The sequence below is a fragment of the Kosakonia sp. MH5 genome, assembly GCF_009935945.1.
GTDB classification, from domain to species: domain Bacteria; phylum Pseudomonadota; class Gammaproteobacteria; order Enterobacterales; family Enterobacteriaceae; genus Kosakonia; species Kosakonia radicincitans.
Window position 1 is genome coordinate 220,175 of sequence record NZ_QODH01000007.1, and the last position, 115,343, is coordinate 335,517.

Annotated in this window: 102 protein-coding genes and 1 riboswitch (2 of these 103 running past the window's edge); of the genes, 35 read left to right on the top strand and 67 right to left on the bottom strand. The window is 54.5% G+C overall.

Annotated elements, in window-relative coordinates; translation table 11 throughout:
• Positions 1-653, top strand: partial view of a carbohydrate kinase family protein gene (locus DK872_RS18880; protein WP_161518699.1) — the 3' portion only. It extends 352 nt beyond the left edge of the window; 653 of the gene's 1,005 nt are visible here — the last part of the coding sequence; the start codon falls outside the window, past its left edge; the stop codon is at positions 651-653.
• A gap of 76 nt (positions 654-729) precedes the next feature.
• On the opposite strand, the gene DK872_RS18885 is transcribed toward DK872_RS18880, so the two are convergent.
• Entirely contained in the window at positions 730-1,461 is a 732-nt protein-coding gene (locus DK872_RS18885) for a response regulator (protein WP_071920050.1), read from the bottom strand.
• 256 nt (positions 1,462-1,717) lie between these two features.
• On the opposite strand from DK872_RS18885, the gene fdhF reads away from it, so the two are divergent.
• The 3 genes from fdhF (at position 1,718) to DK872_RS18900 (ending at position 7,118) form a co-directional block, all read left to right on the top strand.
• The gene (gene fdhF / locus DK872_RS18890) at positions 1,718-3,865 is read left to right on the top strand and encodes a formate dehydrogenase subunit alpha (RefSeq protein WP_079517076.1); all 2,148 of its coding nucleotides are present in this window, start codon (positions 1,718-1,720) and stop codon (positions 3,863-3,865) included.
• A gap of 213 nt (positions 3,866-4,078) precedes the next feature.
• Positions 4,079-5,809 carry a penicillin-binding transpeptidase domain-containing protein gene (locus DK872_RS18895; RefSeq protein WP_071920048.1) on the top strand — a complete coding sequence of 577 codons (1,731 nt, stop codon included), beginning with the start codon at positions 4,079-4,081 and terminating at the stop codon, positions 5,807-5,809.
• Between the two features lie 100 nt (positions 5,810-5,909).
• Positions 5,910-7,118 carry an MFS transporter gene (locus DK872_RS18900; protein WP_071920047.1) on the top strand — a complete coding sequence of 403 codons (1,209 nt, stop codon included), beginning with the start codon at positions 5,910-5,912 and terminating at the stop codon, positions 7,116-7,118.
• A 33-nt stretch (positions 7,119-7,151) separates the two neighbouring features.
• Here the strand turns inward: DK872_RS18900 and gltP are convergent, their stop codons facing one another.
• Positions 7,152-8,465, bottom strand: a complete 1,314-nt coding sequence (gene gltP / locus DK872_RS18905; protein WP_007372496.1) for a glutamate/aspartate:proton symporter GltP — start codon at positions 8,463-8,465, stop codon at positions 7,152-7,154.
• A 688-nt stretch (positions 8,466-9,153) separates the two neighbouring features.
• Here gltP and acs point away from each other — a divergent pair.
• The 3 genes from acs to actP all read left to right on the top strand — a co-directional run bounded on the left by acs (position 9,154) and on the right by actP (position 13,318).
• Complete coding sequence (acs, locus tag DK872_RS18910) at positions 9,154-11,112, top strand: acetate--CoA ligase (RefSeq protein ID WP_035886910.1); 1,959 nt, start codon at positions 9,154-9,156, stop codon at positions 11,110-11,112.
• Positions 11,113-11,360: 248 nt separating this feature from the next.
• Complete coding sequence (locus DK872_RS18915) at positions 11,361-11,672, top strand: DUF485 domain-containing protein (protein WP_035886908.1); 312 nt, start codon at positions 11,361-11,363, stop codon at positions 11,670-11,672.
• Positions 11,669-13,318: a cation/acetate symporter ActP gene (actP, locus tag DK872_RS18920; RefSeq protein ID WP_035886906.1), complete on the top strand. Its 1,650-nt coding sequence runs from the start codon at positions 11,669-11,671 to the stop codon at positions 13,316-13,318. The genes DK872_RS18915 and actP overlap by 4 nt, the downstream gene beginning before the upstream one ends.
• A gap of 229 nt (positions 13,319-13,547) precedes the next feature.
• Here actP and DK872_RS18925 read toward each other — a convergent pair whose 3' ends face one another.
• Positions 13,548-14,030, bottom strand: coding sequence for a hypothetical protein (locus DK872_RS18925; protein ID WP_007372491.1), 483 nt, complete (start codon positions 14,028-14,030; stop codon positions 13,548-13,550).
• Positions 14,031-14,546: 516 nt separating this feature from the next.
• On the opposite strand from DK872_RS18925, the gene yajD reads away from it, so the two are divergent.
• Both yajD and DK872_RS18935 read left to right on the top strand, forming a co-directional pair.
• On the top strand, positions 14,547-14,894 hold the full coding sequence (gene yajD / locus DK872_RS18930; protein WP_043955614.1) for an HNH nuclease YajD: 348 nt from the start codon (positions 14,547-14,549) through the stop codon (positions 14,892-14,894).
• A gap of 194 nt (positions 14,895-15,088) precedes the next feature.
• Positions 15,089-16,027 carry an omptin family outer membrane protease gene (locus tag DK872_RS18935; RefSeq protein ID WP_007372489.1) on the top strand — a complete coding sequence of 313 codons (939 nt, stop codon included), beginning with the start codon at positions 15,089-15,091 and terminating at the stop codon, positions 16,025-16,027.
• 298 nt (positions 16,028-16,325) lie between these two features.
• Here the strand turns inward: DK872_RS18935 and blaOXA are convergent, their stop codons facing one another.
• From blaOXA to DK872_RS18950, 3 genes are all read right to left on the bottom strand, one after another.
• On the bottom strand, positions 16,326-17,129 hold the full coding sequence (blaOXA, locus tag DK872_RS18940; RefSeq protein ID WP_007372488.1) for a class D beta-lactamase: 804 nt from the start codon (positions 17,127-17,129) through the stop codon (positions 16,326-16,328).
• A 39-nt stretch (positions 17,130-17,168) separates the two neighbouring features.
• Entirely contained in the window at positions 17,169-17,729 is a 561-nt protein-coding gene (locus DK872_RS18945) for a GNAT family N-acetyltransferase (RefSeq protein ID WP_237656222.1), read from the bottom strand.
• Positions 17,730-17,850: 121 nt separating this feature from the next.
• Positions 17,851-18,282: a VOC family protein gene (locus DK872_RS18950; protein ID WP_035886903.1), complete on the bottom strand. Its 432-nt coding sequence runs from the start codon at positions 18,280-18,282 to the stop codon at positions 17,851-17,853.
• 261 nt (positions 18,283-18,543) lie between these two features.
• On the opposite strand from DK872_RS18950, the gene DK872_RS18955 reads away from it, so the two are divergent.
• Entirely contained in the window at positions 18,544-19,455 is a 912-nt protein-coding gene (locus tag DK872_RS18955) for a LysR substrate-binding domain-containing protein (protein WP_007372485.1), read from the top strand.
• Positions 19,456-19,539: 84 nt separating this feature from the next.
• Here the strand turns inward: DK872_RS18955 and DK872_RS18960 are convergent, their stop codons facing one another.
• On the bottom strand, positions 19,540-20,439 hold the full coding sequence (locus DK872_RS18960) for a LysR family transcriptional regulator (protein WP_071920044.1): 900 nt from the start codon (positions 20,437-20,439) through the stop codon (positions 19,540-19,542).
• 163 nt (positions 20,440-20,602) lie between these two features.
• Between DK872_RS18960 and attM the strand changes: the two genes are divergently transcribed.
• Both attM and DK872_RS18970 read left to right on the top strand, forming a co-directional pair.
• Positions 20,603-21,394 carry an N-acyl homoserine lactonase AttM gene (gene attM, locus DK872_RS18965; protein ID WP_071920043.1) on the top strand — a complete coding sequence of 264 codons (792 nt, stop codon included), beginning with the start codon at positions 20,603-20,605 and terminating at the stop codon, positions 21,392-21,394.
• Positions 21,395-21,535: 141 nt separating this feature from the next.
• On the top strand, positions 21,536-22,450 hold the full coding sequence (locus DK872_RS18970; protein ID WP_007372482.1) for a LysR family transcriptional regulator: 915 nt from the start codon (positions 21,536-21,538) through the stop codon (positions 22,448-22,450).
• Between the two features lies 1 nt (position 22,451).
• Here the strand turns inward: DK872_RS18970 and DK872_RS18975 are convergent, their stop codons facing one another.
• From DK872_RS18975 to soxR, 11 genes are all read right to left on the bottom strand, one after another.
• Entirely contained in the window at positions 22,452-23,132 is a 681-nt protein-coding gene (locus DK872_RS18975; RefSeq protein ID WP_007372481.1) for a DUF1989 domain-containing protein, read from the bottom strand.
• Between the two features lie 14 nt (positions 23,133-23,146).
• On the bottom strand, positions 23,147-23,815 hold the full coding sequence (locus DK872_RS18980) for an amino acid ABC transporter permease (RefSeq protein WP_079518347.1): 669 nt from the start codon (positions 23,813-23,815) through the stop codon (positions 23,147-23,149).
• The gene (locus tag DK872_RS18985) at positions 23,815-24,465 is read right to left on the bottom strand and encodes an amino acid ABC transporter permease (RefSeq protein WP_071920042.1); all 651 of its coding nucleotides are present in this window, start codon (positions 24,463-24,465) and stop codon (positions 23,815-23,817) included. The genes DK872_RS18980 and DK872_RS18985 overlap by 1 nt, the downstream gene beginning before the upstream one ends.
• A 3-nt stretch (positions 24,466-24,468) precedes the next feature.
• Positions 24,469-25,116, bottom strand: coding sequence for an urea carboxylase-associated family protein (locus DK872_RS18990; RefSeq protein WP_161518702.1), 648 nt, complete (start codon positions 25,114-25,116; stop codon positions 24,469-24,471).
• Positions 25,100-25,732 carry a DUF1989 domain-containing protein gene (locus DK872_RS18995; protein ID WP_007372477.1) on the bottom strand — a complete coding sequence of 211 codons (633 nt, stop codon included), beginning with the start codon at positions 25,730-25,732 and terminating at the stop codon, positions 25,100-25,102. Before DK872_RS18995 ends, DK872_RS18990 begins: the two co-directional genes overlap by 17 nt.
• A gap of 2 nt (positions 25,733-25,734) precedes the next feature.
• Positions 25,735-26,571, bottom strand: coding sequence for a transporter substrate-binding domain-containing protein (locus tag DK872_RS19000; RefSeq protein WP_007372476.1), 837 nt, complete (start codon positions 26,569-26,571; stop codon positions 25,735-25,737).
• 251 nt (positions 26,572-26,822) lie between these two features.
• On the bottom strand, positions 26,823-27,674 hold the full coding sequence (locus tag DK872_RS19005) for a MurR/RpiR family transcriptional regulator (protein ID WP_161518703.1): 852 nt from the start codon (positions 27,672-27,674) through the stop codon (positions 26,823-26,825).
• A gap of 115 nt (positions 27,675-27,789) precedes the next feature.
• Positions 27,790-29,436 carry a Na+/H+ antiporter gene (locus DK872_RS19010; protein WP_007372474.1) on the bottom strand — a complete coding sequence of 549 codons (1,647 nt, stop codon included), beginning with the start codon at positions 29,434-29,436 and terminating at the stop codon, positions 27,790-27,792.
• A gap of 136 nt (positions 29,437-29,572) precedes the next feature.
• Entirely contained in the window at positions 29,573-30,922 is a 1,350-nt protein-coding gene (ghxP, locus tag DK872_RS19015; protein WP_161518704.1) for a guanine/hypoxanthine transporter GhxP, read from the bottom strand.
• Positions 30,923-31,222: 300 nt separating this feature from the next.
• The gene (locus DK872_RS19020; protein WP_161518705.1) at positions 31,223-31,891 is read right to left on the bottom strand and encodes a glutathione S-transferase family protein; all 669 of its coding nucleotides are present in this window, start codon (positions 31,889-31,891) and stop codon (positions 31,223-31,225) included.
• A 265-nt stretch (positions 31,892-32,156) separates the two neighbouring features.
• Positions 32,157-32,615 carry a redox-sensitive transcriptional activator SoxR gene (gene soxR, locus DK872_RS19025; RefSeq protein WP_035886898.1) on the bottom strand — a complete coding sequence of 153 codons (459 nt, stop codon included), beginning with the start codon at positions 32,613-32,615 and terminating at the stop codon, positions 32,157-32,159.
• 81 nt (positions 32,616-32,696) lie between these two features.
• On the opposite strand from soxR, the gene soxS reads away from it, so the two are divergent.
• Positions 32,697-33,020 (top strand): superoxide response transcriptional regulator SoxS, encoded by a 324-nt coding sequence (soxS, locus tag DK872_RS19030; protein ID WP_007372469.1) that lies wholly within the window; start codon positions 32,697-32,699, stop codon positions 33,018-33,020.
• A 743-nt stretch (positions 33,021-33,763) separates the two neighbouring features.
• On the top strand, positions 33,764-35,818 hold the full coding sequence (locus tag DK872_RS19035) for an autotransporter outer membrane beta-barrel domain-containing protein (RefSeq protein WP_161518706.1): 2,055 nt from the start codon (positions 33,764-33,766) through the stop codon (positions 35,816-35,818).
• 19 nt (positions 35,819-35,837) lie between these two features.
• Here DK872_RS19035 and DK872_RS19040 read toward each other — a convergent pair whose 3' ends face one another.
• Together DK872_RS19040 and DK872_RS19045 are read right to left on the bottom strand one after the other, a co-directional pair.
• Complete coding sequence (locus tag DK872_RS19040; protein ID WP_007372467.1) at positions 35,838-37,409, bottom strand: EAL domain-containing protein; 1,572 nt, start codon at positions 37,407-37,409, stop codon at positions 35,838-35,840.
• Between the two features lie 339 nt (positions 37,410-37,748).
• Entirely contained in the window at positions 37,749-39,155 is a 1,407-nt protein-coding gene (locus DK872_RS19045; RefSeq protein ID WP_079518348.1) for a sensor domain-containing diguanylate cyclase, read from the bottom strand.
• 528 nt (positions 39,156-39,683) lie between these two features.
• On the opposite strand from DK872_RS19045, the gene DK872_RS19050 reads away from it, so the two are divergent.
• Positions 39,684-39,965, top strand: a complete 282-nt coding sequence (locus DK872_RS19050) for a YjcB family protein (protein WP_035886897.1) — start codon at positions 39,684-39,686, stop codon at positions 39,963-39,965.
• Between the two features lie 342 nt (positions 39,966-40,307).
• Here DK872_RS19050 and DK872_RS19055 read toward each other — a convergent pair whose 3' ends face one another.
• The 4 genes from DK872_RS19055 to DK872_RS19070 all read right to left on the bottom strand — a co-directional run bounded on the left by DK872_RS19055 (position 40,308) and on the right by DK872_RS19070 (position 44,191).
• Positions 40,308-41,129: an ABC transporter permease gene (locus DK872_RS19055; protein WP_035886895.1), complete on the bottom strand. Its 822-nt coding sequence runs from the start codon at positions 41,127-41,129 to the stop codon at positions 40,308-40,310.
• Positions 41,126-41,959 carry an ABC transporter permease gene (locus DK872_RS19060; protein WP_035942758.1) on the bottom strand — a complete coding sequence of 278 codons (834 nt, stop codon included), beginning with the start codon at positions 41,957-41,959 and terminating at the stop codon, positions 41,126-41,128. The genes DK872_RS19055 and DK872_RS19060 overlap by 4 nt, the downstream gene beginning before the upstream one ends.
• Before the next feature lie 65 nt (positions 41,960-42,024).
• Entirely contained in the window at positions 42,025-43,170 is a 1,146-nt protein-coding gene (locus tag DK872_RS19065) for an extracellular solute-binding protein (RefSeq protein ID WP_035886891.1), read from the bottom strand.
• A gap of 34 nt (positions 43,171-43,204) precedes the next feature.
• A complete protein-coding gene (locus DK872_RS19070) occupies positions 43,205-44,191 on the bottom strand; it encodes an ABC transporter ATP-binding protein (RefSeq protein ID WP_035886889.1) in 987 nt (328 codons plus the stop codon).
• Positions 44,192-44,344: 153 nt separating this feature from the next.
• On the opposite strand from DK872_RS19070, the gene DK872_RS19075 reads away from it, so the two are divergent.
• Genes DK872_RS19075 through DK872_RS19085 form a run of 3 tightly spaced genes read left to right on the top strand, consistent with a single transcriptional unit; the run spans position 44,345 to position 46,900 of the window.
• The gene (locus DK872_RS19075) at positions 44,345-45,103 is read left to right on the top strand and encodes an MBL fold metallo-hydrolase (protein WP_007372460.1); all 759 of its coding nucleotides are present in this window, start codon (positions 44,345-44,347) and stop codon (positions 45,101-45,103) included.
• Positions 45,100-46,122, top strand: coding sequence for a LacI family DNA-binding transcriptional regulator (locus DK872_RS19080; RefSeq protein ID WP_007372459.1), 1,023 nt, complete (start codon positions 45,100-45,102; stop codon positions 46,120-46,122). Before DK872_RS19075 ends, DK872_RS19080 begins: the two co-directional genes overlap by 4 nt.
• Before the next feature lie 10 nt (positions 46,123-46,132).
• Positions 46,133-46,900 (top strand): inositol monophosphatase, encoded by a 768-nt coding sequence (locus DK872_RS19085; RefSeq protein WP_007372458.1) that lies wholly within the window; start codon positions 46,133-46,135, stop codon positions 46,898-46,900.
• A 37-nt stretch (positions 46,901-46,937) separates the two neighbouring features.
• On the opposite strand, the gene DK872_RS19090 is transcribed toward DK872_RS19085, so the two are convergent.
• From DK872_RS19090 to DK872_RS19135, 11 genes are all read right to left on the bottom strand, one after another.
• Complete coding sequence (locus DK872_RS19090; protein WP_072440856.1) at positions 46,938-48,800, bottom strand: glycosyl hydrolase family 18 protein; 1,863 nt, start codon at positions 48,798-48,800, stop codon at positions 46,938-46,940.
• A gap of 259 nt (positions 48,801-49,059) precedes the next feature.
• A complete protein-coding gene (locus DK872_RS19095; RefSeq protein ID WP_161518707.1) occupies positions 49,060-49,491 on the bottom strand; it encodes a hypothetical protein in 432 nt (143 codons plus the stop codon).
• Positions 49,492-49,493: 2 nt separating this feature from the next.
• Positions 49,494-53,555, bottom strand: a complete 4,062-nt coding sequence (locus tag DK872_RS19100) for an RHS repeat-associated core domain-containing protein (protein ID WP_161518708.1) — start codon at positions 53,553-53,555, stop codon at positions 49,494-49,496.
• Positions 53,556-53,564: 9 nt separating this feature from the next.
• The gene (locus tag DK872_RS27840) at positions 53,565-53,693 is read right to left on the bottom strand and encodes a hypothetical protein (RefSeq protein WP_007372454.1); all 129 of its coding nucleotides are present in this window, start codon (positions 53,691-53,693) and stop codon (positions 53,565-53,567) included.
• On the bottom strand, positions 53,690-55,240 hold the full coding sequence (locus DK872_RS19105) for a hypothetical protein (protein ID WP_161518709.1): 1,551 nt from the start codon (positions 55,238-55,240) through the stop codon (positions 53,690-53,692). The genes DK872_RS27840 and DK872_RS19105 overlap by 4 nt, the downstream gene beginning before the upstream one ends.
• A gap of 10 nt (positions 55,241-55,250) precedes the next feature.
• Positions 55,251-57,467, bottom strand: a complete 2,217-nt coding sequence (locus DK872_RS19110) for a type VI secretion system Vgr family protein (RefSeq protein WP_161518710.1) — start codon at positions 57,465-57,467, stop codon at positions 55,251-55,253.
• 423 nt (positions 57,468-57,890) lie between these two features.
• Positions 57,891-58,583: a dipeptidase PepE gene (pepE, locus tag DK872_RS19115; protein WP_079517090.1), complete on the bottom strand. Its 693-nt coding sequence runs from the start codon at positions 58,581-58,583 to the stop codon at positions 57,891-57,893.
• A gap of 12 nt (positions 58,584-58,595) precedes the next feature.
• Positions 58,596-59,276: an AroM family protein gene (locus tag DK872_RS19120; RefSeq protein ID WP_090398297.1), complete on the bottom strand. Its 681-nt coding sequence runs from the start codon at positions 59,274-59,276 to the stop codon at positions 58,596-58,598.
• A gap of 1 nt (position 59,277) precedes the next feature.
• Positions 59,278-60,216: a DUF1177 domain-containing protein gene (locus tag DK872_RS19125; RefSeq protein ID WP_161518711.1), complete on the bottom strand. Its 939-nt coding sequence runs from the start codon at positions 60,214-60,216 to the stop codon at positions 59,278-59,280.
• Between the two features lie 24 nt (positions 60,217-60,240).
• Positions 60,241-61,833, bottom strand: a complete 1,593-nt coding sequence (locus tag DK872_RS19130) for an OPT/YSL family transporter (RefSeq protein ID WP_071921815.1) — start codon at positions 61,831-61,833, stop codon at positions 60,241-60,243.
• Between the two features lie 61 nt (positions 61,834-61,894).
• Positions 61,895-62,659, bottom strand: a complete 765-nt coding sequence (locus DK872_RS19135) for an IclR family transcriptional regulator (RefSeq protein WP_007372447.1) — start codon at positions 62,657-62,659, stop codon at positions 61,895-61,897.
• Between the two features lie 376 nt (positions 62,660-63,035).
• Here DK872_RS19135 and DK872_RS19140 point away from each other — a divergent pair, with 376 nt between their 5' ends.
• The 4 genes from DK872_RS19140 (at position 63,036) to DK872_RS19155 (ending at position 65,967) form a co-directional block, all read left to right on the top strand.
• A complete protein-coding gene (locus DK872_RS19140) occupies positions 63,036-63,731 on the top strand; it encodes an amino acid ABC transporter permease (protein WP_007372446.1) in 696 nt (231 codons plus the stop codon).
• Entirely contained in the window at positions 63,709-64,476 is a 768-nt protein-coding gene (locus DK872_RS19145) for an amino acid ABC transporter ATP-binding protein (RefSeq protein ID WP_007372445.1), read from the top strand. The genes DK872_RS19140 and DK872_RS19145 overlap by 23 nt, the downstream gene beginning before the upstream one ends.
• A 24-nt stretch (positions 64,477-64,500) precedes the next feature.
• Positions 64,501-65,274: an amino acid ABC transporter substrate-binding protein gene (locus DK872_RS19150; protein WP_007372444.1), complete on the top strand. Its 774-nt coding sequence runs from the start codon at positions 64,501-64,503 to the stop codon at positions 65,272-65,274.
• Positions 65,275-65,427: 153 nt separating this feature from the next.
• Positions 65,428-65,967 carry a chorismate mutase gene (locus tag DK872_RS19155; protein ID WP_083565939.1) on the top strand — a complete coding sequence of 180 codons (540 nt, stop codon included), beginning with the start codon at positions 65,428-65,430 and terminating at the stop codon, positions 65,965-65,967.
• A gap of 60 nt (positions 65,968-66,027) precedes the next feature.
• Here the strand turns inward: DK872_RS19155 and ssb1 are convergent, their stop codons facing one another.
• Positions 66,028-66,552 (bottom strand): single-stranded DNA-binding protein SSB1, encoded by a 525-nt coding sequence (ssb1, locus tag DK872_RS19160; RefSeq protein ID WP_043955685.1) that lies wholly within the window; start codon positions 66,550-66,552, stop codon positions 66,028-66,030.
• A 264-nt stretch (positions 66,553-66,816) separates the two neighbouring features.
• Here ssb1 and uvrA point away from each other — a divergent pair, with 264 nt between their 5' ends.
• A complete protein-coding gene (uvrA, locus tag DK872_RS19165; protein WP_007372441.1) occupies positions 66,817-69,642 on the top strand; it encodes an excinuclease ABC subunit UvrA in 2,826 nt (941 codons plus the stop codon).
• A 3-nt stretch (positions 69,643-69,645) separates the two neighbouring features.
• Here uvrA and DK872_RS19170 read toward each other — a convergent pair whose 3' ends face one another.
• From DK872_RS19170 to dnaB, 6 genes are all read right to left on the bottom strand, one after another.
• Positions 69,646-70,014, bottom strand: a complete 369-nt coding sequence (locus DK872_RS19170; RefSeq protein WP_007372440.1) for an MmcQ/YjbR family DNA-binding protein — start codon at positions 70,012-70,014, stop codon at positions 69,646-69,648.
• 2 nt (positions 70,015-70,016) lie between these two features.
• Positions 70,017-70,433 (bottom strand): secondary thiamine-phosphate synthase enzyme YjbQ, encoded by a 417-nt coding sequence (locus tag DK872_RS19175; RefSeq protein ID WP_072440875.1) that lies wholly within the window; start codon positions 70,431-70,433, stop codon positions 70,017-70,019.
• A gap of 69 nt (positions 70,434-70,502) precedes the next feature.
• Entirely contained in the window at positions 70,503-71,213 is a 711-nt protein-coding gene (gene aphA, locus DK872_RS19180) for an acid phosphatase AphA (RefSeq protein ID WP_007372438.1), read from the bottom strand.
• A gap of 194 nt (positions 71,214-71,407) precedes the next feature.
• Complete coding sequence (tyrB, locus tag DK872_RS19185; RefSeq protein WP_007372437.1) at positions 71,408-72,601, bottom strand: aromatic amino acid transaminase; 1,194 nt, start codon at positions 72,599-72,601, stop codon at positions 71,408-71,410.
• 105 nt (positions 72,602-72,706) lie between these two features.
• On the bottom strand, positions 72,707-73,786 hold the full coding sequence (gene alr / locus DK872_RS19190) for an alanine racemase (RefSeq protein WP_149289281.1): 1,080 nt from the start codon (positions 73,784-73,786) through the stop codon (positions 72,707-72,709).
• A 142-nt stretch (positions 73,787-73,928) separates the two neighbouring features.
• Positions 73,929-75,335, bottom strand: a complete 1,407-nt coding sequence (gene dnaB, locus DK872_RS19195) for a replicative DNA helicase (RefSeq protein ID WP_007372434.1) — start codon at positions 75,333-75,335, stop codon at positions 73,929-73,931.
• A gap of 59 nt (positions 75,336-75,394) precedes the next feature.
• On the opposite strand from dnaB, the gene DK872_RS19200 reads away from it, so the two are divergent.
• A complete protein-coding gene (locus DK872_RS19200; RefSeq protein ID WP_072440882.1) occupies positions 75,395-76,378 on the top strand; it encodes a quinone oxidoreductase in 984 nt (327 codons plus the stop codon).
• 189 nt (positions 76,379-76,567) lie between these two features.
• Here the strand turns inward: DK872_RS19200 and pspG are convergent, their stop codons facing one another.
• On the bottom strand, positions 76,568-76,810 hold the full coding sequence (gene pspG / locus DK872_RS19205) for an envelope stress response protein PspG (protein WP_007372432.1): 243 nt from the start codon (positions 76,808-76,810) through the stop codon (positions 76,568-76,570).
• Between the two features lie 133 nt (positions 76,811-76,943).
• Complete coding sequence (gene dusA, locus DK872_RS19210) at positions 76,944-77,963, bottom strand: tRNA dihydrouridine(20/20a) synthase DusA (protein WP_007372431.1); 1,020 nt, start codon at positions 77,961-77,963, stop codon at positions 76,944-76,946.
• Between the two features lie 235 nt (positions 77,964-78,198).
• Here dusA and ycaC point away from each other — a divergent pair, with 235 nt between their 5' ends.
• Positions 78,199-78,822, top strand: a complete 624-nt coding sequence (ycaC, locus tag DK872_RS19215; protein ID WP_007372430.1) for an isochorismate family cysteine hydrolase YcaC — start codon at positions 78,199-78,201, stop codon at positions 78,820-78,822.
• Between the two features lie 40 nt (positions 78,823-78,862).
• Here ycaC and traF read toward each other — a convergent pair whose 3' ends face one another.
• On the bottom strand, positions 78,863-80,179 hold the full coding sequence (gene traF, locus DK872_RS19220; protein WP_007372429.1) for a conjugal transfer protein TraF: 1,317 nt from the start codon (positions 80,177-80,179) through the stop codon (positions 78,863-78,865).
• Positions 80,180-80,461: 282 nt separating this feature from the next.
• Between traF and zur the strand changes: the two genes are divergently transcribed.
• A complete protein-coding gene (zur, locus tag DK872_RS19225) occupies positions 80,462-80,977 on the top strand; it encodes a zinc uptake transcriptional repressor Zur (protein ID WP_007372428.1) in 516 nt (171 codons plus the stop codon).
• A gap of 104 nt (positions 80,978-81,081) precedes the next feature.
• Here zur and DK872_RS19230 read toward each other — a convergent pair whose 3' ends face one another.
• The 4 genes from DK872_RS19230 to DK872_RS19245 form a co-directional block, all read right to left on the bottom strand.
• Positions 81,082-81,291, bottom strand: a complete 210-nt coding sequence (locus tag DK872_RS19230) for a CsbD family protein (RefSeq protein ID WP_007372427.1) — start codon at positions 81,289-81,291, stop codon at positions 81,082-81,084.
• Between the two features lie 164 nt (positions 81,292-81,455).
• Entirely contained in the window at positions 81,456-82,790 is a 1,335-nt protein-coding gene (dinF, locus tag DK872_RS19235) for an MATE family efflux transporter DinF (RefSeq protein WP_161518712.1), read from the bottom strand.
• Between the two features lie 77 nt (positions 82,791-82,867).
• Complete coding sequence (gene lexA, locus DK872_RS19240) at positions 82,868-83,482, bottom strand: transcriptional repressor LexA (protein WP_007372425.1); 615 nt, start codon at positions 83,480-83,482, stop codon at positions 82,868-82,870.
• A gap of 108 nt (positions 83,483-83,590) precedes the next feature.
• On the bottom strand, positions 83,591-83,959 hold the full coding sequence (locus DK872_RS19245; protein ID WP_007372424.1) for a diacylglycerol kinase: 369 nt from the start codon (positions 83,957-83,959) through the stop codon (positions 83,591-83,593).
• Positions 83,960-84,091: 132 nt separating this feature from the next.
• On the opposite strand from DK872_RS19245, the gene plsB reads away from it, so the two are divergent.
• Complete coding sequence (plsB, locus tag DK872_RS19250; RefSeq protein ID WP_161518713.1) at positions 84,092-86,515, top strand: glycerol-3-phosphate 1-O-acyltransferase PlsB; 2,424 nt, start codon at positions 84,092-84,094, stop codon at positions 86,513-86,515.
• A 103-nt stretch (positions 86,516-86,618) separates the two neighbouring features.
• On the opposite strand, the gene ubiA is transcribed toward plsB, so the two are convergent.
• The 5 genes from ubiA to malK all read right to left on the bottom strand — a co-directional run bounded on the left by ubiA (position 86,619) and on the right by malK (position 91,753).
• A complete protein-coding gene (gene ubiA / locus DK872_RS19255; protein WP_035889711.1) occupies positions 86,619-87,488 on the bottom strand; it encodes a 4-hydroxybenzoate octaprenyltransferase in 870 nt (289 codons plus the stop codon).
• Positions 87,489-87,500: 12 nt separating this feature from the next.
• On the bottom strand, positions 87,501-87,998 hold the full coding sequence (ubiC, locus tag DK872_RS19260) for a chorismate lyase (RefSeq protein WP_071921808.1): 498 nt from the start codon (positions 87,996-87,998) through the stop codon (positions 87,501-87,503).
• A gap of 181 nt (positions 87,999-88,179) precedes the next feature.
• Positions 88,180-89,127 (bottom strand): maltose operon protein MalM, encoded by a 948-nt coding sequence (gene malM, locus DK872_RS19265; protein WP_071921807.1) that lies wholly within the window; start codon positions 89,125-89,127, stop codon positions 88,180-88,182.
• A 111-nt stretch (positions 89,128-89,238) separates the two neighbouring features.
• Entirely contained in the window at positions 89,239-90,567 is a 1,329-nt protein-coding gene (locus DK872_RS19270) for a maltoporin (protein WP_007372418.1), read from the bottom strand.
• A 76-nt stretch (positions 90,568-90,643) separates the two neighbouring features.
• The gene (gene malK / locus DK872_RS19275; protein ID WP_007372417.1) at positions 90,644-91,753 is read right to left on the bottom strand and encodes a maltose/maltodextrin ABC transporter ATP-binding protein MalK; all 1,110 of its coding nucleotides are present in this window, start codon (positions 91,751-91,753) and stop codon (positions 90,644-90,646) included.
• A gap of 371 nt (positions 91,754-92,124) precedes the next feature.
• Here malK and malE point away from each other — a divergent pair, with 371 nt between their 5' ends.
• From malE to malG, 3 genes are all read left to right on the top strand, one after another.
• A complete protein-coding gene (gene malE / locus DK872_RS19280) occupies positions 92,125-93,315 on the top strand; it encodes a maltose/maltodextrin ABC transporter substrate-binding protein MalE (RefSeq protein WP_007372416.1) in 1,191 nt (396 codons plus the stop codon).
• Positions 93,316-93,504: 189 nt separating this feature from the next.
• Positions 93,505-95,049, top strand: a complete 1,545-nt coding sequence (malF, locus tag DK872_RS19285) for a maltose ABC transporter permease MalF (RefSeq protein ID WP_007372415.1) — start codon at positions 93,505-93,507, stop codon at positions 95,047-95,049.
• A 13-nt stretch (positions 95,050-95,062) separates the two neighbouring features.
• Complete coding sequence (gene malG / locus DK872_RS19290) at positions 95,063-95,953, top strand: maltose ABC transporter permease MalG (RefSeq protein WP_007372414.1); 891 nt, start codon at positions 95,063-95,065, stop codon at positions 95,951-95,953.
• A 202-nt stretch (positions 95,954-96,155) separates the two neighbouring features.
• Here malG and psiE read toward each other — a convergent pair whose 3' ends face one another.
• Positions 96,156-96,566, bottom strand: a complete 411-nt coding sequence (gene psiE, locus DK872_RS19295; protein WP_007372412.1) for a phosphate-starvation-inducible protein PsiE — start codon at positions 96,564-96,566, stop codon at positions 96,156-96,158.
• A 138-nt stretch (positions 96,567-96,704) separates the two neighbouring features.
• Between psiE and DK872_RS19300 the strand changes: the two genes are divergently transcribed.
• Together DK872_RS19300 and DK872_RS19305 are read left to right on the top strand one after the other, a co-directional pair.
• Positions 96,705-97,214, top strand: a complete 510-nt coding sequence (locus tag DK872_RS19300; protein WP_007372411.1) for a GNAT family N-acetyltransferase — start codon at positions 96,705-96,707, stop codon at positions 97,212-97,214.
• Positions 97,215-97,224: 10 nt separating this feature from the next.
• Entirely contained in the window at positions 97,225-97,686 is a 462-nt protein-coding gene (locus tag DK872_RS19305) for an acyltransferase (protein WP_035889709.1), read from the top strand.
• A 34-nt stretch (positions 97,687-97,720) separates the two neighbouring features.
• Here DK872_RS19305 and DK872_RS19310 read toward each other — a convergent pair whose 3' ends face one another.
• The 5 genes from DK872_RS19310 to pgi all read right to left on the bottom strand — a co-directional run bounded on the left by DK872_RS19310 (position 97,721) and on the right by pgi (position 103,596).
• On the bottom strand, positions 97,721-99,811 hold the full coding sequence (locus tag DK872_RS19310) for a YjbH domain-containing protein (protein WP_007372409.1): 2,091 nt from the start codon (positions 99,809-99,811) through the stop codon (positions 97,721-97,723).
• 2 nt (positions 99,812-99,813) lie between these two features.
• A complete protein-coding gene (locus tag DK872_RS19315; protein WP_079517097.1) occupies positions 99,814-100,551 on the bottom strand; it encodes a capsule biosynthesis GfcC D2 domain-containing protein in 738 nt (245 codons plus the stop codon).
• The gene (locus DK872_RS19320; RefSeq protein ID WP_007372407.1) at positions 100,548-101,186 is read right to left on the bottom strand and encodes a YjbF family lipoprotein; all 639 of its coding nucleotides are present in this window, start codon (positions 101,184-101,186) and stop codon (positions 100,548-100,550) included. The genes DK872_RS19315 and DK872_RS19320 overlap by 4 nt, the downstream gene beginning before the upstream one ends.
• A 65-nt stretch (positions 101,187-101,251) precedes the next feature.
• On the bottom strand, positions 101,252-101,494 hold the full coding sequence (gene yjbE, locus DK872_RS19325) for an exopolysaccharide production protein YjbE (RefSeq protein WP_007372406.1): 243 nt from the start codon (positions 101,492-101,494) through the stop codon (positions 101,252-101,254).
• A gap of 452 nt (positions 101,495-101,946) precedes the next feature.
• Entirely contained in the window at positions 101,947-103,596 is a 1,650-nt protein-coding gene (gene pgi / locus DK872_RS19330; RefSeq protein WP_007372405.1) for a glucose-6-phosphate isomerase, read from the bottom strand.
• Between the two features lie 628 nt (positions 103,597-104,224).
• Positions 104,225-104,420, top strand: a riboswitch (Lysine riboswitch).
• Between the two features lie 91 nt (positions 104,421-104,511).
• On the opposite strand from pgi, the gene lysC reads away from it, so the two are divergent.
• Both lysC and panS read left to right on the top strand, forming a co-directional pair.
• A complete protein-coding gene (gene lysC, locus DK872_RS19335) occupies positions 104,512-105,861 on the top strand; it encodes a lysine-sensitive aspartokinase 3 (protein WP_007372404.1) in 1,350 nt (449 codons plus the stop codon).
• A 93-nt stretch (positions 105,862-105,954) separates the two neighbouring features.
• Positions 105,955-106,896 carry a ketopantoate/pantoate/pantothenate transporter PanS gene (panS, locus tag DK872_RS19340; protein WP_007372403.1) on the top strand — a complete coding sequence of 314 codons (942 nt, stop codon included), beginning with the start codon at positions 105,955-105,957 and terminating at the stop codon, positions 106,894-106,896.
• Positions 106,897-106,945: 49 nt separating this feature from the next.
• Here panS and DK872_RS19345 read toward each other — a convergent pair whose 3' ends face one another.
• Both DK872_RS19345 and DK872_RS19350 read right to left on the bottom strand, forming a co-directional pair.
• A complete protein-coding gene (locus DK872_RS19345) occupies positions 106,946-107,284 on the bottom strand; it encodes a helix-turn-helix domain-containing protein (RefSeq protein ID WP_071921804.1) in 339 nt (112 codons plus the stop codon).
• Positions 107,281-107,637 carry a type II toxin-antitoxin system RelE/ParE family toxin gene (locus DK872_RS19350; protein ID WP_071921803.1) on the bottom strand — a complete coding sequence of 119 codons (357 nt, stop codon included), beginning with the start codon at positions 107,635-107,637 and terminating at the stop codon, positions 107,281-107,283. The genes DK872_RS19345 and DK872_RS19350 overlap by 4 nt, the downstream gene beginning before the upstream one ends.
• A 176-nt stretch (positions 107,638-107,813) precedes the next feature.
• Here DK872_RS19350 and DK872_RS19355 point away from each other — a divergent pair, with 176 nt between their 5' ends.
• The gene (locus tag DK872_RS19355) at positions 107,814-108,086 is read left to right on the top strand and encodes a DUF3811 domain-containing protein (RefSeq protein ID WP_007372400.1); all 273 of its coding nucleotides are present in this window, start codon (positions 107,814-107,816) and stop codon (positions 108,084-108,086) included.
• On the opposite strand, the gene rluF is transcribed toward DK872_RS19355, so the two are convergent.
• The 5 genes from rluF to metH form a co-directional block, all read right to left on the bottom strand.
• Positions 108,087-108,950 carry a 23S rRNA pseudouridine(2604) synthase RluF gene (rluF, locus tag DK872_RS19360; protein WP_007372399.1) on the bottom strand — a complete coding sequence of 288 codons (864 nt, stop codon included), beginning with the start codon at positions 108,948-108,950 and terminating at the stop codon, positions 108,087-108,089.
• Positions 108,951-109,084: 134 nt separating this feature from the next.
• Complete coding sequence (locus DK872_RS19365) at positions 109,085-110,716, bottom strand: Na/Pi cotransporter family protein (RefSeq protein WP_007372398.1); 1,632 nt, start codon at positions 110,714-110,716, stop codon at positions 109,085-109,087.
• A gap of 174 nt (positions 110,717-110,890) precedes the next feature.
• The gene (locus DK872_RS19370) at positions 110,891-111,367 is read right to left on the bottom strand and encodes a hypothetical protein (protein ID WP_237656216.1); all 477 of its coding nucleotides are present in this window, start codon (positions 111,365-111,367) and stop codon (positions 110,891-110,893) included.
• Positions 111,342-112,151, bottom strand: coding sequence for a hypothetical protein (locus DK872_RS19375; protein ID WP_237656217.1), 810 nt, complete (start codon positions 112,149-112,151; stop codon positions 111,342-111,344). Before DK872_RS19375 ends, DK872_RS19370 begins: the two co-directional genes overlap by 26 nt.
• A gap of 240 nt (positions 112,152-112,391) precedes the next feature.
• A protein-coding gene (gene metH, locus DK872_RS19380) for a methionine synthase (protein ID WP_161518714.1) crosses the window boundary here: on the bottom strand, positions 112,392-115,343 show its 3' portion. The gene runs 735 nt beyond the window's last position; 2,952 of the gene's 3,687 nt are visible here — the last part of the coding sequence; its start codon lies beyond the right edge, outside the window; its stop codon occupies positions 112,392-112,394.

The window sequence follows — 115,343 nt, forward strand, 5'->3', positions numbered from 1 at the left end:
ACCGTCTGCTGGATTTACCGGCGTTTGAGCAGCTGGACGGCAGCATGAAGATTTTCCATCTCGGCTATCTCTTGCTACTTGATAGTCTCGATTTGCCGGACGAAGAGTACGGAACACGCAGCGCGCGGCTGCTGGCGCAGATGCGCGAGCAGGGTTTTCTCACCTCGCTGGATTTGGTGTCACGCAAGGGCGATCCACGTTACCAGCCGCTGGTGCTGCCGTGCCTGAAGCATCTTGATTTTCTGGTGATTAACGAGCTGGAAGCCGGGGAATTTAGCGGGCTGCCCATGCGCACCGCAACCGATGAACCGCATATTGAGCATATCGCTGCCGCCGCCGCGCAACTGCTGGCCGCCGGTGTGCGCCAGCGGGTAGTGATCCACTGCCCGGAAGGCGCATGGGGCGAAGCGGCAGATCAGGCCGGAGCGTGGATCCCGTCGCGCACGTTAAGCCAGTCGGAGATTATCGGCAGTGTCGGCGCGGGCGATGCTTTTTGCGCCGGTTTTTTATACGGCTGCCACGAAGCCTGGCCGCTGCAAAAGAGCATTCAACTGGCACATGCCTGCGCACGCGCCAGCCTGCTGTGCGCCAATGCGATCGACGGCGCGAAGACGCTGGAGGCATTGCAGCAGGAGATTGGAGATTCGCTGTAGGAGTTTGCCGGAACAAGAGACGATATAGCCAGCGCCAGATAACCGGTTGATTGTCTGGCGTTTGGCCGGATGACGGCTACGCCGCTTTATCGCTGTGCGCAACGTCGGCGGCAAAGACATAGCCGAGGCCGCGCAAGGTTTTTATTAGCGCCGGTTGGTGGGGATTAGCTTCGATTTTGCGGCGTAAGCGCATGATCAACACATCAATGGTGCGATCAAACACTTCCACGCTTTCGCTGTGCGTTAAGGTCAGCAACTGTTCGCGGTTCAGCACCCGACGCGCATTTTGCACCAGCGCCAGCAACAAGCTGTACTCGCCTTGCGTCAGGCCAACCACCTGATGCTGCGGGTTAAATAGCTCGCAGCGCTCAGGGTCAAGATGCCAGCCATTAAAGGTAAAACCGGGCTGCTTTTCCATTGGGATTTCTGCCGCCAGCACGCCGCTGCGCCGCAGTACCGCGTTGACGCGCGCCACCAGTACGCGGGCGTTAAACGGTTTGCCGATATAGTCGTCCGCGCCCATCTCCAGGCCGACCACCACATCCGACTCGCTACCAAGCCCGGTAAGCATCACCACCGGCAGCGACGGACGCTGTTTTTGCAACTGCTGCAACACCCGCAGGCCGTTGATATCCGGCAGCATCATATCGAGCAGTACCAGCGCGATATCCGCATGCTGCGCGCTGAGCGTCAGCGCATCCTGCCCGTTATGGCAGACGTAAACCGTAAAGACATGCTCGCTCAGCACCTCTTTCAACAGTTCGCACACCGCGCTATCGTCATCCACCACCAGAATTGCAGGTTTCATTGTCCGCTTCCGCCAGGCCCGTTTGGGTAAGTCTGATCCATTCTGTTGGCGGTCATTTATAAATGCAGCGACTAAATGCCGAATTTTTAACCGTGGTCACATCCCCCTCGCTCTTCGTCACGTCACTTTTGACGATGGCCTGTTTTTCGTCAGTATTTTGCGCAAATTTCCGGCGTAACATCGGTAAATACCCCCAATATTGTTATGGCATAGAAGATGCATAGTGGGGGCGACACTGTTAACTGGAGCGAAAGTGATGAAAAAAGTCGTCACGGTTTGCCCGTATTGCGCCTCGGGATGCAAAATCCATCTGGTGGTCGATAACGGCAAAATCGTTCGGGCGGAAGCCGCACAGGGCAAAACCAATCAGGGCACTCTCTGCCTGAAAGGTTATTACGGCTGGGATTTTATCAACGATACCCAGATCCTGACGCCCCGGCTTAAAAGCCCGATGATCCGTCGCCAGCGCGGCGGAAAACTGGAGTCGGTCTCCTGGGATGAAGCGCTCGATTATGTCGCCAGCCGTTTGCGCGCCATTAAAGAGAAGTACGGCCCGGATGCCATTCAGACCACTGGTTCTTCCCGTGGTACGGGTAATGAAACCAACTACATAATGCAAAAATTCGCGCGCGCCGTTATTGGTACCAATAACGTCGACTGCTGCGCTCGTGTCTGACACGGCCCTTCGGTTGCAGGTCTGCACCAATCGGTCGGCAATGGCGCGATGAGTAATGCCATTAATGAAATCGATAACACGGATTTAGTGTTTATCTTTGGGTACAACCCGGCGGATTCTCACCCTATCGTCGCCAATCATGTGATTCGGGCGAAACAGAATGGGGCGAAAATCATCGTCTGCGATCCGCGCAAAATTGAAACCGCGCGCATTGCCGACATGCACGTCGCACTGAAAAACGGATCCAACATCGCCCTGCTTAACGCCATGGGCCATGTGATCATTGAAGAGAACCTCTACGACCAGGCGTTTGTCGCCAACCGGACGGAAGGGTTTGAAGAGTACCGGAAGATTGTCGAGGGCTACACTCCGGAATCGGTCGAGGAGATCACCGGCGTCAGCGCGCAGGAGATCCGCCAGGCCGCCCGTATGTACGCCGGGGCGAAAACTGCAGCCATTCTGTGGGGCATGGGCGTGACCCAGTTCTATCAGGGCGTGGAAACGGTACGTTCGCTCACCAGTCTTGCCATGCTGACCGGCAACCTGGGTAAACCGCATGTTGGGGTCAACCCGGTACGCGGTCAGAACAACGTGCAGGGCGCGTGCGATATGGGCGCGCTGCCGGATACCTACCCCGGCTATCAGTATGTGAAAGAAGAGGCGCACCGCGAGAAATTCGCCAAAGCGTGGGGCGTGGAAAGCCTGCCAGCGCATACCGGTTATCGCATTAGCGAACTACCGCATCGCGTTGAGCATGGCGAAGTGCGCGCCGCGTACATTATGGGTGAAGATCCGCTGCAAACGGATGCCGAACTGTCGGCAGTTCGTAAGGCATTTGAAGGGCTTGAACTGGTGATTGTGCAGGATATTTTCATGACCAAAACCGCAGCCGCGGCGGATGTCATCCTGCCTTCCACCTCCTGGGGCGAGCACGAAGGCGTTTATACCGCAGCAGATCGCGGTTTCCAGCGCTTCTTCAAAGCGGTTGAACCAAAGTGGGATCTGAAAACGGACTGGCAAATCATCAGTGAAATCGCCACCCGTATGGGTTATCCGATGCATTACAACAACACGCAGGAGATCTGGGACGAGTTGCGTCATTTATGCCCCGATTTCTACGGCGCCACCTACGAAAAAATGGGTGAGCTGGGCTACATCCAGTGGCCGTGTCGCGATACGTCGGAGGCCGATCAGGGCACCTCTTATCTCTTTAAAGAGAAGTTCGACACGCCGAACGGGCTGGCGAAATTCTTCACCTGCGACTGGGTCGCGCCGATGGATAAACTCACCGACGAGTATCCGATGGTGCTCTCCACCGTGCGTGAAGTGGGCCACTACTCTTGCCGTTCAATGACCGGCAACTGTGCGGCGCTGGCCGCGCTGGCGGATGAACCAGGCTATGCGCAAATCAACGCCGCCGACGCCGCAAGGCTGGGCATTGAGGATGAAGCGCTGGTGTGGGTTAACTCGCGTAAAGGCAAAATCATCACCCGTGCGCAGGTCAGCGAACGCCCGAACAAAGGTGCGGTGTATATGACCTACCAGTGGTGGATTGGCGCCTGTAACGAGCTGGTGACGGAGAACTTAAGCCCGATAACCAAAACGCCGGAGTACAAGTACTGCGCCGTGCGCATCGAGCCGATCGCCGATCAGCGCGCCGCCGAGCAGTATGTGATCGACGAATATAACAAGCTGAAAACCCGGCTGCGCGAAAGCGCGATGGGCTGATAGCCGCGTTTGTCGAAGTCAAAGCGGAGTGATCTTCACTCCGCTTTTTTATTTATCTTCCGTTAGTCACGCCACGAGTGGACAGCGCCGCAATCAACTTCCTGAAAAATCATCATTATTAACGAACTGAAACACAGTTCTTCTGTCATCTGCTGGCATGTTTACCTATAACTAACAGGTAAATGTGCTCATTGATGATTGCCGCGAAACCCCATGCCTCCTGTTAAAAAACACCGTAGAGAAGATCACCCCAGTTCCTCATTTAACCTGAACAGGTATCACCTGCTTTCTCTTGTGATTCTGGTGTTTTTAGCACTCCTGCTGGCACGCGTTGCCGACCTGCAACTGCTCAATCACCCGATGCTGGAGCATGAAGCCGATCAGCGCTCATTACGCACCATTACGCTACCGACCAACCGCGGCACGCTGGTGGATCGTGACGGCCAGGCGTTAGCCCTGAGTGTTCCCTCGCGCGACATCATTGCCGATCCGAAACGCATTCTCGAGGCGAATCCTGATTTTACCAGCCCGAAGTGGGCTTACCTCGCCGCAGCGCTCAATGTCAGCCCGCAAGCCCTGCGGGCGCAGCTTACAGCGAATCCCACGAAGCACTTCCTCTACCTGGGCCGAAAAATCGAACTGGGTATCGCCAAAGATATTGCCACGCTGCATCTGAAAGGGATCACGACCGAATATGACGACAGCCGCTTTTATCCTATGGGAGAAGCTGCCGCGCCGCTTTTAGGCATCGTGGGCGCCGATAACACGGGGCTGAATGGGCTGGAGAAAAGTTATAACACCATTCTTGAAGGCAAACCGGGTCAGGAAGAGTACCGCCAGGACGGTGACGGCCACCTGATTTCCGTGGTCAATTACGAACCGCCGCAGCAACCGCCAACCGTTCAGCTCAGCATCGACAAGTTCGATCAATACACACTTTACAGCGCATTACGTGATGGCGTGCTGCTCAACAAGGCGGATTCAGGTGCGGCTGTGCTGGTGAAAATCGACACCGGCGAGATTCTGGGAATGGCGTCTTACCCTTCGTTTAATCCCAACAATTACGAAAGCGCCACCCCGATGCAAATGCGCAACACGGCCATTAACGATAGCTATGAACCGGGTTCAACCGTGAAACCGCTGGTGGTTCTCGAAGGGCTGGAGCGCCATTTAATCCAGCCGAACTCGGTTCTTGATACCTCGCCTTACGTCGTCAACGGGCATTTGATACGGGATGTCGGGCACTGGCCGCGCCTGACGATAACCGGCATTTTGCAGAAATCGAGCGATACGGGCGCGTCCCACATTGCGCTTGCCATGCCTGCTCAGGCGCTGGTGAATACCTACCAGGCGTTTGGCCTCGGCAAACCTACCGGGCTGGGCTTAACGGGCGAGAGTGTGGGTTACTTTCCCTTACACCGCCAGCGCTGGGCCGATATTGAACGCGCAACGTTCTCTTTTGGCTACGGCCTGCGCGTAACGCCGCTGCAGATCGCACGGGAATATGCGACGCTGGGCTCGTTCGGTATCTATCGCCCTCTTTCCATCACCAAAGTCACGCCGCCGGTGATGGGCGTCAGAGTGGCGAATCCGGCCACCGCGAAAACCGTCGTGTATATGATGGAAAGCGATGTTTTACCCGGCGGCTCAGGTTTACGCGCGGCAGTACCGGGCTATCAGCTCGCCACCAAAACCGGTACGGCGGAAAAAATGGGTACCGACGGGAAGTACGATGGCGGCTACGTCAACTACACCGCAGGCGTTGCCCCGGCCAGCCACCCGGAAGTGGCGCTGGTGGTGATGGTTAACCATCCGACAGTGGGCGATCACTTTGGTGGCTCGGTCGCGGCGCCGATTTTCGGCAAAATCATCGGCCCGGTACTGAAACATATGAACATCGCGCCTGATGCCATCAGCAATAAACCCTCCGTAAATGCATCCTGATGCCGGGAGGCTCACGCGGCGGTGTCACGATGGGGCGTAACGTCTGACAGGTGTGGCAAACCGCCCGGTAGTGTAATGTCATCAACAGAATCCCCTGATAATGAGAGCGCAGGTGTTGAACTCCACGGAAGCAGAATTACCGGTCAGCCAGCAGAACCACAACATTGCGCGTCTCGCGACAGCACAGGCGCTGGCTGGCGCTAACTCGGTCGTCTTTTACGCCACCGGCGCGATAGTCGGTAATACCCTCGCGCCGAGCAGCACGCTGGCAACACTGCCCGTCACAGTTTTTGTTCTGGGGATGGCGGCCTGCATTCTGCCGTTTGGCGCGCTGGCTCGCCGTCGTGGCAGGCGGGCTGCCTTTATGACCGGTACTGGCGCAGGCGTGTTGACCGGGCTGCTGGCCTCGCTGGCGGTCGTGCTCGGTTCCTTTTCCCTGTTCTGCCTGGCGGCTTTTTTCGGCGGCGCGTACGCGGCTGTTGCGCTCTCGTTTCGCTTTGCCGCCACCGATGGCGTGGGCAGTGAACGACGGGCGCGCGCGTTATCGCTGGTGATGGGCGGCGGCGTCGTAGCGGGCGTACTTGGCCCGATGCTGGTCACCGGCACCATGAATGCCTGGCCGGAGCATACTTTTGCCGTTACCTTTCTCGCGCAGGCAGCGGTCGCGGCGCTTGCCGCAACGGTACTGCTCGGCGTCAAATCCCCTGCCGTTGTCGCTCACGCGCAGCACGGCGGCCGCCCACTTCATGAAATAGCCCGCCTGCCGGGCTTTCGTCGCACCGTGTTTGGCGGCGCGGTGGCCTATATGGTGATGAACTTCCTGATGACTGCCGCGCCGCTGTCGATGCATCAGCACGGCCTTTCTCAGCAGGCAGCGAATCTGGGCATTCAGTGGCATGTGATTGCGATGTACGGGCCGGGCTTTTTTACCGGCAAACTGATTCAGCGCTTTGGCGCCAGCCGCATTGGCGCTGCGGGATTATTGATCACCGCCCTCTCCGTGCTCGCCGGTCTGCTCGGTACTGACATCCTGCATTACTGGCTGTCGCTGATCCTTCTTGGCATCGGCTGGAACTTTGGTTTTACCGGCGCTTCGGCGAAGATCATTGAGTTTCACCGCCCGGAAGAGAAAACCCGCGTCCAGTCACTGAATGACTTTATTGTCTTTGGCGTGATGATTGTCGGCTCTTTCTCCTCCGGCGCACTACTTAATGCCTTCGGCTGGAATGCGGTGCTGTGGGGATCGCTGGTGCCGGTGGTGGCGGGTTTTCTGGCGATGATGGGCAAAAGCCACACGGTAAAGGGATAAAAAAATCCCTCCGTGAAGGAGGGATTGAGCAGTTTACTGACCGGCTGTTTTATCAAATTTGCCCAGCATTTCGCGCTCGTAGGCCAGCGCTTTTTTGCGGTCGAATTTGTGTTCCCACTTGGCAATGACCAGCACCGCCAGCGCATTCCCCACCACGTTCAGCGCGGTACGCGCCATATCGAGGATACGGTCAACACCGGCGATAAAGGCCAGCCCTTCCAGCGGAATACCGACGCTGCCCAGCGTCGCCAGCAATACCACGAAGGAGACGCCCGGAACACCCGCGATGCCTTTTGAGGTCACCATCAGCGTCAGCACGAGGATAATCTCCTGCCACAGCGACAGATCGATACCGTACAACTGCGCAATAAAGATGGCGGCAATACTCTGGTACAGCGTTGAACCGTCGAGGTTAAAGGAGTAACCGGTCGGCACCACGAAGCTGGTAATGGAAGCAGGCGCGCCGTAGGCTTCCATTTTTTCGATAATACGCGGCAACACGCTCTCTGAACTGGCGGTTGAGTAGGCCAGAATCAGCTCATCTTTCAGGATGCGGATCAGGATCCAGATGCTCAGCCCGCAGATGCGCGCCACAATGCCCAGCACCACCAGCGCGAAGAACAGGATCGCGAAGTAAACCAGAATCACCAGCTTCGCCAGCGGCCACAGCGAGGCAAAACCGAAGTTCGCCACCGTTACCGAGATCAGCGCGAACACGCCGACCGGCGCATAGCGCATCACCATATGGGTGACTTTAAACATGGTTTCGGAAATAGAACGGAACACGGTCACCAGCGGCTCGCGGTGCGATGCCGGCAGCGATGACAGCCCCAGGCCAAACAGCACCGAGAAGAAGATGATCGGCAGCATATCGCCCTTCGCCATCGACGCGATGATATTGGTCGGCACCAGCGACAGAATCGTCCCCATCAGGCCGTGGGCGTGGCTTTGCACATCCGCGGTGGTGCTTTGGTATTTCGAAATATCCACCGTGGCCAGCTGCGACATATCGATTCCCGCCCCCGGCTGGAACACATTCGCCAGCGTAATACCGAGCACGATCGCAACCGTAGTGATCACTTCGAAATAGATGATGGTTTTCGCGCCAATACGGCCAAGCTGTTTCGCGTCGCCCACACCAGCAATCCCGACAATCAACGTCGAGATAACAATCGGCACCACGATCATTTTGATCAGATGAATAAAGATATCGCCCGCAGGAGACAGGAGATTCGCAATCAGCCATTCGCGGCTGTCGCTGTGATAATGCAGGTAACTACCCAGAAGAATACCCAGCACAAGGGCTAGCAGAATCTGCCAGGCCAGGCTGATTTTCATGTTTTTCATAACTACAGACTTCCTCAATGAAGCGCCATTCCATGCTCGGGAACGACACATACTGAAAGGGTATGATTAACGTCGCACGGTATTGCGGGGTTTTTTAACGCGCATTATCAGTATCATTTGCAGGGTGTAACGCGCAACCCTATACCGGGAGGGGGTTTGACTGATTTTTTAGCTAAAAGCCGTCTTTTATTTCAGTTATTAACAATAAGTATTTGTTATACAAAAAATTTCAATCTGCTGAATTCCAATATTTCCGTCAGGAAATTATTCCGCAAAATTTGTTCATTTGCGTATTTTTTAATCATTAGAAATGTCGCAGGGGTCGCTTCATACCGGAAATTTCGTCTGCTATTTGTCATTAACTCAGTGAATAGTACCTGTTAAAAATAATTAAGACGCTATTGGTTCCGCAATGTATTTTCAGCAGGTTGCCATAGCGCATTATTCTGCAACGCTATTAAGTGTAATCGAACCGTCACATTCCATAACCTGCTGTTATGAGTCATTTTTCTTCTTCCTGCCGCTATTTTTCATTTCTGCATTACACCAGCGCATTTATTTTGCTGCTTTTTTACTGAATCTCATCAATGCGTGATCTATCGCTCAAATAGTAAACAAAGCTTGTAAAGGCCCTACAATTAACGTTCTTGTGACATATTATTAACATCTTACAAGGAGAGCAATTGCCATGAGCCAAATACATAAACACGATATTCCCGCCAATATTGCGGAACGTTGCCTGATCAATCCGGAGCAGTATGAAGCCAAATATCAGCAATCCATCACCGACCCTGACACATTCTGGGGCGAGCAGGGAAAGATCCTCGACTGGATCACGCCGTATAAAACGGTGAAAAACACCTCCTTCGCACCCGGCAATATTTCGATTAAATGGTATGAAGACGGCACATTAAACCTGGCCGCCAACTGCCTTGACCGCCACCTTGCCGAACGCGGCGACCAGACGGCCATTATCTGGGAAGGCGATGACGCCAGCCAGAGTAAAAAAATCACCTATCGCGAGCTGCACCGCAGCGTATGCCAGTTTGCCAATGTGCTGGTCGATCTCGGGATTAAGAAAGGTGATGTTGTCGCGATTTACATGCCGATGGTGCCGGAAGCGGCAGTCGCGATGCTCGCCTGCGCCCGTATCGGCGCGGTGCATTCGGTGATTTTCGGCGGCTTCTCGCCGGAAGCGGTAGCCGGACGCATTATTGATTCCAGTTCCCGGCTGGTGATCACCGCCGACGAAGGTGTTCGCGCCGGTCGTAATATTCCGCTGAAGAAAAATGTTGATGACGCGCTGAAAAACCCGAACGTTAACAGCGTTGAGCATGTCGTGGTTCTGAAACGTACCGGCGGCAAAATCGACTGGAACGCCGGCCGCGATCTGTGGTGGAACGAGCTGACCGAAAAAGCCAGCGACCAGCATCAGCCGGTGGAAGTTGGCGCGGAAGATCCGCTCTTTATCCTCTATACCTCCGGTTCAACCGGCAAACCGAAAGGCGTGCTGCACACCACCGGCGGTTATCTGGTTTATGCCGCGACGACCTTTAAATATGTCTTTGATTATCATCCGGGCGATGTTTACTGGTGTACAGCCGATGTCGGCTGGGTGACCGGCCACAGCTATTTGCTCTACGGGCCGCTGGCCTGCGGTGCCATCACGCTGATGTTTGAAGGCGTGCCGAACTGGCCAACCCCGGCGCGCATGAGCCAGGTGGTGGATAAACACCAGGTCAATATTCTCTACACCGCACCGACGGCGATCCGCGCACTGATGGCAGAAGGCGACAAAGCCATTGAGGGTACCGACCGCTCTTCGCTGCGTATTCTCGGTTCCGTGGGCGAGCCCATTAACCCGGAAGCGTGGGAGTGGTACTGGTCGAAGATCGGCAACGGTAAATGCCCGGTGATGGACACCTGGTGGCAGACGGAAACCGGCGGTTTTATGATCACCCCGCTGCCTGGCGCAACGCGCCTGAAAGCCGGTTCGGCAACCCATCCGTTCTTTGGCGTGCAACCGGCGCTGGTGGATAACGAAGGGAATGTGCTTGAGGGCGCGACCGAAGGTAACCTGGTGATCACCGATTCCTGGCCAGGCCAGGCGCGTACGCTGTTTGGCGATCACGAGCGTTTTGAACAGACCTACTTCTCCACCTTCAAAAACTGCTACTTCAGCGGCGACGGCGCGCGTCGTGACGAAGAGGGCTATTACTGGATCACCGGCCGCGTGGACGATGTGCTGAACGTTTCCGGCCACCGCCTGGGTACCGCTGAGATTGAATCGGCGCTGGTTTCGCATCCGAAAATCGCCGAGGCCGCCGTAGTGGGTATTCCGCACAACATCAAAGGCCAGGCGATTTATGCCTATGTCACGCTGAATCACGGAGAAGAACCGTCGCCGGAACTCTACACCGAAGTGCGTAACTGGGTGCGTAAAGAGATTGGCCCGCTGGCAACGCCGGATGTACTGCACTGGACAGATTCACTGCCGAAAACACGCTCCGGCAAAATCATGCGTCGCATCCTGCGCAAAATCGCGGCGGGCGATACCAGTAACTTCGGCGATACCTCGACGCTCGCCGATCCTGGCGTCGTGGAAAAACTGCTCGAAGAGAAACAGGCCATTACCATGCCGTCTTAAGAATCGTAACACCCTGCCGGATAAGGCGTCAGCCACTATCCGGCTGACAAACAAAACCATAACGCTCTCCTTATAAGGAGAGGAAACAATCACCTCACCCTACAGTTCCCAATGGATTTCGTGTTGCAGGAAGGCGGCAAACGCACACATCCCCAGGCGCATAGATAACTGTGTGACTGGGGTGGGCATGTGCGGCCAACGAACCTGCGGCGCGAAAGACTACGGGGAGACCTCTGGAGAATTCTGTGATGAATAACATTTATCAACAGATAGAAAACAGTGCGCATTTCAGGGAGTTAGTTGAAAGACGGCAACGGTTTGCCTTTTCCCTTTCCATCATCATGCTGATTATCTACGTCGGCTTTATTCTGCTTATCGCTTTTGCACCGCATTGGCTCGGTACGCCGCTGCACGAAGGCACCAGCGTGACGCGCGGCATCCCGATTGGGATTGGCGTGATTGTGATTTCGTTTGTGCTGACCGGCGTCTACGTCTGGCGGGCAAACGGTGAGTTTGATCGTCTGACCAAAGCCGTGCTAAGCGAGGTAAAAGCACCATGAAACGAGTCCTGACGGCGCTGGCCGCCACACTTCCTTTCACGGCGCACGCCGCCGATGCCATTACCGGCGAGGTACAACGCCAGCCAACCAACTGGCAGGCGATTATCATGTTTGTGATTTTCGTGGCGCTCACCCTGTACATCACTTACTGGGCGTCGAAACGCGTGCGTTCGCGTAACGATTACTACACCGCGGGCGGCAATATTACCGGTTTTCAGAACGGGCTGGCGATTGCCGGTGACTTTATGTCGGCGGCCTCCTTCCTCGGGATTTCCGCGCTGGTGTACACCTCCGGCTATGACGGGCTGATTTACTCGCTGGGCTTCCTTGTCGGCTGGCCGATTATCCTGTTTTTGATCGCCGAACGGCTGCGCAACCTTGGGCGCTATACCTTCGCCGACGTGGCCTCGTACCGCCTGAAACAGGGGCCGATTCGCACCCTTTCCGCCTGCGGTTCGCTGGTGGTGGTCGCGCTGTATCTGATTGCGCAGATGGTGGGTGCCGGGAAGCTTATCGAGCTGCTGTTCGGCCTGAACTATCACGTCGCCGTGGTACTGGTTGGCGTGCTGATGGTGCTGTATGTGCTGTTCGGCGGCATGCTCGCCACCACCTGGGTACAAATTATCAAAGCGGTATTGCTGCTGTTTGGCGCAAGTTTTATGGCCTTTATGGTGATGAAACACGTCGGTTTCAGCTTCAATAACCTGTTCACCGAAGCGATGGCGGTGCATCCGAAAGGCGCGGCAATCATGAGCCCTGGCGGGCTGGTGAAAGATCCGATCTCCGCCCTGTCGTTAGGCCTGGGCCTGATGTTCGGCACCGCCGGTTTGCCGCATATCCTGATGCGTTTCTTCACCGTCAGCGATGCGCGGGAAGCCCGTAAAAGCGTGTTCTACGCCACCGGTTTTATGGGTTACTTCTACATTCTGACCTTTATCATCGGCTTTGGCGCGATCATGCTGGTCGGTGCGAATCCGGCGTTTAAAGATGCGGCGGGCGCGCTGATTGGCGGCAACAATATGGCAGCGGTTCACCTTGCCGATGCGGTTGGCGGCAACCTGTTCCTCGGCTTTATTTCCGCCGTGGCGTTCGCCACCATTCTGGCGGTGGTCGCCGGGCTGACGCTGGCGGGCGCGTCGGCGGTCTCGCACGATCTCTACGCCAACGTGTTCCGTAAAGGCGCGACCGAGCGCCAGGAGCTGAAGGTATCCAAAATCACCGTGCTGGTGCTTGGCGTGGTCGCCATTTTGTTGGGCATTCTGTTTGAGAAGCAGAACATCGCCTTTATGGTCGGTCTGGCCTTCTCCATTGCCGCAAGCTGCAACTTCCCGATTATTCTGCTCTCGATGTACTGGTCAAAACTGACCACGCGCGGTGCGATGATCGGCGGCTGGCTTGGCCTGCTGACGGCGGTGATTTTGATGATCCTCGGCCCGACCATTTGGGTACAGATCCTCGGCCACGCCACCGCGGTCTTCCCGTATGAGTATCCGGCGCTGTTCTCGATTGCTGTCGCGTTTATCGGCATCTGGATCTTCTCCGCTACCGATAACACCGAAGCGGGCAAGCTGGAACGCGAGCAGTTCCGCGCGCAGTTTATTCGCTCGCAGACCGGTATTGGTATCGAACAGGGTCGCGCGCATTAATCCCCTGCCCCGGCCAGCCATGGCCGGGGATCATATTGGTTTCGCCGACGCCACCCGTAATCCAGGTTGCACCGACACATCCATAAAAGCGCCGGAATTCGGCCTTCCCCCGAAAAACAAAGCATGCCGCTGTCGAGGCAGCCAGCGGCAATGCAACCATAGAAGATAACGTTCAGGTTTTTAATCCTGAAAAAGCATTGTACGTATCAATTATAAATCGGTGGAAAATCTATTCTGTTATTAACGAGATCCAGTCGCTGGGTATATCCGTAAAAAATGTGGCTTCCTGCGTGACGGTTCTTGTTCCTACAATAACGTATTGACTTAAATCCGGGTTAACATCCGTTAAAATATAGTACGGTTTGCGCCCGGACATACTCCCCTGATTTTCCAGCTGCGCGCCCACACTGCCATCGGTTTTAAATTCAAAATACAGCGCATTAGCCGGAACGGTGATTTTATATTTATAAGTACCATAGGAGGCGCCATCGAGAATACATGAGGCGGAGACGGAATCGCCTTTTGCATTACTGATAATATAACCGCCAATATCCGCAAGGCTTTTATAATTATTGTCTTTAATAATCTTTTGAATATAGGCAATCGCCTGGCCTGGCGTTCGCCCTCTGCACGACACTATTTGTGGCTGGAATCCCGTTTTCTGGATTTCGGCAAGCTCCCGTTTATCCCCACGATAATAAACAGATGACATATCTTTATCTCCTCATGGCAATGACACTCCCGCAACAGAATGCGTTTCTGTCATTAGGGTTGTAATACGAACGTTTTACACATCAAGGGTGTTAGTGATTTTTTATTTGCACAGCAAATCGGTTTATTAAGAGGAAATAAGCGGAACACGCCGATTTACGCTGTATAACCAACCGGTTCATCAAGCAAATAACAGTTTTAAAAGTAACAGCATCAATAAGAAAAGAAATCAGGCTTTTGGCGTAGACCTTTTATCCTGATGAACAGCACGCGGATGTAAACAGGTCATCGTGTTTAACGCGATAACATGGCGGTAATTAAGGGAATTTACCGGAAAGAGCCAGTATAGGGCAGCGAATACTATCCCGGGGACATCCTGAACAGAGGCTTCGAGCCTGAGTCGGCCCATGTTCTTTTTCCCGTCAGCGCATGTGCGGCAAAACAATGATGCTCCATCTCTTTCTGTTCTATTATGGGATATTATCAAACTATCTCTTTGTAACAGGCGGCATCGGCAATGGCTTTGATCCCAAAAAACTACGCGCGGCTGGAAAGCGGCTACCGTGAGAAAGCACTAAAAATCTACCCGTGGGTGTGTGGACGCTGTTCGCGGGAGTTTGTTTATTCAAACCTGCGTGAATTGACGGTTCACCATATCGATCATGACCATACCAATAACCCGGAAGATGGCAGCAACTGGGAGCTATTGTGTCTGTATTGCCATGACCACGAACACTCAAAATACACGGAAGCGGATCAGTACGGCACCACCGTTGTGGCGGGGGAAGATGCACAAAAAGATGTCGGTGCAGCAACCTATAATCCGTTTGCCGATTTGAAGTCGATGCTTAACAAGAAGAAATAGTGCCAGCAGCGTCTCCTTCGGCAAAAAACGGTCGGTGTGCGGCACTTCGTCTGCTTGCAGATTGAATCCAGCCGGTTCCTTGCTCATGACATAAGTTTGCAAAAAATTACCAAAACTGGCAGTTGATTGTTATTTGTATGACTTTTAATATTCACCCGCAACTTATTGATTAAATTTGCCTTAGGGATATAAAAATGAAAAAAAGTAGTGTTGCAGTGATGATGATGGCCGCGTTTTCAGGAGCAGTTTATGCAGGACCGGCGCAATTTACGCCGGATTTTTCCCCGGAGAGTTTAACGGTTTCAGCCTCGGGTGGGATGCTGAGCGGGAAATCCCATGAGATGGTTTACGACGAAGTCACTGGGCGTAAAATCAGCCAACTCGACTGGAAACTCAAAAATGTCGCCATTCTGAAAGGCGATATTTCCTGGGATGCATACTCTTTTCTGACACTGAACGCCCGCGGCTGGACATCTATGGCATCTGGCTCCGGTCATATGGATGATTATGACTGGTTGAACGACAAGCAATCCGCATGGACAGACCACTCATCCCATCCAGCTACGCATGTTAATTATGCCAATGAATACGATCTCAATGTCAAAGGCTGGATATTCCAGGGCGAGAACTATAAAGCGGGTGTAACGGCAGGTTATCAGGAAACGCGTTTCAGCTGGACCGCTACCGGTGGTTCTTACAATTACGATAACGGGACAAATATCGGGAATTTCCCGGCCGGTGAACGTGGTATTGGTTATAGCCAGCGTTTCTCTATGCCATACATTGGCCTTGCTGGCCAGTATCGTATTAATGACTTTGAATTTAACGCGCTGTTTAAATTCAGTGATTGGGTCCGTGCTCATGATAACGACGAGCACTATATGCGCGACTTGACTTTCCGTGAGAAAACGTCAAGTTCACGCTATTACGGTGCATCAATTGATGCCGGATATTACGTCACACCGCAGGCCAAAGTTTTTGCTGAATTCGCCTATAGCCGTTTTGAAGAAGGCAAAGGCGGTACGCAAATTATTGATACCAACAGTGGCGAATCAGCATCTATTGGCGGAGATGCTGCCGGCATTTCTAACAATAACTATACCGTTACAGCCGGTCTGCAATATCGCTTCTGAAGCAGCGCAACGCGTATATCTTTAAAAAATACCGGGCCCCTGACGGGGCCTTTTTCATTAAAGGTGCCCGAATAAAGGGGGCTGCCCCATTGATTAATTTCTTATATTAGAAATGTCTATTCCCGGCACGAAGTGGGCCAGTACAGAGTTGCTATAAGCGAACAGCGGAAGCACCCTGGTATTCTAATAACCGACAGAGGCATTACTGACATGATCAACCTCGCCAAGGGAATCATCCAGTGTATTCGTGCAACCTGGATGCTACTGAACGCGTGGCTGTTACCTCCTGCCTTACCAATTACGGCTTCATGACCGCAGAGATTTGGTGAATAAGTTGATCGCGAGCCCGTATGCCAGCATTGGGCGAAAGCGCCTGTTCATCCTGAATCAGTTTAGCGAAAACGATTTTTTGGGTTCCTTTTGTTGCCCAGCCGACATACCAGCCATAGGCATTATTTGGATCGTATTTATTGTCCTGTCCCGGCGAACCTGTACCCGTCTTGCCGTGAATAATCCAGCCCTCAGGGCTGACATCATACCGGGTGATGTTATCCGTCATTTCGTACGCAATACTCTTCAATGGCAACTGACGGTTGACCACTTTCCTTAAAAAGGCGATTTGCTGAACAGGCGATACCTGTAATGATGACATCACCCATACGCCCTTTTGACCCGGTGCGCTGACATCAACGGCAGAAACATCTTTATTGCCGTAATCAAAAGCCCTCACATAGCGTTCAAAGGTCTGTTGCCCGAGCTTTCCCACAACCTGTTGTGAATACCAGAAAACAGAATATTTTAACCACGCGGTTGGATCGATTTTTTTCTTCCAGTTGTCACCGCCCCAGTCCGGGTATCCTGCTTTGTAGTCCCAGGCAGGTTCACTTTCGTTTTTTAATACTCCGGCATCAAACCCCATCAGGCTTATCGCTATTTTAAACGTTGAAGCGGGGGTCACTTGTTTATTGCATTCCTGACCCTCCTGCAAAATGACTTTTCCTGATTCGGCCGCAACGATCAGTGTACATAAGTCTTTGGAGAATGCATTTTGGGCGCAGAGAATAGAAATTAATGAGGCAATCACAGCTATATTATTTTTCATTGTTTTCCGGTGAAGTCTGGACGTTACTTAAAATGAACTTTATTTCTTTTCAAAAGAACAATCCCTGCAATAGTCGCTATTCAGCAGCGCATAAAGATACTCATCCCCCCACTCTCCTTTAAAAAAAATATTCTGCCGATAATGTGCTTCGCGGCGGAAACCAAGTTTTTCCAGTAAATTCACGGCACGTGTATTACGGGTGTCAACAACAGCAGTAAGCCGGTGCTTTGTAAAATCATCAAAAAGCACCGCGATGAGGGCACTGATTGCCTCGCTGGCATATCCCTGCTTCTGATATTCCACATCAAAGGTCATGCCCAGTTCAGCCTGTCTTCCCTCATCAAAAAAATGGATACCGATGTCCCCTATTAGTGCCCCATCTTCCCGCCGTTCAACAGCAAGCTGATACCAGGTTTCATCGCTGTTGAACGCCAGCGAATGCTGCTGCGCGTATAATTTCTCAGCATCCTGCAAAGTATAATGCTCCCAGCTCTGGAAACGGGCGACGTCAGGCTTGCCGCGGTAGCGTGCAAGCTGCGGTAGATCGGTTGGTTTCAACTTGCGTAATAATAATTGTTGAGTTTGTAGCGGCAACGCCAGTGCCATATTTTCTCCCTTATCGACTGTTATTTATTGGCTGGAACTTATTCGGCAACGTTAAACAATGATGTCGATACATTGAAAATGTACCCCGCACGCATATCCGTAATTAAACGCCGGGCTAACGGGAAGCCCGTATTGCTTCAAGCCCGACACGTTGCCCGAATGAAAGTTCTAAGGTATTCCCGTCAGGGTCTGCAAAAAAAACATAATAGCCGACCGGATCACCCAGATATTCCGGTGCTTTCCTTAATACACCGTCAGCGATTGCCATAGCGGTTTTACGATCAATTTCTTCGCGAGTTGCGCAGGCAACGCCAAGGTGACCAAAATTACCCAGCGGTGTATCAGTGATGTTATCCGCCTGTACCAGCACCAGCGCAAATGGGCGCGTATGATCGCTTAACCACGCAACCTTGCGGGCATCCGGGACGCCGGGTTCGCGCATATGTATAACTTCCATACCGGCATAGCGGCGATAGAAAGCAATACTTTTGTCCAAATCCCTGACCATAAATGCAACATGTGTGAATCCCACATCAATATCTTTCATACCCAGAATAACTCCTTATTAGCTCGTGGCTGGCATCATAAAAGCTCAAGTTAACTTTGGGTCAACAGGCGAGTTAAACTATAAGACCACTAATATTTGTAGTGGCGCAGGACGTCAGGTTCTGAGCTCTGCATGTCCGGTTTCTGCAACAGGAAATGTAGGTACATACCCTGAGTCACGACTCCCGTGGCGCATATTAATAACGTTGACGTCGCGGCAGGAAAAACGATTTAATTTCAGGTCGGTTTTCAGGAAAACTCAATGATGCGTGACCATCTCCCTTCCCTTAACGCCCTGAGGGCGTTTGAATCCGTTGCCAGGCATCTCAGCATGACCCGTGCCGGCCAGGAATTGCACGTCACGCCTGGGGCTATCAGCCTGCACATCAGGGAACTCGAACGGCAACTCGGACTTGCGCTCTTTCTGCGCAAAGGACGCGGACTGGTGCTCACAGCCGCCGGTGAGTCCTACTATTCTTCGATAAATTCGGCGTTTAGCCTGATGCGCGAAGCCACCAAATCTCTCGTGCAAGAGATGCAGGGAAATACCATAACACTGGCGTGCACGACAGGCTTTGCCACGCACTGGTTGCTTCCGCGGCTTCCTGATTTTGAGCGCGACTGCCCGGAAATTGATCTGCGTATCAGTGCCACTTCCCGCATTCAGTCCTTCATTACAGAGGGTATTGATATGGCAGTCCGACATGGCGATGGCCGCTGTGAGGACGCCGTCAGTGAAAAACTGATTGATGACGACTATATCGTGGTATGCACACCGACTGTGGCGAGGCTGTTGGGCGAACCACCTGCGCTTTCAGCGCTCAGTCGTGTAACGCTTCTGCATGATATGCACCGTGAGGACTGGGGCCGCTGGCTCGCTGAAGCGGGCGTCAGCCATGTGGATCCCCGTAAGGGGCCGCTTTACACCGATGGCAGCGGGGCCTGGCTTGCCATGCTGGCCGGAAGAGGCATGGCGCTGATGCGACGGGGGTTCGTTCAGGAAAACATTTTATCAGGTGAAGTGGTTTCACCCTTCATGAACACACTGAATACCGGACAGGCATATTGGCTCATTTATCCCCCTGAAGCGCTCATGCGACCTGCCATAGTGAAAGTGAGAACATGGTTAATGCAGCAGAGCGCAAAACAAACAATCGCAGGAGCTCACCGCTAAACAATTAGCCGTGATGGTGATTTTATGTATGCCTGCACGGGGCGACCGTAGAATATGAAATGGTTTCTTTTTAGCCACAGGCGCTTATTTTTGTTCATGAGCGGCTAAATCTGCGAGGCTGGCGCGAAGTTCGTTTTCAAGGAAAGCTGCACATATTCGGGTTTCAGCCGAAATGACGTTTGCTGGCGGATAAAGCAAACAGGCATTGAACGGCGGAACGACGTAGTCGGGTAAAACAGGCACAAGATTCCCCTGCGCAATATCTTGCCTGCAAACGGGAGATTGCAATACGCCGATGGCACTCCCTGCCAGAAGAAGAGTATGCAATGGCCGCCAGTGGCTGGCACTGAATGTTATCTTCACGGGCACACTGAGTAATGATTTGTCAGGTGCTATCAGGGCAACATGATTGTTCATAAACAAGCCCGCTACGCGTGCAAAGGCATGCCGGACAAGTTCAGCGGGCGAACCCGGCGTGCCATGGCGATGGAGATAAGCGGGCGAGGCGACCAGTAAACGCCCCACGCGGCCTAACTGACGGGCAATATAATACCCTTCCCCCATCTCCCCCAGACGCAATGAAATATCAACGCCTTCCGTAACCGGATCCGTCACAAGATCATTAAGTATCAGCTCTATTTGCAGATCGGGATGTTCAGCCTGAAGTTTTATCAGGGCTGGCATCAGCAACGCTTCTCCGGCCCCATAGGGCGCGGCGATACGCAGCGTTCCGTTAAGCGAATTTGTGGGATTGACGATTGCCAGTGCATGTTCTGCCGCAGCGACAGCATTTTTACTGCGTTCATAAAACAGAGTGCCGGAACTGGTGAGGGACATTCGACGCGTGTGACGTCGCAACAGGCGCGTACCAAGATGAGCTTCCAGACGCTCTATCCGTTCACTAACCGCCGGTTGTCCGATGCCGAGATCGCGGGCGGCGGCAGACATATTTCCCCGCTCGACCACCCGAATGAAAATGCGCATTGCCGCAAGGAGATCCATGCAGAGATTATATTGGTAAAACCGATAAATGATAGTGGCTGGCCATCTCTACCTGATGTTCGTGACGTCGCGGACAATACATTTCCTGTCGCTGTTCATGAAGTGACAGAGGCATAAATTCATTGAATTCCACAGGTAGAGATCAATGTCAGAAATAAAACTCTATATGCTGCAGTCGGGGTACCAGCGTTGCCAATATCATGACATCAGGATGAATCAGGGCAAGGGTGACAGCTACGTCATTCCCGTCCCCTGGTTTTTACTGACACATCCGCAGGGCAATACCGTTATTGACGGTGGCCTTGCTGTCGAAGGGTTGAACAATCCTCATGGCTACTGGGGAAATGCCGTTGAACACTATAAACCCATCATGGATGCCGATCAGGGTTGCGCCAGTCAACTGACGAATCTGGGCATATCACCGGAATCCGTGCGTTATGTTTTACTCTCCCACCTCCACTCTGATCATACAGGGGCGATTGGTCGCTTTCCTGCGGCTACGCATATTGTGCAACGTCAAGAGTATGACTATGCCTTTTCGCCGGACTGGTTTGCGGCCGGCGCGTATTGTCGGAAAGATTTTGATCGTGAAGGGTTGAAATGGCACTTCCTGAAAGGTCTGGCAACGGACGGTTTTGACCTGTACGGCGATGGTGTTTTACAGTCCTTTTTCACACCCGGTCATACGCCAGGGCATCAGTCCTTCATCGTCTCACTTCCCAGCGGAAGGGCATTTACTCTTGCGATAGACGCCGCTTACACACTCGACCATTTTTACGATAAAGCCCTGCCCGGTTTGATGACTTCCGCCAGTGAAGCGGCACGTTCGGTCGCCAAACTCAGGGCGTTAACAGAAATGCACAATGCAGAGATTATCCCAGGCCACGATCCTGATATCTGGCCGCGTTATGTCATGAAAACGGAGGGGTATAACTAACCCGACATACAGTACCATCAGAACCGGTAAGCGCCCTTATACTCGTTTTCCAATAAATTCAGTGAGACGCCGTTACAGAGAGCGCACTTCCATTGCCGAAATGAATTAAACTCATCGCATACAGAGTTCCAGGGAATCATTATGGACATCAGAACGCTGCGCTATTTTGTCGAGGTGGTACGCCAGCAAAGTTTCACCCGCGCGGCGGAGCGCCTGTTCGTCACCCAACCGACCATCAGCAAGATGCTGAAAAATCTTGAGGATGAACTCAACTGCACGTTGTTGATTCGCGATGGTCGCAAATTACTGCTGACCGATACCGGCCGCGTGGTGTTTGAACGCGGCATGGCGATCCTCGCCGAATTCCGGCAACTGGAAACGGAGCTTGGCGATATCAATCATCTGAACAAAGGCCTGTTGCGCCTCGGCATTCCGCCAATGGTGGGCATGCTGATGGCCGGGCCGATCAGCTTGTTTCGTCAGCGTTATCCCGGCGTCGAGCTGAAAATTGCCGAATTTGGCGGTCTGACGGTGCAGCATGCGGTAAGCAATAGCGAGCTGGATCTGGCGATGACCGCGCTGCCGGTTGAAGATGACAGCGGCTTAGCGACGATGCCGCTGTTCAGCTACCCAATGTGTGTGCTGGTACCTCGCTCCGGCAACTGGCTGAAACACGAAGCGGTCGCGCCGGAAGAGTTAGGCGAGCACCCTTTGCTTATCTACAACGAAGATTTTGCCCTCAGCCGCCAGCTGATGCAGCTCTTTAATCAGCACGGCGTGAAGCCGCGCATCGCTGTGCGGAGCGGGCAGTGGGATTTTCTGGCAGCGATGGTGCAGGCGGGCGTCGGCATAGCCATTCTGCCGGAACCGATCTGCCAGCGGCTGGATAAACAAACCCTGCGCTGGCTTCCTTTGCAGAGCGATTTACGCTGGCAACTGGGGATGATTTGGCGCGAAGGCGTCTATCTTTCCCACAGTGCGCAGGCGTGGTTAAGCTGTTGTGAAGGGTTCTGGCTTGAGTCGGACGCTCCATCATTGCCCACGGGGAAAGCGTAACTCAGGCGGCGTTGCCCGGCACCCACGGCCCTTGCAGATTCACCTGCGGAAATCCTGCCGTCAGAATACGCACTTCCACATCGCGCGGGGTGTTATCTCCCTGCCCCTGAATGCTGACGATATCCTGCGGGCAGGCCGAAAATGCCACATAGCAATCCATCTCCGCGCGCAGAATGATGTAATCCCCTGGCTTCGTCACGACCGGCAGCGTCTTCAGGGTAATGCCATCCGGCTGCACCTGGATATTCATGAAAATATTGAAGGATGCGAGATTGCCATGGGGCAGCATCACGCCCAGTTCCGCCATCCCTTCGTGCAGATTGTCATGGCAGTTACGATGCGGCTCAGTGCAGCCTAACAGTTCATAACGGCGGGCATCGCAGGCGGCCATAAATGTGTCGTGTACGCCCGGTGAAGTGTCCGCCACCAGCGTCAGAATCGGGTGGCGCTGGTCAGTGATAAAGCTGTCGCCCACGCGCGGATTGAGGCGCTGATTCCATACTCTTGTCGCTTCCATACACATATATTCGCTGACATCGCTGGCGTTATAGGCCCAGCAATCCACCACCTGCGTACCGTGCAGATTGATCACCTGCACCGCTTCCCCTTTATTTAAGCGCACGGCTTTGCCATAACGTGCCGGAACCGTAACCACCTCACGGTGCTGCAATTCAGCAGACATGATTCTCTCCTGGTTTATTCATGTTGCATGCCGCGACGATAGCGCGTCATACGGGATTCAAAATGGCGCGCCAGCCAGTCAAGCAGACTGTTCAGCAGCCAGTAACAGAGCGCGACCGTCAGGTAGATCTCCAGCGGCGCATAGGTTTCCGATATCGCCTGTTTGGCGGCGTACATAAACTCCTGTACCGAGACAATCGACAGCAGGGCCGAGTCTTTAATCAGGCCGATCATCAGACCAACCAGCGGCGACAGCATCTGCGGCAGGGTTTGCGGCAGCACCACATCGCGCAACTGCTCGCGGCGGCTGAGTCCGAGAACCCGGCAGGCTTCCCACTGCCCTTTGGGCAACGCCTCAATGGCCGCGCGGATCACCTGCGCAATATAGGGCGCGTAATAGAGCGTTAACGCCAGCACGCCGACAACCGGCGATGAGAGCGTGATGCCATACTCCGGCAGCACAAAATAGAGCAGATAAATCACCACCAGCAGCGGAAGCGCCAGCGTGATGTTGCTGTACACCCGCAATAACCACTGCCAGAAGCGTGACGCTCGCATTAACGCCGCCGCCATTAACGCTCCCCACAGCAACGAACAGATCGCCGCCATCGCGCAGAGTTGCAATGTTGCCGCCATCCCTTCACCCAGCGAGGGAAGCGCATCAATAATGGCCTGCCAGTCCATCATGCCGGCCTCCGTTTCGCTTCCAGCCGCCGCGCAAGAGTGGTCAGCGGCAGCGCAATCAACAGATATCCCGCCGCCACCAGCAACAGTACCTGCGTGGCTTCATAGGTACGCGCGATGACGATCTGCCCGGCAAACGTCAGCTCCGTCAGCGCCACCACCGAGGCCAGCGGCGTGGTTTTCAGCAGAATGGTGAACTCATTCACCAGCATCGGCAGACTGGCGCGCAGCACCTGCGGGTTAATGACATACCACCAGGTGAGCAGGCGGCTCAGCCCCAGCGTCCGCGCTGCTTCCAGTTGCCCGGGCGTGACCAGGCTTCGGTTAACGCGCAGGATTTCAGCAACATACGCGCCGCTGTTTAAACCGATCGCCAGCACCGCCGCCAGCAACGGCTGCCCGCCAAGCCCCAGTTTCGGCAGGGTAAAAAACACCACAAACAGTTGCACAATCGCGGGCGTCCCGCGCATCAGGCTGACATACAAGCGGCCGAAGGTTCGCCAGATCCAGGCCCGGCGCAGTTGCAGGAAGCAGCCGAGTTGCCCCATCACCACGCTCACCAGCGACGCCAGCACCGTTAACAGCAGCGTCATCAGCAACCCGCGCCCTAACTCCGGCAACGCGGTCAGTACCTGTTGATCCAGCCCCATTAATTACTCCGGGCCAAAGCCGGTCAGGTTTTCCGCCACCGACAACCGCAGCGGCGCGGGTTTATCATTCCCCTCAATGCCGGTATTGCTGGCGGAGACAATAAACTGCGTATCCATCACCACCCGGCAGGTAATACTGTCGCCTGCCTGCGTGAGATTGGTTTCCGGCACAATGCGGCCGTCGCGCGTTAAGCGGACATGCATAAACAGGTTGATGGGATCGGGCAGTTTTGGCACGTTCATCCCCCGTCGCGCCAGTTCTGCGCTGACGGCTTCGATACACCCTTCGCCGTCATAGCCCTTTTCCGCCAGAAACGCGCGGGTCGATGCCGGTAGCAGCAGGTCGTGGCGTTTCACGCGATCTTTACCTAACACCATCATCGGGCGACGGCGGTTAGTGACCATACGCATACCAGAACCGAGCAGGTAGCTGTTGCTGAATACACGCGTGTGGTGCACCGAGAGCCAGACCGCCGGATCCTCCACACTAAAGCCAAACAGCGACGCCACTGCGCCATCGCCCATTGCCGTGATGCGCAATAACTGGCCGCGCAGCACGCGAATCGATCCGACGCTTCCGGCGGCTACATCCACCGGTGCCGCCAGCGGGCGCACCGCGTTTTCCACGAATTCCTCACGCATTAACAACATGGTGCGTCTCCTCTGTGGGGAAGTGGTCGCTGATGCGGATATCAATCGGCGTCACCTGTAACCCGTTGCCAGGAATGATGTCCTGCGGGCAGGATGAGACGGCGCAAATCAGATCGCACAGGGCTTCGAAAGTGATGTAATCCCCGGCTTTACTGTGCGGATCGGTCACTTCCATACGCCCGTCGGCGGTAACCGGGCCGTTCTGAAACAGGTTGAACGGCTCCGGCAACGTAAAGTACGTCACGCCGTGCGCTTTCATCCCTTCAAGCAGGTTATCCACGCAGTTGCGGTGCCCTTCGACACCGAAATCAACGCTAAACCGCGTCCGATCGCAGGCCGGTACGTTGGCGTCGTGAATGCCAATCGTGTCGGCAACGATGCGCAGCAGCGGGCGGTTTTCACTCGACCACAGCGCATCGCCCGGTGCAAAAAAGAGCGAGCGCAACTGCTGACGGGTATGCACCGGCGATAACTTCTCGTTCAGATTGTCAGCATTGACCGCCACAAAATCGGCGGCCTGCTGCCCTTCACTGTCGATAACGGTAATAAACTGCCCTTTACGCACACGGAAGGTTTTGCCGTGGCCCGCCGGAACCGTCAGGTGGGATTGGCACATAATTACTCCTGAGGAATGAAATCACTGGCCGGAACGGTAAAGGTGGTGCCGAGATACTGCTGTTGCAGTTGGGCCAACTGACCGCTTTTCTGCATCGCCAGAATGTGGTCGCTGATGGCTTTGTTCAGGCTGCTGTCCTCTTTGCGCGTCGCCCACGCCATCCATTGCGATGGCCCGACTTCGCCCACCTGCGCGACTTTACCGGCATACTTTTTCGCCACGGGTGCCAGCACTGAAATATCGTCATAGACGAAATCGGCGCGTTTGGTCATCAGCGTGCTGACAGTCTGATCGAGGGAATCGACGCTGATGATGGTGATCGGTTTTTTCCCGGCTTTTTTCAGCTCGCTATTAAAGCCTTTAAGCAGTTGCTCCGGCACGCTGGCAGTTTTCACCGCGCCGCGCAGGCCAGAGAGACTTTCCGGGCTCAGCGGCTTGCCGCTCAGGGCTTTCGCTTCATCCTCACGCACCAGAACGCCGTTCACCGTTTTGCTGTAAGGCACGGTAAAAAGCACTTTTTTGGCACGTTCGGCCGTCACATTAAGCGTGGAGCCTTCGGCATTGAACGCCCCGGAAATCAGCCCCGGCAAAATGCCGCTGAATGCGGTTTTCTGAAACTCCAGTTTTACACCGAGATCTTTGGCGAACGACTGCATGATCGCCACGCTATACCCGGTGATCTCGCCTTTATCGTCGGTGTATTCATACGGTGGAAAGGTGGGGTCGATGCCGACCGTCATTTTGCCGCTGCTCTTGATGTCGGACAGCGTATCGGCCTGTGCCTGCGCCAGTGTGCCCACGGAAAGAAGAGCGGCGATCAGCAGTGCTGTTTTTTTCATTGTGGTGTTTCCCTGGTGTTGGTGAAATGTCTTTTTCTGATGAGCACTTTTTGTGCCAGTTTTTTCACTACTGCTTAAACCGTCACCACAAGAAACATCTTTTCTTCATGAAATCATAAAGAAACATTTGTTTCTTTAATTTTTATTTTAATTTCTATTGTTTCTTAAAAGACGGCGCTACACCAGCCAGGGTAAGGCGACAGGCACTCTTTTGGGGAAAAATCTGGCGCAACCTGCGCCAGAATGGGGCGTTATTCGAGTTCGTCAAGGGATTGATGCAGCGCTTCAACCTGCGCAAGGTGATCGTTGCCGCTTTTGCCCATCTGGCGGGCCACCAGCGAACACAGCAGATTGCACACGCCGGAGAGGGCGACGGTGCTGTCAAACAGCATACTGCCATCGGTGTGGCAGCGAACCACCCATTGCGCATGGCGCGCCGGTTTGCCGGAGAGCACATCCGCCAGGTAAAGCATCGGCACTTGCCGTTCCGCCAGCGCGCTCATGGCCGCATCCAGCGCAGGCATCCGCCGCCGCAGGCCAACGCAGATAGCCACATCCTGTGGGCCGAGCGCCGCCAGATGTTCAGCCAGCGAATCGCCAGACCGCGGCAACAATCGCACATCGGAGTGCACATGCACCAGGTCGCGATAGATCAATTGCGCAATAGTCTGGCTGTGCCGCCAGCCCATCACCACCACGCGACGCGCCTGGGCAATGGCGGCAATCGCCTCCTGCAACTGCGCGCTATCCAGCGTGCGGTAGCTGTTCACCAGGTTAGCAATCTCTTTTTCCAGATGCTGCTGCATTACGCTGTCCATCGGCGATGCGCCCGGCGCGGCTTGCAGGTAGAGCGGCGATCCGCTGCTTTGCATTTCGCGCGCCTGGCGGCGTGCTGCTTCATAACTCTCATAACCAAGATGGCGGAAAAAACGGGTGGTGGTGGCTTTGGAAACGCCTGCGCTTTGCGCCAGCTCGGTGGCGGTATTCATCGCCAGTTGTCCAGGAGCGGCAAGCAGTACATCTGCCAGCCGCTGCTCGTGGCTGGAGAGTTGATCCCAGTGCTGTCGGATCCGGCCTTCTAGCGATGCCGTTTTTGCACTCATGGTAATTCCCTGAAATGAAAAACCTCATCCTGCACAGAGCATGCCCGGATGTCACCAGAATTTTAGATTTTTATGGCGCGGGAAAAGGGGCGGGAAAGCCCGCCCCGGAAGGTAATTATTTATTTTCCAGCAGCAACGCTTCCAGCAAATCGAGGTCGTGCAGCAGTTTTTGCAGCGTCTCGTTGCTGATCTGCCGGGTGGCGCGCAGGTGGTAAAGCTCGGCGCGTTCAGAGCGCAGCGCCGCCAGACGGAAACGGCGCTCCAGATTCTCTTCCTGCAATGAGCTTTCGATGTTATTGCGCCCATCCGCGCGGCGTCGCAGATTACCAATCACCCGCGAGCTGACCTCCGTCAGCAACTGGTTATCGATATTCTCTTCGGCATCCGCCGCCAGGCGCTCTTCCATTTTCTGGATCGCGACAATCGCCACATCGGCAGTCGCCGCCCGTGCCATCCGCTCTTCTTTGTGCTGCTGAGCGTGGTCGCGCACTTCAATATGTTGCAACAGCGACGGCAGCGCGATGACGCCAACGAACAGCGAGAAGAGGATCACCCCGGCGGAAAGGAACACCAGTTCGTAACGCGCCGGGAAGACATCGCCGCCAGGCAGCAGCAACGGAATGGAGAGTACACCGGCCAGCGTGATGGCCCCGCGAACCCCGGCGAAGGTGGCGATCAGCAGCTCGCGATCGCTCCAGGAGGCAAATTCCATCGGCTTTTTATGTAAGAAACGCAGGCTGAACCTCTTCATCGTCCACAGCCAGCCGAAACGCACCAGCATCAGCGCGGCATAAATCAGCACGATATCGGTGAACAGCATCCAGGTTTCGACATTCGGATCGGCTTCCGCCGCCACCAGCGACGATTCCAGGATCCCCGGCAATTGCAGGCCTAACAGCAGGAACACCATGCCGTTAAAGACAAATTCCAGCATCGCCCAGGTGCTGTTAGCGCGCAGACGCATCGCCAGTGGTGCGGTGCGCATAACGCCGGAACGGGTAATTGTCATCCCCGCCGCAACGGCGGCCAGGATGCCGGAGACGCCGATATGTTCCGCAATCAGATAAGAAGCAAACGGCAGCAGGAACAGCAACACGATTTGCGTGGCCGGTTCATCACCGCCCCAGCGGCTAAGAAAACGCAGCGAACGGCCGTACAGCCAGCTCACCACAAAGCCCGCCAGCAGGCCGCCAATCGCCACTTTCATAAACTCGACCGTAGCGCCGCCGACGGTAAAAACCATCGTGCCCATCGCCACGGCGACGGCGAATTTCAGTGACACCAGGCCGGAAGCGTCGTTCATCAACGCTTCGCCCTGCAAAATACCCATGATTTTTTTCGGAATGCGCCCTTCACCGACAATGCCGGAGAGCGCCACCGCATCGGTTGGCGACAGCACCGCCGCCAGCGCGAAAGCGGGCACCAGCGGAATGCCTGGCACCAGCCAGTAGATTAAGAAGCCGATCCCAACCACGGTGACCACCACCAGCGCCAGCGCAAGGCCGAAGATTTCGCGGCCATGTTCGAGAAACTCGCGCGTCGGTGTTTTCCAGCCGTCAGCGAACAGCAGCGGCGGGATAAACAGCACCAGAAACAGTTCGGGATCGAACTCGACATGCAGGCCAAATGTGGGAAAGGCCAGCAGTGCGCCGATGGCAATTTGCATCAACGGCAGCGGGATTTGAAAAGGTAGTACACGCGTGACGACGCCCGAGAGCGATACCACGAGCGTCATGATAAGAATGGTAAAAAATATTTCCATGCGTTCCCTGTTTGCGATGTTTTGTTATAGCGGTCTCAGACCTTGAGGCCAGAGCATTCAGCTTAACGCAAAGAAACCGGGCTGTGGGCAAAAAAAATGGGCGACCGGAGTCGCCCATTATGTAACCGTTTATGGTTCAGATTGCCCAGCCGCCTGCATAGAAAGCAACCAGTGCAACCGCAATCACGATAGTCCCGATGTTCAGCTTGCGCCACTCACCGGAAACTACACGGCCAATCACCAGCGAGGCGAAACCGATCATGATGCCGGTAACGATGTTACAGGTCAGCACGATGAACACAGCGGTGATCAGGCCGGACATCGCATCCACGAAGTCAGCAAAATCAATTTTCGCCACGTTGCTCAGCATCAGCAAACCTACGTACATCAGCGCTGGCGCGGTGGCATACGCCGGAACCAGATAAGAGAGCGGAGAGAGGAACAGGATCAACAGAAACAGCATGCCGACGGTAATCGCTGTCAGACCGGTTTTACCGCCTGCCGCCGTACCTGCCGCCGATTCGATATACACCGCAGCCGGCGCCGCGCCGACCAGACCGGAGAAGACGCTGCTCAGTGAGTCGGTGGTCAGCGCTTTGCCGCCATCGATGATCTGGCCGTCTTTATCCAGCAGATTGGCCTGGCCCGCTACCGCACGGATAGTACCGGTGGCGTCAAACACCGCCGTCATCACCAGCGCCAGCACGCTCGGCAACACCACCGGGTTCAGCGCGCCCACGATATCCAGGCTGCCGATCAGCGAGTTGCCTTTGTCATCGCTCAGCGATGGCATGGCGAAAATACCGGAGAAGTGCACGCTCGGATCGAAAATCAGGCCAACGATGGAAACGCCGATGATGGTCAGCAGGATGCCGCCCGGCACTTTCAATTTTTCCAGACCGATAATCACCGCCAGGCCGATCAGCGACATGATCACCGGGAAGCTGGCGAAGTGGCCCAGCGTAACCGGCAGACCGTCCAGCGGGTTTTTGATCACCAGGCCAACGCCGTTTGCGGCAATCAGCAGCAGGAACAGGCCGATACCGATGCCGGTGCCGTGCGCAACGCCATGTGGCAGGTTGCGCAGGATCCAGCTACGGATGCCGGTCGCGGAGATAATGGTGAACAGCACGCCCATCAGGAACACCGCGCCAAGCGCGACAGGCACGCTGATGTGCTGACCCAGCACCAGGCTGAAAGCGGTGAACGCGGTCAGAGAGATAGCGCAGCCGATAGCCAGCGGCAGATTCGCCCACAACCCCATCACAATGGAGCCAACACCGGCGACCAGACAGGTGGCGACGAAAACTGCGGCAGGCGGGAAACCTGCTTTACCCAGCATGCCAGGCACCACGATCACCGAATAGACCATCGCGAGGAACGTGGTTAAACCGGCAACGATTTCCTGACGAACGGTACTGCCGCGGGCAGAAATTTTAAACAGTGCGTCAAGCGAACCATTGGTACGCGCAGAAGGCGTAGACATAGAAAACATCCCCTGAGAATTTTATTGTGCATTGTATTGCGTGGTGGACAGTCCACTGCCGGTTAAACGTCATCTCCCTGTGCTGCGTTGTGGTAAGGGGCCACAAAAAAGCAAACGTTTAACTCCGCGCATACAACGGGTGGTCAAAAAAAGGCAAACGATTATCCAGCGTTTATATGGCGCTTTTCAACTGAACTTTGCCGCTTTTTGCTAAATTTTGCTTATAGCGGCGAAGATCCAGGCGGACGATGCGCAAACGTTATCGTCGGTGCGCAACTTTGCAACATATTACGAACATTCTTAGCCGTCGGGGAAATCAACCGGCCCGCCCTGGACAATCGCCCGCTGCCAGGCCGGACGCATTTCCACCCGCTTTTTCCACGCCCGTAAATTGGGTAAATCATCCACGCCACCACGCGCCAGCAGCGCGAATACGGGGAAACTCATCTGTATATCCGCCATGCTGAGTTGATTGCCGGTAAACCAGCTATGCTGCGCCAGTTCCGCTTCAATAAAACGTGCGTGGGTTTCCAGTTGTCGGTTGAGAAAGGTTTTCTCCACACCACTCGCCAGCAGCTTACCGACGCTGCGCACGCCAAACGGCACAGGCGGTTTGCCAAGGCGTGTCATTATCAGTTTCATCAATAGTAGTGGCATCAGCGAACCTTCGGCGTAATGCAGCCAGAAGCGATAATCCTGTTTGCTTTTTCCCGTTTGCAGCGCAAACCGGTGTTCGGGATCGTAGGTTTCCTGCAAATATTCAAGAATCGCACCGGACTCAGCGATGATAAGCCCGTTATCTTCCACCACCGGCGATTTGCCCAACGGATGGATTTTTTTTAACGATTCAGGCGCCAGCATGGTTTTTTCACGCTGATAACGGACGATCTGGTACGGTACGCCCAGCTCTTCCAAAGCCCAGAGAATGCGCTGCGAGCGCGATTGGTTCAGGTGATGCACCGTAAGCATGGTTTACTCCTGTGCGGATTGACGCATTAACTATAGAAAATCAGCGGAACGGCGGATGAAATTTCCTGAAAAAAATTGAGCAAAAAAGTAGCAATTTTGCATAAGGAAACTACACTAAAAGTATCAGCACAATCCGGAACCTCCAACATACTTGAGGGGTGCTGATGTCGGGGGAAACCCTCCTGTACAGAACGGGATAGAGCGAAAGACAAAGACCGGAAAACGACTAAAGCGCCCCAACGGGCGCTTTAGTTTTTTATGCATTTCAATCATCTTCCAGCAAGCGCGCGCCGGTGCCCTGCTGCCCCAACTGATCGCCTGGGTTACGCAACGGACATTCACTGCGCGACAAACAGCCGCAGCCGATGCAGCCATCCAGCTCATCACGCAGAGCAACCAGCGTATGAATACGCCGGTCCAGTTCTTCCCGCCATTGCGACGACAACTGCTTCCACTCTTTTTTGCTCAGGGTGTGCCCCTCCGGCAAAACCCCGAACGCTTCGCCGATGGTCGCCAGCGGAATACCAATGCGCTGGGCAATCTTGATGATCGCCACATAGCGCAGCACATCGCGGGTATACCGCCGCTGATTGCCGCTATTGCGCAGGCTTTTAATAAGCCCTTTGCTCTCATAAAAGTGCAGCGCAGAGACGGCCACCCCGCTACGTTTCGCCACTTCTCCGGGGCTGAGCAGTGCTTTAATGCGTGGCATTCTCTTTTCCATAAAACCTCTTTACCTCAAGTTAACTTGAGGAATTATACTCGCTCCCAGACAAAACGACGAATCGGGAAATGAGGAAGCTTTATGTCCCATCAGCAAATTATTCAGGCACTTATCGAATGGATTGATGAACATATCGACCAACCAATGAACATTGATGTAGTCGCCAGAAAGTCAGGTTATTCAAAGTGGTATCTACAGAGAATGTTCCGTACCGTGATGCATCAAACGCTGGGCGACTATATTCGCCAGCGCCGATTACTGCTGGCAGCCGAAGCGCTGCGCACCACGCAACGCCCTATTTTTGATATTGCGATGGATTTAGGTTACGTCTCACAGCAGACATTTTCGCGGGTGTTTCGCCGTGAATTCGATCGCACCCCCAGCGATTACCGGCACCAGGCCTGACAACCATCAACGCAGCTTTCAGGGCGAGCAGGTGTGGTAAATCTTCACTGCCCGCCCAGGTTTTACCGCCGTATCCTCCCTCACCAGCGATAAAATTGTCTCCTCTCTGATTCGCGTTCAATGCAGTGACTATTTTTCCGGATTGTTGTTTCAGCGGAATAATGCCGCTTTTCGCGCAGGGTCGGAATTAAAATTCCGAATTAACTGACCACAGATTGTCTTTCACCCTTATAAAATAGAAAATCCATTATAAAGCACGTCAGTTATCTCTGCCGACGAACCTCATTAAATATTCACAGGGCTGTACGTCTGTAAGTTCGATACATTTTTTCAATGGAATGAATATGCTTCTCCATCATGCTTTCAATAAAGTATTTATTGCCGTTATTACTGCACTATGGGCCACCAGTACAATAGCGATAACGGCCTACACACCACCGGAAAAAAGCCGAATTAAAAGCATTAACGCGCCTGATTCGGCTAATGATAATAAACACATTGACTTTACACTCGATGAAATAACCAACATCGGCCCGGATGTTATTCTGGCAGAAAAAGAAGATGCGGATATTTCAATAAAAAACAACTCAATAATTCATTTAACTGATGTTCTTTTCAGTGCAGATTATAGTGGTTCACTCTCGTTAGTGAATAACGGTGAGTTTTACAGCGAGGGGGGATTATTCCTGTTCACGCCGCAGAAAAACGCTACCCTGCACATTGAAAACAACGGCACTTTAGTGATGAATTCTTTGTTTTCCGCCTCGTTAGGCGAAGCGACTTCCTTCAGCTTAATCAACAAAGGGAAGATGCTCACCACGGACAATGACCTCATCCTGCTGCACTCTGCGCGGGGCGGCGATCTGAATATCATCAACAACGGCACAATGCATTCAGATAATTATGGCGTTCTGCACTTTTACCCCATCAGCGCAAATAAAATAAATGTCATTAATACCGGTGAAATTTCCGGCGCCAGAAAAACCCTCTTTTTTTCTACGGAGAATAGTGATGTTGACATCATGAACTCCGGGCTTATTTCAGCAACGGATGCCGGTTATTTTGCTATCGGTGTGGATGGTCAGCAATCATTTACGCTGACGCTTGAGAAAGGCTGGCGGATTGACGGCGCGGTCAACATTGATGACGCTTATGACAGTAAAAATAACACCGTCAGAAATAACAGACTAGTGTTGAGCGGTAACGGTGACTCCTCTATTTCGTTATCACGCTTTTTAAATACGGGCAATATTAATGCCAGCAATAACAATGCGATCACCGGTATTAATTATCTGGAAAAAGAGGGTGACGCCATATGGACGCTGAAAGATAAACAAACCTCCGGAGGTTTTGAGCAGGTTAATATAAATCGGGGCGCAATCGTGCTTGATAACGCCACGCTACTGATGAATGCCCCCACCAAAGCCGTCATCAATAACGCCAATATTATTGTAAATGGCGATGCAGTTATTGAGGGCAGCCTGAAAAATGCCGGAACATTATCTACTGGTAAAGAAAAAGAGATCAACACACTGATTATTAAAGGCAATTACGAAGGAACCAACGGCAGTACACTCGTCTTTAATGCCACACAGAGCAGCGATCCCGCCGCCACGGGCCAGATGGTTATCGCGGGCGATGTCAGCGGAAGTACGCGCGTGCAGGTAAATCACCTGGGCGGCAGGCGCGCCAGCGCGATAGAAGGTAGTGGGTTGATTGCCGTGGTCGGGAAAGCTGACGGCGAGTTCCGTCAGGGCGATCGTATAGTCGCTGGCGCATACGATTACACCCTGCAAAACACTAAAGACCAGACGGCAACCTACTGGTATCTGACCAGCGCACTTCCGGCACAGGGAAATAGCGCGATACGCCCGGAAGCGGGTCTGTATGGCGCCAACCTGGCGGCGGCCAACAGCCTGTTTACTACGCACCTGCAAGACCGTCAGACGAACGGTGAGGAAACGGCCTCCAGCCTGTGGTTACGTAATACCGGCGGTTATAGCGGCCAGTTCACGCCAGGCAACCAATTGGATATCCGCAGCAACCGCTATGTTGCGCAGTTGGGGGGTAACATTGCCCAGTGGAACACGGATAAAGAACGTTACCAACTGGGCATTATGGCAGGCTACGCGAGGGAGAAGAGTCACGCGCAAAACCGCTATAACGGTAACCACGCAAGCAGCATGATCAGCGGTTACAGCGCAGGTATTTATGCAACGTGGCTGCAGAATAACGACACGCGCGAAGGTGCATATATAGATAGCTGGGCGCAGTACAACTGGTTCGATAACACCCTTTCCGGCGATACGCTGGAAACCGAGACCTGGAAATCCCGCGGCTTCACGGCGGCGGTTGAATCCGGCTATAGCTGGCAACTGGTGGGCAGCCGAAATAACGGCCTCTATCTTCAGCCAAAGGCGCAACTGACCTGGATGGGCGTCAAGGCGGATTCGCTTACCGAGGCCAACGGCACCGCTGTCGAAAACAGGGGGAGCACCAACGTGCAGGCACGCGCTGGCGTGCGACTGTACGGCCACCTCACGCTGGATAATAGTCTGCACCGCACCTTCCAGCCCTTCGCCGAAGTGAACTGGCTACATAACACCCGGCAGTTCGGCGCATCTCTTGATGGCACGCGGGTTGATCTGACGGACAGCCGCAATGCGGCCGAAATTAAAACGGGAGTAGAAGGTCAGTTTACGCAGAATTTCTCACTGCGCGGCAGCGTAGGTGTGCAGGCCGGGAATAAAAGCGACCGGGAAACGTCGGCAATGCTGGAGGCAAAACTGTTCTTCTGATGGGATACGCGGCCCGCCATCATTTTAATGAGGGCGGATGCCGCACCCAGAGTTTAAAGTCCTCAGGCGGCAACGCTCTGGCAAAGTGCCAGCCCTGGCAGAACTGCACGCCTCGTTTCAGCAGCCAGCTCACCTGCTCTGCCGTCTCCACGCCTTCGGCAATGATCTTCAGACGCAGGCTCTGCGCCATCTCGATAATATGTTCAGCAATCAAATGACTGGTGCTGTTGGTGGTCAGCGTGTCGATAAAGGATTTGTCGATTTTCAGGATATCGACATTCAACGAATAGAGGTTGTGCAGGTTGGAATAGCCGGTACCAAAATCATCAATGGCCACTTCATAGCCCGCCTGACGAAACGCCTGAATCACCGGCGTGGTTTTTGGCACATCAATAAACCCGCGCTCCGTCACTTCGATCTTAATCTGCTCCGCGCGTACCGAGTGTTCTCTTATCTTATTGGAAATCAACGAAATAAGGCGTGAAGAGTGAAAATCCGCAGCCGATAAGTTAATCGAAATATAAAGATGCGGCACCACCGCCAGGAAGTCGCCGAGATCGCTAAACACTTCATCGACGACATAATCCGTTATGCGTTCGATCATCCCCTCTTTTTCCGCCAGCGGAATAAATTCTGCCGGGCTCATCACCTGACCATTAAAACCCGGCCAACGTAACAACGCCTCAGCGCCGACGCAGGCGCCATTTTTAATATCGATAATCGGTTGATAGTGGAGTCGGAGCTGGCGTTTGGTTAACGCGCGGTGGAGCATACGGCGGGGCGAGTTAAATTCTTGTCGTGTTCGTGACCACACTAAACAAAGGATCACACTGCAAATTAGCCCCAGCGGTAGCAGCAGCATCACCTGATGGTACAGCGCCTGAAAATAGTGCGCATTAGAGGTCGACACGATGATAGCAATTGGACGTTTATCCGAATGCGCGATGGTGTAAAAACGCCCGTCCTGCTGGAAGGTTGATGCCTGGCTGTGGATCAGCTTCTTCAGCGTCTCCAGATGCGCACTTTTACTGAGGGAGAAAAATAATTCGCTTACGGTGTCGTAGACGCCGTACGCCAGCGCGTCATCTTCCGAGGCGACATCGCTATAAGAAAGAGGGTTGATCACTGCAACGTAATTACCGCGCTGCATATAGACCATTTTATAACCGGCATAAAAGGGGGTATTGCGGTAATAATAAATAGCAATGTCAGGCGAGCGTTTATACTCTGCGGGCGCAATAGCATACGATTGCGCGGGGGCAATAACGCTGGAGCATAAAAATTGGTCGCCATGCGCATAAATGAGATCGGCAACATACAAACTGCTGCGCACAATATCCAGCATCGCTTTGCGATGCTCCTGCGAGCATATCTGACCGTGAAATTTTTCCGCCGCGGTGCGAACGCTATCCACTTGCTGGATAACCACTTCAGTTTTATTTAACGCCAGGTGGGCAAAAGAGCGGAGCTGGAAGGCAGTTTCATTTACTGCTCGGATATGTGCAAACCATAGCGACAGCATCACCGGCAGGATGACTCCTATGATGATCCCGACGACTCTGAGCATCTTGCGACGCACGCTATGATTCATGTCCGCCTATATCCACGCATTTATTGTGCCTTTTTAATGTACGGCAGGATGCTTTGATAAACAGGTGATTACGTTGCATGAATCACACGACATTAGCAACTGACTTTTCTCATTAAAAACCTAATATTTGGTTATGACGAGAATATTCGACCGTAAGGTAAACTCAAAGTGTGCCCAATGTTTATATTAAGGAAAATATTTATCCATTCGTTATGGGGTGTTTTCACTTAATACAACACAGTATCACTGATTAAGCCAAACTTACCGTAGGATAAAAAATGGTGCGGCCTGTCGGGTATTTTTTCATCTAATGAATGACATTCCTTCATCTTTGCGTATTTATTTATAAAAAGCGCTGGCGACCACTGTTTTACTGCGTCCGCTACGTTTTGCGTCGTACAGCGCGTTGTCAGCAAGCGTAAGTAAAACTGAAGTATCTGTCTGCTCACCGCACACGAATACTAAACCAGCGCTAAAGGATAATGGGATCTTTTCACTCCCGCTTAATAACGGTGAACGGGCTAATGCCGCACGAATTTTTTGGCTAAAACGCAGCGCATTTTTACGATCGATGCGCGGCATCAAAATCAGAAATTCCTCACCCCCCAAACGGCCAAAGAGATAAGAGGGATCGCTATGCTCACGAATCTGGTCACAAAAATGCACCAGCGCAGCGTCGCCCGTCAGATGTCCCCAGCGATCGTTGATATTTTTGAAGTGGTCCAGATCCAGCATTAACAGACTGAAATGGCTACGAGAATCCTCAGGTTTGCACTGTACCAGCGCCTCCTTTAACTTCCGTAGCATAGAAAAACGATTATAGCAGCCGGTCAGATCGTCAATCGTCGCTTTTTTCTCCAGTTGCCGCTCCACTTTTTTACGCTCGGTGATATCCAGGCCAATACTCAGGATCGAGCGATCCGGCAGCAAAATATTTGACCAAAGCACGGTCAGCATCTGACCATCGCGCCGTATCGGATGCCACTCATGCATATCGACGGCGGGCGAAGTATTAATCGAAGAGCGAATTTGCTGGCGCATCTCCGGATCGGGGAAAAAGAGTGCTAATGGATCGGGCTGCTGATTAAGCTCATTAATGCTCCAGCCAAATAAACGTTCACACTCGCCATTCCATAAAATACAACGATTCGATTTATCGAAAGAATTCATTAAAACCGGGGCACGATCGAACAGTGCTTTATATTGTGTTACGACGCGCTGCATTTCTTTAGCGGCACGTTCTCTGACAAGAATTTCCTCCATATAATCTTTAAGTTTCTCCACCAGAATAATAACCACGTTCTTGATTATTGACAGTGACGGCAAAGGATAGGCAAACGCTAAAAAGAAATAACCTTTGATACTCGCATCTTTATAATTCAGCTTACATAATATACCGCTTTGCAATTTATTGGTGGAGAATGACTGTGTCGGAAATAATAATTTTCCAACATGCCGTCGCCAGCATATAACGCGCCAGGCACGCTGATTACGGCGCAGTTGCAACTGTTCCAGCAGGGTCTGCGCATCGCGGATCGTACACTCCATCTCTCCGCTGCAGGCTATCTGCCATGCGTCGTCCTGCTCGATCACCACCCAGGCAAGATGCGCGCCCAGGGACGCGTTGATGACCGACAATATATCTTCCATAGAGCGTTGCGCAGCGAGCCACGGCATCAACTTCGCCAGAAGCGTCAATGCCGCAGCACCGTCTCCTAAAGAAACGGCTAAATTCTCTGTTTTCATTTTTTCTTTTCGCAGGTTATTAACACCAAACCGACCTGCCATGATTTAATCAGGAAGAAAAAACACTCGCCCACAGTTGTCACATAACGTAAACGCGCACTGCGCATAAACCGTGACAAGAAAGAATATATCGATAGAGATCAGATGCCTGAATAATCATCAACAGGTAAATAAAGCTAACCACACAAGCATAATATATGTTCCGCGGACTGTAAATATTGTGGCAATTAGGGTGCTAAATATCACTTTAATACATGAATAATACCAGGGTTAATTCTCGCAAGTGCTAAGCAATATATCCTGGTGAAAAAAACGCGGCCAAACCCACCAAAATTAGTAGGAATACCCCGCAAAAAATGCTTTTCCCACTGGCGAATAAATCATCAAATGTGATACAGTTCACACATTCTTGAAACGGCCAGCCCGTTTCACATTGTTGTGCTACTTCTGCGGACTTCTGCGTCATCTTTGCCACTCGCGCGTAACGCCTGGTCCGCCCGGTATTCGATTCTTTCTGAGGATGGTTTCATGGCTACCTTTACCACCAGCGTGGTTCTGTTGCGCTGGCAGTTATTGAGCGCAGTGTTGATGTTTATGGCCAGCACGCTGAATATTCGCTTCCGTCGGGCTGATTATATCGGTCTGGCAGTGATCAGCAGCGGCATGGGTTTAGCAGCGGCATGCTGGTTCGCGACCGGTCTGCTGGGCATTACAGTGTTGGATCTCACCAACATCTGGCACAACGTGGTGCAGGTCATGGCGGACGTCTCAAGTAAAGCCCCGCCAGACTGGCCGATGGTCATTACCTGATAAAAAAGCGCCTGCGGGCGCTTTTTTTTGTGTCTCCACTTAGCCCTGAATATCCCCTGCCTGCCGAAAAAAATTTCCTTTTGTGATTTCGTTCGCATGGGAATGATATCTTCCATCCAGAAAATAATATATGCGGGCTAATTAAACCCGCTGCCGCTGCGCTACTGAGGCATCACTTTCGCCATCAGCACGCTGCTGTTCTGTATCGTCGAACTGGAAAAAAACCTCAGTAAATAACGCCCGGCGCGACGTTATTCGCCGTGCGATGGTCGTTATTTTTGACGGTAGCTGAAGTGACGGGTTGCCTTACGGAGCCCGTCATTTTTATTGTCTCCTGCCCGCTTATTTCCCCAGCTTCGACAGCATCTCGGGGCGCATAAACTTGTGGATCACCAGCATAAACAGCACCGACGGCACCAGCAGGATCAGCGCGGTGATCGACGACACCTGGTAGTTGCCCGACATACTGGCGGTATAAAGCAAAATAGGCAGCGTGGTGATATCCGGTGCGCCGACGAAGAAGGTGGCGGTGAACTCATCCAGCGATTCCAGAAACACAAAGATACTGGCGGCAATCAGCCCTGGCGCGGCCTGCGGCAGAATAATATGGAAAAACGTATACACCGGCCCGGCGCCCAGATTGCGCGATGCGCGCGCCAGCATTGGATCGAGCGACGAAAACGCCGCGACGCTTATCCAGATGGAATACATCAGCCCATGTACGCTGTGCACCAGCACCACACCGGCAACCGTGCCATTTAGCCCCCACTGATAAAACAGCCGCGCCACGTTCATATACACCGTCAGATTGGGAAACGCCTGCGGGATCAGAAACAGCAGCATAAAGAACGCACGACACGGCATACCGCGCTGGGCAAGCGCATAACCAGCCGGTACAGAGATGATCAGGCAAACCAGCACTGCCAGCACGGCAATCAACACGCTTACCGACAGCGAACCCGAAACGTCACTATATGGACTAAACACCTGGCTCCAGTATTTCAGCCCCCACTGGCTCGGCAGCGTATGCGGGAAGAACCAGCTCTCCGCCACCGTCCAGATCAGCAGATTCAGCAGCGGGCCGAACAGCGCCAGCACCAGAAATGTCAGCAGCAGCGTTTGCAGCAGAAAACTGCCGCGCAGTTTTTGTCGGAAGGTATTCATGGCTGTGCTCCTTTCGCCTGCAGGCTGTGACGTAAATAGAACCAGGAAAGCAGCGCGCAAATCAGATACGAAATGACACCCATCGCGTTGGCGACCGGGTAATCACCGTAAGAGTTGACGCGAAACGCCATATCCACCGTCATCATCGTCGGCGTACCGGTGCCGATCATCAGCGGCACAGAAAGAACCGACATCATCGTCACGGTCGACAGCACCATCGCTACGCCAATCGTCGGCAGCACCTGCGGCAAAATAATGTCGAACAGAATGCGCAGGCGGGAAGCACCCAGGTTTTTCGCTGCCAGAATATGGGCCGGATCGACCGCCGACATCGCGCCGCAAATCAGCAGCGTAGTGAAAGCCATCTGTTTCCAGACAAACGTAATAATGATACCGCTCCAGCCGAGCATCGACGTGGTTTCCATCGGCGTCATCACCCCGGCGGCGACCAGCACATTATTCATCAGGCCGTTTTTCGCCAGAAAAGTGCGCATCATTTGCGCGGTCACAATAAAGGGAATAAACAGCGGCAGGCGGTACAAAAAGGCCAGCGTTTTGACGATGCCGCGAAACGGCGACAGCACAATGATCGCCGCAATGCTGATCGACAGCAGCGCGAGGATCGCCAGTGACGTCAGCACAATAATCACGGTAAACAGAATGTCATTCGAGTAAAGCGCCAACACTTTATCAAAGTGCGCCAGCGTCAGTTGCCCTGTCTCGCGGGTAAAGGCGGAGATCAGCGAAAAGCCCAGCGGCCAGAGGAAAAACACCGCTATCATCAGCGTCGCCGGAGCCACCAGCAGTAAATATTTCATCGCGTGTCGCATGGTAAACCTGAGTTATCGCCGTAAAAAAGATGCCCGGACCAACAACGTCCGGGCACCCACATCCATCAGTTCGAAACCTGGCTCTCGTAACCCTCTTTGATGTCGTCAAAGTAGTGGGTAATCGGGAAGTTTTTGCCGTATTTCGCTAAATCTTGCGGTGAAATTTCCGCGAACAGCTTCTGCCAGGTGGCGTCATCCAGCTTCTCTTTGACGTATTTCGCGTCAATCCCTGGATACCAGTTGAACTGCTTCACAATCCCCTGCGCCTGCACTTCCGGGCTGGTCGCCAGCGCAATAAATTCCTGCGCCAGTTTGGCCTGAGCGGCATGCGCCGGCACCACGTAGTACATCGGCTGTCCTGGCATACCCGGCGCAATCAACGCCAGTTTGATCGACGGCGGCAGCTTGCCCTGATCTTTCCAGCTATAGAACATATCGACCCACACCGGCCCCATGGAGATTTCACCACGGCTCAGCATATCCAGCGTCCCGGCGTTACCGGGCGTAAAAGTGACGTTCTTGTTGAATTCTTTCAGTTTGGCGTAAGCCTGGGTCCACTCTTTTTCCACACCTTTATCGTATGGCTGTGCAGTAAGGCGATCCGCGCTGGTGCCATAGGCATACATCCAGCCCACAACAAAGCTCACGCCGGACATACCGTTTTTAATGCCGTTATAACCAAAGGCTTTCGGGTTTTTCTCTGACCACTGCACCAGTTCGTCGTAGGATTTCGGCGGCGTTTTGACAAGATCGCTGTTATAGGCAATTGCCGTCTGGCTTAAGAACATCGGCATCACGTAGCCATCAACATTAACGCCCAGTGCGTTTTTCGCGTTTTCCGCCGTCACCATCGCGCCAGTGCTGACAGCCGGGCGGTATTTATCCAGCAACCCTTTTTCAACCAGTTGTCCACCGGCATTCTGATGCACCACGGCAACGTCGATATCCCAGCTTTTCGCGCCGCTCTGCTGCTGCGCCGTCAGTTTTTCAATGATTTTATTCGACCCGGCATCGCCCGGCCCGGTGCCGATCACCTGCACTTTTACACCCGGATGCGCGGCTTCAAATTTCGGCCCCAGCCAGGTTTTGACATAATCCACCATATTTTGGTCGCCCGCCGTTGCAACATTGAGAACCGTTTCGGCGTTCGCGGCGTGCAGAGACCCCAAACAGAGTGCGGCTGTGACAGCAAGTTTCGTTTTTACGGACATGATGTATCCCCAGGAAAAAGTGTGTCGGTTGGCATTACAAAGGTTGTTCAAAAAGATGCAGCGCCGGTTGCGGAACATGCAGCACCACGGGCGTTTGCGCCGGCCAGAACTGCGGTGAATCGGCGAGCAAAAGCTGTCCATCGCAGCGCACGCTGTGGCGGTACTGGTGGCCGAGAAACGCGCTCTCCTCAATCACGCCCTCCAGCACTAACCCCTGCGGCGCCGGGGGCGTCAATGCGGCGTGAATGGTGACATCCGCGCTGCGAAAATAGAGGGTTTTGCCCCCGTCATCGGCGCTTGCCAGGCAGTTATCCGCACCCATAAAATCCGCCACGAACGGCGTTGCCGGGCGATGGTAGATATCTTCCGGCGTACCGATTTGCTCAATACGCCCGTTATTCAGCACCGCAATGCGATCGGCCATCACCAGCGCTTCCTGCTGATCGTGGGTGACGATAAGCGAGGTAAAGCCAAGCTTCTTTTGCAGCGCTTTAATTTCATGGCGCACATTGAGGCGCACTTTGGCATCGAGGTTAGATAGCGGCTCATCCAGCACCAGCACGTCCGGTTCAATCGCCAGCGCGCGTGCCAGCGCCACGCGCTGACGCTGGCCGCCGGAAAGTGCGGTCACTTTTATATCCGCATAACCTTCAAGGTTGACGATTTTTAATAATTCCTGCACCCGTTGTTGAATCGCTTCTTTTTTCACGCGACGCACTTTTAAGCCATAGCCAATATTTTGTGCGACGGTAAAGTGCGGCCACAACGCATAACTCTGAAAAACCATGGTGATATTTCGCTGCTCCGGCGTGCTGTGCGTAATATCCCGGCCGTTGATGGCAATCGCCCCTGATCGCACGGGAACAAAACCGCATAACGCATTGAGCAGCGTGGTTTTTCCGCATCCAGAAGGCCCGAGCAGCGCGATCATCTCGCCCTTTTCCACCGCTAAATGAATATCGTGGAGAACGATGTTATTGCCGTAGCCAATCTTCAGCTTATTAATTTGCAAATAACTCATGGGCGATCCTTTTATTCGACATCTTTTTCAACGATGAACACGTGTTCATTTATTTGTAAAAAAAATGCAACCTTGCAGCGACATTATGTGAGCCTACTTTGTCGTCTATTTGTGACAGTTTGATTAAGTCCGCGATAATTTTGGTGGAGCGAAATGGAAATAGATGTTCTGGGTTGCGGCAGCGCCTTCTCGCTGCAACAAAATACCTCCGCACTGCGCGTGATCGACCGTGAAAACCGACAGTGGTTGATTGATTGCGGCCCCACGATCCCCCGCGCGCTGTGGCAGCGTGGCCTTGATGTGAATGCTATCGACGCGATTTACTTCACCCATGTTCACCCGGATCACTGCACCGGGCTGACGGCGCTGCTGAATTACTGGAAAAGCTTTCAGCGCAGCAAACCGCTGGTTATCTGGTCGCAGCGCGAACAGCGTCCGGTACTGATGCAGTTGGCAAGCCTTGCCAACTGGCCGGATACCACGCTCTGTTTCGACATCGACTGGCGCGACAGCGAACCGCAGTGGCGCTGGCACAGCTGGCACGTGAGTACGGCGTTCACGCATCATGAAATTCCCAATCTTGCGGTGCGCATTGAAGCAGACGGCGTGGCGCTGTTCTACAGCGGCGACGGACGCCCGACGCCGGAGAGTATCGCGTTGATGCACCACGCGGATCTGGCGTTTCAGGAGTGCGCCTCCATGACGCCGCTGGCCAGCGACGCCTCACACGGCGATTTTCCCGGCTGCCAGGCGCTGTTTACCCAACTGCGTTTACCGACGCTGGGGCTGTATCACTGCAATGACGCCGCGCGCCCGGCGCTGGCGCAGGCCTGCCTTACGCATCAGGGGCTGTTTGTCAGCGAAGATGGCATGCGCATTGAGATTACGCGCCGCGCGGAGGGGAGCATTTGAGTCAGGCAATCCGCAAACAGGCCGTTACGGCGGAAGACGTGGCGAAACGGGCGGGTGTCTCCCGCGCGGTGGTATCGCGCGCATTAAGCAGCAACGGCAGCATCTCCCCGGCAACCAAAGAGAAAGTATTGCGTGCCGCGCAGGAGCTGGGTTATCAGGTCAATTTTCTCGCGCAGGGGCTGAACCGCCAGCGCAGCCATCTGATTGGCGTGATTGTGGCGCGCATTGGCGATCCGTTTCGCAGCAGCCTGCTGGAGGGGTTACTGCACGAGATCCAGCGGCGTGGCTACCAGGCGCTGGTCACCGAAATTACCGGCGAGCAGGATCTGGTCACCACGCTGCGTCGTTTCACTCAGTTTCGCGTCTCCGGCGTGATTGTTACCTCCGGCAAACCGCCGGAAGCTATTGTCAACGAGTGCGTCAGCCAGCAAATTCCGGTGGTCGGCATCAATCGCCATCCCGATATTCCGTTTGTCGATTTTGTCTGCTCGGATAACCAGCGCGGCGCGCAACTGGCCGCCGAACAGTTGGTTCAGGCAGGTTGTCGCCGTTTCGGCTGGCTGATCAACCGTGGCTCCACGTGGGCGGGCGTGATGCGCGGCGAGGCCTTTGATCAGGCGCTGCAACAACTCGGCGTTGATACACAGCGGCATCTGCGCTGGATAAGCGCCAGCGAAGAGGGTTACGACGGCGGATGGCAGGCTGCGCTCAATGATGAAGACGAATTACCGGAAGGGATCTTCTGCGCCAATGCGCAGCTGGCCTGCGGTTTTCTCGACGGCATGCGCCAGCGCGGTAAGTTCGCGCCGCACGACTTCCATTTGATAGGCTTTGATAATACGCCGCAAAGCGGCCAGTTCAGCTACCAGCTCACTACGCTGCATCAGGATGTGGCGGAGATCTCGCGCCGGGCGTTAACGCGCCTGCTGGAGCGGGCCAAAAATCCCTTACAGCCTTCCCGCGTTGAGTGGGTTAAGGTGGAATTGATTCACCGACAAACATCGCCACGCATTGGCTAAGAGTTCCGCTATGACAGAAGAGTTTACCCACGCGCTCTGCGCGTTGATTCGTCGTCTCGGCCAGCAAGCGAAGCAACTTCGCGATAACGGGCTAACGATTGAGCAGAAAGGCCGCCAGGATTTTGTCTCCCAGGCGGATGTGTATGTGGAAAACGAGCTGCGCGCCTGGTTGAAAACGCAGCGCCCGCAGGATGGCCTGCTCGGCGAAGAACGCGGGCTGGAGCCGGGAAGCGACGGCATCTGGGTTATCGATCCGATTGACGGTACCACCAACTTTATCCTCGGCATGGATTACTGGTGCATCTCCGTCGCCTATGTTCGCGCGCACAACATCGAGCTGGGCATCATTTATGCCCCCGATCGCAACGAGTTCTTCTTCGCGCAAACGGGCAAAGGCGCGTACTTAAACGAGCAGAAATTGACGATTCGCGAGCCGTCGCCGGAAGCGGTAGTTCTGGGGCTGGGGCGCTCAAGCCGTACTCCGCCGCGCGACTATACGCAGACCATTGAAACCCTGTTTGAACATGGCATTGAGCACCGCCGTTTTGGCGCAGGTGCGCTGATGCTGGCGCACGTCGCAGCAGGCCAGGTGCATGGCTATTTTGAAGCCCATCTGCATAGCTGGGATGCGCTGGCCGGTCTGGCGTTGATTAAGGAAGCGGGAGGCATGCACAACGATTTTCTCGCCAGTGATGGTCTGACGCAGGGCAACAATGCCTGGGCGGCAAGCCCGGCGGTGTGGAAACGTCTGCAGCCGGTTCTGCTGCCCAACGGTTAAAACGAAAAAGCCCCCGGCAAGCGGGGGCGTAATACCATTATTTGGAAACTTTATCCCAGGCCATATCCCAGGCGCTACCGGTACCCGGAGCGTAGGCGAAGGCCGCACCGGAACACCAGCTGGTGTACGGCCACGGTTTGCACTGGTAAGCGTTGCCGTCAGTACCGGTCACAATATCACCCGCGGCATAAGGGAAATTTTCCTGATAAGCCGGGTAAGCGGACTCAACTTTTTCGTTAGTGGTCACATCCAGCTTCTCAGACATCCCGGATTTGTTACCCGCAGCGTCAAGAGAGAGCACCTGATATTGATAGATAGTTTCCGGCTGCAGGCCTTTATCCACATAAGCAGACGTGGTCGGTGAAGCGATCAGCTTACCATCACGGAACAGCTGGTAACCGGTCACATGGACGTTATCGGTTGCCGCTTTCCATTGCAGAGCGATGGTAGAGTCAGTGACTTCGACAGTACCCATGCTGGTCGGGATGGACGGCGCTTCGGTATCAACAGCCGGTGCAGCCTGCGTTTTCACTTTGAAAACTGCGCTGGCGGTAGAAGCGTTGTTTGCCGCATCGACAGCCACGATGGTGTACTGGTATTCCGTTTCCGCTTGCAGATTGTTGTCCACAAAGGTGGTGGTGTTGACGTCAGCCACTTTCTGCTGGTTACGGAATACACTGTAGTGATGAACGCCGGTGTCATCGGTAGAGGCTTTCCAGTTCAACTGAACAGAAGTCGCCGTGCTGGTGCCCTGTACGTCAGACGGTACGCTCGGTGCTGTCGTATCTTCTTCCGGTGCCGGCATTTCGCCGCCATCATGGATCAGATTGGTATACGCTTTACGGAACTGGCCGTTAAAGGATTGGTGATTAACGTTATCGCCTTCGTCCCAGTTGATAGACCAGGTCATCAAGCCTCTTAACGGCAGACCTTCTTTTTCCATATCCGCGAATACGCGATAAACATCTTCCGGCGTTTTTACAAAACCGGTTGCCGCAGCAGAAGTATTACTTGGCAGGCCAATAACCAGTTTGCTGGACGGAATTTTAACCGCAGACAGACCATGTTTATTGGTGATAATTTCTTTACTGAAGTGGTAAAGGAATTCATATTTTTTAGCGTCGTCATTCTGCGCATAGTTTACCCACCAGCCATCGGTGCTGGTATCGTCTGGCTGGAAACCAATGCCGAATGCGCCCTGGTTGTAATATTGCGGCGCGATGAAGTCATAATATCCATCGAGACGTTCAATATAATTTTGATACTGCGGGTTAGCTTTGGTCAGATACGGAATTTCCGGCGCCATACTGATAATAAAGTGCTTGCCCTGCTGTTCATAATGTTCGCGAACTTTTTTCAGCGCAGCAGGAATAACGGTTTCGTTATCCGCCAGTTTAATGGCGCTCTGCTCAAGGTCCAGATCCAGACCATCGAAGCCATAAACGTCGACCAGACGAATAATTTCATTGGCCAGATTTTCGGTGTCGCCATTGGCTTCATGCAGTTCAATATGGGCATCTGCGCCGCCCAGCGACAGCAGAACCGCCTGACCACGTTCGTTCAGCGCGGCAATTTCCTCGCGGAAGCTCTGATCGGTGCCGTAATAAGGAACGAAAGTCGGCATCGTTGCGCCGCCAGCGGATTTCATAAAGGCCGCCATCACGACGTTATACTCTTTCGGCGTATCTTTCAGCGCCATTTTTAACGGGTAGCCCTGAGCGTAATCGCCAGAGAAACCCTGATCCCAGTTGTGCCAGTAACCGACCAGCACTTTTTTACCTTCGATAGAAGGCATTGTATCCGCATAATCCGTTGCAGCAAAAAGGTGACCACTAAAACCAACCATGCCAGCTAATGCAAGGCCAGCACAAATTCGATTGCGCTTAAAAATCCCTTTCATTCTAATTCCTCATCTATTAATAATCAGTTTTTTGCTACTGGTTAACGTACCTCTAAACAACGCCGACATATTACATTTTATTTCGGACTTTTAATTATAGGAAACGGATATTCGCAATGAGGGATCTTTCCCTTTCGGTTGAGAATTCTCTACGCGGATATTCAGTGATTAATTCATAACAGAGAAACACTATAATAGCAGCGGCCCGATATTAAAAAACATCAGGCCAGACACAAAAAAAATATTGAGCGGAGAAATATTATTTACTTTCCTGTATTTCTGCGTAGAGCGTACTGAGCTCTTTTGCATATTTCTTCACGCCTGGAATACCTATCGCTTTAATGTAATCAACCAGACCCTCGGGGTTCCGTTCGAGCAGGCGATACTCAATCAAATGGCCAATCGGGAAGTTAATCTGCGGCGCTTTATTGACAATGTTATCTTCGCCGCCGGTTTCTAAATATTTTTCATTCTTCTTAACGATCCAGGCAATTGTTTTTTCACGATCATTTTTTATTAACGCCTCCAGTTCATCAAAGCTAACGGCGGCATGCTGTAAAGACTCATTATCCACCTCAATAATAAAATCATGAACCGGCGTCACGCGGTCAATTTTTTCCGGCAGCGCCAGATCCAGCGCATCCAGATAGTTCGCGTAACTTTCAGTGTGCATGAATTCGTTAAGTGTCATATTTAGCGTCCCGTATAGTTGCCAACATCCTGAACAATTCTAATCAATCGGGAGCCAGTATGCCTGTAAGGATCCTTTGCGGCATGCTCCCATGGCGTCACCTTCTCCAGGTTATAGGGAAGATCGACGTTTTTGCCCGACCGCTGCGGCCAGATGCGGTGGTTCAGTTCCAGCGACACATTCCGTGTTCTGATACGCCGGGTCTTAAAGTGGTACTCCTCCACCCGAATGCGTGGCGCCAGCCCCAACCGCATACGCAACATATTCACTGAAGAATACATGCCTTTCGGCGCGGCTTTGGCTTCAGCTTTCCAGTAATCGCGCCGCGCGGTATTCCAGCATTTTAAGCCGAGAGGATCGATCCACGTCTGCGGGGCAATCACATAGTCATAGACATTGAGTCCTCCGGCAAGCCCAAGCGGATCCTGGCTAATATAGGCGGCAATCGCCGGATCGTAATAGCGATAGCGGTTGTAATGCAGACCGGTTTCACCATCAAAATAGTGCCCCTGGAAACGCAGCGGGTTATCGATGCGGCTGGCATAAACCTCGCCTTTTTCGCCCCATGCGCCGCTTCTTTCCGACCAGACAACCTCCCCGCCGGGCGATGTCAGGCGCACCGGCGCACCGTTCGGATCGCAGTGATAGTGCCAGCTCTGCTTCTGCCCGTTTTCCTGCGTTAATAGCGCCAGCGGCCGGAAACCGCCAGGGTAGTAGATGTACTCGCGCAGGTTGCTGAACAGTTGCGCCTGCGCTTTTTGCCGCTTCAGTCGCCCGCCGGTATCGAAGATGCTCAGCGCCGCCAGCGGCTGCGGGGTGGCGGTGACTGTCTCGCCCGCCAGCGCATCCTCCTGCCAGTAGAACCAGCGCGTTTCACTGGCGGTTTGTTTGAAAACACGCCGTCCCAGGCCGTCATAACCATAACGCACCTGCTCGTTACCCTTACGTACGGCGATCAACTGGCGGTTTTCATCCCAGCTGAAGTCCTCTTTTTCGCCCTCATGCTGCACACTACGGCGCTGGCGCAGTTCGCCAGCGCGGTCAAACACATAGCGCGTCCCCTGGTGGAGGCCTTCGCGGAACCAGCCGCCTGCGCTGTCGTTCACATCGCGGATCTGCGTCTGCAACGCGTTACCCGCTGCGTCATGGATAAACTGGCGCAGCACACCGTCCGGTGCGGTATGCGCCGCCAGACGTCCTACTGGATCGTAGGCATACCGATCGCTGCCCCACTGGCTGTCTTCACGCAGCGTCAGGTTGCCTGTGCGATCGTAAGCAAAACCGCTGGCGAACAGCGGTAAATCGTTTTGCAGCACCTGCTGCGACGTTAAGCGGCCAAGGCGATCGTAGCGATAACGGCGCTCAACGTCGTCAGAGAGCTGCTCGCTGGCTCTGCGCCCACAAGCATCGTAAGTGAAACGTATTGGCGCATCGTCGTTCAGTTGCACCTCGCTCAGCCTGTCATGCTCATCCATGCCATAACGTACCCGGTGGCCGCCGTCGCTCTCGCGCGAGATCAGCAGCCCGCGTTGGTCATAGCCGTAACGCAACTGGAAGCCGTCCTGCTCCTCGCACAGTAATCGCCCGGCGCGGTCATAACGCCAGACCAGCCGCCGCCACGGGTTTTCGCACAGCACCATGCGCCCGCAGGGATCGTAATGAAACGTCGCCTGTAACGTGTCGCCGCTTCGCCGCTCGCAAAGCCTCCCGGCACGATCGTAGCCGTAACGAACTTCACGCCCGAGCGGATCTTCGCGGTGAATCAAGCGGCTGGCTTTATCCCAGCCATAGCGCGTTATCTGCCCCCAGTAATCGCTCTCCGCCGTGACCCGGCCCAGCGCATCGCGGGTGAACTGCCAGCGCTGCCCGTTCTGGTTGATCACCGCCAGCAGGCGATCTTCAGCGTCGTACTGATAGCCCAGCGTTGCGCCGTCCGGCGTTTCGCAGGAAGCAAGCATTCCGGTGCCGGTATAGCGAAACCGCGTTATGCGCCCCTGCTCGTCGGTAAATTGCAGCGGCTCGTCTTCCCGGTCATAGCTGACGCGCACTTCGCCTCCCGCCGGATCAACCGTAGCGACCAGCCGGTCTTTCATATCCCAGTGGAAACGGGTGGCACCGCCATCGGCATCAATGCGCTCCTGCAACGTACCGCGCACCGAGTAGCGAAAGCGAGTCACGCCGCCGCCAGCAACGTGCTCAGCGCTTAAAAAACCAAATCGGTCATAGTGATAATGGGTTGGCGGAGAGCCAGGAATCTCGGCGGCGATCAGTTGGCCGAACGCATCATAGTGATAACGCGATGTGACGCCCGTTGGGTCAATTTCTGCCACCAGATTACCGCAGCTATCGAACTGCGTGCGCCAGTTAGCTCCCTGCTCATCCGTTACCGCAATCAGATCGCCCCAGTCGTCATAGCTCGCCTGTACGACGCTGCCATCAGGCAGGTGTTCGGCAACCATCTGCCCGCGCTCGTCATACTCCCAGCGCCAGGTGCTGCCATCCGGCTCCACCAACTCCGCCGTGCGGCCAAAATCGTCATAGCGAAACAGCGTATTGCCGCCGGTGGGATCGATTTCCGCGATCGGCAAACCGTTTTCATCAAAGGTAATGCGCGAGATATTGCCCGCCGAATCGCTTATTTCCACTTCATTAAGCAGTTCGTGCCAGGCAAAGCGATAATCCCAAACGTCGCCATCGCCCCAGGCATGAATCACCCGCCAGGCATCATCGTACTGGTAATGGAACCCCTGGCCATTGCGATCCACATGGCTTATCAGATAGCGCTGCTGCCAGAAGAAGTGGCGCGGGTGCGACAGCGCATCAATTTCGGCGCTAAGCTGGTTATCCGCATCATATTCATAGCGCGTAAGCGGAGTTATCTCGCCATCCAGCGTATTGCGCAAACGCAGCGCCAGTAGCCGATCGTTTTGCCAGGTGACGAGGATTTCACGCCCGGTCTCTCCCGCGTGGCTGAACTCGCGAATGGACTGCAATTCATCGCCGTTCCAGTCAAACGCCCAGCCATTACCGTTACGATCCGCCAGCCTGCGTAGCGGCAACACGCCCTGTTTACCGCTGAAATGCAGCTCCGGACCGCTCTCCTGCTCGATTCGCCACCACACTTCACCATCGCGCGTTTCGCGCCACAGGCGGCTCCCGTCCGGCAGGCCGGTAATCGCCTGTTCGCGGCCATCCGCCTGCGGCAGCGCGGCAAACAGCGTCATCCCTTCCGCCTGCGTCAGCAGGGCAACGCCTTCATCGGCGAGCACCTCAAGGCGGGTATCCGCCGGGGTGGACCAGCCGTAACCACACATCCCTGCGATTTCCGTGTCGGACGAGGTATAGCTGCGCGTCCACTCCAGCGGCAACCTGCCCGGCAGCAGAAAATCCATTTGCTCCAGGCTGACACTGCCGTCGCGGATATCCACCGGCTCGGCGCGCAGCACCCGGCATTTCAGGAAGCCGGGGTCCATATTGCGAAACAGTTTTTGCCGCAGCTTGCGGAAACGGCGCATAAACAGCCGCCACTGCGGCGTTTTTTTCAGTTTTTTAAACCCTTTTCCCAGGCCGCTTAACCCGGCGCGCATCAGCAGCGCCATCAGGTTGATGGTGGGCGGCCCGCCGACAATCACATTGTTGGGCAGCGCGAGGTTAAACGTTAGCGGCAGCGTCAGCGAAAGCGGTTTCGGTTTGGTAGCGCGTTTGAGGCGGAACGGCGGGATCAGGCCAATAATGTTGCAGCTCAGCACCGGCATGCCAATGCGGGAAAACGGCTCGCCATCCACCGAAACGGTTTTGCTGCCCATAAACAGCTCATCTTCAATCTGCGGGCCGCCCGGCGCGCGCAGCGGCGGGATCCACGCGCCGCCCACCGGAATATGCACCGCCATCCCGCCCGTTCCGGCACTGGCGCGTTTGATGCTGTTAACGTGAACCGTGGTGCCAATCAGCGGCAGATAGTCGAAGACATCAAAAACGATGCCGATGTGCGGCGTTGGCAGCGGCCACGGGTAGGTGTGAATATCCAGCCCGAGCTGTGGATCGAAGTGCGCGCCGGAGTGCATCGCTTAACCTCAGAACATGGCACGCAACAGCGCGCGCAGGAAAGTACGAACTTCGGTCGCCAGGTCGCTCTCAGAAAGGCTTAAAAAGAGCAGCGCCAGCACGGTGACGACCACAATAATGATGATGCGATTTTTCATAGCGGGTTGCTTCCTGCAGTATCAGTTAACGATGCGTCGCTCTCTCCCCACGCGGGAAGGCGTTGCCACTCGCCGGGCGGCGCATCAAAAGGATGGGCGATTTCCGGCAGGCCGTTCCAGTGCGGATGCAGTTTCTCACGCGCCAGCCGGATAACGCGGCGAAAGCTCTCATCGCCGCGGCGGATCAGGTTTTCACGCTCTTCACGGATCAGCGTAAAGGTCGCTTCAAGTTGTAATTGCAAACGGCTGTCGGCCTGCCGAACCTGTTCCACTGCTGGCGCGGACGGCAGTTGCGCTTCCACCTGCGCAATAAGTTTCTGTTTTTCCGCCTGCCAACGCGTGGCGCAGGCTTCCAGGGCTTCGGTTCGCCGCTTGTCATGCATACGCAGCAAATCCTGGAACACCAGCGGCAAGGTGGTCTGCCCGCGTTCCGTGATCGGGACAGGCTCCGCCGCCTGGATGGCGCGGGCGTACTCTTCCATTGCCGCCGGGCGATGCCCGCACAGCCAGAGGCAAAAACCGCACATCCGCCAGCCCTCCATCGCAAAGAGCGGATGCGGGATGGCCTGCGCCTCAATCGCTGCCTGACGATAGATTTTCGCCGCCTGAAGATAGTCTTTACTGGAGAACCAGGCGCCCGCCTCGCCAAAGGTGCTTTGCGTGCGCAACTGCCCTTTTACCGCCTGATCGGGCACCTCGCCGGAGATGCTTTGCGCCTGGCGGTAATGTTCCACCGCCTGCGCGTGATCGCGGCCTTTGAGCCAGCCGCCCGCGATCAGGTTATGCATCATCGCCTGCTGATCCGCCCAGCCGCGACGTTGCGCAATGGCCAGCGCCAGGCTGCCGCGCGCCGCTACCTGCGCGGCGCTGCCTTTTTCCAGCAGCAACATGGCATCGGCCAGATAACGGCGGAACAGCAAACGGTCGGCATCGGCGTCGGTCTGCTGCTGCGCGGTCTGGTGCATGACCTTCATGCCATCAATCCGATCCTCAATCAGCCGGACGTGTCGCGGATTCGCGGTATACAGCGACTGCCAGATCGGCTGTTCAACGGTGTCGATCAATAACAGGCGCGGCGCGTCAGCGCCCTGTTCCAGCCAGAGATGGAGCCAGCGCAGCATCGCGCTCTCATCGCTGACAGCGGAAGGTTTCAGCACCAGCACCAGATAACGCAGATCGTCGGTAAACTGTTCGGCGAAGTTCTGCAACAGGCTGCGTAACTGCCCGGCGCTGTAGCAGGGCAACCAGGGTTCGGCATCCCAGAAAGCGGCATCGGACGTCGCTTCATACTGCTCAACGAATTCGCGGCCCAGCGCCTCGCTGTAGCTGTATCCGGTTTCAAAAGGCGTGTTAAAGCTGAGGAATAGATCGGGCAATGAGCGCCCCTGCGGATGCTGTTGCAGCGCGAAAAAAGCATCCAGCAGCGATTCACCATTTGCCGGAACACGCCAGATAAACAGCCGTGCGGCGGCATCTTCGCTGGCATCCAGCCAGCTTAATTCCAGCTCGCTCATCACCTTTTCACTGGGGTTTTTGCTGGCGTTCATGGCATCCCCATCAGGCGTTCAGCTCAATTTTCTTGCCATTGACCATCACCCCGGCGGCATTAATGGTGATGGTCGATCCGCCAGCGGTGATCTCCACGCTGCCGTTGCCAATCAGAATGCCGCTCTCACCTACGTTGATGCGGAAGGTGTCCGTCGCGCTGTCAGCCACACTGCCCTGGGTGAACCGGGTATCGCCGCCGGTAATGCTCAACGTGCGTCCGGCACCGATGCTGACGTCCTGTTTTTGCGTCACCGTGCGCGTCTCATTGCTGCTGACGGTGACAGTGCGGTTACCGGTCACTTCCAGCGTCTGATTGCCGGTCACCTGCACAGTGCGGTTTTGCTGGACGCTAACCGTCTCATTGCCCTGCACGCTGCGGGTGCGATCCTGGACCACCGTCAGCGTCTGATTACCTTCAACAGTGCCGGTATTGTTGCTTTTCACCATGGTGGTGTGGTTGCCGGTAATGGTTTCATCGCGGTTTTGTTCCACACTCAGGGTTTCGTTCCCCTTCACGCTCTCGGTACGGTTTTGCTGTACCGTGGTGGTTTCATTACCGTTGATGGTTTTGCTGCGATCCTGGCCGACGGTGATGGTTTCATTGCCATCGACGGTGCGCGTCCGGTTTTGCTTGATGTGGCTGGTTTCGTCTTTGCCGACGGTTTTGGTGCGGTTGCTGCCAACGTCATGGGTTTCGTCGTTTTCGACTTCCGTATCCATATTGCGTTCGGCATGCAGCCAGAGCTGCTCAGCGCCCGGTTTATCCTCAAAGCGCAGGGCGTTGGCATTATCCGGCGATCCATCTTTGGAACGGCTCATAAAACCCATCTGCGTGGCCGCCGCTGGCAGCGCCCACGGCGGCATGCTGGCTTCGTTGTAGACGCGGCCAATGATGATGGGTCTGTCCGGCTCGCCGTTAATAAAATCGACCACCACTTCATCACCAACGCGCGGGATCTGCACCCCGCCGTAGCCCTGCCCGGCCCAGGCGCTGGAAACGCGTACCCAGCAGGAACTGTTCTCGTCGCCCTGGCTTTGCCGATCCCAGTGGAATTTCACTTTGACGCGGCCATATTTGTCCGTCCAGATCGACTCGCCCGCAGGCCCCACGACTCTTGCCGTTTGCGGCCCGTAGGTGCGCGGCCAGTCGGTGACGGCGGCCGGGCGGAACGGCGTAGAGGCCGGAATGACGGTAAAGTCGATGCGCTGCTGCGTCTCGCCAACATCACCGGAAGCATACTGATTTTCGGCAAAATCATAGCGAGCACCTACCACCAGCCACTGTGCGTTGTCGGCATCGTTAGGGGATCGGATAAGCGTAAAGGTGTGCCCCGGCGCAATACCGGTCGCCGTCGCGCTGCCCTGCATTTGCTGCTGTTCCGCCTGCCAGGATTGCTGGCGAATACGTGCATAAGATTCGCCGTCGCCATGCTCGACAAAGCGGCCTGGCCAGTCATAGACATCGATTTTTCCGGGCGTTGGCGAAACGGGGTTTTGCAGGGTTTGCAACATCCAGGCATGGGGCTTGCGGAAGTCGTAATCGTCGGTGCTGTAGAGGCCAGGCGTGACGATATGCCGCGCCAGTAACTGGCTAACGCCCTCTTCATTCACCGCACCGCCGCCACTCTGCGCATGCCACGGGATCACTTCATAGCCGGGAAACGCCTCTGCTTGCGCGTAATCATCCATCAGTACCAGCGTGTGTCCCTCTTTGCCGTGGCGGAACAGGTAGCTGATGCCCTCAAGCTCCAGCAAACGGCTGATAAAATGAAAGCTGCTCTCGGCGTACTGCACGCAGTAATCCCACTGGCGATAGCTGCGCGTCAGTTTGTTTTCAATTTTTACCTGGTATTCGGAAAACAGAGTGCTGACGATGTCCGGTACGCGCTGCTGCTGGAAAATACGGAAATTGCGATCGCGCATCATCGGCCAGAAATCCGGCTCAAGGGTCGCCTGATACACCGCATAGCGCGTGCCATCCAGCTCTTCCGAGCGCGCAGAGATCGCCGTGACTTTACCGCTCAAATAGCGCGTCGTTCCCAACTGCGTTGGGATCACCACCGTCATCTCCTGGCCCAGCAGTTTTTGCCGATCGAGGGTGAAATCTTTGCTCAGCAGATCGACCTGAAAGCGAAAGGGCGTGGAGAGCTGTTCTTCCCCTTTAAACGTCCAGAATAAGAGCGAATCACTTCCGGAGGATGACAGAACGGTTATCCGGTTAACCATACATTCCTTTATTGCAGAGGCGAATATTCCGGGCGAAGAGGTGTTTCCACGCCTTCAGCGCAGGCAATTATTAAATAGAGTTTTGCGGTGCGGGTATTATTCCCTGCTAACCGATAATGATTTATTACGGGCGATATTAACTGGATATAGTTGAAACTTGCACCGATTGGTAGTTAAGAATCATCCCATTTTCATCAATTTATGATAACACGTTGAAAATTAAGATCAGCGTTTATTTACGCAATTTATTTAGGGTTATTGGGTTATGCGATTCAGCCAACATATTAATCACGTATCATATATTTTGAGATAGCAATATTATCTTTAATGCCAACAATTAAATAATTACGCAGGTTATTTTAGGAAAGTTTAATTATATGCCGGGAAATAAAGAGATGGCCCACCAGCGGGCCATTGTCGATTTCAGAAAAAGCGGTGACCGGCAGCCAGCGTAATAGCCGGTTGGCTGGCTTTAAACAACAGGGCCGGTTTGTCGCCGCCGAGCTGCGCGTGGCCGTCCTGTACCGCGATCCAGCTTCCTTCCGGTAAACCGATCACTTCCAGTTCCGGCGCCACCACCAGCAGTTCGCGAATGCGCTGCTCGCGCGTTTCGCCCTGATGCCCGGCGGGTAGCGCGTTGGTAAAGTGCGGGTTGATCTGCAACGGCAGCAGATTGAGCGCATCCAGACCGCCCGGATCGATAATCGGCATGTCGTTGGTGGTGCGGATCGTCGGACAGGCCAGATTCGCCCCGGCGCTCCAGCCAACATACAGCGCACCGTTGTTCACGGCCTGGCGGATCGGTTCGATCAACCCGCGCTCGCGGCAATTTTTCAGCAGGTTAAACGTGTTGCCGCCGCCAACCATCACAATCTCTGCGGCGGCAATCGCCGCAGGCGCGTCGTCCACGGTGTGAATGCCGGTGATCGACAGATCCAGCTCCGCCAGCGCCAGACGGACTTTATCCGTATAGGCATCAAAGCTTTGCGTCACGCCCGCGAAGGGAATAAACACCACCTTGCGACGCCCGCCAAGCTGCGCTTTCAGCAGCGGCAGCGCATATTCCAGATATTCGGTGCCGGGCAGCACCGAATTGCTCAGTAACAGCAAATCCATAACCCTCTCCTTTTACAGCAAATTGCGTAGCAGATCGGCTAACAGCTTATTCGATAATACAACGGGCAGCGGGACGTGGCGGGCGCAGATCGCCTGATGCCAGGCGGTGTAGCCCATGCAGTCGGTCAGAATCACTTCCGCCCCCTGCGCTTGCAGCGAGCGGGCGGCGGCGGCAATCTCGTCTTCGCTGGCGGTATAGGGCGAGGCAACGGCAAACACCGGCATTTGCGCAGCACCGCGCCACTTCTCCAGCTCGCTGGCGATCTGCGCTTCCAGCGGCACCAGGATCCCGGCGCGACGCGTTCCGACCAGTGCATTCAGCGTCGGCGGCAGGATCCGATCCGGCTCGATCAACCACGCTTTTTTACTGCTCAAACCGTGAAACTCGCCGGTACAAAGAATAGCGATGATCTCGCAGCCCTGCGCTTCCAGCCAGTCGATCTTCTGTTGCAACGCTTCGCCGACCGCCGGTTTGCCCATCACCACCGCTCGCCCGTCCAGCAGGCGCGAAGTCAGCAATGCATCGCCAGGTTTTGGCGCAAAACGCGCCGCGATGGCGGCATCATCCAGCCCATCCAGCACTCCGGCGTGCAGGCAACTTACCTGCGCGGGTAACGCCGCATCGAGGATTGGGGTGATGTCGCTGCGCGGTGCCTGGCCGATGGTTAGCGTACCGATTTTACGGATCGCCATTTCACACTCCCGGCTGACGTTTTTGCAGATGCGCCAGCGAACCGTACAGATCGAGCAGGCGCTGGTATTCTGCTTTATCAAAGAACTGGCAGGTGCCGCGGGTGAACTCTTTCGCCACTTCTACGGCAAATTTACAGGCCAGCGCGATATCCGTTTCGTGGCTCGCCCCGGTGCCGCAGCCCGGCACGGTGCTTACCGCCGTAATCGCCACGCCAACCACGGGCGCGGCGGTAGCAATCGACGGTTGCAGAATGCTGTTCAGGTGGTAAACCCCATTACCGTACGGCGTGATGTCCTGGGTGGTGATCGGGAAAGTGACCGGCAGTTGCCCGGTGGTCATTTCCATGACGCGCAACAGATCTTCCGCCACGCGCAGGATGTAACCCACTTTGACCGTCGGCGAAATGGCAAAGCCTTTATGGTTGATGATGCGGTTGCCTTTGGTGGTATCAATCGACAGCACCGCATCCATTTCGTCGGAGACTTCCTGCTCGTTCATGTCTTCGGTTTCGACCGGCGAATCCATAAAATCAACCGGTTCGTGTGGGCGTGTTGGCGCATCCGGGCAGATATGGGTGGTGACAATCACATCGCCTGGCAGGCTATCGCCCTGGCGCTGCATCTCCGCCAGTTTGAGCGCGCTGGCAATCGCCGCCACGGCGCCATCGGCGTCGGAGACCAGCCCAATTCGCCCCGGACGCGCACCAATACCGCCCAGACGTCCGACAATCCCCAGCGTCGGCGCGCTGCCGCCGCGACGTTTTCCTTCCGTACCTGGAATAACGATTTTAACGAAGTCGGTGCTGCCTTTCGGGCCACTGACCGCTTTCACGCTCACCTCGATGTTGCTGTAACCCGCCAGCAGAGTTTTCACCTTATCGCCGCTGGCATACGCGCTGTCGAGTAACTCAAAGACCTGTAACGTTTGTTGTAAGCTCATTATATTTTCTCTGGAATGGCGTGATTACTTTTTGCCGCCCGGCAGGACGGAATTAAAGAAGCTGAACAGGGCGTCTCCGGCGATCAAACCCGCCGCCAGCACCTCGATTTTGTTACGCATCGGCTCGCCGCCAACGCGCAGCACTGCCGCGCGGATGGCAATACCGATCATCACCGCCCAACCCGCCAGCGGGTTATTGATAAGCAACCCAGTAGCCAGCAGCACGCCCATCTGGCGGCCAGGGCCGCCAATCAACTGGATGATGGCGCCAGGAATGGCCCAAATGAGCAGCGATTTGGCAATATCAAACGACACCCCGGCGTTGATGGCGGCGACATACACTTTTGCCACCGGCGGCACCAGCCCCTGCGAGAAGTAGTCGCGGAAAATAAACAGCACCACCGGCATGGCGACGACAAAGGCCAGCATGGCAGCCAGCAACTGCTGACGGCGGCCCTCCAGCTCAAAGCGGGTGTGTTCGCCTTTACCGCGCAGGATCCATCCGGCCTTAAGGTCGTAGCCCATATCGGCAAACGCCGGGCCGGTGGCGGCAGAGAAACCACACAGCATCGCCAGCGCTTGTGGCGGGAAGCCAATCAAAATACCGATAAGCAAAGTGATCAGCGCCACGGCAAAGGCCGGGAACCAGCCGGAGTGCATGGCGGCAAGGCCCACGATCATTTCATGCAGAAAGGCAGCGAAAGCGGCGTAGACCATAAACGCCACCAGCCACGGCAGGGAGAGATGGGCATACAGACCACTGCCGAGCGCAATCAGTACTGAAATCGCCATAAAGCCGAGCGCGCCTAAGCGGATGGTTTTGCCAATCTGCGCATTTTGCGCCTGCGGCAGCGCGTCGTCGGCGGTATGCGGCGCTGCTTTCTGGCTGTTGCTCTGGCGGATCAGGCGGATAATCTGGAACAACGCCACCACGCCCGCCCCCGCCATCACGCCGTGCGGGATGTAGAGTTTGTTGATATCAATGCCGAATAGCGGCCCGGAATAACCGCGCAGCAGGAAACCAACGCCGAGCATGCTCAGCGCCCAGATATTGCCGATAAACGCCGTACCCAGCGCCGCCATCGGGAATTTGAACCACGAGCCGACAGCGCCGATCACCATGCCGGTGCCGAGCAGCGCCGCCTGTTTGCCGCCCTGATCGCCCGCTTTAATCGACTCTGCCGCCGCAATTCCCGGCGGCCAGGCGCCTTCGGCCGGGAAGATGCGCGTATTAAACAGGCGATAGAGCAGCCAGCCATCCAGCAACATCGCCAGCGCCACGCCGATAAACATCGGCATCACCATTTCGTTATGACCAAACAGCCACGGAATAGAAATGGGCAGCAGCAGCGAGTTCGCCGCGCCAAAGGTGGCCGCCGACGTCGCGCTTTGCGCCAGGTTTTGAATATGGATGGAGCGGAAACGGGCGAAGCACTGGAGTGGAATGCGGGCGATGATCATCGCCGCCATCGCGCCGATGATCGCTGTATTCGGCGTTACCCCCAGCGTGGTTAGCAGTTGCACGCCAATAACTGAGCCGAAGATGCTGAGCACCAGCAGCAACAGTAATGTGGCCGGGGCAAAAGCGCGTGGATGGCTCTCGCTCTGTTCCGGCAGCGTTTCGGATGAGACAGTCTGACTCACGGTTATTCTCCTGGTATTGGCAAAAAAGGAAAAATCAAAGCGAGCTGGTCACCAGCGTGTCACCGGTTTTTCCGGCGATGGTGAGGGCGGCTTCTTTCAGTAATGTCGCGATCCGTTGCAACTCTTCAGGGGTAGCAAGGTGTTGAGGGAAGGAGAGGCAGAACGCCACGGCTTCGTGAGTGGCCGGGTCGCCTACTGCGCAACTAACGGAAGCCGTGTCGGCAACCGATTCATTAACGGCCGTTGCGTAACCGGCATCGCGGGTACGGGCCACGGCAGCAACCAGCATGCTGACGTCTTGCTGTGTACCGCTAAGCTGCGATACCACCAGCGGGCTGGCAAAAAAATCATGGAGTTGTGTATCGGAAAGACGCGCCAGCAGCGCGCGGCCGGTCGAAGTTCCCCATGCCGGCGAGCGCGAACCCGGCCAGGTAACAACCGGCAGCGCCTGACGGCCGTGGATCACCCGCAGCACAAGGATTTCCTGGTTATCGAGCATCGAGATATAGCCAGTGTATCCCGTGCGTTCGCACAGGTTGCGCAGCGCCGCATCAACGTGATCGCTCAGGGTGATCTGGCGGCTGACGAGATGCGAAGCCGACATAATCAACGGACCAGGCAGAAAGGTGCCCTGGTTTTCGTCTTTTTCCAGATAGCCCCAGAACTCAAGCTGGCTCATCACGCGCGAAGCGGTACTTTTGGGCATGCCGAGGTGGGTAATCACATCACTGACGCGGATACCGCTTTGCAGATCCACCATCAATTTCAGAATGCTGGCCGTGGTTTCTAAAATGGACATAGTGCGGTCTCATAAAATGGGACTGAAGTTTCACTAAATGGAACTGCAAGAAGGGTGCCAGCGTGTAACAAACTGAATTTACAGAAAACGCATAAAATCGATCAGAATTCACGCACTAAAGTAACGATCAAAAAAGGTGCATGAATGGCGACATATCACGCAAATAGTGCAATAAAGCGGCAGGTGATGACGGCGGGCTTGTATCAAAAAAGAATGGCTTAGCTTTTTTTCGTATAACGTTATTCGTATATATTTGTTTTCGCACACGGCGCAAAGAATATAATTCGCACTAATCCAGCCCTCAAATAATTAAGCCGGGCTAATAAAATATTCCGCCAGCAATTTCTGGCAAAATGTTCCGTCCGGAAGGTGTGCAGTGCCAACATGGTTACCCTTAGCGATTGATTCTTTCTGGCCGATGCTTTCCGCAGGGCTAAAATTCACCATTCCCTTAACGCTGATCTCCTTTATTCTTGGGCTGTCGCTCGGTTTTGTGGTTGCGCTTTTGCGCCTGTACGGCCCGGCTTTTTTAAAGCCGGTGGTGCGGTTTTACGTCTGGCTGATTCGCGGTACGCCGTTGCTGGTGCAGCTATTTTTGATTTTCTACGCGTTGCCGAGCGCCGGGATCACCATTGATGCCTTCCCTGCGGCGGTGATTGGCTTTACCGTCAATATTGGTGCGTATACCTCCGAAGTGATCAGAGCAACGCTGCTGGCTGTGCCGAAAGGGCAATGGGAAGCCGCCCACTCCATCAGCATGACCTGGGCGCAGTCTCTGCGTCGTATTATTCTGCCGCAGGCTGCGCGCATCGCCGTGCCGCCGCTCTCTAACACCTTTATTTCTCTGGTAAAAGATACTTCGCTGGCGTCGGTGATCACCGTACCGGAGATGTTTCTTGCCGCACAGCAAATTGCAGCGGTGACCTATGAACCGCTGATTCTGTACAGCGAAGCGGCGATTATTTATCTGTTCTTCAGTTCTGTGTTATCGCATTTGCAAGAGAAGCTGGAGCGGAAATTAGCGGGTACGACAGTAAAAGGCCAGGTCAATGATAACGCTCTCCAGCATTGAAAAAAGTTTCGACGGCAACCGGGTGCTGAAGGACATCAATTTAACGATTGAAGAAGGCACGGTAACCACGTTGATTGGCCCTTCAGGCAGCGGGAAAAGCACCTTATTGCGCTGCATTAATTTGCTGGAAATTCCTCAGTCCGGGGAGCTGACCATCGGCAAAGAGCGCATCACATTTGCGCCAGGCGCGCGGATCAAAGGCCAGGATATTCGTCGCATCAGCCGTCAGACCGGCATGGTGTTCCAGAACTTCGCACTGTTTCCGCACATGACCGCCCTCGACAACATCACCGAAGGGCTGGTTACGGTGCATAAATGGGATCGCGAACGCGCTCGCCGCCGTGGTGAAGAGCTGCTGGATAAAGTCGGCATGCTGCACAAACGCGATGCCCTGCCGAATACGCTCTCTGGCGGCCAGCAACAACGCGTGGCGATTGCCCGTGCGCTGGCGCCGTCACCGGCGGTTCTGCTGTGCGATGAACCCACTTCCGCACTCGATCCTGAGCTCTCCGGCGAAGTGGTGTCCGTACTGCGCCAGCTGGCGCTGGAAGGCACCACGATGATCATGGCGACCCATGATTTGCGTCTGGCGGCGAATATCGCCAGCCAGGTGGTGTTTCTGGAAGCCGGGGAAATTGTCGAGTCCGGCTCCGCTAACGATTTGTTTTTACATGCGAAGAAACCCCGTACCGCGGAGTTTATCGCCTCTTTAAGCACAGCGCTCCCGGAACTCGGGGCGAGTTAATTAAAACAACATAGGGTAATGCAGATGAAAGCACTCGCAACATTAGTCGTAGCCGGGATTATGCAGCTTGGTTTTGCCCACGCAGCGCTGGCGCAGGATGATTTGGCAAAGATTCAGTCCGCTGGTGTACTGAAAATCGGGACTGAAGGCACCTATCCGCCGTTCACTTTCCACAATGCTTCCGGCACGCTGGAAGGTTTTGACGTAGAAATTGGCCGTGAAATCGCCAAACGCCTGAAAGTGAACCCGCAGTTCGTTGAAGGTAAATGGGACGGCCTGATCGCCGGTATCGACGCGAACCGTTATGACGTGGTGATCAACCAGGTGGGTATTACGCCGGAACGCGAGAAGAAATTCGACTTCTCCGAGCCGTACATTGCGTCTAAAGCGGTACTGATCGTCAATGACAAAAATAGCAGCATTAAAAGTTTTGCCGATCTGAAAGGCAAAAAATCAGCCCATTCACTGACCAGTAACTACGCCCAGATCGCGCGTAAATACGGTGCGGAAATTGTCCCGACCGACGGCTTTAACCAGTCTATCGATCTGGTGGTGCAGGGCCGTGCCGATGCCACCATCAACGACAACCTGTCGTTCCTCGACTTCAAAAAACATAAACCGTCTGCGCCGGTGAAAATCATCGCCACAGAAGAGAATGCAGAGAAATCCGGCGTGCTGCTGCGCAAAAACAACCCGCAGTTGAAAGCGGCGATTGATAAAGCGCTGGAAGAGATCAAGGCCGACGGCACCTACGAACGTATTTCCCAGAAATACTTCGGTGCGGACGTGTCGAAGTAATTTTTTACCCCTGCTGTAAAAGAGAACCGTAAGCCCGGCTCGGGTTTACGGTTTTTTTATCATCACATGGCTGTAAAATGCGCCAGTTACGCTTTCTGCGAAACGTTTCTTCAACGCCGCCAGAGGCTTCCTGTTTATCGATGTCGGAGATTTATGATGCCGTACAAGCTCTATACAGCCGTGTTGCTTCTCGCTGCCGCAACGTTCTCTGCTACAGCCGCTTCAGCGCCTTCGATTGGCAATTTGATCAATGAACGTTTGTCCTGGATGAAAGATGTTGCCGGTTATAAAGCACAGCATCACCAGGCGATTGAAGATCTACAGCAAGAGGAGAAGGTGCTGGAGAGTACCCTTGCTGATGCTGATTCGCTGGGATTAAAAGGCGAGAGCGTAAGGCCATTTATTCAGGCGCAGATGGACGCCGCCAAGGCGATTCAGTACCGCTATCGCGCCGACTGGCTGGCCGCGCCGGAAACTGACTGGCAGCCTCGCCCGCTTCAGGACGTCCGGACGCAAATCGGCCAACTTAGTGCCCGTATTCTGCAAAGTGTGGCAGCACGATTAAAGTCCGGGCAACCTCTGACGGAACAGGACCGGAAGGCATTTATGCACGCTTTGCAGCAGAAGAATTTACACGAGCAGGATAAGCAAAGGATCTGGGAAACAATGAAAGGGATTTCGTTGAAAGATTAAGTAAAAAGCCCTGCCGAAGCAGGGCTTTTCGTTCTGATTAACTTGTTTTGAAAAGCGAACTCAGAACGGGATATCGTCGTCGAAATCCATCGGCGGTTCGTTAGACGGTGCCGGAGCGGAAGACTGCTGCGGACGAGACTGCGCGCCGCCGCTGAACTGGTTGCCGCCCTGCGGCTGCTGAGGCTGGCCCCAACCGCCCTGCTGCTGGCCACCGCCTGCCGGTGCGCCGCCGCCCTGACGGCCGCCCAGCATCTGCATGGTGCCGCCCACGTTCACCACCACTTCCGTGGTGTATTTTTCCTGACCGGACTGATCGGTCCATTTGCGGGTACGCAGCTGACCTTCGATATAAACCTGAGAGCCTTTACGCAGATACTCACCGGCCACTTCCGCCAGCTTGCCGAACAGCACAACGCGGTGCCATTCTGTCTGCTCTTTCATTTCGCCGGTCTGCTTGTCACGCCAGGATTCGGAAGTAGCCAGCGTAATGTTGGCAACTGCGCCACCACTCGGCATATAGCGTACTTCCGGGTCCTGGCCCAGATTACCGACGAGAATCACCTTGTTTACGCCTCTGCTGGCCATGTTCGAGTCTCCTGATACGTTAATACGTTTCTTAGTAGTGTAAACGCGCGAGTGTACCATTTCCATGTAGCAATTTGATAGCTGCGAAGCATGTTCCGGAGATATCGCACTCACGGCGCATTGTTGCACATCGAATCATGATTTGCATTCCAATACTGTATATTCAAACAGGTTAAATTGTGTCATAATTAGCCGTTTGTGATCGCCGGTTGTCCTTCAAACACACCGGGCAAAACGTGTTCCTCCGGGTAAAAGGTGAATGGATTGGATAAGATAGAAGTACGGGGCGCCCGCACCCATAATCTCAAAAACATCAACCTCGTCATCCCGCGCGACAAACTGATTGTCGTCACCGGGCTGTCGGGTTCTGGTAAGTCCTCACTGGCTTTCGACACGCTTTACGCCGAAGGACAGCGCCGCTACGTTGAATCGCTTTCCGCCTATGCCCGTCAGTTTTTATCGCTGATGGAAAAACCGGACGTTGACCATATTGAAGGTCTGTCGCCGGCGATCTCGATTGAGCAGAAATCAACCTCGCACAACCCGCGTTCCACCGTCGGGACAATTACCGAGATCCACGACTATTTGCGTCTGCTTTACGCCCGCGTTGGCGAGCCGCGCTGTCCGGATCACGATGTACCGCTAGCGGCGCAAACCGTCAGCCAGATGGTGGATAACGTGCTGTCGCAGCCGGAAGGCAAGCGCCTGATGCTGCTGGCACCGGTGATTAAAGAGCGTAAAGGCGAGCACACCAAAACGCTGGAAAATCTGGCAAGCCAGGGCTATATCCGCGCGCGTATCGACGGCGAAGTATGCGATCTTTCCGATCCGCCGAAGCTGGAACTGCAAAAGAAACACACCATTGAAGTGGTGATTGACCGCTTTAAAGTACGCAGCGATCTGGCGCAGCGCCTGGCGGAATCGTTTGAAACCGCGCTGGAACTCTCCGGCGGCACCGCAGTGGTCGCCGACATGGACGATACCAACGCGGAAGAGCTTCTGTTCTCCGCCAACTTTGCCTGCCCGATTTGCGGCTACAGCATGCGCGAACTGGAACCGCGCCTGTTCTCGTTTAATAACCCGGCGGGCGCATGCCCAACCTGCGACGGCCTCGGCGTACAGCAATATTTTGACCCGGACCGCGTGATCCAGAACCCGGAACTGTCGCTGGCTGGCGGCGCAATCCGCGGCTGGGATCGCCGTAACTTCTATTATTTCCAGATGCTGAAATCGCTGGCGGATCACTACAAATTCGATGTGGAAGCGCCGTGGGAAAGCCTGAGCGACAGCGTGCGAAAAGTGGTGCTGTTCGGTTCCGGTAAAGAGTCAATTGAATTCAAATATATGAACGATCGCGGCGACACCTCCGTGCGTCGTCATCCGTTCGAAGGCGTGCTGCATAATATGGAGCGCCGCTACAAAGAGACGGAATCCAGCGCGGTACGCGAAGAGCTGGCGAAATTCATCAGCAACCGCCCCTGCGCCTCCTGTGAAGGAACGCGTCTGCGCCGCGAAGCGCGTCATGTGTTCGTTGAAAATACGCCGTTGCCGACCATCTCCGACATGAGCATTGGCCATGCGATGGATTTCTTCAATAACCTGAAGCTTTCCGGTCAGCGGGCGAAAATTGCCGAAAAAGTGCTGAAAGAGATTGGCGACCGCCTGAAGTTTCTTGTGAACGTCGGCCTGAACTACCTGACGCTTTCCCGCTCGGCGGAAACCCTCTCCGGCGGCGAAGCGCAGCGTATTCGTCTGGCGAGCCAGATTGGCGCCGGTCTGGTAGGCGTCATGTACGTGCTGGATGAGCCGTCCATCGGTCTGCACCAGCGCGACAACGAGCGCCTGCTCGGTACGCTGATCCACCTGCGTAATCTGGGGAACACGGTGATTGTCGTCGAACACGACGAGGATGCCATCCGCGCGGCCGACCACGTGATTGATATCGGTCCTGGCGCGGGCGTGCACGGCGGGCAGGTCGTCGCGGAAGGGACGCTCAAGGATATTATGGCGGTGCCGGAATCACTGACCGGCCAGTATATGAGCGGCAAGCGTAAAATTGAGCTGCCGAAACAGCGCGTGAACGCCGATCCGGAAAAAATGCTCAAGCTGACCGGCGCACGCGGCAACAACCTGAAAAACGTCACCCTGACGCTGCCGGTGGGCCTGTTCACCTGTATCACCGGCGTTTCCGGTTCCGGGAAATCGACGCTGATCAACGATACGCTGTTCCCGATCGCCCAGCGCCAGCTCAACGGCGCCACTATCGCGGAACCCGCGCCGTACCGCGATATTCAGGGGCTGGAACATTTCGATAAGGTGATCGACATCGACCAGAGCCCGATTGGCCGTACGCCGCGCTCCAACCCGGCAACGTACACGGGCGTCTTTACGCCAGTGCGCGAGCTGTTCGCCGGGGTGCCGGAATCACGCTCGCGCGGTTACACGCCAGGACGCTTCAGCTTTAACGTGCGCGGCGGCCGCTGCGAAGCCTGTCAGGGCGACGGCGTTATCAAGGTGGAGATGCACTTCCTGCCGGATATTTATGTGCCGTGCGATCAGTGCAAAGGCAAACGCTATAACCGCGAAACGCTGGAGATCAAATATAAGGGCAAAACCATCCACGAAGTGCTGGATATGACCATCGAAGAAGCCCGTGAATTCTTTGATGCCGTTCCGGCGCTGGCGCGCAAGTTACAAACGCTGATGGATGTCGGGCTGACCTATATTCGTCTGGGACAGTCGGCCACCACGCTCTCCGGCGGCGAGGCGCAGCGCGTGAAGCTGGCGCGTGAGCTGTCGAAACGCGGCACCGGGCAAACGCTCTATATCCTCGATGAACCGACGACCGGCCTGCACTTTGCCGATATCCAGCAGTTGCTGGACGTGCTGCATCAGTTGCGCGATCAGGGTAATACCATCGTGGTGATTGAGCACAACCTGGACGTGATTAAAACGGCGGACTGGATTGTCGATCTCGGCCCGGAAGGCGGCAGCGGCGGCGGTGAAATCCTCGTTGCCGGTACGCCGGAAACCGTCGCCGAATGCGAAGCCTCGCACACGGCGCGATTCCTTAAACCGATGCTGAAATAGCGGCTACGAGCGGGTTGATCCTTCATAAAGCTGGTGCCGGATATTTTCCGGTACCAGCTCCATCGCCTGCTGATACGAAGCATCCACCAGATAGTAAATCTGCGAATCCGGCAGCGAACCGTCGAGATATACCGTGCTCCAGTGCGCTTTATTCAGATGTCGGCTTGGGCGCACATCTTCATGCTGCTGACGCAGCAGCTCCGCCAGTTCCGGGCTGGTTTTCAGCGACGCCGCCGGGCGACCGTCCACCTCTTTCACCATCGCAAACAGCACATCTGAGACCTTGATTTGCGTGGCTTTCCAGTCGCTGTGCACACTCTGTTCCGCGCCAGGCCTGGACATGCAATATTGCAGCAACTCCGAAATTGTCATCTTTATTCCCCTTGTAGTGTCGCGATAATCGTGCGCGACCCGCCGTGGATACGATGCTCTCCCAGCCAGATCCCCTGCCACGTTCCTAACTGCACGCGCCCATTCCTGACCGGTAGCAGCAGTGAAACACCCAGTGTTGAGGATTTGATATGCGAGGGCATATCATCCGGCCCCTCGTAGTCGTGCTTATACGGTGCGTTGTCCGGCACTGCATTTAAAAAGTGGCGCTCCATATCGTCGCGCACCGTGGAGTCACAATTTTCATTCAGGGTAAGGGAAGCTGACGTGTGCATCAGCAACAGATGCAATAAACCCACCTGCACACGGGAAATTTCGCGAATTTGATCCAGCACTTCATCAGTGACCAGGTGAAACCCGCGCGATTTCGCGCCAAGCGTGAGCGTCTGTTGATACCACATCGACTGTTCCTTCTGCAAAGAGGCCGTTTTTAAGTGTGCTGCAAATCGGCAAAAGGGCAAATCCGGCGCTTAAAACTCCGAGTCGACAATCACCTCTTCGCCCATAGCACCTGCTTGCGGCAATGGCTTATAGGTGGAATTCGCGGCGCGCAGAATGCGGATTGGCCGGGCTTCGCTCGCACGCGCGGCGGCGATATCGCTGTCCGAGTCGCCGTAGAAAATGCGGATCTGCTTCTCCTTCAGCCACTGAATTTTGGTGTTCTGCCCTGGCTGGTCGCCGGCAAAAATCACCGGATTCATATTCGCTGCCGGGATCAGAAAATCCTCCTGCAACGTTTTCGTCACGGTTTCCGTTTTTGTCTGGCTGCGGCCGGTAATAAAAAAAATGCTGTCGCCGCGTTTCACATGCATGGCAATTAACTGACGCGCCACCTCTTTGGGAATGCTGAATGCATCCCAGCCGTTATTCATTTTTTCCCAGAACGCCGGGTTGTGCAGGTAATCATCACTCTCCGGAGACCAGGTTTTCTTACCGCGCCAGAAACCGGGGCTGGAGAAGAGTACCGTATCGTCGATATCAAACCCGACCGCCATTGGCGGACGCTCCACCAGCGAGCTTTCAATTTGCGCCACGGAAACCCAGTGAACAGGCGCCTGTTCTGCCAGCTTGATGATGTTGGTGCCATCCGCAACCGGAGAAGGTGCAGAGGCGTAAACCGCAAGGCTACCGGACGCCAGCCATAAACAGGCGGCGCCGAAAAGACGAGTGATCGTTCGCATCTTTATCCCTAAATTATCAGTTCGTTATATTCATAAATGGTGCGAATGGTCGAAATGTTATCCGACCTTAACCCCAGCGGCAGATGAAACAAAGGATTTTCTGCTAATTACGCCGATAATGAGAGAAAACGGGGGGATAATGACCTTCCGCCCGTTGGCAGAAGGTCGGGGAAAACTAAAAAGTGAGCGGGTGCTTACATTACTGCGGCGAATGCTTGCGCCACGCGTTGCACGTTGCGGCTGTTCAGACCGGCAACACACATACGACCGCTGGCAATCAGGTAAACGCCAAACTCCTCGCGCAGACGATCGACCTGCGCCGCGCTCAGGCCGGTATAGCTGAACATGCCGCGCTGTTTAAGCAGGTAGTCGAAATTCCCGCCCGGTACGGCTTCGCGCAGCACCTGCACCAGTTGCTGGCGCATTGCCTGAATGCGCGTGCGCATCGTTTCCACTTCCTTCAGCCAGAGCGCCCGTAACGCCGCGTCACCGAGCACGGTCGCCACCAGCTGCGCGCCAAAACTTGGCGGGCTGGAGTAGTTGCGACGGACGGTGGCCTTCAGTTGTCCCAGCACTCGGCCTGCGGCTTCGCTGTCTTCACACACCACGGAAAGGCCGCCGACACGCTCGCCATACAGGGAGAAAATTTTGGAGAACGAGTTGCTGACCAGCGCAGGCATCCCGGCGCTGGCAATCGCGCGAATAGCGTAAGCGTCTTCTTCCATACCTGCGCCAAAGCCCTGGTAAGCGATGTCGAGGAACGGAATCAAATTGCGCGCTTTCAGCACGCCGACCACCTCGTCCCACTGGGCGTTAGTCAGATCCGCACCGGTCGGATTATGGCAGCACGGATGCAGTAACACGATGCTTTGTTCCGGCAGGGTATTCAGTTTTTCCAGCAGTGCCGGGAAACGTACACCGTTAGTTTCATCGTCATACCAGGGGTAAGTGCTTACTTCGAATCCAGCGCCTTCAAAAATGGCGATGTGGTTTTCCCAGGTTGGATCGCTGACCCAGACGCCGGAATTGGGGAAATAGCGTTTCAGGAAATCCGCGCCGACTTTCAGCGCGCCGGAGCCGCCCAGCGTCTGGATAGTTGCCACGCGGTTTTGCGCCAGCACCGGGTGGTCGGCGCCAAACAGCAGCGGCGCAATGGAGTGACGGTAGCTGTTCAGCCCTTCCATCGGCAGATAGAGCGATGCACCGTGCGGTTGCGCATTCAGGCGCGTTTCGGCTTCAGCCACCGCCTGCAGGCGCGGAATGATGCCATCTTCGTTGTAATACAACCCGATGCTGAGGTTAACTTTGTCGCTTCTCGCATCTTCTTTAAAACGCTCCATGAGCGAGAGAATCGGGTCGCCAGCATAGGCGTCAACTTTTTGAAACACGCGTGTATTCTCCAGGTTTACAGTCGGCAAGAACAACACAATAAACCGGAAGCCGGGGAAGATCGAGAGGGGCAGCGCTTTCCCGTGCAGGAAAGCGCAAAACGTTTAGTCGAGGTACTGCAGCGACGCCCTGGCGGTCAGGCGCGTAATAAGTTCGTAAGCACTCACTTTTGTGATAGCGGCAATACGCTCGACGGGCAAACCCTCACCCCACAGCACCACGCTATCACCGACGAGCTCACGCGCATCCGGGCCGAGATCGACACAAATCATGTCCATTGCCACGCGGCCAACGATCGGCACTTCGCGTCCGTTGACCAGCACGGGCGTTCCGGAAGGCGCAGCACGCGGATAACCGTCGCCATATCCCATCGCCACTACGCCTAAGCGGGTGTCGCGAGTGCTTTCCCAGGTTCCGCCATAACCGACTGCGTCTCCTGATTTGTGGTCGCGCACGGCAATCAGCGTGGAAGTCAGCGTCATCACCGGCTGAAAGCCGAAATCCGCGCCCCACGGTCTGTTCTCCAGCGGCGAAACGCCATAGAGAATGATGCCGGGGCGCACAGCGTCAAAGTGCGACTGCGGCCACAGCAAGGTGCCGCCAGAAGCGGCTATCGAACGCAGGCCCGGTTTGTCTTCAGTAAAAGTGGTGAAAATATCCAGCTGGCGTTCCGTTACGCCGCACTCCGGCTCATCGGCGCGGGCAAAGTGGCTGGCAAAATTCACTGGTTGACGTACATTTTTGCAGCCGGAAAGACGCGCGTAAAACGCCTCAGCTTCATGAGGATGCACGCCAAGACGGTGCATGCCGGTATCCAGTTTCATCCACACCGTTACCGGCGCGGGCAGCGTGGCCGTTTCCAGCGCATCCAGTTGCCAGGGGCTATGGATCACCATTTCAAGCTGGTGCTCTGCCAGTACGGGCAGATCGCTGGCGGCGAAAAAACCTTCCAGCAACAGAATCGGTTGTGTGATTCCCCCTGCGCGCAGTTGCAGGGCTTCTTCGAGACGGGCAACGCCAAAAGCGTCGGCATCGGGGAGCGTTCGCGCGGTCTCCACGAGACCGTGTCCATAGGCGTTCGCTTTCACGACTGCAACCAGTCGGCTGGCAGGAGCCAGCTCGCGCAGACGTTGCAGATTGTGTCGCAGAGCGCGGCGGTTAACTACTACGGTTGCCGCTTGCATGTTTTTCCTCAAAAAACAATTTTCTGCATCATTCGTGTTGCAGGAAGGCGACAAACCCGGGAATCCCCGGGGCTTAGTAAACTAAGTGACCGGGGTGGGCGGGTGCCGTCAACGCACCTGCGGCGCGAAGGATGACGAAAATTTATTCATCGTCGTATTGTGGCCCTGCATAATTATCAAAACGTGACCACTGCCCGTTAAAGGTCAGACGTACCGTACCGATCGGCCCGTTACGCTGCTTACCAATAATGATTTCTGCAATACCTTTTAAATCGCTGTTTTCGTGATAAACCTCGTCACGATAGATAAACATGATTAAGTCGGCGTCCTGCTCGATAGAACCGGATTCACGCAGGTCGGAGTTGACCGGGCGTTTATCGGCGCGCTGCTCCAGAGAACGGTTAAGCTGCGACAGCGCCACCACCGGCACCTGCAACTCTTTTGCCAGCGCTTTCAGCGAGCGGGAGATCTCGGCGATCTCCAGCGTACGGTTGTCGGAAAGCGACGGTACACGCATCAACTGAAGGTAGTCGATCATAATCAGGCCAATCCCGCCGTGCTCGCGGGCAATACGCCGCGCGCGCGAACGCACTTCTGTCGGCGTCAGGCCGGAGGAGTCATCAATGTAGATATTGCGTTTTTCCAGCAGGATCCCCATGGTGCCGGAGATGCGCGCCCAGTCTTCATCGTCAAGCTGGCCGGTACGGATGCGCGTCTGGTCCACGCGCGACAGCGACGCCAGAGAACGCATCATAATCTGTTCTGATGGCATCTCAAGACTGAAGATAAGAACCGGTTTATCCTGCAACATCGCCGCATTTTCGACGAGATTCATGGCAAATGTTGTTTTACCCATCGACGGACGGGCAGCAACAATAATCAGATCTGACGGCTGCAAACCTGCCGTCTTTTTATTGAGATCTTCATAGCCGGTGTTCACGCCCGTGACACCATCATGCGGCTGCTGGAAAAGCTGTTCGATGCGCGAGACAGTTGCCTCAAGCACATCGGCGATATTTTTCGGACCTTCGTCTTTATTGGCGCGGCTTTCGGCGATCTTAAACACCCGCGATTCCGCCAGGTCGAGCAGATCTTCGCTGGTACGCCCTTGCGGATCGAAACCGGCGTTAGCGATTTCATTGGCTACCGCGATCATCTCGCGAACCACGGCACGTTCACGCACGATATCGGCATAAGCGCTGATATTCGCCGCACTTGGCGTGTTTTTTGATAACTCAGCCAGATAGGCAAAGCCGCCGACAATATCCAGTTGCCCTTGCAGTTCCAGCGATTCCGCCAGGGTGATCAGGTCGATAGGTTTCCCCATCTCCTGCAAGCGATGCATCTCGGTAAAAATATGACGGTGCGGACGGGTATAAAAGTCTTCGGCCACGACGCGCTCGGCGACGTCGTCCCAGCGCTCATTATCCAGCATTAAACCGCCCAACACCGACTGCTCCGCTTCGATGGAATGTGGAGGCACTTTCATCCCCTCGACCTGTCTGTCAGGGGTTTCAGTCTGTTTGTTGAAGGGTTTATTTCCTGCCATAGTGAATGGAGCTATCCGGGTTATGAATGGTTCGAAAGATTATCACATCAGGAGGAAGCATGGCGACACGAATAGAATTTCACAAGCATGGCGGCCCCGACGTGCTCAGCGCGGTGGAATTTACCCCCGCCGCTCCGGCAGAAAACGAGGTGCAGGTGGAAAATAAAGCCATTGGCATCAACTACATCGACACCTACATTCGCAGCGGCTTATACCCGCCTCCCGCGCTGCCAAGCGGGCTGGGCACCGAAGCCGCTGGCGTGGTGAGTAAAGTCGGCAGTAACGTCACGCATATTAAGGTCGGCGATCGCGTGGTATATGCGCAATCCGGGCTCGGCGCGTACAGTTCGGTGCATAACGTTCTGGCAGACAAAGTGGCCGTCCTGCCAAACGCCATCTCCTTTGAACAAGCCGCCGCCTCGTTCCTGAAGGGGCTGACGGTATTTTATCTGCTGCGCAAAACCTACGACATCAAACCCAATGAGATCTTTTTATTCCACGCAGCGGCGGGCGGCGTCGGGCTGATTGCCTGCCAGTGGGCGAAAGCGCTGGGCGCGAAGCTTATCGGCACCGTAGGTTCGGCGCAGAAAGCGCAGCGTGCACTGCAGGCCGGTGCCTGGCAGGTGATCAACTATAGCGAAGAGAATGTGGTTGAACGCGTTAAGGCGCTGACCGACGGTAAAAAGGTCAGCGTGGTGTATGACTCGGTGGGTAAAGATACCTGGGAAATTTCCCTCGACTGCCTGCATCGCCGTGGGCTGATGGTCAGTTTCGGCAACTCCTCCGGGCCAGTTACTGGCGTGAACCTGGGCATTCTCAACCAGAAGGGCTCTCTTTATGCCACCCGCCCTTCCCTGAACGGCTATATCACCACCCGCGAAGAGTTACAGGAAGCCAGCAATGAGCTGTTCTCGCTGATCGCCAGCGGGGTGATTAAAGTGGATGTGGCCGACAACCAGAAGTTCGCGCTGAAGGATGCGCAACGGGCGCATGAAGCGCTGGAGAGCCGGGCCACGCAAGGCTCAAGCCTGCTGATCCCGTGAGATAAGTCTCAGAAAGAATTAGGGCTTCCCGCAGGAAGCCCTTTCTTTTTTTAGTTCGGCTGCATTGTAGGGTACAGCGCGATGAATTCGTTAACGCCGCGATAGTGACAGATTTGATATCTAAATCCTATTCGGTTCTAAGCAATGCTGCTGGAAATGTCTCAGGGTTGTGACGAACCACTCAATACTTTAGTAACGCCAGCGGTTATTGCGTTGATAACGTGGAACCTTCGGCTCTTTGATAGTACGAATCACCCAGACTACCGCCACGGCCAGCAGCAGCCAGGGCAACAGTTTGATCATCAAAGCAAAAAGTCCGCCCAAAAACATCACTGCGGCGGCAACCAACAGCGCGGCGATAATGCCGAGCAGTGAAACGCCGGTCACCAGCAACATGACAAAAAAACCAATAATAAACAGTAGTTCCAGCATGATCTTCTCCAGAGAATCGGTAATGTCTTTTACATTACAAGAAGCATGCCAAAAATAACCTTTTGATTTTAAAATAAAAATCCCTGCAACACTGTGCAGGGCTTAGTGAATTTGACCATCTTTTAGTGAAATTTTAACGCTTCGATGCCACCAGGTTTAGCGCGTGCTCCACTACCGCGATATCAGCGCCTGCTTTGTGCGCATTTTCGCTCAGATAACGACGCCACTGACGCGCGCCCGGCACGCCCTGGAATAACCCGAGCATATGACGCGTGATATGACCAAGATAAGCGCCCTGGCTCAGTTCGCGTTCAATGTAGGGATACATTGCGCGAACCACGGCGACAGGATCGGCATCCACAACATCGGCACCGTAAATCTCCCGATCGACAGCGGCCAGAATTCCCGGATTCTGATAGGCTTCGCGCCCGACCATAACCCCATCCATATGCTGCAAATGGGCTTTGGCCTCTTCCAGCGATTTTATGCCGCCATTGATCGCCATCTTCAGGTGCGGGAAATCGCGTTTAAGTTGATAGACGCGCGGATAATCCAGCGGCGGGATCTCGCGGTTCTCTTTTGGACTCAGACCAGAGAGCCAGGCTTTACGGGCATGAATGGTGAAGCTTTCACACTCGCCTTTACCGGCAACGGTACCAATAAAATCGCAGAGGAATTCGTAGCTATCCTGATCGTCGATGCCAATACGGGTTTTCACCGTCACCGGAATAGAAACCACGTCACGCATCGCTTTCACGCAGTCCGCCACCAGTTGCGCTTCGCCCATCAGGCAGGCGCCAAAACGCCCGTTCTGTACGCGATCGGACGGACAACCGACGTTAAGGTTGATCTCATCGTAACCGCGCGCTTGCGCAAGCTTCGCACAGTGCGCAAGCTGTGCCGGATCGCTGCCGCCGAGTTGCAGCGCCACCGGGTGCTCTTCCTCGCTGTACGCCAGATAATCACCTTTGCCATGAATAATGGCACCCGTCGTCACCATTTCGGTATAGAGCAGCGTCTGGCGCGACAGTAAACGCAGGAAGTAGCGGCAATGTCTGTCCGTCCAGTCGAGCATCGGAGCGACGCTGAATCGCCCATACCAGTGATTGTCAGAATTTACAGGCATTACGCTGGTTTGGCTGGCGTTAGTCATTTCAGAATTACCGTGCTTTGATTTCCAGAAAAAGAGGTGCTCTCACCGCTATTCCGCCGGTGAGCGAAAGCAATAGACAATAAGATTTTCTATTGTATCACATTCGCTGTAAGTCACTGGAGAAGGCATTTTTTCACCTTGTTGAGACACGGTTCCCTTTCTATATTTTTTCTAACGCACAAGGAGTCTTAACCCAATAGCAGAAAGCTATTGTCAACTGAAACAGGGAGTTATTATGTCTAAACCGTATGTTCGTCTTGATAAAAATGATGCAGCCGTTCTGTTAGTTGATCATCAAACGGGTTTGTTATCTCTGGTAAGAGATATCGAGCCGGACAAGTTCAAAAATAATGTTCTGGCGTTAAGCGATCTCGCCAAATATTTCAAATTGCCCACGATTTTGACCACGAGTTTTGAAACCGGACCGAATGGCCCGCTGGTACCGGAACTTAAAGCGCAGTTCCCGGATGCGCCTTATATTGCCCGCCCGGGTAACATCAATGCCTGGGATAACGAAGATTTCGTTAAGGCCGTCAAAGCAACCGGCAAGAAGCAGTTGATTATTGCTGGCGTGGTGACGGAAGTGTGCGTTGCTTTCCCGGCGTTATCCGCCATTGAAGAGGGCTATGAAGTGTTTGTTATTACCGACGCTTCAGGAACATTCAATGAAATTACACGTCATTCCGCATGGGATCGTATGTCCCAGGCTGGCGTGCAGTTGATGACATGGTTTGGTGCCGCCTGCGAATTACACCGCGACTGGCGTAATGATATTGAAGGTCTGGCAACGCTGTTTTCCAACCATATTCCTGATTACCGTAATCTGATGACCAGCTACGACAAGCTCACCGGTAAATAAGCGCCAATAAAACCGGAGGCGCAATGCCTCCGGTTACTCATCAGAAAGTCACGCTAAGCTGTGCTCCGGCCCCCCAGGTTTGATCTTCACCCACCAGACCCATCAGATCGATATGCACGCGATTAAACGGCGCAAATCCGACACCGCCGGTAAAGACGTTTTTATCATCCCCTTTGACATCCGCGCGGTAACCGGCACGCACCGCCAGCCAGCTCAACGGGCGAACTTCCGCACCCACGCCGACATACTGGGAATTTTTCTCGCTCTTAAAGCCTTTAGTCTCGGTTAAATCACCGTCGGCGCTCAGTGTCAGCAGGTCGTTATGCCATGCCGCGCCTGCCGTCACGACCGGGCTAATCTGGTAAGTATCTTTATAGCTCACCACATCGCCCGTTCTGCCGTTGCGAATACGAATGTCTTTGGTATCAATGTCACGGGAGATCAGGTTTGTACCGGTCAAACCGACCGTCACATTCTCGCCGAAATCCGCGGCCAGGCCGACATCCACGTTGAAGCCGGTATCATCGGTACGGTAGCGGCTGCTGTTCCAGTCACTACTTTTGTAGTCATAAATCGACGCCGTATAGTTGTAGACCCAGGTTTTCTGTAATTTTGGCGTCACGCCAACGGATAACGGTACGCCGCCGACATCAAACTGGCGAGCCATCGCAATGCCGTAATCCGAGACGATAGCCGCGCGGCCTGAAGCGGTTGAGTTGAGGTTTTTGGTGATTTCTTCGCTGCCATTCGGCGATATCACCGCATTCAGCGCTTCACCGGCGGCGACGGCGGTGCTGTTCTCAATACTGCGCAGGTAGTCAATGTCCTGCTGATCGATTGACGACGTGACGCGCGCATGGGCATAAGCTTTCGTCACAAATGCCACGGAAAGGACATCATTGGGGATACTTACCGCGATACCGGCGGCGGCTTTGGCCTGCGCTGTTTTCCCTCTCAGAAACTCCAGCTCATTCGCCAAATCGCCCGCGGCGCTCTGAAATTGCCTTACCGTACCGAGCGGATTAGCAATAATTTCCGCAGCGGTGAGGTTATCGACCACATCTTTGTAGCCATCGATTTTGTCATTGATATCGTCGATCTCGTCGCGCAGATTATCTTTGTCGCTAATTTGCGCCTGTACGCTCGGCAGGATGACGGTAATATCATCATCGGGTTTTGCTTTTGCTAACAGTGCCGGGTTGATTAATGGCCCGCTGCCATAATTCGCAGATGCAACGCCCGTTCCCCCCATTGCATCATTACGTGCTTCTGCCCAGGTATTGGCTGCCCCTGCCTGATTTGCCACAAAAAAGGAGACAGCGATCGCGACCAGCGAAAGTTTACGTTTTTTTTCCACAGTATGCGTCTCGTAGCCAGATGAGTTTTAAGCCTGTAAGTATTCGCACAAACAGGAATGCACTATTGCTGTGAATAACGTAAGAAAATGAAGCTAAATTGCCGGAATACCCGTAAGTACCCGGAGATTATTGTTTTAAGTGATGACCATCACTATTTATAGATGACGGAATCCATTTCGGGAAGCGATCCAGAGAAATGGAGATTGCTGGCCACGATCTCGGCGTTTTCGACAGGACATGGTAAAGTGTATGGCTTGTATTTCCCCAACCGGAGAGCGCCTATGGATAAGACCACTTCGCAAGAGATGTTAGCGCAGGCTGAAAAGCTGTGCGTGCAGCGCAACGTGCGCCTGACTCCCCAGCGTCTTGAAGTGTTGAGATTACTCAGCCTGCAACAAAGTGCCATCAGCGCGTACGATCTGCTCGATCTGCTGCGTGAAAGCGAACCGCAGGCCAAGCCGCCGACGGTGTACCGCGCTCTTGATTTCCTGCTGGAACAAGGGTTCGTACATAAAGTCGAATCAACAAACAGCTACGTGCTGTGCCACCTTTTTGACCAGCCGACGCACACATCCGCGATGTTTATCTGCGATCGCTGTGGTTCGGTAAAAGAAGAGCAGGCGGAAGGCGTGGAAGATATTATGCATGCGCTGGCGGCAAAGATGGGCTTTGCTCTGCGACATAATGTCATTGAAGCTCACGGCTTATGTGCAGACTGTGTCGAAGTGGAGTCCTGCCGTCATCACGACCATTGCCACCACGACCACACCGTGCAGGTGAAGAAAAAGCCACGTTAATCTTTTGAGCGGGACGATAGATAAAACAGCTGGAGGGGTGGTACATCCTTGTACCTTCGGGCAGGGTAGCCTTCGAGGGTTAGCACAATGAGGGGATGTGCAGGCTACCAGCGGTAGTCGTTACGCGTTTCCCAATCTGTAACTTCTTTCTCCGCCTGGTCTTTGGCATAACCGTAACGCTCCTGGATTTTACCTACCAGCTGGTCACGTTTACCTTCGATGATGGTCATATCATCATCGGTCAGTTTGCCCCATTTTTCTTTAACAGTGCCTTTGAACTGTTTCCAGTTACCGCCGACTTCGTCTTTATTCATCGTTGACTCCTTATCGTTCGGTTAAATATGTATTCGTTCTGCTGAACGTACTGATTATTGTAGTTAAGGATTCCGGCAATTGATTTTTATTCGGAATCTTTAACCGTCGAGATGATTAAAAACAGCATAAGCGAGACGAGGGAACAGGCAAAAAACTGGCAATATCAGGAAGGATTCGCGTCGGAAAACCAGCTGCCATTACGCCAGTGGCGACGCCACAGCCAGGCAAGCGTAAGCCCGCGCAGGGCGAGAAAGACGGTCAGCGACAGCCATAAACCGTGATTCCCCAACACCGGAACCGTCAGCAGCGTGACAGCAAACCCGGCAGCGGCAATCGCCATACTGTTACGCATCTCCGCAGCGCGTGTGGCACCGACAAACATGCCATCCAGCAAGTAGCACCACACGCCCACCAGCGGCAGAATCACCTGCCAGAACAGATAATGCCCGGCGAGCGTCTGCAAGGCAGGAAGCGAAGTCAGCAAGGCAATAATGCTGTCGCCTGCCAGCGCATAAATCGCCGCAAAGAACAGCGCCACCAGCCCGGCCTGGCGGCACGCCGCTCGCCAGACTTCCATCAATTGGCTGCCGTCGCGTGCGCCGTAGGCCTGCCCGGAATGCGCTTCGACCGCGTAGGCAAAACCATCCAGCGCATACGCTGTAAAGGTGAGAAACATCATCAGCACCGCGTTAGCGGCGACTGTCTCGCCACCAAGACGCGCGCCCAGTACGGTGATTGAGCCAAAGCAGAGCTGCAAGAGCAGCGAGCGCAGCATGATATCGCGGTTAAGCGCTAATAAGCGCCGCATACCGCCGCGCCAGGCATTTTTCAGCGCTGGCAGGGTGATGCCGCGCATCACAAACACGCGGTGCACCATCAGCAGACCGATGGCGAAAGTCGCATACTCAGCCACAACGGTGGCGAGCGCTGCCCCCTGCACATTCATGTGCAGACCCATCACCAGCCACAGGTCGAGAACAATGTTGAGGAGGTTCCCTACCACCAGCAGGATCACCGGAGCACGGGCATACTGCACGCCCAGCAACCAGCCGAGTAATACCAGATTTCCCAACGACGCTGGCGCACTCAGCCAGCGGATATTAAGAAAGCGCCGCGCTTGTTCCAGCACGGCTTCGCTCCCACCGGTGATGTGCAGCGCTAGATCGATGAGCGGCGTACGCAGCAACATAATTCCCCCGCCAGCCAACAGCGCCAGTAGCAGCGGTTGTACCAGCGCGCGCGCCAGCGCAGGTGCGTTTTTCGCGCCAAACGCCTGTGCCGTAAGACCGGTTGTGCTCATCCGCAAAAACAGCAGCAGCATAAACAAAAAGCTGGTAGCCGTTGCGCCAATCGCCACGCCGCCGAGGTAAACAGGGCTATCCAGGTGCCCGACCACGGCGGTATCCACCAGTCCCAGTAACGGAACAGTGATATTGGAGAAGATCATGGGCAGCGCAAGCCGCCACAGTGCTCTGTCAGATGCATTCAGCAACGGCATGGCAGTGTCGAATCAATGGGGGAAAAGTGTATTACGCAGCGCCACGGTATTCTGTGTCGCTGCGAAAAGAACAGGCGTTAGAGCCATGTACCATTACGGATGACGCCAACCGCCAGCCCTTCAATGGTGAAGTTTTGATCGCGCAGATCGACGACGATCGGGGAAAACTCGCTGTTTTCCGGCAGCAGTTCGACGGTGTTACCCTGTTTTTTCAGACGTTTCACGGTAACTTCATCATCAATACGTGCGACGACCACCTGGCCGTTACGCACGTCCTGCGTTTTATGCACTGCGAGCAGGTCGCCGTCCATAATACCGATGTCTTTCATCGACATACCGCTGACGCGCAGCAGGAAATCCGCGTGAGGCTTGAAGAGATCGGGATCGACCTGATAGTGACCCTCGATATGCTGTTGCGCCAGCAGCGGTTCACCCGCAGCAACGCGGCCAATCAGCGGTAAACCGATATCCTCTTCTTCTTCCAGCAGCAGACGCAAACCACGCGATGCGCCGGAGACGATTTCGATAACCCCTTTGCGCGCAAGCGCTTTCAGGTGTTCTTCAGCCGCATTTGGGGAACGGAACCCCAATTGCTGTGCGATTTCCGCACGCGTTGGTGGCATACCGGTTTGGGTGATGCGATCGCGGATGAGATCGAACACCTCTTGCTGCCTGGCCGTTAATGCTTTCATCCCGCCCCCTGGGTGTATATACAGTTATGCTGTGAGTATATACAGTCAAAGGCGATTTTGGAACCAAATTTAAGCAAAAAACCAGGGAGTTATTGATTTCTGGAAGCGTTATCGAAAATGCGACCAAAGAAGCGAGATCCAGGTAAACAGCGCCAGCAGGATCGACATCAGCACTGCCGCCGATCCCATATCCTTCGCCCGACCGGAAAGTTCGTGAAATTCAGAACCAATTCGGTCTACGACAGCTTCAATTGCACTATTTAGGATTTCAACAATCATTACTAGCGACACCGAGCTAATCAGCAATACCCGTGTGACCGTGTCAATGTCCAGCCAGCAAGCAATAATGATAGCTAAAACAACGGCTACCAGCTCCTGACGGAAGGCGGCTTCATTGATCCATGCAGCGCGAACGCCCTTCCATGAGTAACCTGCTGCTTTAATGATTCGGGTAATTCCGGTGGTATTATTGGCCATGAAAAGAACCTTTTTATGTAATAAACGTCAATGTCTACATCAGCGTACTGAGGTACAACAGAAATTACGTGCGCTTTCTGATATTCTTGCGGCGCAATGGCACTATTATTAACCAGAGGCTTTTCATCTTTTATGTCCGGTTGGCCACGAATTTACTACAAATTACTGAATTTACCATTAAGTGTACTGGTAAAAAGTAAATCGATACCTGCAGAACCTGCACAGGAACTGGGTCTCGATACTTCACGTCCTATTATGTACGTGCTGCCTTATAACTCTAAGGCAGATTTGATGACGTTGCGTGCTCAGTGTCTGGCGCACGAACTGCCCGATCCCCTGGAACCCCTGGAAATCGACGGCGTATTACTGCCGCGTTTCGTGTTTATTCATGGCGGGCCGCGCGTGTTTACCTATTACACGCCAAAAGAAGAGTCCATCAAACTGTTCCACGACTACCTGGATTTACACCGCAGCCATCCGGATCTGGATGTGCAAATGGTGCCGGTATCGGTGATGTTTGGCCGCTCTCCGGGGCGTGAAAAAGGCGAGATTAATCCGTCGCTGCGCATGCTGAACGGCATCCAGAAATTCTTCGCGATCTCCTGGCTTGGCCGCGATAGCTTTGTGCGCTTCTCGCCGCCCGTCTCCCTGCGCCGCATGGCGACCGAGCACGGCACCGATAAAATTATCGCGCAGAAACTGGCGCGTGTGGCGCGTATGCATTTCGCGCGACAGCGTCTGGCCGCCGTTGGGCCGCGTCTGCCGGCGCGTCAGGATCTGTTCAATAAGCTGCTCTCTTCTAAAGCGATTGCCCGTGCGGTCGAAGACGAAGCGCGCAGCAAAAAAATCTCTCACGACAAAGCGCAGCAAAACGCTATCGCGCTGATGGAAGAGATTGCCGCCAACTTCTCGTACGAAATGATCCGTCTGACCGACCGTATCCTCGGCTTTACCTGGAACCGTCTCTATCAGGGGATCAACGTGCACAACGCCGAACGCGTGCGCCAGCTTGCGCACGACGGCCATGAGATTGTCTATGTGCCCTGCCATCGCAGCCATATGGACTATCTGCTGCTCTCATATGTGCTCTATCACCAGGGGCTGGTACCGCCGCACATTGCCGCAGGCATCAACCTGAACTTCTGGCCCGCCGGGCCGATTTTCCGCCGCCTGGGCGCCTTCTTTATTCGCCGTACCTTTAAAGGCAACAAACTCTACTCCACTGTGTTCCGCGAATATCTGGGCGAACTGTTCAGCCGCGGTTATTCGGTTGAGTATTTCGTCGAGGGTGGTCGTTCACGTACCGGGCGTTTGCTGGACCCGAAAACCGGTACGCTGTCGATGACCATCCAGGCGATGCTGCGCGGCGGTACGCGCCCGATCACGCTGGTACCGATTTATATCGGTTATGAGCATGTGATGGAGGTGGGTACCTATGCGAAAGAGCTGCGCGGCGCAACCAAAGAGAAAGAGAGCCTGGTGCAGATGGTGCGCGGGCTGAGCAAGCTGCGCAATCTGGGGCAAGGTTATGTGAACTTCGGTGAACCCATTCCGCTGATGAACTACCTGAATCACCATGTTCCGGAGTGGCGCGAATCTATCGATCCCATCGAAGCGATTCGCCCGGCATGGCTGACGCCGACGGTAAATAACATTGCCGCCGATTTGATGGTTCGCATTAACAATGCCGGTGCGGCCAACGCCATGAACCTGTGCTGTACGGCGCTGCTGGCATCGCGCCAGCGTTCGTTGACGCGCGAGCAGTTAACCGAACAACTCAGTTGCTACCTCGAACTGATGCGCAATGTGCCTTACTCGCCGGATTCAACAACGCCTGCCGCCAGCGCGGACGCGCTTATCGACCACGCGTTGCAGATGAATAAGTTCGAAGTCGAGAAAGACACCATCGGCGATATCATTATTCTGCCGCGCGAACAGGCAGTATTGATGACCTATTACCGCAACAACATTGCCCACATGCTGATGCTGCCGTCGCTGATGGCGGCGATCGTGACCCAGCATCGCGCCATCTCCCGTAGCGATATTCTGCGTCACGTTGAGCTGCTCTATCCGCTGCTGAAAGCCGAACTGTTCCTGCGCTGGGAAAAAGCCGAGCTGGCGGAAGTGCTGGAAAACCTGACGCAAGAGCTGCTGCGCCAGGGCTTAATTACCGTCAAAGACGATCTCCTGAGCATCAACCCGGCCCATTCCCGGACGCTGCAACTGCTGGCCGCCGGTGCGCGCGAGACGTTACAGCGCTATGCCATCACCTTCTGGCTGCTTGGCAACACGCCGTCAATGAACCGCAGCACGCTGGAAAAAGAGAGCCGCACGCTGGCGCAACGTCTGTCTGTGCTGCATGGCATCAACGCGCCGGAATTCTTCGACAAAGCGGTATTCTCCACGCTGGTGTTAACGCTGCGTGATGAAGGGTATATCAGCGACAGCGGCGATGCAGACCCGACGCGAACGCTGGGCGTTTACCAGATGCTGGCAGACTTGATAACGTCGGATGTGCGTCTGACGATTGAAAGCGCGACGCAAGCGGAAGTGTAAGCCGGGACGTATCCGCCGGATGTCGCTTGCGCTTATCCGGCCTGTGGGATGAGAGAACCCCGCAGGCCGGATAACATGCAGCCGCGTCCGGCAGTTTTTAGATTCAGTGCAGGTAACTAAAAGCCAGCCCTAAAAACAGCACCAGCCCCACGTAGTTGTTATTCATAAAAGCTTTAAAACAGGCGTCGCGTTCGCGCCCCGCAATCAATATCTGTTGATAAACAAACAGCACGCCCGCCACCAGTACCGCAGCGTAATACGCCCAGCCCAGCCCGTTCAGCCAGCCAATGGACGCCATCAGCGCCAGCACGGCAACCTGCAAAATACCAATAATTAGCTTGTCGTAGCGACCAAACAAAATCGCCGTCGACTTGATGCCAATCTTCACATCATCATCGCGATCAACCATAGCGTACTGGGTATCGTAGGCCACCGCCCACAGAATATTGGCGAAAAACATGGTCCAGCAGCTTAGCGGTACAGATTCGCTTACAGCTGCAAACGCCATCGGAATTGACCAGCCAAATGCCGCGCCGAGCACCACCTGCGGCAGATGCGTGTAGCGCTTCATAAACGGATAAACCCACGCCAGCGCCAGCGCCGCCACCGACAGCAGGATGGTCATCATATTCAGCGTCAGCACCAGCGCAAAGGCCAGCAGCACCAGAACAACAAACAACACCCGCGCTTCATTTTCCGTGACCGCGCCGCTGGGCAGCGGTCGGTTCGCCGTGCGTTTAACATGCCCGTCGAATTTGCGATCTGCGTAATCATTCACCACGCAGCCCGCCGCGCGCATCAGCCAGACGCCCGCAACAAACACCAGTAAGATCCACAGCGGCGGCACGCCAGGCGTTGCCACCCATAACGCCCACAGCGTTGGCCACAACAGCAGCAACGCGCCAATCGGTTTGTCCGTACGCATAAGCCTGTGAAAGGCTAACAACTTAGTCTGCGTGAGACTCCACTCCATTCTATTTTCCTCTTAGTACAGCGGCGACGCAGGCAAAAACAGTTCTGTAAGCATCAAGGGTTTCCCCCCCAGACGCAGGCGGGAACGCCGTCCCCACAGCTGCTCATAACGGCCAATATCAATAAAATCACGCGTAAGCGTTGAAGAGGTAAAGAGATATCGCCCAAGCGGCGTATTGCCCAGCCGTTGCAGCGCCATCTCCGGGCCACTCAGGGTCGATTCCGGCACAACGGTGCGCCCGGCAAGCCAGGGTTCACCATCTGCGCAAAGGATAATCTCCCGTAACCAGTAACGTGCCTCTTCCGGTAAATGTGCGCGTTCGGGCGCAATCTCGTCCGCCGTGACAAAGCCTTCCTGAATCAATGTGACGCTGACTTTTTTACCTTGCTGCTCAAAACGTTTGGTCATTGAATCTTCCAGCAACAGCCAGTCCAGCAGTTGTGGTTCCAGTTCGGGTATTGCGTCTACATAGCGCAGCGCACGCAATTGCGTAAGCGCAGGGTGTGACATGCCTTACTCTCCGGTACATAACGTAGCAATAGTGTATCGCAGAACAGGCAGGCTCGTGCGGGGAAACTTCAAACGGTTTTCATCAGCGCAACAGATGCGCAACAGCGCGCATCTGCGCCGGAAAAAGGGTGCGCCAGGCGACGCACCAGTTACTGCAAAATATCGGCAGTGCGGGGATGGGTTACCCCTTGCCTTTTACACTGCTGATAAAAGTGGCACGGGCGGTTTTCGACCCGAGGCGTTCAGCTTCATTCAACAATTTCAGCGCTTTATCAATATCGCCTTTGGCAGCGGCCTGTTTGATGGCCTGATTGAAATAACTCTCCGTATCATTCAGCATTGGCTCGCTTTTCGCGGCTGGCGCAGGAGCAACAGCCGGAGCCGCTACCGGCGCAGGTTGTGCGCTGTAGACCGGCGCCGCAGTGTTACCCACGGTGACCGGGCCTGGGCCAGAAGAGCCAAACAGCGGGCCGACCAGCACGCTGGAACCGCTGCTGTTTTTCACTTTCAGCGTCAGTTTCCCGTCAGTGCCGTGCTTCGCAATAGGATCAGGAATATCCGGCACCGCATTGCCGGTGCCTTTGGCATAGGCTTTTGCCGGATCGATTAATTTCGTAGTGCGCTGTAAGTCGTTGTTTGTAGTAAAAACAAGTACATATATTTTTTGTTGTCCCAGCGCAGGCGTCAGGCGCATTACCCCTTCCAGACGATCGGCGCTCATCACACCGGGTTCCTGGTAGGTAAAGTATTCGCTGGGGAAATAGGCTGAAGGCGTCATGTTTTGATCAAGAATCAGCACGTTCGGCGCAAATACGCTGGTTTGCTTATCCACTTCGCTGGTTAACGTCAGCGTCAGTTCGCCGATGTTCGCCGGTACGCTCCACGCCGCAACCGGGCCGCTAATACCCGGCACATCGAGGCGTTGACCGCCGGTTGCCAGCTGCGTGGATTGAGTTTTCGATTGATCGACCGGCGTCCAGGTCAGTTGCTGTAATGCCGATGCCGGAATTGACGGCGCGGCGGTGGTGTTTTGCGGGACAAAATTGACATCAGCGAAGCTAACCCCGGGAGCGCCCGCCAGTAAACCGGCGGTCAGGCACAGGGCGACGAGACTTTTTTTCATTTTCATTGTTATCACCTTTTCTGCACGGGAACAGCGAACGCCAGGCAATAGCGCGCTGACCCAAGGGTTGAGGGGCTTGCGCCCCTCTTTTGGTCATTACGTCAGGTTAAGCGTGGATTACCACCAGATTTCCATCTGTGCGCCGAAGCTCCACTCATCGTTGTCGCCACGGCTGGTGGTGGTGAAACCAGAGTCGTTCGCCGCAGCGAAGCGCGTTACAGAATCACCGTTTTTGATGTAGCCCCATTTCTCATCCCATTTCGCATAGGTAGCAAAAATACGAATTGCCGGACGAGACCAGATGCTGTCGCCTGCCTGCCATTGCTGTGCAAGGGTGATTTTGTACTGGCTGTTTCTGTCGCCGGTTTGCTGGGATTTCACGTTGTCGTAACCCACTTCCAGCAGGGTGCTCATGATTGGCGTCCATTTGTACATTGGACGAACGCCCACGGTCCACCAGTCGGTGCCGAGTTTAGAATCGAGATCCTGTTTCTGATACATACCGACATACATCAGGTCCCATTTCTCACTCAGCGTGATTGCACCGTGATCCAGCACGCGCCACAGCTTACCGTCGTTGTTACCACCGACGAAATCGTCATAGTCGCCGGATTGGTAAGTCCCTTGCGGAATACCTTTACCCTGCGTGGTCATGGCATCGGTTGCGTACTGCAGAACAAACTTGTTGTAGCCTTTCAGCATGCTCTGGGTATGTTCAGCAGTGAACATCCAGCCATCTTTCGAATCGTTGTCGTTCACATAGCGGTAATTGTCGGTTTTGTTTGCCCGACCGTAATCAAAGCCCAGTTCCAGCATGCCGTCCGGGTTGGTCTGAAGACCGGCTAAACGCACATCGAAGACGTCGTTGGCGGTATCTTTAACCACGTCATACACGCCCGGGCTACTGAAGGTAACAGAGCCGCCAGATTCAGAAGAACGGGTTGCCGCCAGAGAGAGTTTACCGAAGCCAAGATCGACGTTTTCCAGACCTGCGCCCGGGCCGGAGATATCCCAGTAGTAGAAGTCGATCATGTGCACATCATGACGCTGGTAGAAGCGTTTACCGGCCCAGATGGTGGCACCTGGCAGCGCATCGATCAGGTTTTTACCCTGTACGTTCGCTTCACGGAAAGCCGGGCTGGTGGCTTCCCAGTCATTTTGCTGTGACACGGAGTAGGCCACGTTCGTGTCGAAGTAGAAGCTCTTATCGCCCTCTTTCCACACTTCCTGGCCGAGTTTTAATTCTGCGTAGGTTTCACATTCGTTACCGAGACGGTATTTAGCACCTGCACCGGTCGCCTGGAAGCATTGCTGCTCGCCGCCGCTGCCGGTCCAGCCGATGCCGGAACGCGCGTAACCTTTGAAGTCGACGGCGCCCGCCTGCGCAGACAAAATGCCTGCGGTAATGGCGAGAGCCAGGGGTAGTTTGCGCAGAGTAATCATCATTCTATCTCCTGAGATCATTGCTTTTCTGTTTACACTTGGCCCTGGAAGGGTTGGTGTAAGTTTTTTTGGGGTACGCTCAAACACCCGGCTCTTTGTGTAACCGGCGGCAGGCGGTGCCATCTTCACGGAACAGATGGCAGCGCTCCGGCGGTAAGCCGATAGCGAATGTGGCACCCTCTTCTACCAGCACGACGTCAGTCTGGCGGTAGACCAGGTTCTGGCGTATTGCGGGGATCTGGATATGAATTTGTGTTTCGTGACCAAGCTGTTCTACGACCTGCACTTCCCCTTCCAGCGTGACATCGGCGATGTCGCTTGGAAGTAGATGCTCCGGGCGAATGCCCAAAGACATATTCGCGCCGACCTGCACATTGGCGCTGTCCACCGGCAGCCAAACCTGCTGGCGGTTAGGCAGCTCAACCTGCACCTGTTCAATGGCGGTGGCCGTCACTTTTACCGGCAGGAAATTCATCTTCGGCGAGCCAATAAAGCCCGCAACAAAGCGGTCAGCCGGGTAGTGATAGAGTTCCAGTGGTTTCCCGACCTGCGCTACGCGACCGGCGTCCAGCACCACAATCTTGTCGGCCAGCGTCATGGCTTCGACCTGATCGTGGGTGACGTAAATCATCGTGCGGCCAAGGCGTTTATGCAGACGGGAGATCTCAATACGCATCTGCACGCGCAGCGCGGCATCAAGGTTGGAAAGGGGTTCATCAAGTAAGAAGACGCTGGGTTCAGCCACCAGCGTACGACCAATCGCCACGCGCTGGCGCTGGCCGCCAGAGAGCGCTTTCGGTTTGCGTTCCAGCAAGTGCGCCAGTTGCAACACCTCCGCCACCTGAGTGACGCGCGATTTAATGATCTCTTTTTTCGCACCCGCTAACTTCAGGCCGAAAGACATGTTTTCCGCTACCGACAGGTGCGGATAAAGCGCGTAGGACTGAAATACCATCCCGACGCCGCGTTCGGCGGGGGGAACATCATTCATGCGGGTATCGCCGATAAACAACTCCCCGCTGGTAATGGTTTCCAGCCCGGCAATCATGCGCAGCAGCGTCGATTTACCACAGCCTGACGGGCCGACAAACACCACAAATTCACCTTCGTGAATGTCGAGATTGATCTCTTTTGAGACCACTACATCGCCCCAGGCTTTCGTTACGTTACGAAGCTGTACGCTCGCCATGCCCTTCTCCCTTCGTTACAACCTGTCACCAACAGAAACATTCAACGTTGGCTGACTATGGGGCATCAGTACAGCGGGCGAATCCTCCACCCCTGCGGTTTTTTATGGGGGAGGAGGCGGGAGGATGAGAAGGTTTGCTCTGCACCCCGTATCGCCGGGTGACAGGCATTTTCGTGACGCAACCTGCAAAAATCGGCTCTTTTTTATGTGCTCTGACACACATAATGAAAATCTATGTAACACAGATCACACAAATCGCCCCAGGGGCGTAGGGATAAGGAGGATGAGAAGTACTTGTCAAAAAAGGAGACTAATCCCGTCAGACCACCTTGCACGTATCCACGAGCACATCACCAAATAGGACGGGATATATGAAAATCAAAACAGGCGCACGCATCCTCGCATTGTCCGCACTGGCGACGATGATGTTCTCCGCCTCTGCCCTCGCCAAAATCGAAGAAGGTAAGCTGGTTATCTGGATCAATGGCGATAAAGGCTATAACGGCCTTGCTGAAGTGGGTAAGAAATTCGAGAAAGACACCGGCATCAAAGTGACGGTTGAACATCCGGACAAGCTGGAAGAGAAATTCCCGCAGGTTGCCGCGACAGGCGATGGCCCGGACATTATCTTCTGGGCGCACGACCGCTTTGGCGGCTACGCGCAATCTGGCCTGCTGGCAGAAGTCACGCCGGACAAAGCCTTCCAGGACAAGCTGTTCCCCTTCACCTGGGACGCCGTGCGCTACAACGGCAAATTAATCGCTTACCCGATTGCTGTCGAATCGCTGTCGCTGATTTATAACAAAGACCTCGTACCGAACCCGCCAAAAACCTGGGAAGAGATCCCGGCGCTGGATAAACAGCTGAAAGCGAAAGGTAAGAGCGCGCTGATGTTTAACCTGCAAGAACCGTACTTCACCTGGCCGCTGATCGCTGCCGACGGCGGTTACGCGTTCAAGTATGAAAACGGCAAATACGATGTGAAAGATGTCGGCGTTGACAATGCAGGCGCGAAAGCGGGCCTCGGCTTCCTCGTCAAGCTGATTAAAGATAAACACATGAATGCCGACACGGATTACTCCATCGCTGAAGCGGCGTTCAACAAAGGCGAAACCGCGCTGACCATCAATGGTCCGTGGGCATGGGCCAACATTGATAAGAGCAAGATCAATTACGGCGTCGCACCGCTGCCAACCTTCCACGGTAAACCATCCAAACCGTTCGTCGGCGTGCTGAGCGCAGGCATTAACGCCGCCAGCCCGAACAAAGAACTGGCAAAAGAGTTCCTGGAAAACTACCTGCTGACCGATGCCGGTCTGGCGGATGTCAACAAGGACAAACCGCTGGGCGCCGTAGCGCTGAAATCGTACCAGGAAGAGTTAGCGAAAGATCCGCGCATTGCTGCCACCATGGCTAACGCAAAAACCGGTGAAATTATGCCGAACATCCCGCAGATGGCCGCCTTCTGGTATGCCACCCGCACTGCCGTTATCAATGCCGTGAGCGATCGTCAGACCGTTGATGCTGCACTGAAAGACGCGCAGGGTCGTATTACCAAGTAAAAATGTGAATGCCTTATCCCCGGAAAAGGATAAGGCAACCTGGACAGTTGTATACACGGCATTATTCGCGCGACATCGCGGCGGCAAGGTTGTGTATCCCCGGGCGCTTACAAAAGTAAGTGACTGGGGTGCGCAACCGTAGCCAACAAAGAGGCCGCGTGAAGAGTGCCGCGTAGAGAGGAAATCCCCATGGATGTTGTAAAGAAGCGCCATTGGTGGCAAAGCCCACAGCTTGCCTGGACCGTCATTACCCTGATCGGGCTGCTGGTGGCATACCTTGTCGTTATGATGTATGCCCAGGGGGAATACCTTTTCGCCATTACCACGCTCGTGCTCAGTTCGGCGGGCCTGTATATTTTCGCCAACCGTAAAACCTACGCCTGGCGCTATGTTTATCCGGGCATGGCCGGGATGGGGCTGTTCGTCCTGTTCCCGCTGATTTGTACGATCGCCATCGCCTTTACCAACTACAGCAGTACCAACCAGTTAACGCAGGAACGCGCGCAGCAGGTGCTGCTCGATCGCTCCTTCCAGGCGGGAAAAGCCTACAACTTTGGTCTTTATCCGGAAGGGGATGAATGGCGGCTGGCGCTCACCGATGGCGACAGCGGCAAAAATTACCTCTCCGACGCCTTTAAACCTGGCGGTGAACAGCAACTGGCTCTGAAAGAGGTGCCAGCGTTGCCGACCGGTGAACGCGCTAATTTGCGTGTCATTACGCAAAATCGTCAGGCGCTGAACCAGCTTACCGCCATCCTGCCGGATGAGAGCAAAGTGATAATGAGCTCGCTGCGCCAGTTTTCCGGCACTCGCCCGCTCTACCAGCTCGCGCAGGACGGTACGCTGACCAACAACCAGAGCGGCGCCAAATACCGGCCAAATAACGACATCGGTTTCTACCAGGCGATTAATGCTGACGGTAGCTGGGGCAGCGAAAAACTCAGCCCTGGCTATACGGTGACCATCGGCTGGGATAACTTCACCCGCGTCTTTACCGATGAAGGTATCCAGAAACCGTTTATCGAGATCTTTATCTGGACGGTGATCTTCTCCATTCTCACGGTGGTGCTGACCGTCGCCGTCGGCATGGTGCTGGCCTGCGTTGTGCAGTGGGAGTCGCTGAAAGGCAAAGCGATTTACCGCGTGCTGCTGATTCTGCCTTACGCGGTGCCGTCGTTTATCTCGATCCTGATCTTTAAAGGGCTGTTTAACCAGAGCTTCGGTGAGATCAACATGATGCTGAGCGCGCTGTTCGGCATTAAACCGGCCTGGTTCAGCGATCCGACCACTGCCCGCGCGATGATCGTGATCGTTAACACCTGGCTTGGCTATCCCTACATGATGATCCTTTGCATGGGGCTGCTGAAAGCGATCCCGGACGATCTGTATGAAGCCTCGGCAATGGATGGCGCCGGGCCGTTGCAGAACTTTTTCCGCATCACTTTCCCGCTGTTGATTAAGCCGCTGACGCCGCTGATGATCGCCAGTTTTGCCTTTAACTTTAACAACTTCGTGCTGATCCAGTTGCTGACCAACGGCGGGCCGGACCGCATCGGCACCACCACTCCGGCGGGTTATACCGACCTGCTGGTGAGCTACACCTACCGCATCGCCTTTGAAGGCGGCGGCGGTCAGGACTTTGGGCTTGCAGCCGCTATCGCCACGCTGATTTTCCTGCTGGTAGGCGCGCTGGCTATCGTCAACCTGAAAGCCACGCGCATGAAATTCGATTAAGGAGGACGACATTATGGCTATGGTGCAGGCAAAATCGCAGAAGCTGCGGCTGTTTATCACCCATGCGTTACTGCTGGTGTTTATTGCCGCCATCATGTTCCCGCTGCTGATGGTGGTCGCCATTTCGCTGCGTGAAGGTAACTTCGCTACCGGCAGCCTGATCCCGGATAACATCTCCTGGGAGCACTGGCGACTGGCGCTGGGTTTTAGCGTCGAGCATGCCGACGGGCGTGTCACTCCGCCGCCGTTCCCGGTGCTGCTGTGGCTGTGGAACTCGGTGAAAATCGCCGCCATTACTGCCGTGGGCATTGTCGCGCTCTCCACTACCTGCGCATACGCGTTCGCCCGTATGCGTTTTCCCGGCAAAGCGACGCTGCTGAAAGGGATGCTGATTTTCCAGATGTTCCCGGCGGTGTTATCGCTGGTGGCGCTGTATGCGTTGTTTGATCGTCTGGGACAGTACGTGCCGTTTATCGGCCTGAATACGCACGGTGGGGTGATCTTTGCTTATCTTGGCGGGATTGCACTGCATGTGTGGACGATTAAGGGCTATTTCGAAACTATCGACAGCTCGCTGGAAGAAGCCGCTGCGCTGGATGGCGCCACGCCGTGGCAGGCGTTTCGCCTGGTGCTGCTGCCGCTGTCGGTGCCGATCCTGGCGGTGGTCTTTATTCTGTCGTTTATCGCGGCCATCACCGAAGTTCCGGTGGCCTCGCTGCTGCTGCGCGATGTCAACAGCTACACGCTGGCGGTCGGCATGCAGCAATACCTCAACCCGCAAAACTATCTGTGGGGCGATTTTGCCGCTGCGGCGGTGCTCTCCGCCATTCCGATTACGCTGGTGTTCCTGCTGGCGCAGCGCTGGCTGGTCAACGGCCTGACCGCAGGCGGAGTAAAAGGTTAACTTTCATCGTTGTTATCACGCCCTAAGTATTTCGGGTTAGAGCAAGGCGGCGACTGCACGAAACCCCGGGAGCTTACTGAAGTAAGTGACTGGGGTGAGTAAAGGAAGCCAACACAGCTATCACCCGAAAGATGACGGGCGTTGCCACTGCACCCTCAACTTAACTTGTGAAGTCGTTGGCGGCCCGAAAGGCCGCCTTTTTTTATTCGCGCTTCAGCCGTTGGGAGTTACATAACCACAGGGTGATCACCAGTAGCAGGATCGCCGCAGAGTAGATCAGCACATCCATCGGCGACTGATGATCGACGATGATCAACCGCACGATCGCGGTGATGCCGATATAGATAAAGTAGCGCAGCGGGAAATGAAAACCGGACTGAAAGTACTTCACAATCAGTGCGATAAATTCAAAATAAAGGAAGTAGACCACCAGCCCTTCCACCAGCTCATACTTGCTGGTCTGCACCGGCGAAAACAGCACATCCGCCAGATGCAGCGTCTCTTTGCCAAGAAAAACAATCAGGATCAGCCCCAGGCTCAGCAGACCCAGGTTCAGCACGGTCTGCAAAATAGTAGAAACAAACTCAGCGCGTGGACGAGTTAGCGACGTCATAACAGCACCTCATTTTATGTGGGGAATCTCCTGTATAACGTAAAAATGTGATCTGGATCTACATTATTTACTTATCTTTTGTGACAGCGCGTGGTGACATGTCTGGCTAGCCGTTTTCATGCAAGAGGAAAAAAGAGCATGCTTACAATGCGTAAAGCATCCGTGGACGACGCGGCGTTAATCAGCGAAATGGGGTTTGCCAGCTACATGCATCACTTTGCTCATCTGTGGCGCGAGCAGAGCGAATTACAGGATTTCCTCCGGCAAGAGTATGCCGTGCCGGTGCTGCAACAGAGCTTACAGGATGAAAAAAGTTGCTGGTTCATTGCCAGCGATCCCTCGCCGGTTGGCTTTGCCAAAGTCTCCTGGCATCGCGCTGTCGATGAACATGGCCCAGTGGGAACGCTGCTGCATAAACTCTATTTTCTGCCGGGCAAAACCGGCCTCGGCTACGGCGAAACGCTGCTGACGGAGATCGCGCGCGTGGCGAAAAGCCGTGGCGAAACCGCGCTCTGGCTGGAGGTACTTGATGCGAATCCCAATGCCCATCGCTTTTATCTCCGCCAGGGATTCACGCACCTGAAAGAGACCTTGTTTAGTACCCCTTCTCAGCAAAGTACACTGCACATTCTCTGTAAACCGCTCTAAAGGAGTCAGCATGCCTACCGCTACCGTGCGCCAGTCCGCCATCCGCAACGTGACCTGCGGCGAGAACGTGGTGATTTACGAACCCGCCAATCTGTATGACTGCATTCTCGGCGACAATGTGTTTGTCGGCCCGTTTGTGGAAATTCAGGGCCATACGCGAATTGGCCAGGGGAGCAAAATTGAGTCGCACAGCTTCATCTGCGAGTACGTGACTCTTGGCGAGCGTTGCTTTATCGGCCATGGCGTGATGTTCGCTAACGACATGTTCCGCGATGGCAAGCCCAATCCCGATCGCGAAAGCTGGGGACGCATTGTGATTGGCAATGATGTTTCTGTCGGTAGCGGCGCCACGATCCTGGCCGTCACCATTTGCGATGGTTGCGTTATCGGCGCGGGCAGCGTGGTAACGAAATCGTTGCACGAGAAAGGGGTCTATGCGGGAAATCCGGCGCGGTTACTGCGGCGACTGTGAAAAGCCCCCTCTCCGCCGGAGAGGGGGTGAAGGATTACTGGAAGTTGATCGTCTTATCGTTGGTCATATCATAAAGCTCAAACTTACGGCCCAGTTTCTGGCCGCCGTCACGCGTCAACGGCGTCCAGCCAACGGCTGCGCGGCTGCGGGTCGGGCCGGTCGTGAACAAATCCAACGGTACAGAGACATACACCCCTTTGGTGAACTCCCCTTCCCCGTACTGCGCCGCCGAAACGTTGGTCTTCGTGGCATACGCGCCAATGACCACGCCGCTATCAAAGTGTTTCGAGACATCCAGCGTAACGCCTTTATCCCCTGCCAGATACTGCCCGGCGCTCGCTTTAATCAGCACATCGTCGGCGAACCACGGCGTCCAGTACGCGGTGAAGTGGCCGGTTTTCACGCTGTAATCGGTGAACTTCATCATGTCCTGCGGGCTGCGCCAGTCGCGCTGTTTCACGTAGTTGCCATCAATACCGAACGCCCAGTGGCTGTCGACCGGACGCCACAGCACTTCCGCACCCGCGCCGCCAAACATGGTTTCAAGGTAACCGGCATACACCTGACCATAGAAATTATTCCCCAGGTAGTGCATGTAGTTCGCTTGCATGTTGTTGACGTAGTAGTCATTTTGCACATATTCACGCACGCGGGTACGCACGCGCGGCAATGCCGAATCGCTGGAGGTATAGCTGAATTTATCGTAGTTGTTAGCCACGTTGGCGAACAGACTGCCGGTGGTCAGTAAATGATCGGTCCACCACCAGTCGGCGGTTGCCATCACACCAACCTGATACATGTAGAAACTTTCCGGGCCGCCGAATGACTGGTTCAACACCGGATCGATATGGAAATCGAATGACGATTTATCGATATACCAGCCCTGCTCTGTGCTGTCCGGCACAATTGGCGTGACCCGTTTCTGCACCAGCTCTGTATCCTGCCCCAGCGGCTCCCCTTCCAGATGGCGCTTCAGGCTGGCGACATCCGTTTCGGTGGTGACGATCGGCATGTTAAGGCTATTTTCCGTCACGCGGATGGTGCGAATGCCATCCGGCAAGTCATTCATGATGATACGGTTTGCCCGCTCAATCCCTTCCTGGGTGTTACGGTATTTCACCTGCTGACCGGTCACATAGAGCGTATCGCCTTTCACCTGGATCTGCGGATCGGCAAAACCAGCGTTATATTTCAACAGAGTAAGCTGATTAGCCACCACCGAATGTTGCAGGATCGCGTCCTGCGGCTGCGGCTGATACTTCGGCCGCGGCGCATCGTTGTAAGCGGGACGTAAGTCGTTGAAATTATTGCGCAGGGTAAAACCAAACATCCAGGTGTTGCCGCGCTCATAGCTCAGGTTAATGTCGGCCCAGTCGGTAATGCGGTAGATCGCGCCAACGTTCACTTTGCTGCGCTGCGGCAGTTTCCCGGCATAATCCTGCTGATAGTTGTTACCTTCATACTCCAGTTTTAAACGCAGTGGGTTCCAGGGGGTCTGATATTCAACCCCACCAAACAGAGCCGTCGGGCCGCGAAACATCTGGCTGGTATCGGTGGAGCCCGCCTGTTTATAGCTGGTGTCGCGCGTACAGTATTTCTCGTCATAAGAGCAGAGCGGGTTTTTGATATTGCCGCTGGTGCCCAGATAACCCCAGCCGATACCGAGAGAGAAATCGAACGGCCCCCAGGCTTTGCTGGCAACCAGATATTCGCCGTCAAACAGCCCTGTCCCGCCGATATCCCGCGCGCCGAGGGAGACTTCCGGTAGCCAGTAGCCTTCCTGCCACAAACGCAGTTTCACATCGAAGGCTTTATCTTTGTAGGTCTGATTGCCGGAGAAGGCTTCCACCGAGCTATATTTGCGTGTGCGCACGTCGGTATAACGTAGCGTCGTTTCCAGCCACGGGAAAAGTTGTATCGAGCCAGAATAGAAACGGTACTGATTGTTATCGCGGTAGTTAAAACTCAATTCACCTTCGCGCGACATGCGTGCGGTTGGTGTTTGCAGCAATCCCACGCCGCCAAAGTCCGACTGGGATGGCCCCACCGGATCAGGATAAGATTCTGCGTGACAGGCTGCGCTAATTCCCAGCGCCAACAGGCTTATTACAAACGATTTTTTCATTATTATTCCGGTATCCGATGCGTCAGTGACTGAAGGATGTCGGCATTCAGTTCGTCATATTCGTTGCTCCACACCCCCGGAGCGAAGCCAACGAAAATCACGCTGCCGGGCATCGGCTCTACGTGGCGGCGGTTCCAGTAAGCAACCGGCACTTTTTGTGTCTGACCGGTGGGGTAAATCACCCACGCATAGCTGCGTTCCGCGCCGCTGAGCAGGCTCATATCATCCAGGTAACTCACCACATCCCTGCCTGGTGTAAACGGTTTTTTCCCTGGGCTGCTAATCAGCCCTACCACGGTAATCGTGGCCGGTTGCGGCCCCACCCACAGCGAGTATTCACCCTCCAGCGGACGGTTCGCCAGCCGGTGCGTACGAACGTAATCCGGGTCAAGATTGACTATCTGCCTGCCGGTCACTTTCACCGCCTGCAACTGCTGGCGCAGTGAATTGATGGCAGCGGCAGTGTTACCGCTTTCGTCAGCAGCAAGCGTGCTCAGGCGCGTTAACAACACCTGATGCCGGGCCTGCTCCGCCTGCGTGGCGTGACGTTCACTGACCACGGCACCGGGCCACCAGCTATCCGCAAGCCGGGGTTGCCCGACCAGATCGCTCAAACGCGCAGCGTTGGATAACGTTTTCGGTTTGCTGTCGCCAGCGACGTAGACATTCACCGTCCCGGTGGCCAGCGCGAGCGGAGAAGCGAGGCTGGCTAATAACAGAAGAAAAGTGCGCATCGTCATTGTTTAGCCGCCTTAATCAGTGTGGTCTTCACCGGGAACCAGTCTGCGCCTAGATACTGCTCCGACTGCCTGATTACCCCGGCGTCATCCACCCAGAAGCGGTTGCGCCAGCTCTTTTCGTCTGTGGTGACATCCTCGTCGAGAATACGCACCGCGGTGACATCATTCGCCAGCTTGATGGTGTCGGTGCCGTTCCAGTGGAAGACAGAGCGTGCGGTGGCATAGCGCACCTGTTTGTGCTCCGTCCAGCCCATGGTGCGCGTCCAGCTTGCACCATCAATAATTTGATTCGGTTTTGCCAGCGGATCGGATGCCAGGTTATTCACTTCAATCAGGTTATCGCCGCTGAGTTGTGTTTTTACGATGCGGTAATGCTGCGTCACGATAGTCGCCTGATCCTGCGTTACCCATTTCTGCTGACCGTTTTCGTCGAAAGCGAGCACCACAAACAGTTGCGGGCCGTTGTTAAGCTGCATGTACTGGCTGGCATAGGGCATGTTGAGAATGTCTTCATCTGTCAGTTGCACGCCTGGCACGCCAAAAACGCTATCCCACAGTGAATTTCCCAGGCCTTTGATTTGGCCGGAACATGCCTGAAGCAGCAGGCAAATTAAAATAATACCAGGTCGCTTCACGACTCTTCTCCGAGAGGGGCGGAAATAACCACACCGAAGTGTGGTTATAGTTAATGTACCCGTGATTACTGAGTACTTGTGGTCGTGGTGGTCGTGGTTCCCGTGTTGGAGCCATCACCGCCACCGGTTGCCGCCAGCGCGACACCCACCGCAGACCCTACGGTGCTGACGCTCGTCGCAGCAGAACTACCTGCCGAGACAGAGGTCGCTGCCGACCCTGCCGCTTCACCGATTTGCACCGGTGCAGCAAAAGCAGAAGTCGCCGCAAGCGCGGATATGGCAAAAATGCCATACAGGACTTTTTTCATATCAATTTCCCTTCATTGAATGAATGGAGATTTACCTGAAAAAACTCAGGCGATATCGAGTATACACAACTAAAGCAGATGAATTACGCAACGGGAAATAGCGGGGAATCTTTTAGGAGAATTGGCAAATAAGGTACACCTGAGAAAGTAATTACATAAAAATGTGATGTAATTCAAACAATTAAATAATGACGAAAGGTTGATACAATAAGGCTAGTCCTAAAATGTATAGTAATACCTGGAAGTAATGACAGCTTTTTCAGATAAACCTGATCCCCGATATCTGCCGAAGAGAATCATCTCTGTCGCCATAATTTAGCAAAGGGGAAATATCAATATCAGAATCGCTTATATATTGTGGAAACCCGGAAAGCAATATATATGCGCAGGGGATTAATATATTCGGCAGGCAAAAAAAGCGCCGCCGAAGCGACGCTTTGTCGATGGTTCTATTAGCCGCGCCAGGATTTGTAGCGGTTAATCAGACCGTTGGTTGAACTGTCATGGCTGGAGATGGCTTTATCATCGCCCAGCTCAGGCAGAATGCGGTTCGCCAGCTGTTTACCCAGCTCCACGCCCCACTGGTCAAAGGTGAAGATATTGAGGATAGCGCCCTGGGTGAAGATCTTGTGCTCGTAGAGCGCAATCAATGCACCGAGGCTAAACGGTGTGATTTCACGCAGCAGGATGGAGTTGGTCGGACGGTTGCCTTCAAACACTTTGAACGGCACAACGTGTTCCAGTGTGGCCGGATCTTTACCCTGATCACGATATTCCTGCTCAACCACTTCACGGGATTTGCCAAACGCCAGCGCTTCGGTCTGTGCGAAGAAGTTAGACAGCAGCTTCTGGTGATGATCGGAAAGCGCGTTGTGGGTGATGGCCGGCGCGATGAAATCACACGGCACCATTTTGGTTCCCTGGTGAATCAGCTGATAGAACGCGTGCTGACCGTTAGTTCCCGGCTCACCCCAGATAATCGGGCCGGTCTGGTAATCCACGGCGTTGCCGTTACGGTCAACATATTTACCGTTAGATTCCATGTTGCCCTGCTGGAAGTAGGCGGCAAAGCGGTGCATGTACTGGTCGTACGGCAGGATCGCTTCGGTTTCAGCACCGAAGAAGTTGTTGTACCAGATGCCGATCAGCGCCAGCAGCACCGGCAGGTTTTTCGACAGCTCAGTGGTGGAGAAGTGTTTGTCCATCGCGTGAGCGCCGGAGAGCAGCTCAACAAAGTTGTCGAAGCCCACGGAGAGGATGATCGACAGACCGATGGCAGACCACAGCGAGTAGCGGCCGCCCACCCAATCCCAGAATTCAAACATGTTCGCGGTGTCGATACCAAACTCACCAACCGCTTTGCCGTTGGTGGAGAGTGCGGCGAAGTGTTTCGCAACGTGTTTTTCGTCACCGGCGGTTTTCAGGAACCAGTCGCGCGCGCTGTGAGCGTTGGTCATGGTTTCCTGGGTAGTGAAGGTTTTAGAGGCCACGAGGAACAGCGTGGTTTCCGGGTTCACTTTTTTCAGCACTTCGGCGATATGCGTACCATCGACGTTAGAGACGAAATGCATGTTCAGGTGATTTTTGTAAGGGCGCAGTGCTTCGGTGACCATAAACGGACCGAGGTCGGAGCCGCCAATACCGATGTTCACCACGTCAGTGATCGGTTTGCCGGTATAGCCTTTCCATGCGCCTGAAATGATCGCTTCAGAGAAGGTTTTCATCTTCTCCAGCACAGCGTTCACTTCCGGCATCACATCTTTGCCATCAACCAGAATCGGGGTATTGCTACGGTTACGCAGCGCAACGTGCAGGACGGCGCGATCTTCGGTGCGGTTAATCTTTTCGCCGGAGAACATGGACTTAATGGCCGCTGTCAGCTCTGTCTCTTTGGCGAGCGCCAGCAGTTTATCCAGAGTCTCTTGCGTGATGCGGTTTTTGGAGAAATCCACCAGCATCAGATCATCGAAGGTTGCGGAAAACTTACTAAAACGGTCGCCGTCTTTCGCGAACAGATCCGCGATAGTGACGTCCTTCATGTCAGCGTAGTGTTTTTGTAATGCCTGCCAGGCAGAGGTCTGCGTTGGGTTGATGTTTTTCATAGCAATACTCTTCTGATTTGAGAATTGTGACTGCGGTCGATTGTAGCGCCTGCCGGGGAAAATTGTGATGGTTTTTGTGCCCGCCCCTCTGTTCTGCGGCTCAAGCACGGCGAAAATGGCCGATTATCCGCATAACATAAGCCATTTTACTGATTGCGAAAGCCGCATGAAAAATCCGCATAATCCCGGCGTTGACAGCGCCCCCGCTAACCCTTTATTTATAACCACACTTCTTGCGCGCGGGCGCAGAAGAAGCTTGCCGGATGGCGCTGCGTTTATCCGGCCTACAGAGTATGTAGGTCCGACACGCACACCGCCACCGGCCAGTTTTAAGTTACCCGAGCCAACGCCGCTTCAGTGCGAGAGACGACGGTAATGTATTACCAATGCATTTCGTGTTGTGGCAAGGCGGCAACTGAGCGCATCCCCGGGAGCTTACATCGGTAAGTGACCGGGGTAAGTGAAGGCAGCCAACACCGCCACGGCGCGGCAAGCGAAGGTAAGTATTACCAACGCATTTCGTGTTGTGGCAAGGCGGCAACTGAGCGCATCCCCGGGAGCTTACATCGGTAAGTGACCGGGGTAAGTGAAGGCAGCCAACACCGCCACGGCGCGAAAGGCGAAGGTAATAGCCAGAAGAGGCGCGTTGCCCAGGTACACGGTGTTCGAAGTGCCAGACTAAAGAAAACACCTGAGGGGGAGTAACGCCGAGATAACAAAGCGCCTGGCAGCGTTCGTTATCGGCTACAGAGGCTGAATCCTCTGGGTTGTCACCAGAAACGTTCGCAGTCGGGCGTTTCGCAAGGTGGAGCGCTTCTGGGGAAAACGTAGTTGTTTTGCTATCTGCGCCACCCCTGTTTTTCGCTCTTCCCTTGTGCCAAGGCTGAATATTGGATCCCCTGACACGAGGTTGTTATGACGAGTTTAGTTGTCGCCAAATTTGGCGGCACCAGTGTTGCCGATTACGATGCCATGAACCGCAGTGCGGACGTGGTGCTTGCCGATGCCAGCGTCCGTCTGGTTGTTCTCTCTGCCTCTGCGGGCGTGACCAATCTGCTGGTTGCCCTGTCTGAAGGGCTGGAAGCCAGCGAGCGCTTCGTAAAACTCGACGCTATCCGCAAAATTCAGTTCGATATCCTGGAACGTATGGCGAATCCTTCCGTGATTCGTGAAGAGATCGAACGCCTGCTGGAAAATATCACCACCCTGGCAGAAGCCGCCTCACTCGCGACCTCGACTGCCCTGACCGACGAACTGGTCAGCCACGGCGAATTAATGTCGACTCTGCTGTTTGTTGAAGTGCTGCGTGAACGTAACGTTCAGGCACAGTGGTTTGACGTGCGTAAAGTCATGCGTACCAGCGATCGCTTTGGCCGTGCCGAGCCGGATGTCGCAGCGCTGGCGGAGCTTTCCGCCCAGCAGCTCGCGCCGCGCCTCAGCGAAGGGTTAATCATTACCCAAGGCTTTATCGGTAGCGAAGCCAAAGGCCGTACTACCACGCTGGGCCGTGGCGGCAGCGACTATACGGCAGCCCTGCTGGGTGAAGCGCTGCACGCCTCGCGTGTGGATATCTGGACAGATGTTCCGGGCATCTACACCACCGATCCGCGCGTTGTTCCGGCAGCAAAACGCATTGATGAAATCGCCTTTGAAGAAGCGGCTGAGATGGCCACTTTTGGCGCGAAAGTGCTGCATCCGGCCACCCTGTTACCCGCCGTGCGCAGTGACATTCCGGTGTTTGTCGGCTCCAGCAAAGACCCAAAAGCAGGCGGTACGCTGGTATGCAACAAAACCACTAATCCACCGCTGTTCCGCGCGCTGGCGCTGCGCCGCAGACAAACGCTGCTGACGCTACACAGCCTGAATATGCTGCACTCCCGTGGCTTCCTGGCCGAAGTGTTCGGCATCCTCGCGCGACACAATATCTCTGTCGATCTGATCACCACCTCGGAAGTGAGCGTGGCGCTGACGCTGGATACCACCGGCTCAACGTCAACCGGCGATACGCTGCTGACCCAGTCGCTGCTGACCGAGCTGTCATCGCTGTGCCGCGTGGAAGTAGAAGAGAATCTGGCGCTGGTGGCGCTGATTGGCAATGAGCTGTCGAAAGCCTGCGGTGTGGGGAAAGAGGTGTTTGGCGTGCTCGACCCGTTCAACATCCGCATGATCTGCTACGGCGCGTCCAGCCATAACCTCTGCTTCCTGGTGCCTGGCGCCGAAGCCGAGCAGGTTGTACAGAAGCTGCATCATAATTTGTTTGAATAAAATTCCTTAGCACGATAAACAATAACTATGGCCGGGCACGAACCCGGCCTTTTTATAAAAAACACAACACAACAATCGCAAGGAATTCCTCACATGCTCGCAACACTGACGCGGCTGTTCCCGTTATGGGCGCTGCTGCTTTCCGTCCTCGCTTATTACTTCCCGCCCACGTTCATTGCCATCGGCCCGTGGGTGGCCACGCTGCTGATGCTGATTATGTTCGGCATGGGCGTGCACCTGAAACTCGATGATTTTAAACGCGTGCTCTCTCGCCCGGCGCCGGTCGCCGCAGGGATTTTCCTGCACTATCTGGTGATGCCGCTGGCGGCATGGCTGCTGGCGTTGCTCTTTAAAATGCCGCCGGATTTGTCCGCCGGAATGGTGCTGGTCGGCAGCGTCGCCAGCGGTACGGCGTCGAACGTGATGATCTACCTGGCAAAAGGCGACGTCGCGCTGTCTGTCACCATCTCTTCCGTCTCAACACTGGTCGGTGTGATCGCAACGCCGCTGCTGACGCGCCTGTACGTCGATGCTCATATCCAGGTGGATGTGATGGGTATGCTGCTCAGTATTTTGCAAATTGTGGTGATCCCAATAGCGCTGGGGTTGATTGTGCATCATCTGTTCCCGCGCGTGGTGAAAGCGGTCGAACCTTATCTGCCCGCCTTCTCAATGGTTTGTATTCTGGCGATCATCAGCGCGGTAGTGGCCGGTTCTGCGGCGTATATCGCCTCGGTTGGTCTGGTGGTGATTGTCGCGGTGATCCTGCACAACAGCATCGGTTTACTGGGCGGTTACTGGGGCGGACGCCTGTTCGGTTTTGATGAATCCACCTGCCGCACGCTGGCGATTGAAGTGGGCATGCAAAACTCCGGTCTGGCCGCCGCGCTGGGCAAAATCTACTTCTCCCCGCTCGCCGCGCTGCCTGGCGCGTTGTTCTCCGTCTGGCATAACCTTTCTGGCTCGCTACTGGCGGGTTACTGGTCCGGTAAACCCGTCGACGGGCGTAACGCGGATACGGTGAAAGAGGGTTAACAGAGCAACCACTGCCGGAGAAAAACATATCATCCGGCAGATTAATTTTTTACCCAACCGTAATCGTCACCGGCTTACCGAGTTTACTCAGCATGGTGACCAGGGCATCAATGGTAAATTTACTGGTTTTTTGATTGACCACATCGGAGACGCGAGGGCGCGAAATATTGAGTCTGGCGGCTACTTCCGCCTGTTTGAGGTGGTTTTCAGCTATCCAGCCTGCGATTTCCTGCATCAGTTGCCGTTTAATACTCAGCAATTGTATGACCTCTCTTTCTGCATCCCGCGCAAGCACGTTTGCGGCTTCAGGTGCAAAACCCAGTTCCGCAAAAATATTGGCACCAGCCGGGGTCACATGACCAATCAGATTTTCTGTTGTTGTTTTCATTTTTGACTCCTGTAATGCTCAACCAATGCGCGATAGCGGGTACGGGCTATCGCCTTATCTGAGAGTGAAGTGCGCTGAGACGTTTTATGAAAACAGTGCAGAACATAGAGCGCATCTTCAAACTTGACCAGGTAAAAAACGCGGAACGCGCCTGCGTAATTGCGAAGGCGGATTTCCGCCACGCCTGCACCAACCTCAGCCATCACTTTCCAGTCCGACGCTTCCAGGCCAGCCTGAATTTTATGCAGTTGATAGCCAGCATCTTTGCGAACATCTTCAGGAAAAGCACATAAGTCCTCGTATGACGAACCCAGCCAAATGATGGGCTTTAGGGCAGGTCGCAACTCAAGCATAACACGTCCTTGTATAAAATTTTATACCAAACCTGGATGATGTTACGCTTACGTCAGCCATTGTCACCCGCGCTCTGACAAATATGCGAGGCGCTTTCCAGCGTTTATATACCATCAAACATGCTTTACCTGGCCGCATCGCGTACACTCGTTGCACTTCCCGAGGAGAGACCCCCATGGCCCTGACCAGACTGACGCAAAAAGAGATGACGGAGAGCGAACAACGGGAGCTAAAAACCCTGCTCGATCGCGCCCGTATCGCGCACGGACGCCCGCTCAGCAATTCTGAAGCGAATCATGTGAAAAAAGAGTACATCGATAAGCTGATGGAACAGCGTGAAGCGGAAGTGAAGAAAGCCCGCAAGGTTAAAAAACAGCGGGCTTATAAACCAGATGAGAGCACGACCTTTTCCTGGTCGGCGAATACTTCAACGCGCGGCAGACGCTAATCAGCGCCCTTTCTTCTTCCTGCCCGGCTGGGTAAAGCGTTTACCTGCCGGCTTGCCCCGATTTTTCTCTTCGGGCTTCGCGACATTGACGGCAGGTTTTCTCGCCGCCTGCGGTTTTGCTTTGGCTTTCGGCTTCGCTTCTGAGGATGAGTTCTCAATCAGTTTGAACAGCGCGATCAGTTCGTCGTCGGTTAAATCGCGCCACTCGCCCGGCGGCAGCCCGGTGAGGCTGACGTTCATAATACGCGTGCGCTCCAGCTTCGTGACTTCATAGCCGAAATGCTCGCACATGCGGCGGATCTGGCGGTTCAGCCCCTGCACCAGCGTGATGCGGAAGGTGAAAGGCGCTTCTTTCTTAACCTTGCATTTTTTGGTTACCGTACCGAGGATCGGCACGCCCGCGCCCATACCCCGAATAAACTCATCGGTCACCGGTTTGTTGACGGTTACCAGATACTCTTTTTCGTGGTCGTTACCTGCACGCAGGATTTTATTCACTAAGTCGCCGTGATTAGTGAGAAAAATCAGCCCCTGCGAATCTTTGTCCAGACGGCCAATGGGGAAGATGCGGCTGCTATGATTAACAAAATCAACAATATTGTCTTTTTCGCCGTCTTCAGTGGTACTGACAATGCCAACCGGTTTATTCAACGCGATAAATACCAGATCTTCTGCATTTCGCGGCTCGATAAGTTGACCGTTCACTTTGACAACGTCTCCGGCGACAACCTGATCGCCAATCCCGGCACGCTTGCCGTTGATAAAAACATTGCCCTGCTCGATATAACGATCGGCCTCACGACGCGAGCAAATCCCGCTTTCGCTGATATATTTGTTTAAACGTGTTGATTGGGTTGGCAGCATAAACTCTCCTGTAAAAGCGGAATATAACTGTCTTTAAGAGGAGAAAAAATGGATTTTTATCGTGCGTAAATTAATTTGTGCACTAACCCGATAAAACCCGGGGTTTAAGAGCCGTGCCTGGTGGCACGGCGGGATTAATAATCGTCGCGATCGTCATCTTCATCAGGTTGTTCCAGAACGCCGTAAGCCACCGAGCAGAACAATGAGTTGAGTCGTTTCATGTCTCCCAGCAGGCCAAGGTGCAACGAACTGGTTTCAATGCTCTGAACGTTTTGCTGATGCAGTCGATCAACGTGCGCATGCGCGTAGCGCCGGTTCATAATACGGAAGCGGTGCTTGCTGCGCCGCAGTCGGCGGGCACTGGTGACATCGCTGGAGAAAAACACCGACATCGCCAGTTTCAGATTCCCCACCAGCCGTTCATGCAGCGCATCCAGCTCTTTCAGCCCTTCCCCTGAAAAAGCACGTCGTGCGGCTAACGATTTGTCGGCGATTTCGCTACCCATCCGCTCGACAATATCGGAAGCCTGCTCCAGGTTAAGCGACATCTCGATAATTTCCGCCCAGCGTTTTGACTCCTCTTCCGCCAGTTCCTCTTTCGGCATACGCGCCAGATAGAGCTTGATCGCGGTATAAAGTACGTTGACGTCATCCGCCAGCTTGCGCAGCTCTTTCTCCTGCCGCGGCTCGCCGTGCATCACTTTATGCAACCCTTCCAGCATCAGTTCCATGGCATCGCCCATGCGCAGCGTTTCGCGCGCGGCATTCGCCAGCGCCAGCGTCGGCGTATCCAGCGCAGAGCTGTCGAGATGTTTGGGTTTCAGACGTGCATCCAGCTCCTGTTCATCGCTAATGATGCGTTTACAAAATTGCGCCATCGGCCCGGCAAACGGCACCATCGCCAGACAGCGGATCAGGTTGTAGAAAACGTGGAAGTAAATCACCAGTTCCGCTTCCGGCAGCGGCAGTTTTTGCATCGAACTGGCGAGCACATGGACAAACGGCAGAATGATCAGGCTGCCTACCAGCTTAAACAGCAGGCTGCCGAGCGCCACCCGGCGGGCTGCGGCATTAGCCGCACTGTTATTCAGCATCGCCAGCAAACCGGAACCCAGGTTAGCGCCAATCACCAGGCACAGTGCCACCGGAAACGAAATAATACTGGCGGCGGCCAGCGTTGCCGTCAGCAGTACGGCGGCCAGGCTTGAATAACTGATAATCGCAAAGACCGCGCCAATCAGCGCATCCAGCAGGATATCACCTGTCAGCGAGGCAAAAATCACCTGAACCCCACTTGCCTGGGTGATTGGCGTCACCGCCTGCACGATGAGTTCCAGCGCCAGCAGGATCAGCCCGAGGCCAATACTGACGCGACCCAGTTGTCCTTCACGGGTTTGTTTGCGGCCGAGGAAGAAAATCACGCCGATAAAGATCAGCAGCGGCGACAGCCAGGAGAGATCGAAGGTCAGCACGCGCGCCATCAGCGCGGTCCCGACATCGGCACCAAGCACAATCACCAGTGCCGGGGTCAGCGCCACTAAATCCTGCGCCACGAAGGATGTCACCAGCATGGTCGTCGCGTTGCTGCTCTGCACCAGCGCGGTCACGCCGATACCCGCGCAGAAGGCGAGCGGTTTTTTCTCCACGCTGCGGCTGAGCACCGTCCGTAAACGGGCGCCAAAGACGCGCATCACGCCGGTACGGACAATATGGGTACCCCATACCAGCAAGGCAACAGCAGATAACAGATGAAGCAAAGTCAGCACTGAGTGGGATCCTCCTTATTGTTATGCGTTGTCGGCTATCAGCGGATAGATAACCACAACATTATGGTTTAAGTATAAGGTGTTAAACCCAGGAATAGCGCAGAACACCGCTTAAGCATCCTGCGAGTTGTAAGGAAAAATGACGGTTTTGTGACAATGATGAAGGTTTAGCGCTTAACGGCTGGCGGCATCCATGCCCTGCGACTCATCATTTCGTTTAATCCACATAATAGAGCCAATTTTGACCACCTCCGACAGGACAAACAGCAGGATGGCGATCCACGGAGAACGCACATCGGAGAAATGCATAATCAGCGGGATTAGCGCAATGGAGCATTTCAACGAAAATACCCGGCCAATTTCCTGCACGATTAAAAAGATATTATTGATGTCCTTTTTGGCTATCATCCACCAGCCAGAAAATGCTAATGAAACGATCAGCGCAATATTAATAAAGAACAGCAACTGGATCAGTCCACCGGTTAAACCACTTACACCTAATTGTGCGTAGTTAGTATAAAACCCATGGATGTCGGAATAAAAAGGAATACTGCCACCCTGTATTGAAAAAAATAAATATCCGGCTAATGCCAGTACATCCATAATCCCCCAGAACAGGTATATCTTATTTTTTAAACTCATAATCTTCATCCCTTACCCCTGGAATCCATTGCCATGATTTACCCGATTGCGTCCAGGCATCATCACCTTCGAGATATTTTTGACTTATCGAACGCTTGTCGCCGTAGCGCCTGATTACCGAACGATTATAGAGGATTTCCCGGGTATCTGACGTCACGCTGTCCGGAATGGGCGTCCATAGCTGGATTTTATCCCGGGAGGTATTCATATAATCCTTGCCATCCGAGCCAAATACACGCCCCTGGTCGCCCATACTGGTCGCGCGGTTCAGTAACATCACCGCCGCATTTTTAACACCATGGAAGTCCGTCTCGCTGGTTTTCCAGTAGCCGGGGCCGTACTCCGCCGTCACCGGCACAAAGCTGCTGCGGGTTGGCGCAGGCGTGCCGTGAATCGCCACGCTGTCTTTAAAACCGTTCAGTATGGTCCTGATATAGACGGCATTAAACGACATCTCCTGTACGCAAAACAGCGCGCCGTTTTCCGCAATAAAAAACGGATAGTAGAAGCGATTGCGGGCACTGACATTTGGCCGCATCACCACCACCACGCCCCGGTCCACCAGACTATCAATATATTTTTCTTTTTGATGACCTAATGGATCGTGCGGTAAACCATATTTAAAACCGTGGTGTTTTTTAATGCTATAGCCATCGATATTTCCAAGGACATTATTAGGACTACTTTCGATGAAATATTCCTTTCTGATAATATTTTTCGCGATGTCCGGCGCAAGGATGTTTTCATAATCCTTCGGCAATAGATTTCTTTTTCTTATATCATAAATATCCATTTTATAATACCTAAGTTAAATTTATGACAAACGAATGAACTGCAAAAAAAGGAAGCAATCTTGCCTGTGAGCCAACGCCCATCATACGCATGAAGAGGAACAGTGGTCTAAGAAAATATCCACTTTTAAGAATGTTCTTAGTTTCAATTTGTATTATGTTTGCTTAGTGAAGATTTTATGAAAAGTGATGAAAAAAACGGGGCATTAAATAATGCCCCGTTGCTCTGCATTGTATTGCGGTTAGTCTGCGTCGTAACCTAAATTCGAGGACAACCAGCGCTCAACCTCTGACACGGACATACCTTTACGCCGCGCATAATCTTCCACCTGATCGCGCTGAATTTGCGCGACGGCGAAATACTTGCTGTCCGGATGGCTGAAATACCAGCCGGAAACCGAGGCGCCCGGCCACATGGCGTAAGATTCTGTCAGCTTCATACCGGTATGTTTTTCCACATCCAGTAACTGCCAGATGGTGCCTTTTTCGGTGTGCTCCGGGCACGCAGGGTAGCCCGGCGCGGGGCGAATCCCCTGGTAGTTCTCGCGGATCAGCTCTTCGTTGCTGAGGTTTTCGTTTGGCGCATAGCCCCAGTACACTTTACGTACCCGCTCATGCAGGTATTCGGCAAACGCCTCTGCAAGACGGTCAGCCACCGCTTTCACCATGATTTTGTTGTAATCATCGTGTGCAGCATCGTAAGCCTCCGCCAGCGCATCTTCTTCCAGCCCGCCGGTCACGGCAAAAGCGCCAATGTAGTCCGCTTTTCCGCTCTGTTTCGGCGCGACAAAATCGGCCAGACAGTAGTTGGCGAAACCGGTTTTTTCGGTCTGCTGACGCAGATGGCAACCGACCGTCAGCACCTGCGTGCGGGTTTCGTCACGGTAGATTTCGATGTCATCGCCGACGCGGTTTGCCGGAAACAGCCCAACCACACCGCGCGGATTAAGCCGTTTTTCCGCGCCCAGCATATCGAGCATCTCGTTCGCATCCTTAAACAGACGCTTCGCCTCTTCGCCCACCACTTCATCTTCCAGAATGCGCGGATACTTGCCCGCCAGCGACCAGGTCATAAAGAACGGCGTCCAGTCGATATAGTTGCGCAGCGTCTCGATGCTGGCCGTGACTTCCTGTACTCCAAGGCGATGCGCCACCGGCGGTGTGTAACTGGCCCAATCGAAAGCCAGATCGTTTTCCCGTGCGACCTGCAAGGTCACTGGCGGCGTGCGCGGTTTTTTGCGCGCGTGCTGAATGCGCACCGTTTCATACTCTTTGCGGGTACGGGCGACAAACGCATCGTGCTGCGTGTCCGACAGCAGCGACGACACGACGCCGACGGTACGCGAGGCGTTCTGTACATAGACCGTCGGCCCGCTGTAGTTCTGCTCGATTTTCACCGCCGTGTGCGCTTTCGACGTAGTCGCGCCGCCAATCAGCAGCGGAATGGTAAACCCCTGGCGCTCCATCTCTTTAGCCACGTTGACCATCTCATCGAGCGACGGCGTAATCAGCCCGGAAAGGCCAATCAGGTCAGCATTCACTTCACGCGCAGTTTTCAGGATTTTGTCGGCTGGCACCATCACGCCGAGATCGATGATTTCGTAGTTATTGCACTGCAACACCACGCCCACGATGTTTTTGCCGATATCGTGTACATCGCCTTTCACGGTGGCGATCACCATCTTGCCGTTGCTTTTGCCCTGCTCTTTGCTGGCTTCGATATACGGCTCCAGGTAAGCAACCGCCTGTTTCATTACGCGGGCAGTTTTCACGACCTGCGGCAGGAACATCTTACCTTCGCCGAACAGATCGCCGACCACGTTCATACCGTCCATCAGCGGCCCTTCGATCACCTCGATCGGGCGAGCGGCTTGCTGGCGGGCTTCTTCGGTGTCCTGCTCAATAAATTCGGTAATACCTTTCACCAGCGAATATTCGAGGCGCTTTTTCACATCCCAGCTACGCCATTCGGCCAGTTGCGCCTGCGCACCATCATCCGCGCCTTTACTGCCGCGATATTTCTCAGCCAGATCCAGCATGCGCTCCGTGGCATCATCACGACGGTTAAGAATCACATCCTCAACGCCATCGCGCAGCTCGGCGGGCAGATCGTCATAAATCGCCAACTGACCGGCATTTACGATCCCCATGTCCATGCCGTTGCGAATAGCGTAATAAAGGAAGACGGCGTGAATCGCCTCACGCACCGGATCGTTACCGCGGAAGGAGAAGGAGACGTTCGACACGCCGCCGGAGATCAGCGCATGCGGCAGCTCGCGTTTGATATCCTCACAGGCGCCGATAAAGTCCTGCGCATAGTTGTTATGCTCTTCAATCCCGGTCGCCACCGCGAAGATATTCGGGTCGAAAATAATGTCTTCCGGCGGGAATCCTACCTCTTCGGTGAGAATTTTATAGGCACGGCGGCAAATCTCGATTTTGCGCGCGCGGGTATCCGCCTGGCCCACTTCATCAAAGGCCATCACCACCACCGCCGCACCGTAGCGGCGCACGCGTTTCGCATGATGGATAAACGGCTCAACCCCCTCTTTCATGGAGATGGAGTTAACAATGCCTTTGCCCTGGATACATTTCAGCCCTTTTTCAATCACCTCCCACTTCGAGGAGTCAATCATGATCGGCACACGGGCGATGTCTGGTTCACCGGCGATCAGATTGAGGAAACGCACCATCGCCGCTTCGGCATCGAGCATCCCCTCATCCATGTTGATATCGATGATCTGCGCGCCGCTTTCCACCTGCTGGCGCGCCACGTCCAGCGCTTCGCTGTACTTCTCTTCTTTGATCAGGCGCTTGAATTTGGCGGAGCCGGTAACGTTAGTCCGTTCGCCGACGTTCACAAACAGGCTGTCGTCACCGATATTCAGCGGCTCAAGCCCGGAGAGACGGCAGGCCACCGGGATTTCCGGCAGTTTACGCGGCGGCAGCCCGGCAACAGCGTTGCTCATGGCAGCGATATGTTCCGGCGTGGTGCCGCAACAACCGCCGACGATATTCAGGAACCCGGCCTCCGCCCACTCGCGGATCTGCGTCGCCATGGTGGCGGCATCGAGGTCGTACTCGCCAAAGGCGTTCGGCAGACCGGCGTTCGGGTGCGCGGTAACGTAGCATTCGGCAATGCGCGACAGTTCCTGCACGTACTGGCGCAGCTCGTCTGGCCCCAGCGCGCAGTT

Coding starts and splice junctions, on each gene's coding strand:
- DK872_RS19305 (WP_035889709.1), top strand. CDS start 97,225: ATGCCTACCGCTACCGTGCGCCAGTCCGCCATCCGCAACGTGACCTGC.
- DK872_RS19315 (WP_079517097.1), bottom strand. CDS start 100,551: ATGACGATGCGCACTTTTCTTCTGTTATTAGCCAGCCTCGCTTCTCCG.
- DK872_RS19075 (WP_007372460.1), top strand. CDS start 44,345: ATGGAAATAGATGTTCTGGGTTGCGGCAGCGCCTTCTCGCTGCAACAA.
- rluF (WP_007372399.1), bottom strand. CDS start 108,950: ATGCTGCCAACCCAATCAACACGTTTAAACAAATATATCAGCGAAAGC.
- panS (WP_007372403.1), top strand. CDS start 105,955: ATGCTCGCAACACTGACGCGGCTGTTCCCGTTATGGGCGCTGCTGCTT.
- DK872_RS19105 (WP_161518709.1), bottom strand. CDS start 55,240: ATGAACGCCAGCAAAAACCCCAGTGAAAAGGTGATGAGCGAGCTGGAA.
- DK872_RS19375 (WP_237656217.1), bottom strand. CDS start 112,151: ATGGATATTTATGATATAAGAAAAAGAAATCTATTGCCGAAGGATTAT.
- malE (WP_007372416.1), top strand. CDS start 92,125: ATGAAAATCAAAACAGGCGCACGCATCCTCGCATTGTCCGCACTGGCG.
- lysC (WP_007372404.1), top strand. CDS start 104,512: ATGACGAGTTTAGTTGTCGCCAAATTTGGCGGCACCAGTGTTGCCGAT.
- ubiC (WP_071921808.1), bottom strand. CDS start 87,998: ATGTCACACCCTGCGCTTACGCAATTGCGTGCGCTGCGCTATGTAGAC.
- yjbE (WP_007372406.1), bottom strand. CDS start 101,494: ATGAAAAAAGTCCTGTATGGCATTTTTGCCATATCCGCGCTTGCGGCG.
- DK872_RS19020 (WP_161518705.1), bottom strand. CDS start 31,891: ATGCTTACGGTGCATCACCTGAACCAATCGCGCTCGCAGCGCATTCTC.
- DK872_RS18970 (WP_007372482.1), top strand. CDS start 21,536: ATGGACATCAGAACGCTGCGCTATTTTGTCGAGGTGGTACGCCAGCAA.
- ssb1 (WP_043955685.1), bottom strand. CDS start 66,552: ATGGCCAGCAGAGGCGTAAACAAGGTGATTCTCGTCGGTAATCTGGGC.
- lexA (WP_007372425.1), bottom strand. CDS start 83,482: ATGAAAGCATTAACGGCCAGGCAGCAAGAGGTGTTCGATCTCATCCGC.
- ycaC (WP_007372430.1), top strand. CDS start 78,199: ATGTCTAAACCGTATGTTCGTCTTGATAAAAATGATGCAGCCGTTCTG.
- DK872_RS18960 (WP_071920044.1), bottom strand. CDS start 20,439: ATGCGCATTTTCATTCGGGTGGTCGAGCGGGGAAATATGTCTGCCGCC.
- DK872_RS19055 (WP_035886895.1), bottom strand. CDS start 41,129: ATGAATACCTTCCGACAAAAACTGCGCGGCAGTTTTCTGCTGCAAACG.
- DK872_RS18990 (WP_161518702.1), bottom strand. CDS start 25,116: ATGTTGTTAATGCGTGAGGAATTCGTGGAAAACGCGGTGCGCCCGCTG.
- DK872_RS19150 (WP_007372444.1), top strand. CDS start 64,501: ATGAAAGCACTCGCAACATTAGTCGTAGCCGGGATTATGCAGCTTGGT.
- malG (WP_007372414.1), top strand. CDS start 95,063: ATGGCTATGGTGCAGGCAAAATCGCAGAAGCTGCGGCTGTTTATCACC.
- DK872_RS19100 (WP_161518708.1), bottom strand. CDS start 53,555: ATGCACTCCGGCGCGCACTTCGATCCACAGCTCGGGCTGGATATTCAC.
- DK872_RS18995 (WP_007372477.1), bottom strand. CDS start 25,732: ATGTGCCAATCCCACCTGACGGTTCCGGCGGGCCACGGCAAAACCTTC.
- DK872_RS19175 (WP_072440875.1), bottom strand. CDS start 70,433: ATGTGGTATCAACAGACGCTCACGCTTGGCGCGAAATCGCGCGGGTTT.
- blaOXA (WP_007372488.1), bottom strand. CDS start 17,129: ATGAAAAATAATATAGCTGTGATTGCCTCATTAATTTCTATTCTCTGC.
- DK872_RS19230 (WP_007372427.1), bottom strand. CDS start 81,291: ATGAATAAAGACGAAGTCGGCGGTAACTGGAAACAGTTCAAAGGCACT.
- DK872_RS19050 (WP_035886897.1), top strand. CDS start 39,684: ATGGCTACCTTTACCACCAGCGTGGTTCTGTTGCGCTGGCAGTTATTG.
- DK872_RS18900 (WP_071920047.1), top strand. CDS start 5,910: ATGAGAGCGCAGGTGTTGAACTCCACGGAAGCAGAATTACCGGTCAGC.
- psiE (WP_007372412.1), bottom strand. CDS start 96,566: ATGACGTCGCTAACTCGTCCACGCGCTGAGTTTGTTTCTACTATTTTG.
- DK872_RS19000 (WP_007372476.1), bottom strand. CDS start 26,571: ATGAAAAAAACAGCACTGCTGATCGCCGCTCTTCTTTCCGTGGGCACA.
- DK872_RS19350 (WP_071921803.1), bottom strand. CDS start 107,637: ATGCTTGAGTTGCGACCTGCCCTAAAGCCCATCATTTGGCTGGGTTCG.
- DK872_RS19065 (WP_035886891.1), bottom strand. CDS start 43,170: ATGTCCGTAAAAACGAAACTTGCTGTCACAGCCGCACTCTGTTTGGGG.
- DK872_RS19045 (WP_079518348.1), bottom strand. CDS start 39,155: ATGAAAACAGAGAATTTAGCCGTTTCTTTAGGAGACGGTGCTGCGGCA.
- malF (WP_007372415.1), top strand. CDS start 93,505: ATGGATGTTGTAAAGAAGCGCCATTGGTGGCAAAGCCCACAGCTTGCC.
- actP (WP_035886906.1), top strand. CDS start 11,669: ATGAAACGAGTCCTGACGGCGCTGGCCGCCACACTTCCTTTCACGGCG.
- zur (WP_007372428.1), top strand. CDS start 80,462: ATGGATAAGACCACTTCGCAAGAGATGTTAGCGCAGGCTGAAAAGCTG.
- DK872_RS19125 (WP_161518711.1), bottom strand. CDS start 60,216: ATGAGCTTACAACAAACGTTACAGGTCTTTGAGTTACTCGACAGCGCG.
- DK872_RS27840 (WP_007372454.1), bottom strand. CDS start 53,693: ATGAAAAATCGCATCATCATTATTGTGGTCGTCACCGTGCTGGCGCTG.
- DK872_RS18915 (WP_035886908.1), top strand. CDS start 11,361: ATGAATAACATTTATCAACAGATAGAAAACAGTGCGCATTTCAGGGAG.
- DK872_RS19010 (WP_007372474.1), bottom strand. CDS start 29,436: ATGGAAATATTTTTTACCATTCTTATCATGACGCTCGTGGTATCGCTC.
- yajD (WP_043955614.1), top strand. CDS start 14,547: ATGGCTTTGATCCCAAAAAACTACGCGCGGCTGGAAAGCGGCTACCGT.
- alr (WP_149289281.1), bottom strand. CDS start 73,786: ATGCAAGCGGCAACCGTAGTAGTTAACCGCCGCGCTCTGCGACACAAT.
- DK872_RS19355 (WP_007372400.1), top strand. CDS start 107,814: ATGGCCCTGACCAGACTGACGCAAAAAGAGATGACGGAGAGCGAACAA.
- DK872_RS18885 (WP_071920050.1), bottom strand. CDS start 1,461: ATGAAACCTGCAATTCTGGTGGTGGATGACGATAGCGCGGTGTGCGAA.
- pgi (WP_007372405.1), bottom strand. CDS start 103,596: ATGAAAAACATCAACCCAACGCAGACCTCTGCCTGGCAGGCATTACAA.
- DK872_RS19270 (WP_007372418.1), bottom strand. CDS start 90,567: ATGATGATTACTCTGCGCAAACTACCCCTGGCTCTCGCCATTACCGCA.
- ghxP (WP_161518704.1), bottom strand. CDS start 30,922: ATGTCTACGCCTTCTGCGCGTACCAATGGTTCGCTTGACGCACTGTTT.
- DK872_RS18955 (WP_007372485.1), top strand. CDS start 18,544: ATGATGCGTGACCATCTCCCTTCCCTTAACGCCCTGAGGGCGTTTGAA.
- DK872_RS18895 (WP_071920048.1), top strand. CDS start 4,079: ATGCCTCCTGTTAAAAAACACCGTAGAGAAGATCACCCCAGTTCCTCA.
- DK872_RS19170 (WP_007372440.1), bottom strand. CDS start 70,014: ATGACAATTTCGGAGTTGCTGCAATATTGCATGTCCAGGCCTGGCGCG.
- DK872_RS19200 (WP_072440882.1), top strand. CDS start 75,395: ATGGCGACACGAATAGAATTTCACAAGCATGGCGGCCCCGACGTGCTC.
- DK872_RS19090 (WP_072440856.1), bottom strand. CDS start 48,800: ATGAAAGGGATTTTTAAGCGCAATCGAATTTGTGCTGGCCTTGCATTA.
- DK872_RS19060 (WP_035942758.1), bottom strand. CDS start 41,959: ATGCGACACGCGATGAAATATTTACTGCTGGTGGCTCCGGCGACGCTG.
- pepE (WP_079517090.1), bottom strand. CDS start 58,583: ATGGATTTGCTGTTACTGAGCAATTCGGTGCTGCCCGGCACCGAATAT.
- DK872_RS19345 (WP_071921804.1), bottom strand. CDS start 107,284: ATGAAAACAACAACAGAAAATCTGATTGGTCATGTGACCCCGGCTGGT.
- DK872_RS18950 (WP_035886903.1), bottom strand. CDS start 18,282: ATGAAAGATATTGATGTGGGATTCACACATGTTGCATTTATGGTCAGG.
- dusA (WP_007372431.1), bottom strand. CDS start 77,963: ATGACTAACGCCAGCCAAACCAGCGTAATGCCTGTAAATTCTGACAAT.
- DK872_RS19310 (WP_007372409.1), bottom strand. CDS start 99,811: ATGAAAAAATCGTTTGTAATAAGCCTGTTGGCGCTGGGAATTAGCGCA.
- DK872_RS18985 (WP_071920042.1), bottom strand. CDS start 24,465: ATGGGGCTGGATCAACAGGTACTGACCGCGTTGCCGGAGTTAGGGCGC.
- DK872_RS19135 (WP_007372447.1), bottom strand. CDS start 62,659: ATGTCCATTTTAGAAACCACGGCCAGCATTCTGAAATTGATGGTGGAT.
- DK872_RS18980 (WP_079518347.1), bottom strand. CDS start 23,815: ATGGACTGGCAGGCCATTATTGATGCGCTTCCCTCGCTGGGTGAAGGG.
- DK872_RS19070 (WP_035886889.1), bottom strand. CDS start 44,191: ATGAGTTATTTGCAAATTAATAAGCTGAAGATTGGCTACGGCAATAAC.
- DK872_RS19005 (WP_161518703.1), bottom strand. CDS start 27,674: ATGAGTGCAAAAACGGCATCGCTAGAAGGCCGGATCCGACAGCACTGG.
- soxS (WP_007372469.1), top strand. CDS start 32,697: ATGTCCCATCAGCAAATTATTCAGGCACTTATCGAATGGATTGATGAA.
- DK872_RS19040 (WP_007372467.1), bottom strand. CDS start 37,409: ATGAATCATAGCGTGCGTCGCAAGATGCTCAGAGTCGTCGGGATCATC.
- dnaB (WP_007372434.1), bottom strand. CDS start 75,335: ATGGCAGGAAATAAACCCTTCAACAAACAGACTGAAACCCCTGACAGA.
- DK872_RS18925 (WP_007372491.1), bottom strand. CDS start 14,030: ATGTCATCTGTTTATTATCGTGGGGATAAACGGGAGCTTGCCGAAATC.
- DK872_RS19110 (WP_161518710.1), bottom strand. CDS start 57,467: ATGGTTAACCGGATAACCGTTCTGTCATCCTCCGGAAGTGATTCGCTC.
- DK872_RS19300 (WP_007372411.1), top strand. CDS start 96,705: ATGCTTACAATGCGTAAAGCATCCGTGGACGACGCGGCGTTAATCAGC.
- plsB (WP_161518713.1), top strand. CDS start 84,092: ATGTCCGGTTGGCCACGAATTTACTACAAATTACTGAATTTACCATTA.
- DK872_RS19120 (WP_090398297.1), bottom strand. CDS start 59,276: ATGGCGATCCGTAAAATCGGTACGCTAACCATCGGCCAGGCACCGCGC.
- malM (WP_071921807.1), bottom strand. CDS start 89,127: ATGAAAATGAAAAAAAGTCTCGTCGCCCTGTGCCTGACCGCCGGTTTA.
- soxR (WP_035886898.1), bottom strand. CDS start 32,615: ATGGAAAAGAGAATGCCACGCATTAAAGCACTGCTCAGCCCCGGAGAA.
- DK872_RS19245 (WP_007372424.1), bottom strand. CDS start 83,959: ATGGCCAATAATACCACCGGAATTACCCGAATCATTAAAGCAGCAGGT.
- aphA (WP_007372438.1), bottom strand. CDS start 71,213: ATGCGAACGATCACTCGTCTTTTCGGCGCCGCCTGTTTATGGCTGGCG.
- gltP (WP_007372496.1), bottom strand. CDS start 8,465: ATGAAAAACATGAAAATCAGCCTGGCCTGGCAGATTCTGCTAGCCCTT.
- DK872_RS18935 (WP_007372489.1), top strand. CDS start 15,089: ATGAAAAAAAGTAGTGTTGCAGTGATGATGATGGCCGCGTTTTCAGGA.
- ubiA (WP_035889711.1), bottom strand. CDS start 87,488: ATGGAGTGGAGTCTCACGCAGACTAAGTTGTTAGCCTTTCACAGGCTT.
- pspG (WP_007372432.1), bottom strand. CDS start 76,810: ATGCTGGAACTACTGTTTATTATTGGTTTTTTTGTCATGTTGCTGGTG.
- DK872_RS19035 (WP_161518706.1), top strand. CDS start 33,764: ATGAATTCTTTGTTTTCCGCCTCGTTAGGCGAAGCGACTTCCTTCAGC.
- dinF (WP_161518712.1), bottom strand. CDS start 82,790: ATGCCGTTGCTGAATGCATCTGACAGAGCACTGTGGCGGCTTGCGCTG.
- acs (WP_035886910.1), top strand. CDS start 9,154: ATGAGCCAAATACATAAACACGATATTCCCGCCAATATTGCGGAACGT.
- malK (WP_007372417.1), bottom strand. CDS start 91,753: ATGGCGAGCGTACAGCTTCGTAACGTAACGAAAGCCTGGGGCGATGTA.
- DK872_RS19370 (WP_237656216.1), bottom strand. CDS start 111,367: ATGAAGATTATGAGTTTAAAAAATAAGATATACCTGTTCTGGGGGATT.
- DK872_RS19155 (WP_083565939.1), top strand. CDS start 65,428: ATGATGCCGTACAAGCTCTATACAGCCGTGTTGCTTCTCGCTGCCGCA.
- DK872_RS19085 (WP_007372458.1), top strand. CDS start 46,133: ATGACAGAAGAGTTTACCCACGCGCTCTGCGCGTTGATTCGTCGTCTC.
- DK872_RS18975 (WP_007372481.1), bottom strand. CDS start 23,132: ATGTCTGCTGAATTGCAGCACCGTGAGGTGGTTACGGTTCCGGCACGT.
- DK872_RS19145 (WP_007372445.1), top strand. CDS start 63,709: ATGATAACGCTCTCCAGCATTGAAAAAAGTTTCGACGGCAACCGGGTG.
- DK872_RS19095 (WP_161518707.1), bottom strand. CDS start 49,491: ATGACACTTAACGAATTCATGCACACTGAAAGTTACGCGAACTATCTG.
- attM (WP_071920043.1), top strand. CDS start 20,603: ATGTCAGAAATAAAACTCTATATGCTGCAGTCGGGGTACCAGCGTTGC.